Here is a 115,343-nt window from a genome sequence, read left to right as displayed (position 1 = left end):
TAACAAGAGTTATTTCCTTTATACTATTTCTTTTTCAATCTATAGATTTCCTCTTTCTACCTAAAAACTCCCAACACAAAAACAGCCCCCCACTCCCGTGGGGGGCCGTCCTCATCACTTCACTTGCTCTAATCGCAAACTACTTATTTCACCGATCCCGTCATTCCCGCTACGAAATGCTTCTGCATCACGAAGAATACGATGGCTGTTGGCAAGGTGGCGATGACGATTGCCACCATGATCAAGCCGTAGTCCGGCGCATAACCTGATCCCAGGGTGGAGATCAGCAGTGGAATGGTCTTTTGGTTCGGTGATTGCAAGACAATCAACGGCCACAGGTAACTGTTCCAGCTCGACATGAAGGTGATAATACCTGCTGCCGCATAGGTTGTTTTCATGGTAGGCATGAAGATTTTGAAGAAGATACCCAGCTCCGTCAGACCATCAATACGTCCGGCCTCCAGCATGTCCTTAGGGAACATCTTGGAGTTCTGGCGGAAGAAGAAGATCAGGAATGCCGTCGTAATGGTCGGTAGCATTACAGACGCCACAGTATCGATACCAATCCCAGGGATGGTATTAGAGATGCCCGCGAACATCTGGTACAGTGGAATCATCAGGGCGGCAAATGGAATCATCATCGACAGCAGCAAGATGTTAAATACGACATCCTTCGCTTTACTACGGAACATTTCGAAGCCGTAACCAGCGAGTGATGCAATGATAATCGACAGGACTGTAGTCAAGACAGAGATTCTCGCCGAGTTCCAGAGTGCTGTCCAGAGATCGGTCGTTTCGATCAGCTTCGATAAGTTCTCGAATAGATAGTTACCCGGCAGAAGTCTGCCTTTGGTCACATCTACGGATTTATTCGTTGCACTGATGATCATCCACAGGAACGGAAATACCGAAATAAATGTAGCAATGCTCAGGAACACATAGGTGAATATACGTTTTGGATTTCTCATTTCTTATCACCTGCCACTTTAAATTGAAGGAACGACAGCAGAACAATAAGAATGACGATCACATAGGATACTGTCGCTGCATATCCAAAGTCAGCCGTATATTTAAACGACAGGTTATAGATATAGTTCGAGATGGACATTGTTGAGTTACCCGGTCCGCCTTTGGTAATGTTCACGATCTCATCGAAAATTTGCAGTGTACCAATCGTCGATGTAACAGAAGTGAACAGGATCACCGGTTTAAGAAGCGGCACTGTAATTTGGGTGAATTGTTTAAAGGAAGACGCACCGTCAATACGTGCAGCTTCATAAATGGAGCCATCGATATTTTGCAGGGCTGACAAATAGAAAATCATGTTATATCCGGTCCAGCGCCATGTAATGGCGATAATAATCGTAATTTTGGCCCAGAACGGGTCTGTAATCCACTCCACGGGAGCAGAAATAATCGACAGCTTCAGCAGCATCGCATTAATCAGGCCATCGGATCCAAACAAATATTTGAACACAACAGAGTATGCGACGAGAGAAGTTACAGCCGGCAAAAAGATCGCCGTACGGAAGAACCCGCGGAATTTCAGCTTGGAGTCATTCAACAGCACGGAGATGAACATTGCCAGCAGAATCATTAAAGGTACCTGAACAATTAGGTAGATAAAGGTGTTAAATAGCGCTGTTCGGAAGGTCGTATCCGAGAACAAGCGCGTGTAGTTGGAAAACCCTGTATAGGTGAGGTTGGTGCCTGTTCCTGTTTTAAAAGACAAGAAAAGCGCCTGAATCATTGGATAAAAATAGAATGAGGCAATCATAACTACAGAAATCAGGACAAAGCTCCATCCTGTCAAATTATACTTAGCGGTCATGCTTAGCCCACGTTTCTTAGCATTCATCGTAGCAAGGTCTCCTCTCTGGCTGCAAAATAACCCGCCGGACGCTTTGGATCTCAAGATACCGCAGCGCCCAAGGGTTACATAATGCTCATATGCTCAATTACTTACGTGTTTTACTTGATTTGTGTCTCTGCCTGAGCCTGAGCATCCTTCATGACTTGATCCAGGCTCTTGCCATTGAGATAGTTGTTCATTTCGACTACCAGGATATCTTCGATGGCATAGGTAGACACACCATAGTTCACGTTAGGAATTTGCGCTGTCCATTCGGAGAAATCTTTTACAATTTGCTGCCCGCCAAAGAACTCATCTGTTTTCTTGTAGGCTTCGCTTTCTGCCGCTGCTTTCAACGTACCAATAGCTCCGATTTTGTTAAGCAATTCTTCGTACATCCCAACATCAGAACCAAACGTTTCAGCCAAGAAGTCTTCAGCTACTTCAGCACCAGGAACATTCATGACATACCACGAGCTTCCGCCCAGGTTGGAGGCATGTGTTGCATTCGGTGTGTTAGGCAATTTTGGCAAAGGAAGTACGGCCCATTTACCAGATTGAGAAACTTCAGCTTTCACGGATGGCGTTAACCAGTTCCCCGAAGGTACAGTGACCACATCACCATTGTTGATGAAGGAGATGAATTGACTCCAGTCTGCATTGATCTTCACGATCTTGGAATCCAGCATTTCTTTGTACAGAGTAAAAGCTTCTTTCAATGTACTGTTGTCGGCCAAATCAGGCGTTTTGCCATCTTCTTTCATATACCAGGAATGTCCGGATTGAATCATGACACGAACGAAGCCCAGATCACTTGGAGAGAAGGTAATCATATCTTTGCCTGTTTTTTCTTTGACCACTTTACCAATTTCAATATATCTGTTCCAATCGATGTCTTTCAGATCGTCAAGAGTGAATCCGGCTTGCTCGATAATATCTTTACGAACATACAGGCCGGTTACACCGGAGTCAAAAGGAACGCCGTATTGCTTACCGTCCATGCTGGTCGGTCCAATTTTGTAATCCGCATAATCTGCGCCCTTGATCTTGTTGCTCAAATCATAGAAGGATTCAGGATACGATTGCAGGAAACCTTTGGAACGATAGTCTTCGATCAATACGATGTTAGGAAGACCTTTGGTAGTTCCCGAGTTAAGTCCTGTATTCATTTTCTGAATAATGTCGCCTTGCGCGTATTCAACAATGTTAATTTTAACTTCCGGGTGTTTCTTGTTGTAAGTCTCTTTGGCAATATTCAATGCTGCGATGTTAAAGGCAGGGTCCCATGCCCAGATTGTAATTTCTTTCTGGCCGTCCCCGGATGCAGCTTCTTTATTAGATCCACCGGAAGAGCAACCCACCAGCAATACCATACAAGCCAATACTAAAAGTAGTGCTTTTTTCATTTGTCCCGCCCCTTTGACTGATTATGATGTAAGACCGCTTTAAAGCGATTTCATGAAAATTACTGAAAACGCTTACTAGGCATGAATTAATGATATCACCGGGCAACAATACAACGTTAGAACATCCTTTATATAGATTTGTTCTTTTGTTGCCCGAATGCACATTACTCTTAACAACGACATGTATTATTTTTGGATTATAGTAATTTCATTAGATTTTGTACCGCTTACATCACTGATTTTCCGTCTTTTCGATTAAAGGAAGCGTTATCTTCACTCTGGTCCCTTCACCAACAGTGCTTGTAATGTTCACTTGGAACTCTTCCCCATACAGTAAACTAATCCGATCATTCACATTAGCGACCCCGATGCCTGAGAACAGCTTGCTGGAATGCTTGGGTGCCTTATTCTGAGCTGAGATTAGGAGATTCCCTTCCTCCCCACTCGCTAGTTCCATACCATCACCGTTATCGATCACCTCGCAGACGAGCCGTTGCCCCTCTCTGGCAATCAAGACATGGATAACGCCTTCTGGTTTGCGGTTAAAAGCATGGAAGAATGCATTCTCGATGAATGGCTGAATAATCAGCTTGGGAACCTGATACTGAACACAGTCCGGTGCAACAAAGAAATGAACCCGAATCCGCTCCCCATAACGGATGTGATTAATAAACACATAACTCTTCAGATTCACAAGCTCCTGCTCGACGGACACCGTCTCGTACACGTTACTGATTGTATTTTGCAAAAGCGAAATTAACGAATGAATAGTCTGTACAGCCTTATCATTGCTGCCCTGCTGCACAAGGAAATTAACCGAAGCCAAGGTGTTGTATAGAAAATGGGGATTGATCTGCTGCTGAAGAGCTGCAAGCTCCGCCTTTCTCTGACCTTTTTGCGTCTCCACCAGCCTGTCCACATAATCATTGATCTCATCCAGCATATAATTGTATGCCCGCCCCAGCTCCTGAATCTCATAGCCCCCGGATACCTTGACATAGTTATGAAAATTTCGGCGTGTCACTTTGGACATCTGGCGGGCCAGCAGCGTAATCGACCGGGTCATTCTCCGCGAGATCAGAAAGACAACAACCAGAGCAACAAGCACAATAAAGAGACAGATCAGTACCACACTCCGTGTGTTTACCATCTGCCCGAGCACCTTTTGCTGGTCAAGCATATTCACCAGATAAAAATCATACGAAGGCAAATATTGTACGAGCATCAGCTTATCACGATCCATGATATGGACCTTCTTGGCTTGTTGTCCTTGCTCCTGAACCAACTTCGCTTGATGCAGCAGTTCATCATTCTTCTGTCCTTCAAGGTCAGACAGGTTGCTTGTCACCACCGTGCCATTGCGATCCAGCACAATAAAGTCATTGCCCTCACTGGAGAAATTATTGTAGAACGGCTTAAAGCTGCTCTCATCAATAGCGATATACAACATGCCGTATTGCTGTTCTGTCGTACGCTCTCGCAGCACCTTTGTAGCGACAACGGCATGTTTGCCCCCCTCATCACGATAATATTGATACATTATTCTGCCAGGCTGCTCTGCCGCATGGGTCGTTATAGCACTACGCTGCAGCTCACGCGCCGTCGGCTTATCATAATTCACTACGCCCGTATAATCCCGGCCATTCTTACCGGTTACCGACAGACCCACCGAATAGCTAGTGATCGTGGATTGAATCCGATTCATTTGCTGGGTCATATTGTAATAGGAGTTCATCACACGGTATAGCTCGTCCGATTCCTTCTCTGTCAGAAAGGTCTTTAGCGGGACGCTCTGCTGGGCTTGATTGGCTGCAAGTACAACCGAGTAGTGAAAGGACTCGAAGTTATTTTGAATCTGATTCAGCACTTTAGAGTTGGTAATACTGAAGGTTTTCAGAAATAGCTGCTGCGTCATACGCAGATTAGTCCATACCACGGATACAGCAATTGCAATAATACAAACCACCATGACCAAAAATATTTTTATAAATAACCCCTGAAATCGCAGTCGTTCAAATCGCTCCTTCATCCCTACTCCTTCTCCACTCGTGAATAATATTGTCGTCTGTATTGACTCGGAGATATGCCAGTGTTCTTCTTAAAGACTTTGCAGAAATAACTATGATCCGCGTAGCCGACCATACCGCCGATCTCAGAGATCGAGTGGTCACTGCTCCGTAATAAATCAGCAGCCTTATCTATGCGGACTCGATTCAAATGCTCTTTGAAGCCCTCATGATGATGGGCAGCGAAGAAGCTGGATAAATACGAAGGATTGAAATGAAATTGCTTAGCCATCTCCGTTAAGGTGATAGGCTCTGTATAATTTTTATCAATATAATCAAGCAGCAGCTTCATATTGGGGTTGCCATCGTGGAAAGAGGACGTAGCCTCATGAATACTGCGATCCAGCTGTGTCCGGAACTGCTCCAAGAGCGTAACAATATCTGTGACATGGCCAGCTTCTTCAATGGATTTGAAGTAACTATATTTAGCCTCGTTCAGCGTGTCTGAGCTCATGTTCATCGTGCCCAGCAATTGAATGACGTTAAAGACCAGATTACCGATTAAGGATTTGAATTCAAAGACATCCGTATTATACGACTCAGATTGCTGCGCAATGAATTGATAGAGCACCCCGAAGCCTTCCTCCAGCTGCAATCTACGAATATGCTCCATTAAAGCGTGCAACGCGGTGTCATTTAAGGACGCTGATGTTTTGGTAACCTTTTCAAAGTGTAGCAGCTCAGACGGTGCAAGTACCACCGGCACAGGCAGGAAAAAGCGATAGGATAGTAATGGCAGGAAGCTGTGATGAAAACTGTCCCCCAGCTGATCCAAAGAATGAAAAGGCCCACTAAGTGCCCAGACGAAATCTCCACTATCTGTAACGGAAGAAGGATTTAACCGCTTCAGCTTGGATAAAAGAACAGCCTCTGCCTCACCATCTTGGCCGATATTCACCACATAAGCTCTCAGTTCTGGATGCCTTGGCACGGAATTTACCGGCAATGGATAGATTTTCAGCTTCGAAATAAGCGCTTGCAAAGATTCCAGCAGTTGATCTCCCTCATGTACAGTAGCGCCCATTATGTAATAGTTCTGATAAGGGAACCATTCTGCCAACATCGTCGGATCTACGTCCACCTCATAACGGTTAACGAGCTTCTCCAACACTTGGTTCAATGTGACGGTGTAATCGGCTTGCGGTTTCCTTTTCAGTCCGGCAGGAAGTCTCTCTACCGTCCTCTCCAGTACTCCCAGCAGCATCTTCGTCTCCAGATGTGGCTTGAGAATATAATCAGACACCCCGCTTTGGAAGGTGGAGCGAACATAATCAAATTCACTGAAGCTGCTAAGTACGATCACTTCAATATCCGGCCAGCTATGCTTAATAAGACGAGTCAACTCTTCGCCGTCCATCACCGGCATGACGACATCGGTAAGCACGATATGCGGAGCCAGCTCCCCTATCATTTCCAAAGCTTCTTTGCCATTGGAGGCCTCACCCACAATACAGAAGCCATGCTGTTCCCAATTCAGTATATGTTTGACGCCTTGTCTAACCAACAGTTCATCATCAACAACCAACACTCTGTATAGCTCACTCATGCTGTTCACCCCTTATTGGCACCCCATGCTCACTAATCACGAATACTATACTAAATTATCTTATAACCTTTTAAAAAACAACCAATTCCCTACTATAACAAAAAAAGCAAGCTGATCTCGGTACCCCAAGATCCTCCTGCTTTCGGCTATCTTCATATGTTATCGTGCAAAAAATGGCTTCTCATAATTAGCATCCATTTGGTACACCAATATATAGTTCACATCGTTATCGCTACTTACGGAAGGTCCCTTGACGACTCTGTCCGACTCGTTACTCAGAGCTATTGTTCTTAGCCTGTCCCGATTCCTCCGGGAGCTCGATGAGACTTTATAAGCCTGCCCTGCCTTCTCGAGGCTGCCCTCATTGCCGCGCGGTTTGCTCATTTCAAATCCCCTCCGAACAAATAGTTGAGTACGTTCATAAATTCCTTGTTATCCTCGGAGAGCTGCTCGAAGTGCTTCGCTGTCAGTTCCAGAGGGCCAATCAAATGGATCGTAATTACCAATTCCTTACCTAGAGGATAACACACAATATATTCAGCGGCAACATGCACCCGGTACAGAAAAAATTGAACCGTCCCCTGCAAAAAAGCATCCAGCACCAAAATACGATCTTTGCCGTTCCGCCCGTCGTTGTCCTCGAACGCGTAGAAGCGGTCTTTGCCGACATTTCCAGCCACCTGCCGGATTCCGTCATTACCTTCTGCACGCCAGATAGCCGCTCCCCGGATCCGGAACTGCTCCAGTGACGAGATATCATAGCTGACTCTGACAGCCTCATATAATTTATCATATTCTCCGCCAGCCGAGAGGTTCGAGGGCCGGACATAATTGATGAAGAACAACAGCAGCATATCCTTCATGCGAATGTCCCGCTCCAGGTTCTGAATCTTAGCATAAGGATCGGCAAAATGCTGCTTTTCCTGAATATGCCGCGTGATCTTCCCACAAGCCACACTAACCGCGGCCGTATAATTGTTATCATCACGCAGTTCATAGTAGAGCAACGTAAGTCCCAGCAGATCGGAAGGCAGACGGAAGCCCTCGATCCCTTGCCCCTCTACTTCTTGGGGAACTGATCGCGGTAATATGAAAAAGACCCGTTCACGCTTCAATTTGCCCCAGAACATCCCCAGCTCAAAAATCGTGTTATCCCGTGGTGCCAGATACACTTTTCCGCGCAGAGAAACAAGGTCATCCGGGGCTAGCACAAAAACAGCAAAGCTGCTCTGGGTAAGCTGCTCATCCAGATCCTCCATCGTGAAACGGTTTTCATTAAAAACGCCAGCGGTCCACGGCGTCACCGTAGCCACATAGCTTAAATTTTCGTTGATGGCATCCACATAATGCTTCGCCTCAAGGGATGATCCTATAAATACTTTGGGTTTGTTCACGACAATGACCCTCTCTTTGTTATTTAATAGGATGACTAAGCTGAACAGTTCACTCTACATAACAAAAGATTGCTGGCCTTTGGTGCTTGAAAATCATCTTATTATGGCAAATAACTAGAATTATATCACGCTTATATTTACATATATATACTTTTAATAAAAGAAGATTCCATATGCTCATATTATTTTTAAGCATTATCAATAAATGTGGTTATAAATGTGGTTATAAATGTAATTAGAACAGTTGTTTATTCCATTCCTCAATTGCTTCATTGGGCCATTCGAAGAACCCTTGATGAACGATATCCTAGCATCAGTGGATTCTAAGACTAAAGAGTTATTTAACAGGAAAATATACCGTTAATCATGACTTTTACCGCCTCATCTCCAGAATAAAGGGAATTTCTCCCGTTAATTCTTCCAGATCATACACAAGCAGAGGTAATCAGCCAAATTAACAGGAGTTTTTCCAGTTATTTTAGAGCGAACCTGCAATTCCGCCTAATTAACGCCCAATTTTCCAGTTATTCAACTGGTGCGATTACAACTATGTTCACACCTACAACCGTACGTACAACTACAGCTTGAATTTGCATATATACCTACTCTGACACTCACATCTACTTTTACATCTACAACTATCCTTATATTCACACCTAACTTTTACATCTACGACTACTCTTACATTCACAGCTACACATGCATCCACACTTAACTTGCATTTACACCCATACTTTGCATCTAAATCTATACCCTCAAACTCCCTCACTACACACCAGCTCTGGGATACTTCCCTTCCCTACCCCTGCAGCGCCTTCCGCACACTAAGAATATACTTCGCCTGATCCAGCGGGTTCACACCCCGGCGGGTGCGCTCGGCGGTAACGTCGGGCGGGCATTCTTCGTATCCGGCAAAAAAAGAAGTGAATGTGCTCCGCCCCTTCGTGAAGGAGCTTAGCGTGACCGGATAATCGAGCGACGTCGCCAGCGGCAGACGGCCTTCGATGATCATCCGGTCGCCCAGCAGCACCGGCGGCTCGAAGGTGCCGCGCATCTGCACAAGATCGTTCATGACGCGCCCTCCATTCTCCTCGGGCACTACAATCCGCACCTGAAGCACCGGCTCCAGCAGCTTGGTGCCAACACGGGCGAGCCCGTCCATAATACCCATTGGCGTCGCCACGGCAAAATCCAGCGGATGGGTATGCCACACATGGTGCTGCCCCTCAATTAGCGTCACCTTCAGGTCGGTGACCTCCCAGCCGTTCAGTCCCTGCTGCAAGGCCTCCGGCACTCGCCGGGCCGTCTCATTCTGGTACTGCGGCAGCAGGTCGGAGCTGCGCACGACCGAATCGTAAACCAGGCCGCTGCCCGGCGGCCCCGGTTCAATCTGGAACCGCAAGATCGCCCAGCATGGCTTAGGCATTGTATAGGCGATGAAGCCTTCGCCCGCACGGGCTGGCGTCTCTTTATAGATCACTGACGGCTGGCCGAAGGTGACGGCAAGACCGTACCGGCTATCCAGCACGCTGCCGAGTATTTCGAGCTGAATCGGCCCCATCACCTTGATGTGCAGCTCCCGCTCTTCTGGGAGCCACTGCGCATCAAGCAGCGGGTCTTCATCCGCCAGCTCCTGCATGGCGGCAATCACTTTATGATCGTCCGCCGCTTCGTCCCAATGCACCCGCACCGTTAGCAGTGGCACGGCGAGCTTGGCCTCCTGCGGAATCGCATCCGGCCGGCCCAACACATCGCCGATTCGCACGCCGGATAGGCCGTACACCACACCGATATCTCCGGCTTCAAGTTCCCCTACATCTTCAGTACGGCCACCCTCAACCTTGCGGATTTGGGTAATCTTGCCCTGGATATTCTGCGAGTAGTTCTGCACAGCGTCACGGTTGCGAATCGTCCCTTCGTACAATCGCACAAAGGCCATCCGGCCCATACTCTTGTCCCGCTGAATGTTGTATACAATACCGGAGACGGGAAGCTCTGCATCGCCGCCCGCCCTTGGGAAATACTGAATCATAGCGTCCAGCAGCGCAGGAATGCCCATACCCTTGGCAGCAGCGCCATAGACCAGCGGGAACAGCTCTGCGGCAGCCGCACGATCTGCAAGATGGTTCTGCCATACTGCAAGGTCAAGTGGACCGCCTGCCATATAGGTCTCCAGCAAAGCCTCATCCCGCTCGGCCAAAGCTTCCAACAGCTCAGTCTGAGCAGCGGAATCAGCGCCATTTTCCCATAGATCCGCAGTACCGGCATAATCCTGCTCCCTGCCAAGAGGTTGCTGAATCGGGATAATATCCCCGGATAGATAAGTATGAGCCTGAGCCAGCACCGCTTCCGGGTTAGCTCCGGTCCGATCCATTTTATTCATAAAGATCAGGGTAGGAATCCTCAGCTTGCGCAGTGCGCTCCAGATCATCTCACTTTGCGCCTGCACGCCCTCCACTGCGGAGAGAATCAGCACCGCGCAGTCCATCACGCGAAGCGAGCGCTCTACCTCTGAGAGAAAATCAACGTGACCGGGGGTATCTACCAGATTTACCTGTACCCCTTTCCAATCGAAGGAAGCCAGCGCCGCCCGTACCGAAATCCCCCGCTGACGTTCCACGTCTAGCGAATCGGTCAGCGCCGTGCCGGTATCGACGCTGCCCAGCGAACGAATGCGACCACTCTCATATAAAATATGCTCCGTTGTTGTCGTCTTTCCGGCATCAACATGGGCAAAAATTCCGACATTAATCCGTTCCATTCTCTGCTGCCCCATATCTATAGGTCTCCTGTCACTCAGTTAAAATTTATAAGTTTATTATAAGTTCCTGCAACATTTTGAGACAATCCCCCATCTAAGAGGATAAGAGGTGAGGCACAATGAAGAAAATGACATTCATCCATAGCGCTAAAAAAATAACCATAGCGTGCAGTATTCTGGCAGCAAGTGTATCCTTTGGGGCATCGGCATTTGCCTTCTCTGATCTGAAGGGAGATCCGGGAGAGAGCAAAATCAACGCTCTGCACAACGCCGGCATCATCAATGGAGTGACCAGTGACAAGTTCGCGCCCAAGAGCAGTGTAAGCTTCGCTCAAGGCATTCAGTTTATCGTCAGCGGGTTAAAGCTGTCTCCTAAGCCATCCAGCGGTGTGAGCAGTGACTTTTTCACCAATGTGAACAACAAGGCCTGGTATGCATCGGCCTTTCTGACCGCCAAGCAGAATGGATTGCCGATCGACAAAAATGTGAACCCGAATGCAGCGATGAGCCGGGCACAGTTTGCTCATCTGCTAGCGGAAGCGCTCAAGACAAAAGGCAACTTCCCTGTAACGTTGATGTATTTTGACATCAAGGACGGCAGCAAACTCCCAAGTGAAGTTGTGAATAACCTGCAAATGCTGCTCAACACCCGTCTGATTGCACTGGACAAAAATAACAACTTCCATCCTAATCAGGCTATAACCCGCTCGGAAGCTGCAATATGGCTCCATGATACTGCCGAATTCGCCAAAGGCATCGAGCCACCTGACAAGGGCACTACAGCTCCGGAGTACACTTACGAGACCGACCTTCAGGTGAGCAAAGCCGGTGAGGGCGTCAACAAAGTTACGCTGACCGTGAACAATCTGCCTAATCCGGGCTACGGTCTTGTGATTGAGAAGATTGAATTCGGCAAAGACAAGAAAGCAACGATCTACTTCAATGTAACAACACCGGACCCAAGCGGTTTCTATCCGCAAGTAATTTCCAAAGGCTCGGCTGTGACCTACCTTCCGGATGGTTACACACCTGTAGCAAAAGCTGTATCTGGCGCAAGTGTATCGGGTTCTTCCAATAAATAATACTTCACACGATCCTAATCCGAAGAAAGGGTTGTCTCATCCGTGGATTTTCCACGACAGGGACAGCCCTTTTTCTCTCTTGTGAACAAGTCCCCGTACCAGAAGGTCAAGCGCTTGGGAAATAGATGCAAATCTGCACCTTAATATGTATAAATATATTGAAAAACAGCAATTAAGTGCAAAAATGCACCTTAATTCCCCCACTTAGCCTGAAAAGTAGCTTCACCCGTGGATTTAGAGTGCATTTTCGCACTTATTTACCTTATATATTAATTATTTCTTTAATTAAGGTGCAAAATTGCCATTATTTACAGCGACGAGCGACAAACTACGGGCATGAGCGATGATCCACGAACTGCCAGCCATAAATTACGATCCACGAACTACGAGCCACGAAATACGAGCCACGAAATACGAGCCACGAAATACGAGCCACGAACTGCGAGCCATAAACTACAATCCGCGAACTGCCAGCCATAAACTACGATCCGCGAACTACGTGCCATAACCACCAGCAACTTGACATCAACCGGACAACACCTTACCATTTCCTTGAATAAGGCGAAGCATGTAATCACAGTACCGGAGGGCTACAGGATATGAATGAGAATAACATTGTGCAATACTGTTCTAAGAAAAAAGGAGCCACCCAGGAATATCCCTTCGGCCCCGAACCCTTGGTGATGAAGGTCGCAGATAAAATGTTTGCTCTTTTTTCCGATAAAGGGGATTACTTCGAGATTAGTCTGAAGTGTGATCCGGTGATTGCCGAGAACTTGAGAGAGCAGCATGAGAATGTCCGGCCAGGGTACCACATGAACAAGAAGCATTGGAATACCGTTACCATCGATGGTTCAATGCTGGAATCGGATATCTTTGACATGATTGATCATTCCTATGACTTAGTGTTCAAAAAACTGCCCAAGAGCGTAAGAGAAGAGTTATCGGAGATGAAGTAGATAGGCCAAGCCACCAACAGTTGCCGCTAGTATGATTTAAGATTTTGCTAACGAGGAACCGTTCAACACTATGTATGTCTCTACATTCCGTTCTTCGTTAGCCGAATACTTTCGCTAAAATAATCTTCAAACCGTCTCTCTAAATCACACCATATCGTCTTAATGCATAACCGATTCCGTCCTCACCCGAAGCCTTGGTTACAAAATCCGCAGCCTGCTTCAGCCTGTCTCCCCCATTGCCCATGGCAATTCCCAGACCAACCAGTTCCAGCATATCAATATCATTCTCGCCATCCCCGAAGGCAATCGCCTCTGCTGCATCCAGACCGAAGTATTCCAGTACTTTCAGGATTGCTGCCGATTTACAGACCTCATCCTGCAATACGTTCAGCACATAAGGATGCCATCTTCTGAAGGTTAAGTGTGGAAACTTATCTTGGTAGCCCTCCAGCATACTGTCATTAGCAAACAGGCACATCAAGTAGACCTCCTGCTCACAAATCAGGGGATTGAATACTGGATACTCCTCCATGAAAAATGTTTCTTGCAGCGCCTGCATGATGGTCGTGTCCTGAATCCCGTTCATACAGAACTCCTCGGTATAAAAGGACATGCCATGCTGCTGGCTGACGGCGTAATCATACACCTCGCGGAGATTCTTCGGTTCCACCGGTACCTTATGTATCACTTGCTCCCCATGCTTCACATGCCCGCCATTAGCCGTAATAAAGGTATCTATACCCAGTTCTCTTACAACCCCACACATCGATAATGGCCTGCCGGTTGCAGCAACTACTTTCAGCCCCTTGTGTTGCAACGCTTGTATAGCCAATTTGGTACTCTCCGGGATCTTCCCATCCTTATGGCTGGTAAGCGTTCCATCCACATCGAAAAAGACAATTTTATAATCCATCCTGATCACCTACCCTGAAGCATTATGATCTACCAATGATAATTGTAACAAAATCCCAACATTCTACAATAAACGATTACGCAATAAAATTCATTGATAATGATCGGCATTAAAAAAACTGCTGATGCAATAAACATCAACAGTCTTCGGTAGAGCATTGGTTCAACGATCGTTTCTATTACGAAACGATGATTAACTTAAGCGAAGCTCCATTCGCATGTCAGACTCCAGATACTTATTATCAACAATAGGGACATCTACAAAGTCGTATTTTCTGTACAGGGCAATTGCCGAGACAAGTTTGTGGTTGGTGTACAAAATTATTTTCGCTGACTGTTCCTGTCTCGCAACCTTTAAGCAATGATCCATCAAACGTCTTGCGATCCCCAGCCCCTGGTATTGTTCGGTTACTGCGAACTTGGCTAGCTCAAATACAATCTCATCTACCTTGATCAAGGATACAGTTCCTACCACTTCACCTCTGTACACGGCCAGAAAAATATAACCACCCTTATCCAAAATAATCTCTTGCGGATTCGCTAAAATCCTCTCATCCTCTGGCTCCACCGAGACGTACTTCTCCAGCCATTCATAAGACAGTCGTCTAAAATCTTCATGGTACTGTTTCTCATAATTAATGATTTCTATCGCAATCATATCGCATGTCTCTCCTTATCGGTGTATCACCTTCAATCAAGTGTAGTCGCGTTTACCGCCTTTTTTAACCAATTCCCAATCCGTCTCTATGTTAGTTCGAATCCTATGCAGCAGCTCTAAGGCAGCTTCCAGTTCTGCTTCGGAAAAGCCCTGCAGGGCTACAGCATTGGAGTACTCCTCTTCTCTTTTTAAAAATTGATAGATTCTCTTTCCTTCTTCTGTTGGATACAGCTTCAATATCTTCTTGTTATCTGGATCATTTTGCTTCTCGATCAGTCCACCCGAGACAAGATTTTTAATGGAACGCGAAGCCGTTGTCCGATCCACCTTCAGCATATCTGCAACCCGCTCCTGAATAATGCCAGGATTCTCGCAGATCCGTACAAGATATAAATATTGCCCCTTCGCAAGGTGAAGTTCTTTAAATTCGATATTGCTTATAGATTCAAAACATCTGGCAATCATTCCGACTTCTCTCAGTATTTCTGTCATAGTGGTAGCTCCTAGCAGGTAATGGCAGTTATTATTTTTGTTGCATTTACAACATTATCTTACTTTAAAATTGTTGCAAACGCAATAAAAAATCCGACATTACCGTCCCACCGCTTGAAAATAACGATAAATCTTATTCAGCTTCTCCTTATGCCGTCCACGTGGACTCTCCATGCTGCCGAACTCGAAGAACTTCACCTTCTTGATACCGACATAATTGAGTAATCCTTTGCGCATTAAAGCCTTGTGCGCGTTGTTTAGGAACAAAAGCGGGTAGTTGGCAGGCCCTTGCATGACCGAGATACAGACGGCCGATTTTCCCTTTAGCAGCCCCTCCGGCAGCAGCTTGCCTGTATCCTTATAAGCAAATCCCGAGGCGAACATTTGGTCAATATAGCCCATCAGCATCGCCGGCGGCCGTCCCCACCAGATCGGATATATGAATACAATCTTGTCGGCCCATAGAAGCTGTTCCCGGTACTTGGCAAGCGCGGGTTCTTTGTGCATATCCCGTCTGCGTTTGTGCTCATTGAACACCAGGACGGGATCAAAGCCTTCTTCGTAAAGATCCAGCACCTTTATTTCACTGATGCTGCTATTCTCCTGGCTGCCTCTAAGAACCTCCTCAAGAAAGGCATGACTTAAGCTTTGATGATTAGGATGCGTATAGATAACGAGCATGTTCATAATGTGAACCCCTTTACTTATCATTTGATAACAAAATGGTATCATGACCGCAAAATAGTTGTCAATTGATAATATTCATTTGATAATTGTTTTTTGATAATTAATTTGCTATGTTGTCAAAGGAGGGGATTCTGTGGATACAGTTTTTCAAAAATTTCTGGCTTTTACAGCCGCTGTGCATCAAATCTCGAATGATTTGACCAAAGACGTCAGACCGGGTGATATTACCGCCGTTCAATATAAGATCCTGGAATACATTGCTGTCAGTCAGCCATCAACACTCAGTAATATCAGTGAGTGCATGCATATGTCCATGCCGAATACGAGCCGGGAAATCAAGAAGCTCAGCGAAAAGCAGTTCTGTGAGAAGGTTACTGATCGGGAGGACCGTCGCAAACAATACATTCGTTTGTCGGCCAAAGGCGAGGCGCTGATGAATGAGGTGTTCAGCCGGATTGAAGCCCAGTTCAACGACCGCATACAGCACATTTCTGAAGACGAGCTGAGGGAGTTAGAGAAGGCAATTGATCTGCTGCATACGAAAGTGTTTTATTGATTCATTAACAGCTAACCCGATTTTTCAGCAGTCTGCACAGGTAAGCATGAACAACATAGCTGTCGAAATTCTAAATAGTTTGTTCAAAATAAAAATGACCCTCTTCGGGGTCATTTTTGCTATCTATTCTTCGTAATGGCTGATGTCCCCGTGCAACACAATTTCCGGATCGCCATCAGTAATATCAATACGGCAAAGGCTTGTCGGATGGATCTCGGGTAAACCCCAAAGCTCCGTCATTGCTTTTCCTTCGAAGTAAGCCATCAGAAGCTTAATCGTAATAGTATGCGTGACAATAAGTACTGACTGTCCCTCATGCTTCTCCAGGATTTCCTGCAGTTTATGAAGTGCTCTTGTCCGTACCTGTCCATAGGTCTCACTTCCCTCAAGCTCGAACTTCTCAGGGTCCTTCCAGAAGTTGTGCCATTGCTCAGGGTAGCGAGGCGCTACCTCAGAATGCAGGGAACCTTCCCATAGGCCGAAGCCCATCTCCATGAACGCTGCTGACGTCTCCAGCGGAATGCTGCGCTCGCCGCGTACAAGCTCCGCGGTCCGCACCGCCCGGGGACTAGGGCTTGCGTAGATGGCATCCAGCGGTACGGAGTGCATTCCCTTTCTAAGCCATTCCGCCTGTTGCAGACCTCGCGGAGTTAGGGGCGAATCCTCTGATCCCTGCATCCGATGTACCAGATTCCATTCTGTCTCTCCATGCCGTGTCAAATATAATATTGCACTTTATCCAGTGGGCGTCCAAATTCGTAGAATCTTACACAGCCGGCTTCCATGGTAACAACCACTCCAATTTTTTCATTTATCCAGAAATAAATACTCCGGTGCACTTAGGCGCTGCTGAGACCTCAGCCTCTCTCCTTCCTGGTCTGCCTCACTGTCTGGCTTGCGGCGGGCAGGCCCGGAGAACATTGTATACAGAATATAACCTGCTAACCCGCCGAGTGTATTCAGGAGCAGATCATCCACGTCGAAGGTTCCGATTGTCAGCAGAAGCTGGATAGACTCGAAACTCAGGCTGAGCAGCAACGAACACACCAACACCTTGGTTACCGACCATGTAATGTTCCGAAAGACGTTCGGTAAGAGAACACCAAACGGGATGAACGCCAGCACGTTGCCAGTCAGATTAATATTCAGAAAAGGGTTCGATAACGACAGGTGATGCAGGTCTCTCTTGATCTCCTTAAAGGGTACCAGATTGTAGGAGCGATGAAAAATCCTCCCCGGGTCCTGTAACGTAAGCTGGAATTGCTGCAGCAGAATATGTATGTCTACATGCCCGCCTTTGAACAGAATAACCTTGACCAATAGATACAAATATGCGGTGAATGATATGAGCGTTAGCATACCGGGTGATTTGGAATCCTTCATGTTGTCCTCGCCTCTCTCATCTCAGGTTGTTGTCACTTCTCGGTCGTCACGATGATACCGTCCACGTTATTGCCCGATATTTCGTAACGCTGATTCACTGGGATTCGGATCATCACATTCTCCGTGACCGGGTAATAGGATATCTCGTAAGACCGACCTTCGGCTTCAGCAGTAAAGCTTTTTTGCTCCCGAAGATAATCCAGATACTGCTCCAGCACCATATCCTTCTCCTGCATAATTGCACTGTGCGGCAAGCCCACATAACGAAAATGCCAGGGCTCGTACTGAATTCCGGTAATCGCCGTCTTGTCCTCCGGGTAGCGAAGCACAAAACCGTACTTCCAGGCATTTTTCTTCAGCCATTTCCCCTCCGGCGCCCTTTTCATCTCCGCTTGGGAAGATCCGATGTCCAGCGACAAGCCCAGATTATGTTCACTTCGGCCTGGCGGGAGCGCAATCTGCGATCCTTTTTCCCGGTATAGCGCCTCCTGTTCTGTAAAGTCATGGTAGCCACTACTGATCAGAAAACGATTGACCCCGTCCTGCGCCGCAGCCTGAACCATCTCCACAAAGGCCTGAGCTACCGACCTCGACAGACGGAGCTTCGTGTCCATCAATACATATCCTTGCGTAAGATCTGGGTGCTCGGATAGCCTAACAATATCGGATTTGACGCTTGTCTCATGCAGCGGATTATCCTTATTGACGAGCAGCAGCTCCCCCTGATAAATCTGGGATACCGCAACCATTTGGAACGCATTACTACCCGGCTGGGTATCCTTGGACTCCCCCTCTTCGGTAAGGCCTTTCGAAACATATTTAATGGCTATCCCGCCCAGCATAAGTACAACAACTACAAAAAAGCCCCACTTTTTCATGTACAATAACCTCCCTGATTGCTCTTACCTTCAGAATAGAGACCACTGTTTAAAAAAAAGCGGGGCAAAATATAAAGTTTTCCTTAAATTAGAAAGGTTGAACTTCTCATTTCTTCAGAGTTCGTTAAGCCTGATCCTTCTCCTGCGGCAATCTCACTTCAAAGCAGGTACGGACCACGTTGCTCTCTACGGTGATGGTGCCCTGATGCTGCTCGACGATATTTTTGGCAATAAACAGACCCAGACCTGTTCCACCTTCGTGTTGACTGCGTGACTGATCGCTGGTGTAATACATCTCGAAGATATGCGGCAATTTGTCGGGTGTGATATATCCGCCGTAATTCAACACCTGAATGACGATCTCGCCGCTTTCCGGGAAGCTGTTGATATCAACGAACTGTCCATCTTTTCCATACCGGGCTGCATTGCTGAGCAGATTCTCAAAAACACGGGCCAGTAGCTCTCCATCACCCTGAATCTCCAGCTTAGGCACGATGTTCAGTCTGGCACTGAGATGGTTCTTTTCGAAGACCGGATACATTTCCTCGCTTAGCTGCATCAACAGACCACTGAGATCCAGTTGATTCTTCTGCAGGGGCAGCATCCCATAGTTCATTCGGGTAATCTCGAACAGCTCATCAATAAGCTTCTCCAGCCGCTGGGATTTGGTATAAGCAATCTCGGTAAAATGTCTGATCTGCTCTTCCGTCAGTTCGTTTCCCTTCAGAATCCAGTCCAGGTAACCCAGAACCGATGTAAGCGGTGTGCGCAGATCATGGGCCAAATTCACGATGAGCTGATCCTTGCTGCTCTCCGCAAAATCCCCCCGTTCCACTGCCTTCTGCAGCTTCTCACTGGCCAGATTCAGTTCCCTGGCAATCTCCCGAAACTCATCCCTGGAGGAGATATTGACCCGATGCTCGAAATGGCCGCTCGCCAGATGGTGAATGCCTTTGGTGATTTCATTAAAGTAGGAAGCATACGGCTTCGTGAAGAGGTAGAAGAAGAAGATCGCGAGCGGAATAAAGATCAGCAGGAAAAAGTAAATATCCCCAATGCTAGACATGATATGGCGGTAATGGGCCAAGGTATCTTCACGTTTCACTCCGGAATAATACATCTGAAGAAGCCTGTAAATGACATAAGTAATGCTGCCGGACAGAAGCATGCTGAGTCCCAGGAACATGATCATTCTCGTCCGAAAACTGCGTAGCCCTCTATCCATTGAACGTGTACCCCACGCCCCAGATCGTCTTAATAAATTTGCTCTTGTTCATGTCCTCGCCGAGCTTCTTGCGCAGCGTACGGATATGAACCATCACCGTATTGGCGCCTTCGTAATACGCTTCCCCCCATACCTGCTGAAAAATATTTTCCGAGCTGAACACTTGCTTCGGATGGCTGGCCAGCAAATACAGGATATCGAACTCCTTCGGCGTGAGATCGATGGCTTGTCCGTACAGCATCACCGTATGCTGGTCGGCATTAATGCTAAGTCCTCCCGCTTCCAGAATCGTGCTGGCCGCAGCTGCCGGCTGGCTGAACTGCATGGACCGGCGCAGCTGTGAATTCACACGGGCCACCAGTTCCATCGGATTGAACGGTTTTGTCATATAATCATCTGCCCCGATAACCAGTCCTGTAATTTTATCGAGATCAGAGGTCTTGGCACTCAGAAAAATAATCGGCATATGGTGCTTCTCTCGGATCTGCCGGGTGACCTCATAGCCATCCATCTCCGGCATCATAATATCCAGAATCGCCAGGTCCACCGTCTGGGTCTGAACAGCCTGCACCGCCTCCCTGCCATTAAAAGCTTTGATAATATGGTATCCCTCTTTGGTCAGGTGCAGTTCGACCAGATCGGCGATTTCTGCTTCATCATCCGCGATCAGTATCGTAATTCGTTTCACTGTATTCACTCCCACTCGTGTTCACTGCTCCTAGCTGTTGTTGCTGTCAAGAACCGTCTCTGATTGTATACCTCATTATACAAAAAAAAGCTACCTGCAAGTTGTAACCATGCAGATAGCTTTACTGTATTCATTATGTCATGCCTAGTTTTCTGTACGCGGGGGGCGCATCGTCAGGCTAACCCGGCCTTTCTTAAGGTCCACACCCATGACCCAGACCGTCACGTTATCCCCGACGGACACTACGTCCATAGGATGCTTCACGAAGCTGCCGCTGAGCTGGGAAATATGGACCAGCCCGTCGTTCTTGATCCCGATGTCGACGAAAGCGCCGAAATCGATAACGTTGCGGACGGTGCCCTGCATTTCCATGCCGGGCGCCAGGTCCTCGATCTTCAGCACATCGGTGCGGAAGATCGGCAGTGGCAGCTCCTCGCGCGGGTCACGACCCGGACGCTGGAGACTCTCCAGGATGTCACGTAGGGTCGGCACGCCGACATCAAGCTTGACAGCCAGCTCCTCCGGCTGCTGGGCCGCCAGCTCAGCAGCCACTTCCTTGCTGCCGAGACTTGCTACATCCAGTCCGAGCGTCTTGAACAATCGATCCACCACTGCGTAGGACTCGGGGTGGATCGGTGTCCGGTCAAGGGTGTTGTCCCCGCCCGGAATCCGCAGGAATCCGATGCACTGCTCATAGGATTTCGCGCCGAGGCGCGGCACCTTCTGCAGCTGCTTCCGCGCAGTGAACTTGCCGTTCTCCTCGCGGTACTTGACGATGTTCTTCGCAATCGTCGCATTGACGCCGGAGACGTAGGACAATAGCGACGGCGACGCTGTATTCACGTCAACGCCGACATGGTTAACGGCCGATTCCACGACGGCCTTGAGGCTCTCTTCCAGATGCTTCTGCGAGACATCATGCTGGTATTGCCCGACCCCGATCGCCTTGGGGTCGATCTTGACCAGCTCCGCGAGCGGGTCCTGCACGCGGCGGGCAATCGATGCGGCGCTGCGCTCCGCCACATCAAGGTCCGGGAACTCCTCCTGCGCCAGCTTGGAGGCGGAGTAGACACTGGCTCCCGCTTCATTGACGATCAGGTAGGCCAGGTCGGGATTGCCGATCTCGGCAATGACCTCGGCCGTGAACTGCTCCGTCTCGCGGGAGCCGGTCCCGTTGCCGATCACGATGAGCTGGATGCCATACTTGGCGATTAGCTCCTTGAACTTGGCAGCGGCTTCGCGCTTTTTGTTGTTCGGCGGTGTCGGATAGGTCACCGCCACTTCCAGCAGCTTGCCGGTGTCGTCCACGACGGCCAGCTTGCAGCCAGTGCGGTAGGCGGGGTCCACGCCGAGAACACAGCGGCCCTTGACCGGCGGCTGTAGCAGCAGGCTCCGCAGATTGCCAGAGAAGATCGAGATCGCCTGATTCTCCCCCTTCTCGGTCATTTCCCCGCGCACCTCACGCTCTACAGATGGAGCAATCAGACGCTTATAAGCATCTTCGATAACCGTCTCCAGCAGTTCCTTGACCGGAGAGGGTCCCTTGATGACCTTGCGTCCGATGAAGGTATGGATCTTGTCTGCCACAACCTCAATGCCCACCTTGAGCACACTCTCCCGCTCCCCGCGGTTGATGGCGAGAATACGGTGCGGCGGCATCTTATGTACCGGCTCACGATAGCTGTAGTAGTTCTCATACACAGATTCCTGCTCGGCATCCTTGGCTTCCGAGACCAGAATTCCCTGGCTGGCCGTATACTGGCGCACCCAGGAGCGAATAGCCGGATCATCGGCGATATTCTCGGCGATGATATCCATCGCGCCCTGCAGCGCTGCCTCAGCCGTCTCTACGCCCTTCTCGGCATCGATGTAGCGGGCTGCTTCTGCCTCAGGGCTGCCTTGTCTCGGCTGCCCGAAGATCCATTCTGCCAGCGGCTCCAGTCCCTTCTCCTTGGCCACGCTGGCCCGGGTCTTCCGCTTCTGGCGGAAGGGGCGGTACAGATCCTCCACCTCCTGAAGCTTAACCGCCTTAGCGATTTGCTCCCGCAGCTCCGGGGTTAGCTTTCCTTGCTCATCAATGCTACGGAGCACATCTTTCTTCCGATCGCTCAAGTTACGCAAATAACCGAGACGCTCCTCGATGTCGCGCAGCGCGTTCTCGTCCAGCTCTCCCGTCATTTCCTTCCGGTATCTTGCAATAAAGGGAATCGTGTTGCCCTCATCCAATAATCCTACTGTGGTCCGCACTTGCTTGGGCGCAATGCTCAGTTCCTTGGCAATCGCCAGAATAATCGTTTCCTGCTCGCGCTGGGCAGCCGCTTCATCTGCTACGGCTTCAGCATTCATGTTCTCTGCAGTCAATACAATCCCTCTTTCCGCCTCGCAATTCTGTACAACCTTCTTGTTAAAATAGTATCACAGATTCGTCCTGGTACCCAAATGCCCACGCCGGACACGGCTCCGAGATACATGGAGCGGTGCCAGCGTGGGCATCATGACAAGAAAATTATATTACGTCTGCTGACGTCCGATGCCCCGTTTACTGGAGCCAACGGACAGGATAAAGGATACGGCGAGCACAAGTGCTGCCACAGCGTATGGAAAGTTAATGTTAATATCAAACAGATAACCGGCTACGATCGGTCCGGCGATATTTCCGAGACTGGTATATGCCGAGTTCATACCGGCGACAAACCCTTGTGAATCCCCGGCCATCTTGGACAATTGCGTGCTGACCGCAGGTCGCAGGATATCCATGGCCAAGAATACGATAAAGGTAACTGTAATAATCGCCCAGTAGCTGTTCACAAATACCGTCAACAGTATAAATACGGCCGAGGCCAAAAGACAAATAGCGATAACTCTGTTCTCTCCGAAGCGATTCAGAATCCAGCCAAAGGCCGATACCTGAACCACTGCACCGGCAATGGAACCAAAAGTAATGACAAAAGCAATATCCTTTGGCGTAAATCCGAACTTATGATCCACGAACAGTCCGAATACAGTCTCATAATTGGCGAGGCCGAAAGCGAGTACGAATACAATAACCAGACTGAAGAAATAAGGCTGGCGATAAGACTGCACAAGCTGGATGAACAGGTTTTCCTGGTTTGCTCCAGAAGCTTTAGCTTCTTTGCGTTGCTCCACCGAAAGGGATTCCGGCAGCACTGCGAACGTCACCACAGCAATAAGTCCTGCCGCGATGGCAGCCACGAAGAACGGCGCGCGGATGCCGAACTCGGCAAGATAACCGCCAATCCCCGGTCCAATAATAAAACCAGTGGAGATAGCTGCATTGATCAGGCCCATTCCTCTGGCCCGTTCCTCTAAGGAAGTTGTATCTGCAACATAAGCCATAACTGCAGGCATGATCAGGGCCGCTCCCGCTCCGCCCAGCATTCTGGAGATGAACAGCATCCAGGACATATTTGCCAGACCAAACACTAGCTCTGACACGGCAAAGACGATCAGCCCGACCACGATTATATTCTTCCGGCCCATTGTATCGGAGAGCCTTCCTGCGATCGGAGATAGCAGTAGTTGGCTAAGTGAGAACGCCGCTACCAGTAGTCCAACTGTACTTCCGCTAATATTGAGTTCATTCATAAAAGTAGGCATAATAGGGACGACAAGACCGATTCCGGTAAAAGTCAGAAAAATCGTCAACATAACCAGCAGTATAGCTCCCCGGTTTCTAAGCAGTAATGACATGGTTTACCTCCGTGTGCTCCCTGCACAGTTTCGAATAATATGACTAGGCTTTCATTGAAGCCTAATTTTCTCTGTTCTAAATATCTGCTGGTACGGGCAATCCCATACCATAAAAATAAACGACCGACTAATAGAGACCGACCACCCGGTCTAATTCAAGACATGAGAAAGCTTACGCTTCTCACTAGATACGTATTCCCTGAAGCAACAGTCTGAGCGATTTTCGATAATATTCTTTAATTTCCTCCAGCCCCATCGGCAAGCGCGAAATGTCCGACACCTTTCCGACACCTTCCAGCAGGCCACTGAGAATAACGACAATATCCTCAGGATTATCTGCCTTGAGGTAATGCGTATCTATCCCTTCCTTCACCAGTTCACGGCAAGCCCGCAATGAATAGTCATACATATGCCACAGCCGTTTCTCGATTTCAGCAGTATGATCTTTGATTCTTGCATATTCCTCCAGTGCCCGGATCAGCGGGTTCTGGAAGTCATTGGCACAATGCTCGGCATAGGCATAGAAGCGTTCTTCAAGATCTGCGATCCCGGCCCGCTTGATATCCCAATTCTGGAGCCATAACTCGGTATCCTCTTCCACCACGTACAGGAATAATTCATCCTTGCTGGGAAAATGATGATACAGGCTGCCCTTGCTGACGCCTGCCGCCACACATACCTCATTCATGGTTACCGCGCCGTAGCCCTTCTGGACAAACAACTTGGCCGCGTTCTGTACAATCCGTTTCTTCGTTTCTTCTCCATCTGAACGTCCTTTGATTACCAATCCCTCCTAAACCGACTGTCCGGTCCAATTATAACAGATTTAAAATTTAAAGAGAACCCCGCTGCCGCAAGTTCCATTTTCCCCTGCCGGAGAAAGTCCCATTCCCCCCTTGCCGCCAAGACTAAAAAGGCGCCCGGGAGTTATCCCGTGCGCCTTTGTTCTCAAATACAGTTAATATCCCTTACTCTGCTTAGAAATCAATCAGGCCAAGGCTGATTTGCAGCGAATCATCCACCTTTTTCATCGTATCATCATCCAGGTGGGTGATCTTATCCGTTAAGCGTTGTTTGTCAATCGTCCGAACCTGCTCTAGCAGAATGACCGAATCGCGGTCAAAGCCATGAGCAGACGCATCAATCTCCACATGCGTCGGCAATTTCGCTTTCTGAATTTGTGCTGTAATCGCCGCCACAATTACTGTGGGGCTGAAGCGATTGCCAATATCGTTCTGAATGATCAAAACCGGCCGAACTCCGCCCTGTTCGGAACCTACTACAGGCGAAAGATCGGCAAAAAAAACGTCGCCGCGTTTCACGATCAATGTCTACACCCCGCTTACTAAGCGGCCAAGAGTGCTGTCTGCATCTTCCTCCGCGAGGAACGCCTCGCATGCCATGGTCAAGTTAATCTTGGCCATTTCCATGTAGCCACGCTGCATGGACTCCCGGATGGCACGTTTTCTCCGTTCACTCAGGTACAGTTTCATGGCCTGCCTGATCAATTCACTCCGGTTGGAATTCTCAAGTTGAGCGATTCCATCCACTTCCTGCAAGAGATGATCGGGCAAGCTGATCATGATTCTTTTGGTGTTCTGCAAATTGGCCACCTTCTCTTCCACCCCCACAAACCTTCTGCCCTTGTCTTTCAGTTTAGCAATATACAAGGAATTTTATACAAGGAATATATGCTGTCAGTATATCAAGTATGCTGCATCCCATTATAAACTAGAAATGGTGGTTCGTATAGACTATACAAGACATAGTTGTTTACGATTTAATCCATTTCCATCATTTTCCTTTATATTGTCACCTTTTAGGGCATTATGGCTGCAGCAAAGCATTCACCAGGTATGGAGTGCTACCTTCGCGTATATACACGCGTGGTACACGGTGTGCCAGCATGCAAACAACTTCATAGTGAATGGTTCCCAGGTGGAGCGCCAGCTCGTCTGCCGTGATCGACACGCCAGCCTGCCGGCCGATGAGGACAACTTCCTCGCCTGCTTTGATTTGTTCCGCTTCTTCAGCGAAAGATTTCAGTGATACCATACACTGGTCCATGCAGATTGTTCCGACGACTGGGACCCGACGGCCGCGTATTAGCACCTCCGCTTTGCCGGTAAGCATGCGGGAATATCCATCTGCGTACCCCACAGGCAGTGTTGCGATGACCTCTTCGCTGTCTGTGACGTAACGGGTGCCGTAGCTGATGCCCCAGTAGGGCGGCAGGCTTTTTACATAAACTACCTGCGTCTTCAGCGTCATAATCGGGTGCAGATCGATCAGCTGCCGGTTCACCTCGGTTGATGGATAGAAGCCGTACAAACTGATGCCTACACGCACCATGCTCGTGGATAAATAAGGTGTATCAATGGCCGTAGCACTGTTGCCCGTATGTATGATCGGGATATCAATTTCTTGTTCCCGAAGCGTTTCCGCCACGTCCGTGAATCGTCGGTACTGCTCCATTGTATAGCTTTTGTCTTCTTCATCCGCTTTGGCAAAATGGGTAAACATGCCTTCCAGCTCCGCTTGCGCCACAAGCTGCACTTCTGCGATAAAAGCAGGTACATCAGGCGGCAGTAACCCTAGCCTGCCCATCCCGCTATCCATCTTGATGTGTACTTTCAGCCGATGTTCCGGATCTACAGGAAGCTGTCCTATAGCCTCCAGTACCTCTTTCGTGAACAGCGTCACGGTTATGTTATTCTCCCAGGCAGCAGCGATTCCATCCGGAGGCGTATAGCCAAGCACCAGAATAGGAAGCTTTATCCCTGCTTGACGCAACTGAAGCGCCTCGTCTAAAAAGGCTACACTGACATAATCCGCACCCAGTGTCTCCAGCTCCCGAGTGATTTCCACTGCTCCATGGCCGTACGCATTGGCTTTGACACAGCCCATAAACTTGGTCTCCGGCGGCAAAGCCGTACGGAAAGCTTCGTAATTGGCGCGCAAAGCGTCCAGATTGATCTCGGCTGCTGTTGGTCGATAGCTTGCTTGCACTTCAAAGTCACCTTCTTACGTTGTAGTAAAACGTTATCTGTTAAGTAATGTCTTACTGGTAATGGTAATGCTAACGGAAGGTGACTGTCAATGTAACACAAGCGAGCTTGGCGGCTTAAAAATAATATACCCAAATTAACCAGCGAATAAAGAAAAAACGGATACTGCGCTGTAGAGGAATGGTTCCCACAATACGCAATATCCGCCTACTCCTATTACTTACCCGATTGTTCCTGCATAGAAGCGGCAACTTTAACCATTTCATCAACAGGCAGATTTGCGCTTGTAATCCGGTACTCGATTCCGTCATTCATCCAGGTTAGCGTCTGCAAATCGTCACCACTCAGGACACCAAATGTGAAGCCCATATCCCATAATCTACCGGGGGTGAGGGCTACCGCACGATCCAGCGGACGAGCCTCCATAATCGTATATTGATAAATGCCGTCGTAGCGGAGCAGTACCGACTGATCCTTGCTGCCTTCGATTTTATTGGAATCCTTCAGGCTCACACCCTCAGGAACGTAGTCCGGCTGCACAATACCGAAGCTGCCAAGCTCTGCAGCCACCGGTGTCTGGGTATCCTCTCCATTTTCCGGTGCCGATACCGGATTACCGTTCTCATCCACCTCCGCCACCGTACTCTTGGCTGGCGTTCCGCTGGACATATTCTTTTGCATATCGAAAGAATCCTTCGTGAAGTCCGTATTAAAGGTAAAGCTGTCGAACTTCACATCCACAACAACCTTGGCTTCCGAGTCAGACACTTGCACCTGCTTCGGTGCATATGACTTCTTATCCAGCCAGATCTTCTGGCGCACCAGTGCGCTGCTTTGATAATTCGCCGCCACCTCAAACACGAAGTTATCTCCATCGGCTACGAATTGACGGTTGTTATCGGAGACAATGCCCCGCACCAGCGTTTGGTACAGGTAGACCTGCCCCTGATTATCCGGCCAGTCGCTTTGGAAGCGGAAGCTCTTGTTCAGGCTTGGCGTCAATACGAATACGCCCTCATCATTGCGCAGCACAATCTGTGTGATATCCTTCTGGACATTGGACAAGCTGATCCGGTAATAGGACGGATTCTTGTACCAGACCTCCACCTTGTATTCCTGCGGCTGCTCGCCGGTATACAGCGTCATCGTGCCCGAGCCTTGATAGGTTCCCTGCTTACTCTCCAACTTATCAGCTACATCGTTCAAATCCTTGACTACGGACGCAGCATCCTTCTTCCCGCACCCTGTGAGCACCAGGGCCACGCTCATAATGATTGCGAGTACCCATGTTAACCGGCGCATGACATCATCCCCTTAACCTGTTTTGAATGCATTGATTAGTACATGTCTATGAGGGACTTGACCACAATATGCAGACGGGCATGACAAGCGTGGGTTTAGGAAGGTGATGCTATATAGAGCGAATAAAAGATTCAAACATAAGATTCGGTATCACCTCAGCGTGATTGGGGCTTCTTGCCCTGTGGTCCCAAATTTCTTAAAGATGATAAATGGCGGACTATTCCCAATTAAGAGCATTTTTGCACCTTATATTTTTCTTTTTGAGGATAAAAAGGGAATTAAGATCATTATTGCACCTTATTTCTTGTGAAAAGTAGTGATGGACATGGAAACTGAAGATTTAACATACAAAATTGCCCTTAATCTACGTCATTCCTCAGTTTTATCCGATTTAACGTACAAAATTGCCCTTATTTACATTGGAGTTTTGTCTGAATCAAACTATCAAAGTAGACACGGTAAATCCAACCCAAGATAATAGAATAAACTCTAGAAAAGGTGGTAACCGTGACAGAACGGAAACCCAAGCATTCCACAGTGAAATGACAGATCCATGCGGTTGGATCTTAAGTTCGTCTTATCTATTACATCCCTAAAAGGGATTCTTATCTCCACTTCTTGATTCTATCTAATCCACTTAGTCGAAATAGTTATGTTTCTATGTTATGCCAATTAATATGGATAGATCGATATATCTATTAAGCTTTACAATTCCTCACTACTTATAACCCCCAACGAAAAAAAGACCTCCACATGGGAGATCTTCTCATTCGTACTATTAGCACATGGTCAACGAATAGAATCAGCGATTTTCAGCACCTCAGCCCGGTCTAGCCCCTTGGTTGAGAGGCTATATAATACCCCATCTGCTTCCCAGTCAAGACTTCTATCGTCCCACATCACGGCGTCAACACCGCTTACGCTGACCTTCTCCAGCTTGGCTGTGCTTGATCGTTCGTATGCCGTCTCCTCATCGGAGAAACGCTGCTGCATCCAGATCCTCTGTCCCTTCTTCTCACTGGTAAAGATCAAATCAAGGTATTTCCCGTTAACACCATGTTCATCCTTGGAAAATTCTCCATGGTCAAAAGCGAAGCCTTCCGGCAAATATTTCGGGAGCTTTACTGTGAAAAGCGCGTATTGATTCAGTTCAGCCGGGTCCTTCACCACCACTAATCTGGCCGCTTGTTCCTTATCCCGCTGTTCCTGCTGACTCTTCGTAATCAGCTCATCACCATCAAAGCCTACGATAAGCTCACCCTCAGCGGTATAGACCTCGTCCAACTTCTCTGTATACGATTCTATCTTATTTCCATCCTTGTCAAAAAGCTTACCCTTCAGCTTCTCTGGAAATGGCGGCTCCTGAGCCGGATCATATTGACTGGCAACAATGTTGCCAAGATTGATCTTTTGCAGAACTCTGTCCAGCAGCTCCTGGGCAAAGGATGGCTTAACAAAGCTTACGCTAAGGGCACCTGCAACCAGAATGGAAGCCATGATTATCGCTGGGCGTCTGATGCTATTTTTCACCTTCATCTTTCGATCTGCCTCCTTCATCTTAATTCGGTTCTGTACCATGTCAAAAACATCTGACTTATCGGAAGTTTCACTGAAATCCTGTCCAGCCAGCGCCTTGCTTAAGTCCAGCAGCTCAAGATACTCCGGAGAACCGTTCCACTCAGCGGATTCTTTATGATGCAGACCCTCATCGATGTCTCTGGAGAACCTCTGTACCGTATCCTTGGTATTCACAGCTGTTCCACGCTCCCTATCTCCGATTTCAATTTCCGCATACTGCGGTACAGGATCACGCCGATATTGCTCTCGGACATTCCTGTGATGCTGGCAATTTCCTTATTCTTCAGATTCGCTCCGAATTTAAGGGCTACGATATTCCGCTCCTTGGCCGCCAGCGTATCCAGCGCACGGTTCAGTCCGCTGCTGCGTTCTCCTTCCAGCATGCGCTCATCCGGGGCTTGTCTGGTTGATACCAGTTCACGGATGGCATCGAGTGAGAAGAAGCGGTTCCGCTTTTGACTTCTGTAGTAATCGTTTACTACGTTTCTGGCAATGGCAAACAGCCATACTTCGAACGGTGCTTTTTCCCCGGAGTAGCTATGCAGCTTGGACAATGTCTTCTCGAAGATTTGACTGGTCAAATCCTCGGCCGTATACCGGCAGTTGACGCGATAAGCAGTATAGTTGAATATCCTGGAATAGTAGGTTTCAAAAATCGTTGTGAATAACCTGTCTTTATCTATAGCTGTATCGTTTTCTTGCTTAATTTGACTAAAAGATTGTAGCAATGCGCGCTCTTGCATCCCTCTGCTCTCTCCTTTCCAGCAGTATTCACCCGGCCAAGTGATTTACAGAAGCTAATACGCTGGCAATCTCAATCCATTACATGAATTAGGAAAATTTAACGGATACTACAATGAGAACTCCTCTTAACTTCTTCAGTATCGTGGCTGGTTCCTGTGCTGTATGCGGAATATGTCGCAGCCCTTCTGTCTGAGGGTAGTAATGGAATAGCAAAAAGCCCGCGTTAACCGCAGGCTCTGGATGTGATTTATTCTTTTTGCAGAACGTCTACCAATTCCAATTGAACAGGGACAAGTCACGGATCAACAATCCGCTTTGCTCTAGTCTCACCAGTTCTTCTTCCACATCAGTATCTATAAAACTTTGCTCTTCATGCGCAGTATTCGTTAGCCACGGCTTCCCATCTCTCAGAAAACAAAGGTCATCAGGCAACTTAGGCTGAACCCAAGAGTATAGACCAGTGGTATAAGAAAGAAGAATCTCTGTAGCTTCATCACAACACTGAAAATAATAAATATCCGCATAATGACCAAATAGCCGCGTACCTGGCCAATGATCGTCTCTTCTTTGCTCTTTGAAAAAAGGCTTTAACCGCTCCAGAAGTTCAATCCCGCTTGGATCAAGTGACATCTGATCGCGCTTCACCAGGATGAACTCATCGCACACTTCCATGGAAATTTGTAGGACAGCTTCATAAGCTTTACCGGTTGGCTCTTGCAAAATAGTATAGATAAGTAGGCCTCCCTATGTTCTTAAATGTTCGAATATATTTCCAATTATAGCATGTAAAACGAACCACAAAACAAAAACAGCCCACATCTGTAAAGATGTGAGCTGTTCTTTATGATCCCAATGAGATTATTTGCTCAGGTAAGCATCCGCTTCCTCAACGGTTTCGAAGTACTCTACGAAGTCACCGAAGATACGTCTCATTTGCATTTTGTAAATGGAAGAACCTGTTACATAAGCCCATTTCCGGTCAGTAGCTACGCCTTTTTGAGTTGCCAGATCACTGGTAGGTGCCAGTTCTTTAGCTACTTCTTGAGACAATACTTTAGCGCCAGTCAGGATTGTAACACCAGTGAAGCCTGGTTTTACTTTTTTAAGAATCTCGGTGAACTCATCAATGTATTGCTGTGCATTGTCCAATGTAACCTCTTGAGCGGTAACGACAACTCTGTTTTTTGCTGCATTATATTCGATTGTGAACATTTGTGCATTCCTCCATCATGTATGATCATCTGATGTAATAAATTAAGAAAAGATGCATTACATATTATTTCCTATTCCATTACACATAACTGAATCTTAAATAAAATTTTGTAAATAGTAAAGGTATTAAATAAGAAAATTGTATTTATTTGTCGAATTACGCGGTTTTTTAATAAGAAATATTACCTACATGTTACCAATGGACGCAAAAAAGACCAACATCTTCTTTATAAGAGTTGGTCCTCTATCTCAATCATCGCCTTTGGGTGCAAAGACTCATTGGGATAACTGAACGTAGAAATGGATATCAGGACTGCTCTATTCTTCCGCATTCAACAAATTAATCAACTCTACCAAATCGCCCGCTGAAGCCGCAGAAAAACTATGCTCCGTCGTATTAGCCGTCAATTCCTGCAAAATATCCTTGATCGCTATCAGCTTCACGCCCTCACCGCTGATTTGCTCCAGTTCATTCTGATCCTTCACTCTTCCGTGTACGAACCAATATTGCCATTTGTCGGTATCCATCACGGAGCTGCGCAGCTTCTTCTTTTTGTCAGAGGTATACTTGATCTCTACCCAGGCTTTTACGCTATCCTTTAGACTTTCAGAATTGCGCAGTTTGGCACTTGTCTTCGACTTTACGCCTAGCTTCTCCATCTGCTGCTTGGTCAGCTTGCTGATATAGGCCACAGGTCGCATACTAACCTGAACTTCACAATGGACATACTCCCACTCGCCTTCGTCACTTCTCCGTACCGCGAGGAAATCAATCTCATTCAGCTTCTCCTTGATGCCTCTTATCGTAAAATACCCGTTCTTGTTCAGCCATTCTTCCACAAGAGCTTCTGCCTGAAGAGCCATAATGATATCCTCCTTAGCTAATCATTCATATATCCCTTATATATTCGAGGGTTTATTACAGAATCCTCCATATTCGCTTCTTTAATTTTCATTCCCCTCACCATTTATACAAAAACAACGGATGGCTCCTATTGAGTCCATCCGTTGCTAATAAAGCTTTTATGCGATTATCCGTATTATTTATTGGCCTGAAGTACAGGTTTGTATGTCGAAGGAATGTAAGTTACAGCTTTAATTTCGGTGATGACTTGGGCACTCATGCTGCCCGGGTCCGGCTTCACCAGTTTGTATTTGATCAATGCCTGATCTTTCGTGAATTGAATGCTCGTGATTTCAAGTCCATAACCGCCTGTTGGCGCCGTAGCGGAAAGTGTAACCTTAGTGACAGCATCCGTCTCTTTGCCCGTGGTTAATGTAACATCGATTGGAGCAGGTGTAGGCACTGGTTTGTTGTTGTTAATGAATTTCACCGTTTTGCTGATCATATTGGTTGCTTCGTCACGGCTAATGCTGTTCTTCGGATAAAATTTTTGTTTGCTGTCGAGCGTAACGATCTTGGCGATCAGCAGTTTCTGAATGCTATTCATGTATTCTTTTTTGATTTGATTTCCGTCTGCTACCTTTTGGAATGTTTGAATCCAGACAAACTCACCTTTATGGCTCAGAGCCTGGTACAAAAGCTCAGCAAAGTACTCCTTGGAGATTTTGGCGGAAGGATTGATGTCCTTAGGAAGCTGCACGCCATTGTAATAAGCATTGATGAAATCCTTGGCATATGGAGCGTTATCCTTAACCTTTGTATAGTGGTCGCTTGCCACAGGCATTTTGATAAAATCGATGGCATTCAGGTTCAGGTCTAGTCCTTTTACGATCATACTTACTGCAGTTGCAATATCTATGCCGTTCTGAGGGGGATTCTTGGACCCGCCACTCTTGGCAAAGGCCGCACCCGTAACGTTTAAACTAAAAATTGCGATCATCATCATTAAAAGCAGTGGTTTAAAAAGTCGTTTCTTCATCTTCATTCCTCCGTGAATTGTGTTGGGTTGCTGGTTGTGTTGTCATGATTTATTTCCCAATTGGTACACTCTAGACGGCGATTCTCGAAAAAGGTTGCGGGGTTCGGAAAAATTTATATACTAAAAACAGCCCGGCTTCCCACCAGGCTGTCTTAGTCATTTTCACATATTAATCTTCCCGAGCAATCGAAGCAACTGCTCCTTCTCTTCCGGGGCAAAATCCTCATACACAGCAGCCAGTAATGAATCGGATACCGCTTCAAAAATCGGCTTCAGCGCTCTTCCCTTATCTGTAACGGATAAGCGGAAAACACGACCGTCCTGCGTATCCTGTTCCTTCTTCACATATTCCAGACGCACTAACTTCTCGATCAATGCTGTAGTCGTAGACTTGTCCTTGTCGATCAGGCAGGATAGCTGGTTCATTGTAATGGACTCCTGTCCATACAGATGAAACAGAATGTCCCCATGTGATGGAGCAATGCCGTGAATATTATGCTTCTTCAATTCTTTTTCGATAAATCTATTACTTCTGCGATGGATTCGGCCTATAACGGCTACGATAGCTTTTTCATTCATATCTGTATGTTAATTTTATGCAAAAACTCTGTCAAGAACCATTTGAAAGCGGTAACGATCCCTCGCTTATATCCCCTTCGACACATTTCAAAACAAAATAGTCACAATTTTAGTTTGATATCAAATTTTCTTCGAACTTTGTGATATTTATCACACATATTGTGAAATAAATCACTTATTATAAAGCTATCGAAGATGATCATCCGATACAGACAAGAAAGCACACACTAAAAGGAGTGAAGACATATGTTTAACAACTGGTTCAGAACGAATAAAGCTGCAATGCTGCTGCTCACTATAGTACGGGTATATTTGGGATATGAATGGCTTACTGCCGGATGGCACAAGCTTACCGGGGGATTCGATGCTTCGGGATTTATCAAGGGGGCTATTGCCAAGAGTGCCGGCGAGGGCGCAACCGTCCAAGCTTGGTGGGGAAGTTTCCTCCAGCATGCTGCTCTACCTGGCGTGAACTTCTTTAACTTCCTGGTACCAGCTGGTGAATTCTTGGTTGGTTTGGGACTGATTCTGGGAACATTCACTACATTCGCTGCTCTCATGGGTCTGGTTATGAACGCTGCTTACCTGCTCTCGGGCACCGTCAGCACGAATGTGCAATTGCTGCTCATGGAAGTGATCATTATCGTATCGGCCGCCAATGCTGGTAAAATCGGCCTTGATTACTTCGTCCTTCCGTTCCTGCGCAAGCTGTTCCATAGAAAAGATACTAACACGAACGTCATCCGGCCTGCCGCTACGCCACTGAAACGTACTGTATAACATGAATGCATACTATAACCCGTAAGGAACGGACAGAACCACTCTCGTTCCTTACGGGTTATTTGTATCTAGAACGATATCACTTTTATTAAATCGCCTTTTCGGCAGAAGCTAAGCTTCGATCTCCATCCGTCTTTAAAATCAATGAAACCAGATCGAATTTTTCAGCCAAATAACGATTGATGTCAGCAGCCAGATTGGCAGAGGAACCCGTCTTATTCACATTCAGATCAGGGAATACCTCCAGCACCTTACTAGCGTCCTTACGAACCGCATCTGTCTTGATAGCCGCACCAAGCAGATATGACAAGAGTGATTGGTAGGCATTCAATGCTTTAAGAGCCTTTCTTGCAGCCCCAAAACTAAATTCGACATGATCCTCCTGGTTAGCCTTGGTAGAGATCGAATCAGCGCTAGCAGGGAGGCTTAAGGATTGAATAAGTCTGACTCGTGCTGAAGCAGCTTCGCGGGTTGCACTCAGCCTTCCGCCTTCTTCCAAGTCCAGCCTGTTTATGAATTCCAAAATATAGTTCGCTTTATCGGCAATGAGAAAATTAAGCAGATCCATCACATATCCTACTTGTGTGTTACTGCAATTGCATCCCATTACAGCTTCGTAGCCATCCTCTACTTCGAATAGAAGCGGATTGTCACAGGTAATGTTATTCTCGAAGTTTACAGTGTTCAGAATAATGTCGAAGGCTTGCTCAACAGCCCTATCCACCCGTTCTTTCGAATCGATAATGATACGCCTGTCGTGATTCAGAATAGCTTCGATCTTTGTTTCAACCTCTAGCAATTGCTGCATATTGTGACAGGCAAAGATAGCGATCGCTTGTGTCATGGTCGAACCATTCATTTGCGATAGCACTTCTTTACATTCCAAAGGGAACACGTCCGCCATGTCCAGTTCTTGAAAACAAGCCTGAGCAGCCATGTGTCTGCCTTTATAGAACACCTCTGCTTCTTCCAATCCGCCAACGACCATAGCATTGTGAGCTAACGGGCCAAGATCACTTAAGCCTGTAGAGCCTAGCTCGCGAATCGCTGGAGCAATTCCATGGTTAAAGATCTCCAGCATTCTCTCAATCAATTGGGGTCTTACTCCAGAGTAACCCCTGCTCAGCACATTGGCACGAATGAGCATAGATGCTCTAGTTATGACGGGATTCAGATACTCCCCAACACCTACAGCGTGTGGATAGGGGATCGTTTTATTCCAATCCAGATGCTCTTCCGGCGACAATGCCGTATCCTTCAGATTGCCGAGTCCCGTATTCACACCATAAACAACAGGAGCATCCGATCCAAGCCAGCGAGATACTTGCGCCCTGCTGCTCTCACATCTTACCTTTGCTTCTGCCTTAAGGCGTACACTTTCCCATTCTCCACGCACAGCTTGAATAATATGCTCTACAGTTAAGCTATAACCATCGATATATAAGTTTGCATCCTTCATAGGCTCACACCTTACTTTAAATTTCCGACTATATCTTCTACTGCCTGAAGCACGATGCCATCTGTGACGACTTTCTCCGCAGCAACCATATCCGGAGAAGCAAAACGGTTCACTTTTACCGTCTGCACAAAGTTTCTGAATACATGAAGCGCTTCTTTCGATCCCACTCCGAACTCGAAGTCCACCAGCTTACCCTTAGCAAGATCCATCCCTTGAGCAGACATGTACATCTCGATCCCCAAAATCTTGTTCAGCAGCGATATTGCATCGAGCATCTTCAGCGAAGATTCCAGCGTCGTACATACATATTTTTTGGTGCTGTGATCGATCTTTGAAAAAGCAGTATTCGGCAGGGCCAGCAATTTCATTTCAGCCAATATAGCTGTAGCCGCAGCCTGGATGACCGGGAATCCATGATTGAAACCTGGGTTTTCTCCAACAAGATTCATCGGCAGCCCATATGACATTTTGCTGTCCAAAAGTCTGAAGCTTCTTCTTTCACTAATATTGCCGAGATCTATTAAGCCGACGATGATCAGATCCAGCAAGTACCCTAACAATGGATTCGACTGCTCCGCGATATCATTGATATCCTTGTCAAGCTGCCCCTTCAGCCACTTAACCGTATCTCTGACTCCCCCATGCGTTTGCGGCACAGCCCGGATACTGATGGCATCTTGACAGCGTGGGCCATTGTCCCCACCATATGCTTCACGGCCTCGTTCAGTGGTAAATTCACTATCTGCAATAATTCTTCGTACGTTCTCTGCGACTTCGATCTGGCTAATATACGGTCTGCCAAGTTCATGCAAGCGCCGATCAAAGGCTCCAGTCTCCCCGCGTATGGCTTCAAGGTGCATGGCAACATTAATATCTGCCGTTTTCGTCAACCTGGAGGCCTCAGCTACGGCGTAAATAGACATCGCTGTAGACACACAGCACAGGTTGCTAATCAACTCTATCTCTTCCTGCGTTAATTGAAGCTTGGACAGCTTCATCTCCCGGAATAGTGACCCCACCGCTTTGAATTGTCCCTGATGATAACAGACCAATTCCTCTTCCCCATTAAGGATCAGGATCAGCTCACTCATCACAGAGAATTCAGTTCTGTTTTCTTTATGTAAGCAAGGCTCAATCCGCTGATTCACGAAAAACAGAACTCTTTCCAGCAATCCATCACTTAGCACATCACTATGCTTAACTGAATGATTCAATAGAAGATATAAACTCAAGAGACCTACTTCTTTTGGCAATAACTCGCCGTCGGATTGTACCCAGTCCCTTAATGAATCTAAGAAACTCTCTTCCTGTTCTCTATACGACTCTGTTGGGATATCTGACTGCAGGAATGAGCGCTCTGAGGTTTGACGGTCTTGTTTAACTATGTTCACTTCGAAAATCTTCCCCGCCAATACTGCAGCTATATCCTCCATCTTCAAGTTTGATCCGTTTAATTGTAATGAGGCACTCATGTTCATACTCCTCACAAAGTATTTGTTGAAGTTCATTATTACAAAATGATAACAATTTATTAAATAGATAGTAAGTGGCATCGTTTTGATTGTCAATAAATATTCAGTATTCTTATAGGGATTAATCAGCAGTGTTATGCAGCTTAAAATTCACGATAAAAAATCCAATCCCAAGTAAACGAATGTGATTGACTTGATTTGTAAGTAGTGTTATTATTGGCCCTATAGAGTAATAATACATTATTACTAAATGATAATAATCAATAAAGCCTAATAATGATTGCAGGGGGAATTGAGATGAAAAAGAAATCAAGTTTGTTGCTGCTCACACTAATCATTGCTTTAACGAGTATTGTTGCCGGTTGCGGGGACGGGTCCTCCAAGAAGAAGGTTGTGGTGGGTTCCAAGAACTTTACCGAATCGCTCATACTGGGCGAAATGTATGCATTAGTACTTGAGAATGCCGGCATCAAAGTGGATCGCAAGCTTAACCTTGGCGGGACGTTGATCGCGCATGAAGCACTCAAAAAAGGCGATATCGATGTATATCCAGAGTACACAGGCACAGCCCTGCAGAACATCTTGAATGAAAAGCCGCTCACAGATCCTAAGCAGGTGTTCGATCTTGTCTCAGACTATTATAAGAAGGAATTTAACCTGGTCTGGTTAGCGCCATCCCAAGCCAATAACACTCAGGCAATAGCCATATCTCGCTCCGCCTCCGAGAAATACGGAATCACAACTCTCTCAGAACTGCAAGCCAAAGCAGGCGAGATTAACTTCGCCGGTGTACCTGAGTTCGAGGAACGTGAGGATGGATTGCTTGGAATGAATCGTGTATATGGTGATTTCAAATTCAAGAGCCTTAAGCTTTTCGATTATGGTGTCAAATATCGTGTAGTATTGAATGATGAAGCTCAAGCTACTATGGCCTTTGGAACAGACGGCGAACTGCTTAACCCGGATTTGGTGGTTCTAAAGGATGATAAACATTTATGGCCTCCATATAATGTTGCCCCGGTTATCCGTCAAGAAACTTTAGATCAGGATAAAGAAATTAGCACGTTGCTGGATGCAATATCCGCGAAGCTGGATGATAAAACCATGCAGAAATTGAATGGCGAAGTAGATATTAATAAGCAGGAATACAAAGATGTAGCCAAGCAGTTCCTTAAAGATTCTGGGCTGATTAAATAAAACAAAAAACAGCAGCTTTCCCCGGAGTGCAAGTAGCGGGATGAGCTGCTGTTTTTTAGTTATATATGCCAGTCACATAAGCAAGTTATATATGCCAGTTATATATGCCGAACAAAAGAAATTAACAAAAAGCTAGGATGAGCGAACGGGAAGTTTGGAACTGTAGGCGCAAAGCGCTCGCCTGAAAACTTTCTATAGGAAATATAAGTTGGAAGCCTTCTTTACTTCCATGTGGATTTCTTTGGACGGCAATCTTTGATGTTTGGCGGCAATCTTTGATGTTTGGCGGCAATCTTTGATGATTTCAACGAAAAAAGCTAGCAACGGAACATAGACTGTCAACAGATTCCAACCTATGGCGGTATATCCCCCTTCACCAGTTGTCTTAACAGTGAAAAAGAGCGGCCACCTCCTCAACTAAGTGCAATTTTGCACCTTATTTTTCTTAAATATCGTTAAATGATACAAATAAGTGCAATTCTGCACCTTATTTTTCGAAAAATCTCGCTTAAACGGGTATTCTGGAAGATTTAAGGTACAATATTGCACTTAATCTCCATTAATCCTTAGCTGCAGAGAATTTAAGGTGCAAAAATGCCCTTAATTACACTTCGAGACTTCTTATATAAACAAGCTTTCTTTTTTCTTGGCTACGTTTGTTATTTAATGCGTTCTATAAAGCTTGTTTGTTAGCCCGTTGGTTAGTTTGTTAGTTTGTTAGTTTGTTGCTCGTTGCTCGTTGCTCGTTGCTCGTTGCTCGTTGCTCGTTGCTCGTTGCTCGTTGCTTGTTGCTCGTTACTTGTTACTTGTTGCTTGTTGCTTGTTGCTTGTTGCTTATTGCGTGTTGCTTATTGCTCGTTGCTCGTTGCTCGTTGCTCGTTGCTTGTTGCTTGTTGCTTATTGCTTGTTGCTTATTGCTTGTTACTTGTTGCTTGTGAGTTTAAGCGACTTCGTTTAGCTCTTTACCACACCGAGGATAAATCCATCATATCCCTTGCTGCCTACGGTCTGTAGTGCAGTCGCATCGATTCGTGGTTCGGCGGACAATAAATCTACGAATTGGCGAATCCCTTGCACACGATCATCCACGCTGTCTCCGTTCACAACTTCACCCTCACGAACCACATTATCGGCAATGATAACCGCGCCCGGGCTTGCCAACTGCAACGCCCACTGCAAGTAATGGGGATTGTTTGGCTTGTCAGCATCTATGAAAATAAAATCAAATGGCTCTACGCCTTGAGCCTCCAATGCAGCCAAGGATTCCAGTGCAGGTCCTTCGATAACCTGTACCTTGTCAGCCAATCCTGCCGCCCGCAGGTTATCCTCAGCGACTTGCACATGCAGATGTTCAAACTCCAGTGACACCAGCTTTCCCTCAGCAGGTAACGCCCGAGCCAGCCAGATGGTGCTGTAACCGCCCAACGTTCCGATCTCCAAAATGCGTTTAGCCCCCTTCATGCGGGCCAGTAGATGCAGCAGTTTCCCCTGATTCGGCGCCACATCAATGGCCGGTAGACCGGCTCCTGAGTTGGCAGACAGCACGGCATCAAGCACGTGATCTGCAGCCAGCAGCTTGCTGTTGAAATACTCATCCACTTCGCTCCATCTCTGTGTTCTTCCCATTGTTTTATTCCTCCTCATAATTATTGAATCACGTATTTGTCTTGTTTCTGATTACAGTTTATGATGAATGAAATCATAATTCTAATATATGTTTTTAACCCATTCATAATTTCTAGTTATATAAGGAGTGGCAGACAGGATGAATATACATGCGCTCAGGCTGTTCTACTATGTCGCAGAGACTGGCAGTGTGACAAAGGCAGCGGCCAAACTCAGAATCAGCCAACCTGCGGTTACAAGCCAGATCAAGAAGTTCGAGAAGGATCTCGGACTTCCCCTGTTCACGCCGAGCGGGCGAGGCGTATCCTTGACTCCCTTTGGCATGGAGCTGGCGAAGCAGGCCGGGAATTTTTTTACGTATGAGGAACAGATTGATAAATTTATTGAGGATTACAGGCAGGGGCGAATCGGCAAAATCCGTATTGCGGCTACGTATCTTCCGGCAAACTTCCTGATTCCCGGCTGGGCCGCCCGCTTCAAAGCCCGTTATAACCAGATTGAGGTCGTCATCACAACCACGAACTCGCGGCAAGCTTTTGAACAGTTGAACCGGCACGAGGCAGATGTAGCCATTTATGGGGGCGGCTTGGAGGGCAGGCCGGAGAATATGGACTGGGTGGAGCTTTTTGAAGATGAGCTATGGTTTGTCGTGTCTCCTTCCCATCCCTTTGCCAATCGTTCGGTGACCCTGGCTGAGATGATGAAGGAACCGTTTATCATGCGTGAAGAAGGAAGTTCAACGCGGGAGCGGTTATTTTCCCTGTGCAGGACCTATGATCTGAAGCCACCGCAGGTGGCGCTGCAATTCAACGGTCTCAACGAGGCGATCCGATCGGTGATGGCGGGTTACGGGGCGAACTTTGTCTCCTCATTGGTCGTTCGTGAGTACGTCGAGCGCGGGCTACTGGCCAGGGTATGGGTGGAAGACATTCATCTCACTAACAATCTCGCGATCTGTACCCGCAGTAATGAGCAACAACCGGCGATTGTTCAGCAGTTCATAGAAATCTGCAAGCAGTATCCTACGGAAGTTTAGATTTACAATGGCTTGACAACAAAGTTATAGCTTCTATATATTTTAGTAACTATAAGAATATGGCCGAATTGGAGTGGGCTTATGAGTGCTAAAACAAACAAGGACCAAGCCATCCATGCTGTTATGGATACCATGGCTAGCGTGCAGCGGAGTTCCCAGGCTTTTATTGAAAAAATAACCTCACCAGAATCGCTGACACAAAATCAAATCATGCTGCTATTTCAGCTTCAACTGACCGGGAGCCTGAATATTACGGATATAGCAGAACGCTTCATTATCACACCCGGAGCGGCTTCCTTCATGTGCAATAAGCTAGAAGATGATGGCCTGATTGAAAGAGTTCGTACCAAGGAAGACCGCAGAGTGGTCCATATTGTGATTACGACTCAGGGAGAGCAGCGAGTCCGGCAACTTTTTGACAGGTTCGATAAGGAAGAACTAGATCGAATCGCCTTAACGCTGCAGAAGGTCCATGAGCTGATGAAAGGCATTGTAGATTAGTTCTCTAACCTTGCTCAGATTCCTCCGGTTGCTATTCTGCTCGGGATAAGCAGCCCGGAGGTTTTCTTTTTTAGAGAATGATCATAGAAGATGTCAAGATATTAGGTACAGCAAAAGCACTGCACTGTGTGGATTTAAGGCACGCGGCAGTGCTTTTTTTGGCATGCCTATGATCAAAATAACATTATATTGAATATATATTATAATTGTTATATATTTTAATAATTAAAATAAATTATCGCATAGGTGGTGAAGCATAAGATGCACGATGACATACCGTCTGAACCTGCATTTAGTCAGCCCCCACTAAAGGTGAAGGGATCACTCCTGCAAAGAGACGATATTGTGGCTGCCTCGGTGGAAGTGCTGGGAGCCCTGACTGCCCGAGGGAGCATTACAACAGCAAGGTTGAAGGTCTCTGGCGAATGCTCCGTTGCGAATGCCTGCGTTGCACATCAAGTCAAGAACCTTGGAAGTTTACGGGTGCGCAGTCTTCAATCTGAGGAGATTAGTTCATCCGGTTATTTGTCCGTAACACAGGAGACGACAACGGGATCTCTTTATGCCGAAGGTGCAGTGCGGATGAAGTCGTTAACAGCCAGATATTCCATAGAAATCCGTCTGGGGAATACATGTTCAATTGATACGATGAGCGCAGACGGAGAAATATCGATCCTTCTATCATCCACCCCATTCAGCTTCCTGATGGGACCATTGCGTAAAATGAACTGCGGCACCATTACAGGAACCACGATCAGGTTGGAGCGAACCACGGCTGATCTGGTCTTTGGCGAGGACGTCTCTATTGGGCCGGGCTGCGTTATTCAGGAACTTCATTACAGCAAGAGGCTGACGGTAGATTCTAAATCAGAAGTTAAAAAGGTAGTATTCCTACCTGACAGGGAGGCGACGTGATGAGCAGCAGTACCTATTCCAAAGCTAGCCTGTTAAAACTTACGATCAAAAGTTTCTTGGTCCTCTTCTGTGTTCCCATTCTCAGTGTTTGGACGGTGGGGAGCCTACTATGTGCAGCAATCGCCATGGTCGCTGCCCTGCTGGGGCTTTTTGGCTGGAACGGTATCGCGATGAACATCTACCCCGGGTATGCCTTGCCTGGAATTCTTGGCTTTCCAGTCGGCCTGCTACTCGCTTTCCTGCTGATTTTGTCTTTCTACTACACTCGACGATTCTTGAAAAGGTCCATACAGTTTATTAAATCCTGAGCATCGGATCTCTCAGCGGCCTTAAAAAAGGCCAACCAGCAAAATCGCTGATTGGCCTTCTTCTGTAAAGATACTTAGTGTTGTGGAACACCATACACTGCAAATTCCCATAATGAATATCCGTAAGGCAGAGCACGCTTCGTACCTACCAAGCGTACATGCCGAGCCTGAACGTCTTGAAGTGGAAGTTTCTCCACACCGCCAGGTCCATTGTCTGTAGAATATACGGTTTGCCAGTCTCCATCCCCTGGCTGTGCCGCAGTGGAGACTTCAATACGGTAACCTTTGGCGTATGCTCCTTCCCAGTTCAGTTCAATCCCGCTCAGGAGATAGATTGCCTCCAGGTCCACGGCGATCCAGTGATCGTCAGAATGTTCCGATTCCCAGCGCGTACCCGTGTTACCGTCAAAAGCTAAAGCTGCAGGAGTAAGTGCTGCAGATGAACTCGCCGTTTTGTGAAGCGCTACGTTCACGGCAGTTGAAGGTTGTGCCTTGAGCGTCTGAACGACACTTGCATCTGTATAACCCGCCGCTGATACTGTGATCGTATAATCCTTGGCTTGGGTAAATACAGTAGGCTCAAATGAAAGAGTACCTGCTGCAACCGTATACCCTTGTGTCAAAGCGACTCCGTCTATTTTCACCGATGATATGGCTCCCCGCCAAGCAACATTATCTGCAAAACTCACCGTAATGTGCTGACCGACAATATTGTCAGAGGCATTCGCCGTCAGAACCGGAGCCGTCTTCACTTCCGGCTGACCGGGGCCTTCCGGTCCTTCAGGTTCTCCGCCTCCCTCTCGGGTGCCATACACCTCAAATTCCCATAAAGAATATCCGTACGGTGTCCCGCGTGTAGTTCCAAACAGTCTGACATGACGCGCTTCCACACCGTTCAATGTGATTTCTTCCTGACCTCCGATACCGTTCTCCTTGGTGTATACATCTTTCCAGTCCCCTTCACCGGGAACCGCCACCGTAGAAGTTTGAATCCGGTAAGCCTTGCCGAATGCGCCTTCCCAGCTCAGTACAATACTCTCCAGTTTGGAGACAGCACCAAGATCAACGGCGATCCATTGCGGGTCCGTAGCATCGGACTCCCAGCGGGACTGAGCATTGCCGTCAAAAGCGTTACCTGCCGGCTGCTTCGCACTGGAGGCTGTGGCTTGTTTATGGAGTGCCAAATTCTCCGCGTTGGTCTTGATTTTCTGTATCACAGTGGCATCAGCATAGCTTGTAGCCGAGACTGAAATTGTATAGCTGCCCGCGCTAGGGAACAGTCCAGCATTTAGCACTATTGCCCCCGCACTAACAGTGTACTGATCCTTGGCAACAACAACATTATTGATCTTCACCTGCCGGATGGCCTCCCGCCATACCGCGTTGTCCGCAAAACGGAGTGTAATCGGAGTGCCAACCTTGTTATCTGTTGTATTTTCCGCGATTACCGGCGAAGCCTTCACTTCCCTGATCGCCACATCGTCGATAAAAATACTATGCTCCTTACCGTTTGTCGTGCCATCCACATTACCAAGCAGATAAATCAGCTTCAGCGTCGTTGCGCTACCCGGATTAATCGCAGCCTTATACACGGCTTCACGATCTCCGTTGATCTTGTAAGTGAGCTTATTGTTACCTGCATAGCCGTTCAGTTCAACAACGATTGGACGATCTAGCGTAGACCACGCTTTGAAGCTAAGTTCATATGCCTTTCCGCCTTCCAGCTTGATGCCTTCCTGTATCAGCTGGGTTGACCAGCTAAAAGGAACTTTCCATTCGTTGTCGTTGCCGCCGTCATAATGGATATCAATCTTGGAGACTCCGTCTACAACGTTCCAGTCAGACCAATCGGCAGCACCCTTCCAGACATCCCAATGTTCTTTCCCATTAGACATGGAACCATTGTAGACGAGGTTGCCATCACCGCTGAATAAGGCCTGTTTAACAGTAGCTGGAGCGTAGCCATCCGCTTCTACCGTAATCGTGTAATTGCCGTCTGTCTCAAAAAGCTCCGCTGCCAGCGTCAAACGATCGCCAGAGGCCGTATACTTACTTGCCGGAACGACTCTCTCTCCAATCTTCACAGCTTGGATAGCCTGGCTCCAGGCTTCCGCTCCCGTATAAGCAATTACCACCGGTGCGCCCACAACATTGCCCGTCCGGCTCGGTACCAGTGTCGGTGGACGTTTGACTGGCGCGTCCTTGATCTCGAACACAACGTTACTAATCACAATATCGTGAATAGCAGATGGGCTGGACGTGGTCTTGCCCAGAATGAACTTCAACGCAACCAGATCATCTGATCCAGCTCTGAAGGTATATGCAAAATGCTTCGTTTCCGGAGTCAGATCAATCAGTCCGGTCTCAAAGCGCCGGGTGTAGCTTCCATTCTCCAGCGACGCTTCGATATTTCGGGCAACCGAGGAACTGGCGTCAAAGGACAGCACATATTCGAGGCCCTTCGACAGCGGCAAGCCGGATTGGTTCAACATCACATTCCAGGCTTCGCCTCCGGGATTGGATACTGTGATCTTGGCCTTTCCACCTTCACCAGAGAACGTCGCTGCACCGCCTTGAACGAATGGTTCCCAGCCTTCCAGACCTAGCGCGAAGTCACCGTTAACCAGCGGGAACAGCTTCACGCCCGAGTAGTCCACATTATTATTGGTCGTACGGATGAGGCGGACATTGTCGAGTGTGACATTTTCCAGCTCCCCGCCAAGGCCGAAAGCCAGCATCGCTTCTATATCTGTTGTTCCAGCAGGCATCGTGAATTCAAGCGTATAGGTCTTGATATCCGGTGTCAGATCATAGCTTTGCTCCGCATAGACCTTACCGCCGTCCTTACTAAGCAATGAAGTCTTCAAGCTTCTGTCCGCTACTGCTTTGGCATCGAATGTCAGCTTATAGCTATCCCGCTGCAACAGATTGATCCCCTTCTGTGTAAGCTGGATATCGTCTGGCTTCGAACCCGGACTGCTTATCGAGACTTCCAGTTCTTTGGCTACAGGGTCTACCGACGCCTGAGCGGACGCGCCATTCTTCGCTGCAAAATCCCAGAAAATCATCCGGTCCATCTTTCCAAGCTCAAATCCGCCATTGTATACATGATCACCGTTATCCAGCGGCGTCTTGGGCGCATTCAGGTCAACCAGCATTTCTGTCTCTTCCACCTTGACGTTGCCAATCCATACTGGAAGCGTGCTTTGGCCCATATTGAATTCCAGTCGCGCCCCAAGATCAGTATTCTCCGTCATTTGGAAAATAAAGCTGTAATTCTCCGGCTGTTCCTTCAGTGCCGCAGAGAACACATCAGAGTATGCCGCCCATGCTCTGTCAGCTCCGCCGGACAGCTTGACGTTCAGGTTCCGGGCTGCGCCCGCCTTCGCATCAAAGCTCACTTTGTAATAGTGGCCGGAGACCAGAGAGACCTTCTGGATCATCTGCACCGAGTAATCGTTATTGCCTCCGGCGGTGATGTTCATCTTGGCATAAGGTGTCCCATTGATAGACTCGACACTCGCTGTTGCCGCCCCTCCTGTTCCAGTTACTGCGTTCCAATATAAAGGATCAAGAGTACCGTCAGGGGTAATCGCATTGAACCCCTTCGTGTAGGCAGTATCGTATACATAGTTTCCATCAATTGCTTTCTTGGCATTGTCCGGAATAGGCTCCTTGATCAGTTCAGGCTCCACTGGAGTCTTGTAATCCCGACCTGTCAGCTCATAGACACGAACATAGTCCACTAGCATTTGTGCAGGCAGCTTTGAGGAAGGCGGTTCCACACCACCATCATAGTTGCCGCCAACAGCCAAATTGAGAATCATGTAAAACGGCTCGTCGAACGGTGCCGGATAAGCATTTTTCTCCGGTTGTCCTGAGCTCCAGCTGTACCAGTTACTTTCCTTGAAGAAAAGAACACCATCTACATACCAGCGGATTTCTCCCGGCTCCCATTCAACCGCATAGGTGTGGAAATCCGTGAAGGATTCCCCCGCCGGGAAAGTATAATGTCCCCCGCTAGCCTTGTTGTTGGGACTGCTCTTTCCATAGTGAATTGTGCCGTCCACGACATTCGGAACCCGGCCGCGCGCTTCCATAATATCGATCTCGCCGGAAGACGCCCAAGTGCCGTACGCCTGATCCTTTGGCATCATCCAGAAGGCCGGCCACAGTCCCTGGCCTTCCGGAAGTTTGATCCGGGCCTCGAATTTTCCATAAGCCTTCGCAAAGGTAGGATTGGTCCACAACCGGCCCGAGGTATAAGGCTTACCGCCAACATTCTGCTCCTTCGCCTCGATGATCAAATGACCATCCTTCACCTTAATGTTGTCCTTTTGATAATACTGCTTCTCATTGTTACCCCAGCCGTCGAGACCGAACTCTTGGCCAGTTCCGTTCTGATAAGCCCATTTGCTCAAATCCACGCCGTTAGTGTCCAGCTGCGTACCGGTGCCGGAGAATTCATCATTCCAGACCAGGGTCCACTCGCTTTCTCCCACAATACTCTGAGTCACGGACACAGGCTCAAAGCCTGCTGCCTTGACTGTCACTGTATATTCTCCTGTATGCTCGAAAACAGTCGCATTCAGTGTCAGCACTCCTGCTGCCAACGTGTATGCGGAATCCGGCAGACGGACATTGTTCACCAATACCTCGGTGACAGCCGTTCTCCAGGCAGCGAGATCAGCAAAAGTAAGCTGAATTGGCACTCCTGGTTGATTGGCTGATGCATCCGGGGACAGCACAGGTCCTTTAGGCAAGGAAATATCATTACCTTCTTGCGCTTTCTCTCCCGTTGCAGCCTTCGCCCCTTTCACCTCAAGGCGAACCGTATCCAAATAAACTTTATGCGCTGCAAGTTCTTCTCCGTTAACCTTTCCAAGAAGGAACTTGAGGGCTCCTATACTGTTGCCCTTCATTGTGAACTCCAGGCTATAATGCTGAGTGGATGCATCCAGTGCCACCTTCTCATTGAGGAAACGGACATTGTCTGCACTCTCGACTACTGCTTCAATACTCCGCGGCAGCGTCGATCTCGCGAAGAAGGACAACACATAGGTTTTGCCTTTCTCCAGAGGTTTGTCACCCTGCATCAGCATAATGTCCCATGGATTGGCCCCCGTCTTGTCAACGGTGATTGTGGCTGCATGCCCGCTGCCGTCAAAGTCGGCTACGGAAGTGCCAGGTTCATACTTGCCCTGCCAGTGGGTATCCCATCCGTTCAATCCATCGGTGAATTCGCCGTTGTTCAGCAGGAAGGCCTTGGCCCGTGCTCCCTTAAGCTCCACCCGAACATTGTCAACGAAGACATCATGCTCGCCAGACGCAGCCAGACCCTCTACCTTCCCTAACAGCATTTTGAAAGAAGCTATCAGATCCGTGGTAACCGGAAGCTCATAAGTAAAGGTCTGCTTTTCCGGAGTCAACCGCACCTTCTGGCTAATATAACGTTCATTGGACGCGTCAACTACGATTTCAACATCCCGGCTCTTAGTCGATCTTGCATCTACCGAGACCGTATAGGTGTTGCCTTTACGCAGCGGGAAATCATTCTGCATCAGCATGACATCCCAAGGGTTATTGCCTTGGCCTGCGATATGGAATTTCAATTCTCCACCTTCCACGGAGAACTTCGTGACCTTATCCCAACCGTCATAACGTCCTTGCACATGCTCGCTCCAGCTTACTGTACCATTGGAGAAATCGCCGTTCTTAAGCGGGAACTGTTCTTCCAAAGGCAGCTCGCCCATGTTGTTATTGGTCAGGCGAAGCATAGAGATATCATCCAGCACAATCGTACCGCTATTGCCGCCGAGCAAGAAAATCAGCTGTCCTTCAAGATCAGTGATGTCCGGCATGTCGAAGGTTACTGTCTTCTCTGCCATCGTTTCCGTCAGAGAGACCGTCCCGGCTTCCAAATAATTTCTCAATCCATCCTTACTGCGAACAGCCACCTTGATCTCACGCGGCACATCCGCTCTTCCTTTAAATGTGATCTGGTATTTGTTATCTGCAATGAGATTCATACCCGACTGGCTTAGCGTTACCGCTTCCGGTTGAACGCCTCCGCCCTTAATGGCTACAGCCAACTCACGGGCCACAGTATCTACTGATGCCGTAGCTACGTTCTTGTCAGCATTAAAGTGCCAGTAAGTCATACGATCCATACGTCCCAGATCAAAGGAACCGTTGTACACATGATTGCCATCGGCCAGCGGCTCTTTGGCCTGATCAGGATAGGCTTCAGGTGCTTCTGTCTCCACCAGCTTCACGTTACCGATCCAGACTGTGGACGGGCTGAGACCCATATTCAATTCCAGACGTGCCAACGGATCTGAATCCTTATCCATCTGGAAAGTCATCTCATAAGACTGTACATCTGTGCCTAATTGAGCCTCTAATACTCTGGAGTAACTACTCCAGCCTCTGTCTGCCCCACCGCTAAGCTTGGCGCTCAAAGTACGGCTGGAAGCAGCTTTGGCATCAAAACTCAGCTTATACCATCTGCCTTTGCCCAGCGTGACATTCTGAATGAGCTGAACTGCATGCACGGCATTACCAGGCTTAGAAATCTCGATTTTGCCAAACTTGCTGCCATTTACAGTATCGGCGCTTATGACACCGTCACCGGCAAAGGTATCCATATGAACGAAATTCCAATACCGGGTATCCAGCTCTACCGAAGAATCCGGCACATTCGTAAACCCTTGCTCATAGCCGGGGTCATACACGTAGCTACCATTGATGGCAGGCTTCGTACCTTCCGGCAGCGCTTCCAAGGAAATGCTCGGTTCAACAGGAGTCTTATACGGTCTTCCGGTCATATCGTACGCACGAACATAATCGACTACCATTTCCGCAGGAAGCTGAGAAGCATCCGGCTCCCGATTACCATCATACGTTCCGCCTACCGCCAGATTCATAATCATATAGAAATCCTGATCAAACGGGGCTGGGAAGGCGTACTTGGCTGGCATATTCTTGCCCCAACTGTCCCAATTGTTGAGAATCTGGTAGACCTCTCCGTCTACATACCAGCGGATCTCACCCGGCTCCCATTCCACGGAATACGTGTGGAAATCCGAAATGTCGGTTCCTTCTGGAAAATGATAGGCTGTTCCTGTGGCCCGGTTGTTCGGCCAACCCTCACCAAAGTGAATTGTACCGTCAACCTCACCTGGTAGACGTCCTCTCACTTCCATGATGTCGAGCTCACCGGAGGAAGCCCACGTGCCATATTTGCTCTCGGTCGGTACCATCCAGAATGCCGGCCATAGTCCCTGGCCTTTGGGAAGCTTGATTCTCGCTTCAAATTTACCATAAGTCTTATTAAAGGTAGGCTCGGTATACAGTCTAGCTGAAGTATACGGCTTGCCTTCGAAGTTTTCCTTCCGAGCTTGAATCACCAGTTTGCCATCTGCTACTTTGACGTTCTCTTTACGGTAATATTGCTGCTCGTTATTGCCCCAATCCGTTAACCCGTATTGAGAACCTGTACCAGTCTGGTATGCCCATTTATCCAAATTCACTCCATTGGTATCCAGATTGGTGCCCTTGCTGTCAAATTCATCACTCCAGGCCAGCGTCCAATCCGTCTTCTCAGATGGATTCTTCAACACTTCCTGCACAACGCTGCTGTCTCTGTATCCGGCAGCTGACACAATAATTTGGTTCTCACCAATACTAAAGGTATCGCCCTTGAATGCGATGCTACCTGCAGCTACTTTGTAGCGTCCGGCATCGAGGGACACGCCATTGACAGTTATTCCGCTGATCGCACTGCGCCATGCGGCTGAATCTACAAAGTTCAGTTCAATGGTCTGGCTAACAAAATTAAACGTCGTATCCGGTGCCAGTACAGGTGGTGCCGTTGTCGGCTGACTTGTTGGCGCTGATGTCGGCGTCGGCTGACTCGATGGCGCTGTCGTCGGTTGACTCGATGGCGCTGCCGTCGGTTGACTTGTCGGCGCCGTCGTCGGCTGACTTGTTGGCGCTGGTGTCGGCGTCGGCTCACTTGTTGGCGCTGTCGTCGGTTGACTCGATGGCGCTGCCGTCGGTTGACTTGTCGGCGCCGTCGTCGGCTGACTTGTTGGTGCTGCCGTCGGCTGACTTGTTGGTGCTGCCGTCGGCTGACTTGTTGGCGCTGTCGTCGGCTGATTTGTTGGTGCTGCCGTCGGCTGATTTGTTGGTGCTGCCGTCGGCTGACTTGTTGGCGCTGTCGTCGGCTGATTTGTTGGTGCTGCCGTCGGCTGACTTGTTGGCGCTGCCGTCGGCTCACTTGTTGGCGCTGTCGTCGGCTGATTTGTTGGTGCTGCCGTCGGCTGACTTGTTGGCGCTGCCGTCGGCTCACTCGTTGGAGCTGCCGTCGGCTGACTGCTTGGCGTTGCGGTCGGTTGACTCGTCGGGGCCGTGGTCGGCTGACTTACCGGCCCCGAAGTCGACTGGCTTGTCGGTGCCGTACTCGGTACGACATTGCCGCGAATGACCGGAGGCTGCGAAGGAGCGCTGCTGCTCTGGGCTGCCTCGCCTAACACACCTTGATCTACTTTTACTCCGCTCTCAATGGGTAACGCTGTATTATTGAGGGTAACAGCTGGAGCCGCGTTACTGATCTCCAGGATCGTACCTTGTGCGTCTATCTCGGTGTTAGCCGCAGAAGAAGTAATGTTTAGTGACTCAATGACAGCATCTTGCCCGACTTCAAGTAGATTTCCAGGCGTAAGAATGTCTATGTCTCCTACCCGGCTGCCATCAGAGATGACAACGCGTACAGGACTCTTTTTCTCAATGAATACTTTCCCTAGCTTAGAATTCTTCAAATAGACACTGAACTGTCCACCACCATTAATATGCACACTGCCCTTTACGGTGGAATGATCCAGGATCAGATCGCCTTCCCCTACACCAGGGGCCACATACAGATCCCCGGCAATATCGGCTCCGGTCAGAGTCACGCCCGGCACATTTACTACAACATTTCCGGTGCTCTTGATTCCAGATACCTTCGTATCCTGTTTGTTCACGATCTGACCCGCCAAGCGGTCCAGCAGTGTCACTGCCTCTGCACGGGTAATTACACTCTGGGGCCGCAGCGTATGATCACCGTATCCGCTTACATAACCGCCAGCCAATAGTCCATCCATGGCTTCACGTGCGTAAGCGCTGACTGCTGCGCCATCCCCAAATCCGGCCAGTGCAGACTCGCCGCTGTGTGGAAGCTGAAATACCCCAGCTAGCATCCGGGCAAATTGCTCCCGGTTCACCTTCTGCTCCGGCTTGAAGCTTCCGTCCGGATAGCCTGAGATATAACCTGCCGCTTTGGCTGCAGATACCGTATTTGCATACCAGGCGTTCTCTTTCACATCACTGAAGCTCCCGGCCGAAGGCACCGTAATGCCAAACAGCTTGTTAACGAGCGACGCAGCCTCTGCCCGAGTTAAAGCTTCATCCGGTCGCAAGGTGCCGTCTGGGTATCCGTGGATCAACCCTTTTTCTACCCATGAGGCCAGCGTTCCCTCGGCCCAATGAGCTACGGAAGCGGTTTCGTTTTTGGCCGCAAAAGCAGCCGGAAGATTGCTGAACAACATCAGAAAACATAACACCAGTGAGATTCCTTTTTTACTCAATTCCTGTAAACCTCCTTTTGTCTTAACATGATACCGCTTTCAATGTCTGCTAAACCAGACTGCACAGATTCTTTCCTCCGCGCTCTCGTCTCGCACTGCTGCGCCCGATCCAAGCGGCTGAATAACTCTATGCTAGCGTATACAGCACCAGACTTCCATTACACAAAATAACGAAAGCTATACAATATTAACGGTTTTAGATATTATCATCCGCAAAAAAACCTGCAGTCCCCTATTATAAGAGAAGGCAGGTTAGTATCCTACTTATGATCCCCTTGCAGTTTGTGGAATTCCCCACTTCTTCGGAACGCCTTGGGCGTCAGGCCAGTGTACTTCCGGAACAGCTGGGTATAATAGCTTTGGCTACAGAATTTGAACATGAATGAAATCTCGGAAATTGACTGATTACTATGGGCCAAAATGGACTTGGACTCTTCGATTTTACGACGATTGATAAATTCTGTGATCCCCATCCCGGTCTCCCGCTTGAAGCGGTCCGACAAGTAACTTGGATGCACACCCACATGACGAGCGATCATCCCCAGTGTCAGGTCTTGGAAGAGATGCTCACGGATAAAGTACACGGACAGATTCACAATATGAGAATAATGAAGGGTTTCTTTTTCCCTTTTCATAACGGCAATGAACTGTAAGACCATCTCGTATTCAAAACGCAGCAACCACTCAATCTCTGTTGCCATCTCAATGTCGCGGATCAGCGTATCACTTAGTTGAAAAGCAGTCTCCGGGTCCACATTCCCACGAATAATTGCTCTCGTGAACAAAGTACATGAAGCGATCATGGCATTCTTCTTCGAACGCAGCGGATAGCGGGCCAGCTTGGCCGCTTCCAGCGCATTAATCTTTCGCAGCGCCTCCAGCGCCCCGTTCTCATTCCCGACGCGGATGGCTTCCAGCAGCTCATGCTCATAATCCAGCGGAGGATGAACAAAACCTTGGTTAAGGTTCTCAGAACGGGTGGACAAATAGGACGGCAAAGGGATTGCTTTATCCTGTTGGGTCATACTTCTGCCCCCACCTTAAAATTTTGATAAAAAGTTAAATATATTAGTATAATCTTAGACTTTCCCGCCTTAAAATTCAATCCATAACCACCAAGGGAGGACTTAAAAAGCATGAGCTGGAGCATTTCCAATAAGGGATTAACGACAGAGACACTGCTAAATTTAGAAAGTATTTTCGCGCTGGGTAACGGGTATCTTGGAGTCCGCGGGAATTTTGAGGAAGGGTATGCCGACACTGGAATTCAGAGCATTCGTGGCACATACCTGAACGCCTTCCATGATGTTATTGATATTCCATATGGCGAGAAGTTGTACGCTTTTCCGGGCACGCAGCAGAAGCTAGTGAACATTATAGATGCACAGGGCATCAACATATATATCGGTGACGAGGAAGAACCTTTCGCACTGACTGAAGGCAGCATCGTAAGTTATGAACGCAGCCTGCATATGGACAAAGGCTATTCAGAGCGCAAAGTCCACTTCAGAACACCTTCTGGCAAAGAACTGAAGCTTCATTTCCGCAGACTGGTCTCCTTCACACACAAGGAACTATTCGCGATCAACCTCACGCTGGAACCAGTGAACTTCACAGGAGCAATCAAGATTGTATCCCGAGTGAACGGGGATGTCAGTAACTACAGTAACCCTAACGATCCACGGGTCGCTGCCGGACACAGCAAACGTTTGTCTGTAGTCGGCTGCGGTATTCAGGATGAGTATGTGCATGTCGAGAATGCCACTATGACTTCCGGTCTGCGGACCGCTTGCGTCACCCGGCACGAATGGGACGGAGCATGGACTGTTGAAGCACAGGCCAACGATCTGGCAGGCGAAGTAACAGCCACTGCTCAGCTCACAGGTCCACTGCAACTGACCAAATGGAATGTATATACCGATACCCTTCGTCATTCGGACGCTCTTGTTGAGACTGGAATTGCGCTGCAAGAAGGCCTCAAAGCCCTTACGTTTGCGAATCTGCTGGAACAGCAGGGTCAATATTTGCAAGACTTCTGGAAAACTTCTGATATTGTGATTGAGAACGACGCCCAGCTTCAGGAAGGTATTCGCTTCAACTTGTATCAGCTTCTGCAATCGGCGGGACGCGATCCGCACAGTAATATTTCTGCCAAAGGTCTATCCGGTGAAGGATACGAGGGCCACTATTTCTGGGATACAGAAATCTACATGCTGCCTGTCTTCCTGATGACTTCTCCTGACCTGGCTCGTCAACTGCTGCTGTACCGTTATTCCAAGCTGGAGCAAGCTCGGGAACGGGCGAAGGAAATGGGGCACTCCAAGGGTGCATTGTTCCCATGGCGGACGATTTCCGGTACAGAATGCTCGTCGTTCTTCCCGTCCGGCACCGCTCAGTATCATATCAGCGCCGACGTTGCCTACAGCTACATCCAGTATTATCTGGCTGAACAGGATAACGCCTTCCTGTTGGAATACGGAGCCGAAGTATTGTTCGAAACCGCCCGCTTGTGGATGGAAATTGGCCACTACCATGAAGGCAAATTCCACCTCGACGAAGTTACTGGACCGGATGAATACACCTGTCTTGTGAACAATAACTATTACACTAACGTGATGGCTAAGCATAACTTGAAATGGGCGGCTACCAGCTTCGAGACTTTAAAATCATACGATGAGCAAGGCTTCCGCGCGCTGACTGAGCGTCTTGGCGTGACAGCTGAAGAAGTTGCGGAATGGAGCCAAGCTGCGGAAGCTATGTTGCTGCCGTTCGATGAGAAGCTGGGGATCAACCCGCAGGACGACACGTTCTTGCGCAAGGCCGTTTGGGATTTCGAAAATACACCAAAAGAGAAGCATCCGCTGCTGCTGCACTACCATCCGCTCACGCTGTATCGCTATCAGGTGTGTAAGCAGGCCGATACTGTTCTGGCCCACTTCTTGCTGGAGGATGAGCAAAGCGAAGAAACGATCCGTCGTTCTTATGATTACTACGAGAAAATCACAACCCATGATTCCTCGTTGTCATCCTGTATTTTCAGCATCATGGCCTCCAAAATCGGCTATCATGACAAGGCTTATGAATACTTCATCGAGACTGCGCGACTTGATCTTGATAATACGCACGGCAATACCAAAGACGGTCTGCATCTCGCCAACATGGGCGGCACCTGGATGGCGATTGTCTATGGCTTTGCTGGCACTCGCTTAAAAGAAAGCGGCTTGTCGCTCGCACCTTCCATCCCGTCCGGATGGGAAAAATATGCGTTCCGCTTGACCTTCCGTGGACGTCTGATTGCAGTAACCATCACTACCGGAAATGTGGAGTTGGAGCTGCTTGAGGGCGAAGCGCTGACGTTGAGCCTGTACGGACAGCCAGTAGAGCTGGACAGCTCGAAGCCGGTGGTACAAGCGCTTAAGGGGTAATCATGCTATATTCTCCTCTGTAGCGATGTAGGCACCACTGCATTGCCTAAGAGGCTGACCCAAAATAAGGCATGATCCTCGATAAGGCTCCACCTATATAAAAATCATGCAAAAACCACGAAATGGCGGTGTTCAGGAGGATTCCTGAACCCGCCATTTCTTATTTTTCTCCTATGACCGCCTTCTTGAACAAATAATGAGCAAGCAATAGACGCCCAGCCATCAGGCGTGTGGTCGTAATTGAACAACTGGAAAACTCAGACTGTCGAGAAACACCATTCTCTACAATTGTTCATGGGCAATAGCCCTGCAAATCAGGCTCAACTCCCTCATCAATGCTTGCTAAAACCAGGGCTTCAGAAGGTTGAAACTCCTGCCTGGCGGCTAACGGACCCTATCGACGTTATTCGTACATCAAGCTGCTTCTGGAGCATGTAACGGACTCAGATGCCGCTATTCCTTCCAAACCGTAGATTTCGCACAGAAATTCTACTCATAACGTCTCTGGAGTCCGCTATTTTTTGAAACGGGTGGTAGTTAGAAAATAACGGCACTGGGGTCCGTTAGCAGCATATAGGGCAGAATTAACGGTCAATTGGAGCCGCTAAAGCATGCATTTTTATGATGTTCGTCCCTGTGTTATTCAGTGAAAAACCAACCGCTCATTTAATGTGTATCAGATACCTCTTCTTCCACTCCTGCATGAACCTCCTTCGCCCGCTCCTCGTATAGGTCTCCCCATTCTTTCATCAGCAGGATCATCGGCTCTAACGTCCGCCCGAACTCTGTTAACGAATACTCCACCTTGGGTGGTACCTGGTTATAGACCTTTCTGGATATGATGCCTTCCCGCTCCAGCTCCCTTAATTGCAAGGTTAGCGTATGGTGAGTCACTTGCGGGTATATTTTGCGCAGCTCGTTGAACCGCTTGGTTCCGCTAAGCAGATAATAAATGATGACACCCTTCCATTTACCGCCGATGACGCCCAGGGTGGTCTCCACTGGACACCGTTTAGTTGTGGAATCTATCACTGCACTCATCCCTTCTAAGTATCTTTTTGGATACTGAGTATGATAATTTTGCGTACTTTTTGTATATAACTTATTTAACTATACTAAGGTTGCAAAGCGCAATTCATAAGAAAAGGAAGGAATGATCACCATGCAAAAACCAGAATCCATGCGAGCCGTTGGATATTATAAATATTTACCCATCACACATTCAGAAAGTCTGCTAGACCTCGAACTTCCAGTCCCTACTCCGCAAAGCCGAGATTTGCTTGTCCGAATCGAAGCCATCTCGGCTAATCCAGCCGATCCTATCGTACGTAAATATGAACAAGCCGGTGACGGTCCATATATCCTAGGATGGGATGCAGCAGGCGTGGTTGTAGAAGTTGGTCCTGAGTGCACATTCTTCAAGCCGGGCGATGAAGTCTTCTATGCCGGCAGTCTGGTCAGACCCGGTACCAATAGCGAGTTTCATTTGGTAGACGAACGGATCGTGGGTCGGAAGCCACAGACGCTGAACTTTGCGGATGCTGCATCACTGCCATTAACGACGATTACCGCGTGGGAGAGTTTATTTGATCGTTTAGGCATCCCTCATGCTCCCGAAATTAACCGCAACAAGTCCATTCTCATCATCGGGGCTGCTGGAGGTGTTGGATCCATCGCAGTACAGCTGGCCAGACTAGCAGGACTCACTGTGATCGGCACGGCATCGCGTCCGGAATCAGCAGCGTGGGTTCAAGAGCTTGGAGCGAAATATGTAATCAATCATTACGAGGACTTTGTGCCCCAATTGCAGCAGCACGGATTTGCTTCCGTCGACTATATCTTTTGCTTGAACAATACAGATCAACACTGGAACAAGATGACTCAGGCGATCGCTCCACAAGGTAAGATCTGTCTGATCGTAGAAAATGAAGAGCCTGTTGCGCTGAATCTGTTAAAAAGCAAAAGTGTTACCGTGGTTTGGGAGACCATGTTCACCCGATCCACGTTTCAAACAGAAGATATTATCGCACAGCATCATCTGTTGAATCGGATGGCTGAGTTGGTGGATGAGGGGAAAATTCGAACTGTAGTCACGGAGCGACTGTCCCCGATCAATGCTGCGAACCTCAAGATCGCGCATGCCAAAATGGAATCAGGGGCCGCCATTGGCAAGCTTGTGTTAGAGCACTTCAGCTAACAAAATAACATGAAATAAGTCGACCGACTTCTTGCTCGTCAGGTCGACTTTTTTTATTTTCGTTAAAAAAGACGAATTGTATCAAAGACGTTCTACATCTCGCCAAACTGCTTAACTTAATGCAATTCACTCTCTTCTTCCACTGCTTCATTATTCGCCTTCACCCGCTCTTCGTACAGGTATCCCCATTCTTTCATCATAAGGAGCATTGGCTCTAGCGTCCGCCCGAACTCCGTTAACGAATATTCCACCTTGGGTGGAACTTCATTGTAGACCTTTCTGGATATGAGACCTTCCCGCTCCAGCTCCCTTAATTGCAAAGTAAGCGTATGGTGAGTTACTTGCGGATAAATCTTGCGGATCTCATTGAACCTCTTGGTCCCGCCGAGCAGAGAATATATAATGACGCCTTTCCATTTACCACCAATTACGCCTAGGGTGGTTTCAACCGGACAGCGTGTACTTGAGGAGCTTATCACAGTATTTCATCCCTTCTATAGTATCTAACTGGATACTCAGTATGCTATTTTTGCGTACTTTTTGTATATAACTTATTAAACTATACTAAGATAGTAAAGCGCAATTCCACAAGAAAAGAAAGGATTGATCCCATATGCAAAACTCAAAATCCATGCGAGCCGTAGGATATTATGAGTATTTACCAATTACACATCCAGATAGTCTGTTAGACCTCGAAATTCCTGTCCCTACACCGCAAGGACATGATTTGCTTGTCCGAATCGAAGCCATCGCTGTCAATCCTGCCGATACAGTCGTACGTCAGTACAATCCATCTACTGAAGGTGCGCCTTATATTCTCGGATGGGATGCGTCAGGCGTCGTTGTTGAAGTCGGTCCTGAATGTACACTCTTCAAGCCAGGAGATGAAGTCTACTATGCGGGCAGTGTGATTAGACCTGGAAACAACAGCGAATTTCATTTGGTGGATGAACGGATCGTAGGCAAAAAGCCAAAAACGCTCGACTTCGCAGAAGCTGCATCACTGCCGTTAACTACGCTTACCGCTTGGGAGAGTTTGTTTGATCGTTTGGGGATTCCACATAATCCCGAAATCAACCGCAACAAATCCATTCTTATCATCGGAGCTGCCGGAGGCGTGGGCTCTATCGCAGTCCAACTTGCCAAACTGGCAGGGCTCACTGTGATTGGCACAGCATCACGTCCAGAATCAGCAGCGTGGGTTAAAGAGCTTGGAGCAGAGATTGTAATTAATCATTACGAGGACTTCCTGCCCCAATTGCAGCAGCATGGATTGGATTCCGTGGACTATATCTTCAGCCTGAACAAAGTAGACTGGAACCGTTTGACTCAGGTCATCGTTCCACAAGGGAAAATCTGCTTTATCATTGATAATGATCCGCCTGTTGAACTGGGTCAATTTTTAGGCAAAAGCGTTACACTGGTTTGGGAGAATATGTTTACACGTTCCACTTTTCAAACGAAAGACATCATCGAACAGCATCATTTATTAAATCAAATGTCTCAACTTGTCGACGAGGGAAAAATCCGGACCGCAGTCACCGAGCGGCTGTCCCCGATTAATGCCGCGAACCTCAAACTTGCGCATACCAAAATGGAAGCAAGAGGAGCTATCGGCAAGATTGTGCTGGAGCACTTCAATTAACACAGCAGCATGAGAAAGTCGACCGTCGACTTGCTTCGGCAGATCGGCTTTTTCACTTTCATTTTTTAAGAATAAAAGTCCTACAGCAAATTGACTTTAACACCCCTCCCCCATCTGGATAACTTTTCTTTCCACAGGACAAGCTAGTCCATAACCACTCCCACAGTTCGACAAAATCCGTATTTTATTCTTGACAGAAATCTAAAATTTAAATATAGTAAGCCCATCGGAATTAACCAACTGACTAATCAGTCAGGTCAAGAGGAGCGATGGAAGCTGCCCGCTATAGAGGAACAAGATCAGGATCGTCGCCAGCAGCTAATGGCCGCGGCGCTCGACTTATTTGCCCGTAAGGGATATCACGGCACCAAAATTTCCGATGTGGTCAAGGCCACCGGAGTGTCGCAAGGCACGTTTTACTGGCATTTTCAAAGTAAGGAACAGCTCACGCTGGAGCTGATTGAAGACGGCAAAGAAAAGCTGATTCTAGTCATCCAGCAAGGTTACCGCAAACACGCCGGTACGGTAGATGATATGGTAGGATCATCTGCGCGCCTGCTTACAGATTTGTTCACTTTTGCACACCAGAATCGGAATTTGATGGCTCTGCTGCTCATGAAAGGTCAGGGTGCTGATCAGCCGATCCGTGAAGCTGTCTCACAGACCTGGATTGCCTTTGAAGAAGCGTTCAAAAGCAATATAGAGCGAGCCGTAGAACTCGGAATGCTGCCCAAAACAAACAGCATGGCGCTGCGAGCCAACATTTTGGTCAGCTTGATTACAGGTGTTCTGTCCAAGTGGCTGTTCGGGCCAATGCATGACGTTGATTACCAATCGCCCTACTCCCCTGCTGCCATAGCTGAAGAAACCGCCAAATTCGAATTCCGGGGTTTGCTCGGATAACTTATAACCAGATCGTGTATAACAACATCAAAGAGAGCCAAGGAGGCCATCGTAATGACAACCAAACTAAACAAGTTTTTAAAATCCGCTTCACTGCTGAGCGTGCTCGTAATCGCACTCGCAGGCTGCGGAACGAACAACACAGCGGCACCAGCTGCTACGGATAACAATGCTGGTAATAAACCAGCCGAAACAGCCGCCGCGGACAACTCACTTGAGGTGATCAAGAAAGCTGGCAAAATCAGAATCGGGCTTATGGGCACCTATGCTCCATACAACTTCCTCAACGACAAGCATGAGATCGACGGCTTCGATGCCGACGTTGCCAAGGCCGTAGCTAAACGCATCGGCGTTGAAGCTGAATTCATCACAGGTGAATTTTCCGGGCTGATTGAAGGATTGCAAAAGGACAAATACGATGCACTCGTCAGCCAAGTCACCATTACCGATGACCGTAAGAAGACGATGGACTTCTCTACGCCTTACATCAAGAATGCTGTCAACGTAATCGTCAAAGGTGACAACACAACCATCAAAAGTCTTGAGGACTTCAAAGGTAAGAAGATCGGTGTCGGACTAGGCACGAACGATGAGAAATATTTGCGCGATGAAGCCATGCCGAAAGTCGGCAAGTTTGAAATTGCTACGTATAACGATGTGATCACCTCGCTCAAGGATCTGAACGTTGGCCGCATCGATGCCACGATCAATAACACTTTTGCCATCCAGCCACTGGTTGAGAAAAATCACTTCAATGTCAAGGCGGTCGGCGAGCCGATTAAAGAGGACTTTGCGGGTATCGCGATTCGCAAGAACAATCCGGAGCTGCTGGATGCCATCAATAAAGCACTGGATGAAATGAAGACGGACGGGACGTTCAAAGAGATTTTCCAAAAATGGTTTAAAGTTGACCCTAACATCTAATTAGTGTGAACGTGGAGGATGCACGGCATGGAACTGGTGTTACAGAACTTCCAATTTCTATTGACAGGCGCTTATTATACGCTGTTGATCACAATCGTCTCAATGTTCTTCGGCTTGATCATTGGGCTGCTTCTCGCCCTTGCCCGTCTCAAAGGAAATTGGCTGCTTAGCGGTCTGGCCAAAGGTTACGTGTCCATCGTTCGCGGCACCCCGATTTTGGTTCAGATTTTCATTATCTATTTCGGACTCCCCGATTACGGGATCACACTGGGGCCGCTCACTGCGGCCTTTATTTCGCTCAGCATCAACATTGGTGCTTACTTGTCCGAGACCTTCCGCGGTGCGATTCTATCCGTACCTAAAGGACAGACGGAAGCCGCACAGTCACTTGGCCTAACCTCTTGGCAGACCATGCGTAGAGTAGTTCTCCCGCAGGCAGCCAGAGTAGCCATTCCGCCGATGGGCAATACATTTATCGGAATGCTGAAAGAAACATCGCTTGTGTCTGTTGTAACAGTGACCGAGCTGCTGCGCTCCGCCCAACTGCTGATTGCACAGTATTACGTGGCTATGCCGTTTTATATCGCTATTGCTATTATGTATTGGGTGATGAGTGTGTTCTTTTCATTCATTTTGAACCGTATCGAAAACCGTTTATCAAAAGCTTATTAAGGGCGTGTGATGTTCATGATCGAGGTCAAACAACTCGGCAAAAGCTTCGGCGATCTTGTCGTATTTCGCGATATTCATCTGCAAATCCATCCCCGTGAAATTGTCGTTCTGGTCGGCCCCAGCGGCTCCGGCAAAAGCACACTGTTACGCTGTCTGAACGGCCTGGAAGAACCGGACGCGGGATCGATTGTGATTGGAGATGCGTCATGGGACGTCTCGATGAATGCTAACAGCAAGAAAGCGGCAATTCGGAACATTCGCACTTCAACAGGTATGGTGTTCCAGTCGTTCAATCTGTTTCCCCACATGACGGTTCTGGAGAATGTCATTATGGCTCCTACGATTGTCAAAAAGATGAGCCGCAGCCAAGCCGTCGAAATCGGAGAGTCACTATTGTCCAAGGTCGGTCTGCTTAGCAAAAAGGATGAATATCCTTCCCGCCTGTCCGGCGGACAGCAGCAGCGGGTTGCAATTGCCCGTGCGCTCGCCATGCAGCCGGAGATCATGCTGTTCGACGAGCCAACGTCGGCGCTGGACCCGGAACTGACAGGTGAAGTGCTGGCCGTCATGAAACAGCTGGCTAAGGAAGGCATGACGATGATCGTCGTGACCCATGAGATGAAGTTCGCACGGGAAGTGGCGAACCGGGTGATTTTTATGAGTGATGGAGTTATTCAGGAAGAAAATACGCCGGAGCAATTTTTCAAACAGCCGAAGACTGATCGTGCGCGGAAATTCTTACGGCAAATCGAAGGCGTACCAGACATAGAGTATCAAGTTTGATTCAAAGGAGTGGACAATGGGATGCCCAGCAAAACAGAGCATTTGAAGAACGTCGCGGAACGAGCGCGGGCAATCATGGAGAAGGAGAATGTGGATGCGCTCGTGGCGTCAAGCTGTGAGAATTTCTACTACCTGTCCGGCCATCCCAGCACGTTCATGTATACGCTGCGTATGAGCGAAGTTGCGCTGGCCGTCATGTTCCGTGATCCGAACCGGCCTACGGTCATCATTATGAATGAATTCGAAGCCGCCGGTGTTCCGGCGGACCTGCCACAGTGCGAGCTTCGTACATACCCGACCTGGGTCGACGTGGACGATCCGCTTGGGTTACGTGGTGCCAAGTATGAAGGACGCCGGCCCGTGAACCATCAGGTGCAGGAGATGTTCGGACTATTGGGACAGGTGCTGGCCGAATATGGCATAGAAAGTGGTAGAGTTGCTGTAGAGCTAGGCGCCATGCGTTATCCTGCTGTTACTGCGTTGCGTGAAGCCATTCCCGGCCTTCAGCTGGCAGAAGCAGGACCGATTCTTACCGAGCTGCGGTCGATCAAGACAGCTTGGGAGATCGCGCAATTGCGCAAGAGCTGCGATTACGCGGAGATCGGCATCGCTGAGACGATCAAGGGCATTCGAGCTGGTCATTCGGCAAAAGAAATTGCTGATGCGTTCCGGCTCGCTTTGCTAACTCATGCGGACGGCTTCGAATCCCGTTTTCATATGATATCGGTTGGCGATCATTTTGCACCCGCGCATGTTTTTGATACCCGGCCGAGCAAGCCAGGCGACCTCATCAAATTCGATGTCGGTGTCGATGTAGCCGGCTATGGCTCGGATATTGCACGGACCTTTGTGCTTGGTTCTCCATCGGATACGGTCACGCGCATTTATGGCGCGCTGCGAGCCGGACACGACCGGCTGCTGGAGATCATCGAACCGGGCTTGCCGATGAAGAATGCTTTTGACGAAGTGATGCCGCTGATTCGTAAGTCCGGAATCCCGAATTACAATCGCGGCCACCTGGGGCACAGCGCAGGATTGAGCCTTGCTGCCGAGGAAGCACCCTTCCTCAGCCCATCGGAAGAAACCCTTTTTCGCCCTGGCATGGTCATTTGTCTGGAGACACCTTACTACGGCTACGGTATCGGTTCGATCATGATCGAGGATATGGTGCTGGTGACAGACAACGGCTGTGAGCGACTGAATAAGCTATCGCGTGATTTGATATCGCTGTAACTGGATTTACTGTAATGAACAAAAGGACAAAAGGACAAAAGGACAAAAGGACAAAAGACGCGTTTACGCGGTCTTTTGTCCTTTTCTGTTGCCTAAACATATACGAATCTCGTCGACCGCACGGATGAATCAACCGACTGGTCGTGACACACTTTGGGCGCTTTTACGTCGCTTTTCACGGCGAAGGATGGTGGCAACCGTGATAACCCCAGCAATCGCCAACAAAGGAGATGCCATACCAGCGAGCGGAAGCGACGATGTACCATGTCCCGCGAAGATGCTCACATCCCAGAGTCCGTGCACGAACATGGAGGCTATGAGCGATCCGGTCGACCGCCGGGAGAGGTAGAAGATCGAACCGAGGCCGCAAGCCATCAATACCTGGAACAATGCACCCGCCCCGAGGCCCAGGAATATGTCCGGCAGGTGGAAGACTGCGAACATCGCTGATGAGAGTAACCAGACCCCGGTTTCACCGAAGCGGCTGCGCAGTGCGACTATCAATTGACCTCGGTGGATAGTCTCCTCATTGAAACCAACCAGGATGCTGCCGACGAAGAGATATAGCCACATGAGGGGCGTAACACGGGTGAAATCAGCGATCAGCATGTTCACAATCGCGATGACCGCCATGATGATCGGGAGAGTCATCGTCCACCCTGAAAGACTCCGCCTTTCAACCAGGCTGGGGCGCCACCAACCGTAGATCGTGACTATTGTGAAGGCCAGCACGGCACCGCCGGCCATTGGTATTACGTACCAGAGAAGAAGGGTCTCCTCACTCTCACCTATTCGCCTGTAGTTGACGCCGTTGGACACGAAGAGCGCGTAGAAGACTGCGATGTAGAGGAAATATCCGAGAACACCCCATTTCACGCGGGGACGAACTCGAAGGCTGGGATTCGAATCTTGCAGCATGTCCCTATTATTTGACATCATAATCACTCCTACTATAAATAAATATTTTCTTTCATTAACTCAAGTCCGCGGAAGTCGATCCCCCGTGCGACATGTGTTTCTTTTGCTATGTCTACTCCGGTTCATTTTATTCACTTGGCTTAAGCAGGCCATTGCGATCGTGGAAGCGCAGCGTCCTTCCTGTCGTCGCGGTCAGCTTGGCGAATGAGCCAATTGAATATGTCTTTTTTATCATTCTCAGCCCCTTTCTAGCGCCAGTATATCCCTTGACGCAACGTCAAGGGCAAGCATTTCTTTGATCTTATTAATGAGGAAAAATCAGCAAAATCCTCCCCCGATTATCAAGCATTTTTTTAACTTCAATCAAAAAAAGAAAGCCATAGCTAAAACTCCCGTATTGAATGGATCTGCCAACACATTCAATGGAAAGTTCAGTATGACTTCAATAACCGATTCACTTGCCACAACCTTAGACTTTAATTGTAAGCATCGCCTTCTTTGGCATCAATTGTGGAGTAGAAATCGTCAGTGTTAGCAACACCTGCATTTACCCCGACTTTATTGGGCGCATGTGCATGGATGGTTAGCAGCAATTGTTTCAGCTCAATATAAAATTGCACTTAATTAGGAAATACTCTTAGCTGCAACCATTTTAAGGTACAAAAATGCCGTTATTTACTCTTTTGAAGGCAATAGAAGAATCTCTTCTCTCCTCAGAGATGGTTTTTAATACGAACTATCAAGTTAACTCTTCAACTCAGCTAAATGTGAGGTATCGTTAAAGATATGCAGTTCATGTTGCTGATAGCCATTGGTCTGTAAAAGAGAGATACTGCCGACCGAAGCCTTAAAGTGCGATTTTTCTAACATATCAATGTTAAACCCCATCCACCAAGCAATGATATAGCCTAATGTTCCGCCATGCGTCGCTATAATTAAATTTTTCTGTTCCGTATGAATGATCCGTTCCATACAATCACAGACGCGCAAATAAAATTCCTTCCATGTCTCCCCGCCCTGAAACTCCTGATAATCTATATGAAAGCCGCGTTCTCCCATAGGGTTCCTATTCGCCTTTGCCCATTCTTTTGTTTTTCCAATTGCAGCTCCAGTATTGATTTCCCGCAGGCCTGCCTCTTCGATCACATTTAGTTCTAGATGCTTTCCAATAATATCTGCCGTTTGCTTAGCCCGCATTAAATCTGAAGCGTACAGCACGTACTCTTCTTTAGCTAGTTCACTCTTTAATTTTAGGCCAACCCGCTCGGCCTGCTTCATCCCTAGATCAGTCAGAGGCGTATCAGTCCAACCGCCCGACATATTGTTGATGTGATGCTCTGACTGGCAATGTTGAATAATATAAATTTTTCTCATCTCTAGTCCCCTCCCCATGGGTTTGTTCAACATTTTTAACATATATTATTAAAATTTTCAATAGAACAACCTACGAAAAGTGAGTGGATCCAACATGTCTCGGGTACTCGTTTTGTTGTGAATGATTGTCGTAAACAACGACTTGACATTCCATTTATATACATATAACATACGTTATATAACGATAGTTATTTATGAATCAATCTACTGTGGAGATGATACAATGCCCCCAAAAGCAGAAATAACCAAAGAAAAAGTTTTAGAGGCAGCATTTGAAATGGTTCGAGAGCAAGGACTTGATGTTCTGACAGCCAGAAGTATTTCGCAAAAACTAAAGTGCTCGACCCAGCCTATTTACAGCGTGTATGGAAACATGGAAGAGTTAAAAGATGATGTCTTTAATCAAGTTGCAACTTTTGCACTGACCAGCATGAAACAATACGACAATAACAGCAACGCACCTGCTATGAATTTTGCGATCGGGTGCCTGCTCTTCGCTCAAAATGAGAAACATCTATTCAGAGTTCTGTTCCTTTCTGATTATGGTGGTGACTATTTCAAACGGAATAAAGATAGACTCCAAGAGGAGATGTATACCGCCTTTCTACAAATCGATAACCGCTTAAGTATGCTGGAAAAGAGTAAGATCGAGAAAATCTTTTATAAGCTTTCCTTGTATTGGCTTGGAATTGGAACGATGATCAACACCAATATGTCCGAGCTCGATATTCACGAGGCTACAGAAATGCTCGAAGAAATGTACACAACGTTAACAATAAAAGAAGGCTTACACAATTAACCCTCACTTATAAAAATCCTAAAAAGGAGCGCGCGGCATGATCAGTAAACTGGGCAAAAAAATAGGAGAAGGCGGATGTTCGGAAGTATTCGAATGGGACGGCGCAGGAAAGATTGTCAAACTGGCAAAGCCTAACACCAGTCTCGCTGCCTTGCAAGCAGAATTGCATCATTCCCGAATCGCCAGGGAATGCGGGTTGCCTGTTCCTCAGCCATATGAACTGGTACATATAGGAGGCCGATCCGGTATCGTGTTTGAAAGGATTTATGGAGAGTCAATCATGGAACGTTTTATCAACGGCATACTACAGCCCTCCAGCCCGCAGCAACCACTTACTGTATACGATGATTATAATGACGTTCTAGCTACAGCTCAGCTCTTGTATCAAATCCACACGCATTCCATGTCCAATATGCCGAGTCAAAGAGACAATCTCAAGTATGATATTCGCCGTGCTCATTATTTGTCCGAGACTGATAAAACAGCAGTAATCAACCAATTAAATCAGTTACCGTTAAAGCATCAGCTGTGTCATGGCGATCCAAACCCAAACAATATATTGTTCCGGAATAATGAAGCAGTGATTATTGATTGGAACAATGCTTCGATCGGAAATCCGGAAGCGGACTTGGCCGAATATATCATTATGATTGGATATGCGATATTGCCCGATCATCTCCCATCAGAAGCAAGTACCGCTCTAAACGCCACGCGAGAAAATATCATTACCATATTTATGGACGAATACGAGCGGCTCTCCGGCATCAGTTATGCGGATATCGAGCCTTGGATTATACCTGTAGCAGCACGCAAACTTTCCGCTGATGGAATATCGGAAAAGGAGAAAAATTTGCTCGTAAACGAGATTAAAAAAGGGCTCCGTTGCACCTCCTTATAGTGGGTTTTATTGTACCAACATTAATTATGTTTAATCTTTACCCGCTTCAACTTAAACTTATCTTCTACAATTGTACTAATGGTTAGAATGCGGGGAGGCTGTACAGGTGCAAGTGATTTTAGACAGAATACGAGCATTATTTGTAGAAGAGCTAGGTGACAACAATTTAGTTGGAGTCTATCTGCACGGTTCTTTGGCTATGGATTGTTTTAATCCTGCAAAGAGTGATATTGATGTATTGATTGTGGTAAAAGAAACATTATCCGTCTTAGCTACACAACAGATCTCACAAAGACTTCTGTTACTCCATGACGATATCGAGAATAGCATTGAATGCAGCATCATCCTGGAGAAATTTTTAACTGAGTTTGTGTATCCAACACCCTGTGAGTATCATTTCTCGGATTTTCATCGGGAGCAGTATCGGACTAACGAGCATTACTTGTGCGGAGGGTATGAGGATAAAGACTTAGCCTCTCAAATAGCCGTAGCCTACCACAGGGGTAGGGCTTTATATGGCAGTCCACTTGCAGAGTGTTATCCACCGATTGAAAGGCAATACTATCTTGCCTCCATCCTGTACGACATCGAATGTGCATCCGATGAGATTTTGGATAAACCAATGTATGTAACGTTAAATCTATGTAGAGTGCTTTACTTTATTAGAAAGGGTGCAATCTCCTCCAAAAAAGAAGGGGGAATTTGGGGAACTGAGAATTTGCCAAGTAAATACCATGACCTGGTTCAATGCTATTTAGAGGAGTATACAAGGGGAAGCGTAAATATAAATATAGCTCCAGCCCGGCTTTCGGAATTTGCCGAATATATGCTGCTTGAAATACAGCAGGAACTCACGGGTGAGAGAAAATACAAATGCCCCCGAGTTTGAAATGACGTACGATCGTGGAAACAACATGTATGAAATGGAAATTTGGATTCCAGTCGTTAAGAGACCTGTTTCTTAGAAAAAAAAGAGCAACACGAGTGTCCCACTTCGTGTCGCTCTTTTTTATTTACAAAATATCAATACCGTCCCATAGTGCTTCATAAATCGTTTATAATCAGCATTCCCGCTTAACACAATGATGGCAGGATGAGCATTTACTTTGCGCTGCTTTAATATCGCCAACAACTCGTTTGATGTAAGGCAATAAAATTTACCGGCTTCATACCGAATTAGCAAAGGGGGGTGAGCGGCTATATCATCGATGGTTTGGTCCTCTCCCCCACGCACTGATCCTTCCTCCTGAATAAGCCGCAGCGGAAACTTCACAACACCGTAATACAAACGCTCTTCCTTCATGATATCATCCAGACTTAGAGCTACTTTTTGGGTGAGCAGCAGATAACAGTGAATCCATTCTTCCAGCATCCCGACATTCGTATATTGTACTGCTGATTCCAATGTGGGAGCGTATGTGATATGCCCATCATTTTTCTTAGAATAGATGATTTTCTTGATAGAATCCAAGGATAAAAAGTATTCATCCGCAAGCTCAGACACTGTCACTCCATGACCATACTTATTGCGAATCATGCGATTGCGCTTCTGCAAGGTCCCCCGGTAACCTGACGTTTCGCCCCATGCTCTTTTTTCCTCTCCGGAGGGAATATATAGCAGCTTGCCTGCCGCATATTTCTGCAATTCTTTGAGTAGTTCCGCTGGCAGGATATCACCGGCATTCTCATATTTCATCTCATCACCATCTATATAGATATAGCATCCATTCGGTCTTTCAATTCACTGATCGACTTCACAATTGAGCTGCAGGATCCCGTGTCATCAATAGATGCATGCCAGCGCAAGACATCGATTCCTTTATAATACGCCATACACAGGAATCTTTCCTTGTAATTCGGGATAACGATTCCTCTTTTCTTACTATACTCGGCCAACAATTCTGGAATTCTTAAGTATGGCTTATTCAAATCCATAATGGCAAAATCCAAAAGGAAATCGCAAATGCCGGAGTAGCTCCAGTCAGGAAATCCCACCGTGGTCTGCCCATCTGTAATCATATTTTCAAAAAACGTATTATTATTGACCAAAAACCGCTGGCCTTCACAATAAGAAATCCGCTTCTCCATTTCTTTGAAGTACTTGTCAAAAAATTCTCGTTCTAACACAGTCGTTTCGAACAACTCTTTCCAATTCAGCCAATACCCCTCACGGTCATCTGCAAAGTTATCGATCAGGAAATCTCTGCAGGTTCCGTAGGCCACTTTGCATTCCTCGTCGAATTCCCCATAGCCCTCTACGCTTGAAATATCGGATGAGCTAATATCGAAAATCTTGTCAAAAAACAACTCATAATGTTCTGCGAACTGCTCCGGACTTAATTGATCGGCAATGAACCCGGCTGGTGTCATGCTTACTTTTTCCGAAAGTATCGACTTAATAATATTATCTTTACTCATCTTATAATTTCCCCTCTCGTACTCTATTTATTAGGCCATCAGCTGCGCATCTGATAATGAAATCATAGCATTGGAAATGCCTGGGATATAGGTCGTGAACATCTTAAATAAACTTTACATACACGCCAGAAATACATTAGTGCTACATATTTTGCTTGTTATGAAGTGCCTGAAGGTAATGATATTCCAGAAGACATGGTGAGCTTTAAACTTCCTGGTCATACTTATGCAAAGGTTACTTGTACCAATAAAACAATCCAAGATGGGTACGGTTATGTATTTGATTGGATGCAAAAGAGTGGGCATAAGCAGCTAAGCGAAGCTTGTTCTATTGAGATTTTTTATATCGAAGAAACAGATGAGGAGAAGGTCGAGCTTTTAATACCTGTCGAATAACAAATGCATTCGATACCTCAATATTTCGCCTGTTACGAAGGCGGTTTTCTTTTTACATGTTAGCGATGTTCCGTTACAATTGGCTCAGCCGAATGGAACAATAGCCATTGTCTCATGGGGTGAATTCCCTCGCCAGATGATCGCGCATGCGAAAAGGAAATGGAGTGAAATGGATGAACGTTGTAATTGCGGCGGGTCGCCGTCATTCCGTTGGACTTAGGTCGGACGGTACGGCGATTGCTGTCGGTGATAATAAATATGGTCAATGCAATGTGAGCGGCTGGCGCGATATTGTGGCGGTTGCGGCGGGTAATGTCCATATGGCGACGAACACGGGTAATGCTCATACAATCGGTCTTATTGCACACGGCACAGTGGTTGCTGTGGGTTGGAATAAGCATGACCAATGCAATGTAAGTGACTGGCACGATATTGTAGCGGTTGCAGCAGGTTGGCGTCGTTCCGTCGGACTTAAATCGGATGGCACGGTGGTCGCTGTAGGTCGAAATCATGAAGGTCAATGCAATGTTAGTGGCTGGTATGATATTGTTGCGGTTGCAGCGGGTGACTGGCATACTGTCGGGCTTAAATCAGACGGTACGGTGACAGCTGTCGGTAATAATCGGTATGACCAATGCAATGTAAGCGGATGGCATGACATAGTGGCGACAGCTGCGGGTTACCTTCATACCCTCGGGCTTAAATCGGACGGCACGGTGGCTGCTGTGGGATTGAACAAGCATGGCCAATGCAATGTAAGCGACTGGCATGGTATTGTGGCGATAGCGGCGGGTAGTTATCATACCATTGGGCTTAAATCAGACGGTACGGTGTCGGCTGTCGGTGCTAATCAATATGGCCAATGTGATGTAAGCAGTTGGTGCGATATTGTGGCGATTGCGGCAGGTTGCGCTCATACCCTTGGGCTTAAATCAGACGGCACGATGGTTGCTGTGGGTGATAATGAATTTGGCCAATGCGATGTAAGCGGTTGGCGTGGCATCCGCACCCATTCTTGTAACTCTACAAGCAAGCCATAGGCAGCTACATGCGTGTGGTTCACCCCATAAGGTACTATGTCCAAAAGCCACATCGGGATTTCTTCCGGCGCGGCTTTTCGTCATTTTTTCCAACATACGCTTAGATTAATGGATTGTGTGTATGTTTGCTTTACGAGCTTCATTACAGAAGAAACGAATGAGCTTGCGGTGAATGCCCGGAAAAAGAATAAAGAAAATATCGCTCATCCGCCGAAAAGGCATTGGACAGATTAAAGGCTCATTTCGTTCAAGTCCTCTTAAAGCGATACGTGCAAATTGCTCGGGACTCATCATTTTTCTTTTCTTCATTTGCTCATTCATTTTCACTTTGTCGATGTTGATTCCTTCAGCCGTTGAAAAAATGGACGTATTTACGAATGTTGGACATAATGTGCTTACCTTTACACCGAACGTTTCCGCCTCATAGTGGAGAGATGTCGTCAAGCCTACGATAGCATGCTTGGTTGTCGCATAAGCCGCAGCCGTTGGCGAAGGTCCTAGTCCTGCCACAGAGGCGGTATTGGCGATGTGATCGAAGCCTTGCTTTTTCATTAGGGAATACGCTGCTTGAGTGCCATGGATCACGCTCCAGAGATTAACGTTTACGATTCTCTCCCAATGCTCTCGTGACATATCGTACAGTTCCCCATACATTGCGATCCCCGCATTATTAAACATATAATCCAGTCTCCCATGTTCCCCATATACACTGTGCACCATCGCCTCAATCTGATTGGCATCCGTAACATCCAATTTTAAAAATTGTGCATGACCACCCTCTTGTTCAATCCCACTAACCACCTGTTTACCGCCCTGCTCATCAATATCAGCAATGACGACGAATACATGGTTACTCGCTAATTGATTAGCAATCGCCTTCCCAATACCCGAAGCACCACCCGTTACAATCGCTACTTGGTTCAAAGCGTTCACGACCATCACACTCCTAATGAATGTAGTTAAAAACATTAGTACAATCGTTCTATTCTTAACAGAGAGAATTCTTATGATTTCAGAATCCCCTTTAGAAAGATGGTGACGCTTTGTTGAAACATCCCCCGCAACATGTCATAGTCCATCGTATAGATATGCTGGCATAATGCGCCTAACCAATTCCCGAACAGAAATGTTGCAGTCTGTACATCCTCGATAACAAATTCATTGCTTTCGACTCCATATTGGAAAATAGCCTCGTACGCGCGCATAGGTGTTGATACCAGATCGTATAGTTGCTTGGCCATTTCCGGCGATGAAGCCGGATTCCCCATTAATTCCTGATGGACCTTGAGCAGCGGGGTTTTGTAATTATCTAGCACAAAGATGGCTACTGCATACAATTTTTCTGTTGCCGTCGGATAGTTTGGCGAGAGAGCGTCCCATTTGTCACCCCACACCCGCATAGCATCTTGAGCTATAGTAATGAACAGCTTTTCCTTATTCTCAAAATGGTAATATACATGCCCTTTGCTAAAACCCGATTCCTTGGAAATATCCGAAATTGATGTTCCTGCAAAGCCCTTTTGCGAAAAAAGTTGCGCCGCTTTCTCCGCAATGATCTTCCTTGTCTGATCACTATCATAATGCCGCTTCATTGTTCTCATCCCTTTTGAACGATCGTTCTATTGATAGCATAACGGATTGACGGCTCATTTACAAGAAGTGGAAGAGAGATTTATTCACTCCTTTGGATGATAGAATTAAATCCCCGTTCATACCCACAAAAAAGAGGAACAAATGGCTACCATTAAATCGGCAGCCACTCTGTTCCCTTAACCTTTTTAGCTTTCGAATTCGCCCTTCGTTAAGCCAAAGACATATTCATCGAAGTGTTGTCCTTTGGAATAAATCATATTCCGTAGTCTGCCCTCTTGTACGAATCCAAGACGCTCCTGGAGGGCAATCGAACCTTCGTTAAAAGCATAGACATGTGCGGTCACTTTCTGATAACGTAACTCCTCGAAATAATAGCGTAACAGGATCGTAACTGCTTCAGAAGCATAACCCTTACGCCAGTGTTCTCGAAAAACGGCTACACCATACTTAAAAGTCCCATGCCGCGTATCACAGCCATGCGTATTAATACTGCCTACAAGATTGCCGTCGAGCGTTTCAATCGCTAGCATGATGCTATCACCCTCTGGCCCTTTTGACGCTTGATGCTCAGCCCAACTCTTCGTACCTTCTTCTGATCTTGGAAAATAGATCATATCGCAAAGTCTGGCACTTTCAGAATCGAAATCATTATTGTGGAACTTGTCCCAGTCGGTAGGTACAATCGCTCGTAATCTAACTTTATCGCCAGTCCAAATGTTGCTAATCATATAAACCCTCCTAAAGTAAATTGAAAATCTCCCGTTCCTCGCAAAAAGAGGTGGAGATCTTGCACGAGGATCTATATTTCTGATTATGAACTACATTGTTCTCACTCCTTTCGTGTAACGGGCCTTAAAAAGGTGTTGCCGCCAGCAGCGTCTTGTACATTTTAACAGCAGTCAAATGCTGGCCTTCATGGTATAGATTGAGGCTGAGGAATTCCTCTACTGATCCTAGCTTCATTCCGCCCGACGTAGTATACGGCGGCACGATAGGTTCTTCAAGGCGATCTGCCAAACTACGCTGAATGCGCTGCGGCTGCTCCCGCAGAAGGATCTTCAGTTCTTCGAGACTCGGAAGCACTAGAGAAGCAGGAGCGGTAAGCGGCGATGTGCCGTTCTCGAACAGCTCTGGAAATCCTTCAGGTAAATGCAGTGGTAGCCCGATACTTTTGAAAGCAAAGCGCTCGTTCAAAGTGTATACATGTCCCAAATGCCAGTGAATGTGATTGCGGAACCCCTGCGGAATACGTAACGCCGTTTTCTCGTCCAGTCCTTCCACGCTCTTTAATAGTTGTGCTCGTATATAAGCTGATTGGCTGAATAAGTAATGTTCCATTGATCTTACCCCTTAGCAATATTGATCTCTATTTATTCCATGAACGTGCTAGAAAATCCTTTTATACCAATCGGACGAAGGTTCAATGACGACAATAACTAGCAGGGATAATCCCCACTTGAATCGTACAATGAAGGGCTTTTATAAAAAAAGAGAGCGTCCACGTACCGGACCCTCTCCTTTACTTGTTTAGGTGGAAAATGAGGTTGTTGCACCTTTCCCCGGCAGCGGAGCGCTGGCTGGTTCAAGCCTGTCGGCTTCGGCCTTCCGCAGCACTTTCTGACCGCGCCAGCGCAGCAGGACGCACAGTCCTCTAACTAATTCATCAGCAATCATGCAGCAGTAAATTCCAATTAACCCCCATCCGGCCCAAATCCCGAAGACGTAGGAGCAACCAACGCCGATCAGCGACATAGAAGCAATGGACGTATACATCATATACCGGGTATCACCGATGGCACTTAGGGCGTTGCCCATGCCCATGTTGAGCATTTTGGACGGCTGCAGAATCAGATTAATGGCCAGCAGCGACACACCAAGTGCGAGGATTCCCGGATCTGTGGTAAACAGCCCCAGTATCTTCCGTCCGAACAAGAAGAGCAGCAGCATGTTCCCCATCACAACTGCAAGCCCGATGAACAGAGTGCGATAAGCCAGTTTGTAGGCTTCCCGCGTCTTCCCTCCTCCGTATAAATGGGCAATTTGAATCTGTCCGGCCAAGGCGACAGCGTACCCCAAGGTGAAGCAGTAAGATTCCAGTGTGTTCAGGTAGGTGCGCGCAGCCAAAGCTTCTGAGCCAAGCACAGCCAGGAACGAGTAGACGATCAGCTGTGAGAAGACCCAGCAAGATGAATTGACACCAAGCGGCCAACCGATCTTCAGAATTTCTCTGAACAGCCGCCGGTCAAAAATGAGGAAATCCTTCAGCTTAATTCTAATTTCAAATGCGCGTCTAAACATCATGGACAGCATAAGCAGCCCGATTGCCCGGCTTATGATCGTGGAGATCGCCACTCCCGCAAGTCCTAGCTTCGGCATGCCCATCACACCGAAAATAAACAGATAATTCAGAATAATATGAACAACATTGACCATAATCCCGGTATACATCGGTCCCCGTGTATTACCAGTATTGCGGATCGCCGTTCCGAGTGAAGCGATCAGGCCAACCATGAACAAACCGCCGCCGACATGCGCAATATAAACATTAGAGAGCGGACGAAGATTATCCGAAATATTCAATATCCCGCCAATCGGAGCAGCGAAGAAGAATAGCAGGATGCTAACGACTATACCGATAACCAAGCTCGCTGATACGCCCATAATCGCCAGCGTACGCGCCTCTTTGATCTTTTTCGAACCCATCCGCTGGGCGATCAGAATACCCGCGCCTCCGGCAAATGTCGTAAATAATGTAGTTAATGCGTTGAATAATTGGTTCGAGATCCCGACAACCGCGACCGCATCATCCGAGATCCGGCTGACCATCAGCGTATCCACCGTCCCCAGCAAAGTCTGGAGAAAAATCTCCAGGAATATAGGCCAGGCTAGCATCCACAGCCCAAATCCTCCAGTATCCTTTTTCACAAAACAAACCCTCCTTGCAAGTATACCAACCCTGATGTTCTGTCTACATTGACATGATTTATCTCCGTGACTAGTATATGATTATAGAGGAAAACGAACAGATTAAAGTACAAATAATCAACCAAAACTTTCAATATTCCAACTTGAACGAAAGGAGTTGTCCGGGTGGCTATACTACATTTCACCGTCCCTCCGATGCTGCATTATATTGTAAGCGGGCTGCATTATTTCGAAGCGGGCCACCGCCATATCGGGCGCCACCACATTGGTGCATTCGATCTATTAGTCGTGAAAAGCGGCTGTCTGTACATGGGGGAAGAGGAGTTGCGCTTTGAGGTTAAGGCGGGGGAGATGTTGATTCTTCGACCGGGCAACCATCATTTCGGCACAATGGATTGTACAGAACGGACTACGTATTATTGGCTACACTTTCATACGGCAGGATGCTGGAGTGTATCAGATGAGTACTCACCTCTGCCGGGTGGTAGCCCCATGGGCAGTGAGCTCCAGAATTCACAGCTATTCGAGGTCCGTCCGTTCACGCTTAGCCTGCCCCAGTACGCTGCGCTGCGGCAACCGCAGACCGTTCAAAGCCTGCTGGACCAGCTCATTCAGCTCGGCCCCAGTGCTCATCTGAGCGCTACACCGCTACGGCAGCAGCTTTTGTTCCAGGAGGTCATTCAGCATCTGACAGATTCCCTGAATAATGAGCGAAGCACGCCCTCCAGATCATGCGCCGAACAGACTGCCTCCTATCTGCGCACCCATTACCGTGAGGACATTACCGCGAAGCGGCTCGGAGAGCATCTGAATTTCCATCCCGTCTACATCGCACGCTGCATGGGTAAGGAATACGGCTGCTCGCCGATGGAATACTTGCTACATTACCGGATTCAACAGAGTAAGCTGCTCCTGATGCAGACCGATTATCCGGTGGCCCGCATCGCCGAAGAGGTTGGCTTCAATCATGTTCCGTATTTCAGCTCCAGCTTTGCCAAAATCGAAGGAATGTCGCCTCGGAAATACCGCCAGCAGTTCTCGTGAATCATCAGAAGCATATTTGCTCGGTGGACGATATATTATGCTTGTGAAGGGGCTTATAACCGATGCTCAATATCTTTTGGGAGGAGTGTGTCTTCTAAATGAAACATCAGTTGAGCCATAATATCCTTTGTATGATTGTTATAAGTCTAATTGCTAACATGAGCGGAAGTATGATACTTCCGCTCTTCGCAATTTATGTAGAGCAGTATGGAATTACGGCTTTTAGTGTGAGTGTGTTGTTCTCGCTTTTTTATGTAGGAAGATTTCTTGGTGGAGGCATTACGGGAAAGCTCTATAGTCAAATTGGAGCTAAACGTATAGGGATAGGGTTACTGTGTGCAGAAATCATATGTATGGTTATCTTCCCATTAGCTACGAGTTTCTGGCTCCTTGCCGTGCTGCGACTTATCCAAGGTTTGGTAGCCATTGGGCTTAGTGTATTCGTGAGAATTACCATAAACAATCTAAGTACTAGTGAAAACCGCGGGATCTTGAATGGCTACATGAGCAGTAGTGAAGGGGCAGGAATGATCCTAGGCCCTGTTATGAGTGGTGTCATTGTTTTGTATTTCTCGCTCTCGGTTCCATTCTATGTAGTGGCATTCCTCGCTTTCATTTCTCTAATCGCTGTATCTAGAATCGTTTTCCCTAAAGACTACACTCACCTACACAACGAAGGTACAGAAGGAGAAGAGCCAGCGAAAAAATTAACCGGACAGCTCTTTTTATATTCGAGTGTTCATTTCATTGAGATGAGTGCATACGCGATTTTTTTAACCTATTTCTCCGTATACGCAAAGTATAAGTTGGGTTGGGACACCTTTGACATTAGTCTTGCCTTTGCCATCGTCGGAATAGCTACGTTCTTATCTGCTCCCCTCATCGGTAAGCTATCCGACATTCTTAAAGACAGATTACTGCTATGTATTATAGGACTATTGTTAATCATCGTAGAAATTATCTTCTTTTTATTCTTTAACGAAAAATGGGTCGTTTATTTAGGAATGCTTATCGGCGGAGTGGGTGGAGCGAGTTATCTCGATTCATTTTTTTCACATATTGGAGACGTTATTCCAGAAAGACAACGAAGCGTATTTATGGGGAATTTGGCTTCTTTATCAGAATTGGGGGCCATTATCTCGCCACTTATCGCTGGTGTACTTATTGAAAAAATCAATATTACAGCTCCGTTCTATTACAATATTATTCTTGTCATCATTGCCATGTTCATTCAGGTAATTGTGCGATCAAAGCTTAAAAAGAAATAAGAACCTTCAGTATGCCTGATTCTCCGCATATAGCTTACCAATCACTTGATTGATTTCTTTAGCGGAGTCGGTAATTACTTTCAATGAATCCTGATTCGTCTCCGCAAAACTATTCATCTCATAAATACGAATTTCCTTAATTGCATCCGTTGAACAACCACTAACTGTCGAAATTAGAAATATGGCTATCAGCCCCGCTGGACTTTCATCTGTGCATCATCAGGACCTGAGATCTCGTTCTGCTCCTTTACGTTCTTGCTATGTTCGATATGATAAAATCCCCAATCACACATATCATTGAGCACCGAATGAAGTGTTTTTCCGTGCTCAGAAATGGTGTATTCCACTTTGGGCGGGATTTCCTGATACACCCGGCGGACAATGAGTCCGTCCTGCTCCAGCTCACAAAGCTGGTTGGACAGCATGCCTTGCGTGATGCTAATGGTTATACCTGTTTTCCAAGGCTATTCTCCATCGGTCCACCTGTCGTTCAAACCACCATTCTTTATAATCAGGATTAGGTCGCTCTTTCCACCAAGCATTGATTTCGGGGATGTGATAAGCCCCGTGTCTAGTAGCCAATTTAGAAGAGGTACTTGTTTTTCCTTCAGCACAAGTTTTAGGGCTATCCTTTGCGAGATAGCTCTTCTTCGAAACCCAATAAAGCGGAAAAAGGTTCTTACGTCTGAAAGAACGCCAAGAACCTTTCTTGTTCTAGTCGAGCATCATATACATGGCAATCGTGCTCTTCTTCGGATCCTCCGGCAAATTGATGTGCCCCTGATCTAGAGCATGCCGTAGGCTCATCATGCGCATGTTGAAAAGGAATTCGCCAGATACGAACTTCAGTTGCTCGTTCAGTCTGGCTGGCACGTCGTGTCCGATTACGGCGTAAACGGACTTGTAGAAGACATCCATGGCCACTTGCAACTGTGTGTAAAGTGGTAAGCTGACAAGGTGACTGAACTGTGTGAATTGTTCTTGCTTGAACACGGGAAAGTTCGGCACAAAAACTTCTTCTTGAAGATCTACAAAGCAACGAATTTCAAGTTTGCGCATAACTTCCTGTTCGACCGAGCCAAGTTCAGACAACTTCCGGTTAGCCCGAATCACGGATGCCAGGACACTGAACTCATAGGAAGACATCTCACCTGCCCGATCCCACAGGTCATGCATGCCAATCTTATAGAAACACATTGAGTCTCGTTCGTTCCCCGTACCGTTTTGTCCTTGCCTAATACTGTACGGGTAGTCATAAACTTCACACCCAACGATATCCCACTGGCCGTCGTGCGGGCGCTTCGTATACTCGTTGGGAACGGCGTTCCCCCTCAGTACATCCCGCGCCAAAAAGTCTACCGCCATAGGGATGAGTGTCCACATAATAAAGCTGCGCTCCCAACGCTTTCCTAGTACCTTCTCCAACTCCGGTAGCGCAGCATCCAGCAGTTCAATCAACAGTGGCGCGAATCTCACTGATGTCTCTTCCATCCTAAGGAAAATATCACGCTGCATCTCCCTATCCACAATAATAAAATCCGTTTCGAAATGATCCTTCTTGACTTCCTTTAGCAGCGTGCCGTCCACGAGTAGTTTGACCTCTTCCTCCATGTATGGCATTGAGATCCCGAGCTCGAGGCAGAGTTCCTCCAAGTTCAGCGGATTCCGGTAAGACGCTAGCAGAATGTTCTTCGGAATGAGCCGCTGAATTAGTTGCCAAGGTAAACCGTCCTTACCGTCCAAACCGCTCTTGCTAAAGCTTATGTCCTCTGCCTTAAAGCTTCGTAAACCGACTTCCCTTGCCATTTCGATTCCCTCCCGCATGTTCTTTCGGCATTCGTGAAGCTTGCGTTTAACCGTCCCTTCAGGTAGGCTTAGCCTCTTGGCAATGTCTGCGAGACGTACACCTTCGAAGTAATAGGCCACAACCATTTCGCGGTAGCCGGATGCCAGAAGTGATAACTCACGGCGCAATAAGGCAAGATTCTCTCGGAGCAACAGCTGATCTTCCGCTGTCGCTTGCCCGTCAGGCAAAATGGCAATCTGCACTTCGCTTAAGACCGTACCGCTTCGCCGTTTCTTATCTTTAGCCCAATGCGCATAGCGATTTCGCGCAATCGTCCAAATCCACCGGCTTAGGTCGTCTGGACAACTTCCATTCGCGAGGCTAAGTAGCGCCTGTGATGCAATGTCCTGTGCCAAATCTTCCGCTTCGTGTTTGCTTCCTGTCTTCTTCAGCGCGAAATAGTAGAGTTTCTCCAAGTAATCACGTTGAATGGACGTGGCGTTCATATCTAGCATCGCGCTTCACCTGCCTTTCATCTCAATAGTGTCGATTATGGCGGGATGGTTCGGAAAATGGTAAGTTATTTTTTAAAAGCGTTTAAATCATTCTTCCTCCTGCGAAGAATATAGCGTTGGATCATCTCCTGCAACCTTAAACACGTATTTCTTAGTAGACATGAATATCCATAAACTCTGCATTTCTAGGAAATACAGGCTCCAATAAAGGCACTTTTGCCTTTAATTCATTGAGACTTTTAAGCAATTGTACAACTTCATAATTTGTTTACTGAGTGATCTTCTTCTCATTAGCTATATATATCCCCTTACCCATGCCAGGTTTTAATGACCGAATAACGTTATCAACATCATGCTCCTCCTGAAAGGAGTCGATATTTATGATTGCCAGCACATCTCCTTTTTCACTTTTCATTTCCATGTTCTACGCTCTCCTATGAAACCGTTAGTTGCTTCTCTTCACGCCGTAATGTATCATCTTGCTGTTCTCATGCTTTTAGTATGATATACATAATCGATACGTTCACCAACACCATCTGCAATGGTTTGATTCTTCCTTTTTTGATATATCGTAAACCCAACACTCTCATACATTCTTTGCGCAGGGATCAGGTCATCATTTGTGGATACAATGATTTTCCTCACCTCATTTTGAGTGATTCTATCGACCGCTTCTTGAAGCTGTATTTTGCCATACCCCTTGCTTTTGTATTTTGAAGAAATGCAGTTATGGCCAATTTCCGCATACTCAGGCATGTTTCTTGGATCCAAAAAAACAAATCCGATGGCCTCATCGTTTAATGTTGTGATAAACCCATACTTATCTGCAATTTCCAAATTGTCAAAGAAAAAGTTTTCAAAATCTCGCCAATCAGAATTAGAACTCTGTTTATATCTGCCATCAAAAGAATACGCATCTGTCAATAATTCAAAGAGTATTCCTCGATTAAAATCACTAACTTTCTTGAATTCAATACTCATATTTTGACTCCCCCATTTCATTACTTGTACCTCACCCAAGCAATTTACAATATTTATTAATTCGTGGCAATCAATTCTTTAACACTACAGTTTCAGTTCATGCGCAAAAATATCATGCCCAGCAGATTTGGATAATCCTAAGAGCACGAGAGCAGAGTAACTCTGTAAAAGGAGGTATAACATGCTACAGAAAAGATGGGTAACTGTTCTTCTCGTTTTCTTCCTTACTGCATTCATTCCGACAGACGTGCTTGCATCAGGATCAATAAATAGACCTCAAGAAAGTGCTCAGTTGCCTTGCGATGTTGTGAAGGACGCGTTCGTCTCTACTTTATTCAAACCAATCGGCGCCGTCCTTGCCCAATACAACGATGAAAGACAGTTCGTGGTTGATCAAGTGGTTGAGGTTAAAAGATTAGAGCAAGGCCAGTATTACTGGGAAGCAACTTTAAAAGTTACGACCTTTGAGGGAGCGCATAACCCGCCCTACCACTCCTATATCATCACCTTCACTAACTTGTACTCAGATCAACCAAAAGTAGTAAGTGTTCAGCGGGAACCCTAACCTAATCAATCCAATTATGATATGGCGTCGCGTGGGTTATAGATAGTATTCAATATTCTTTTGGTGCTACAATTAACACCACGGGCTGATTCTACCGAATGTTAAAGAGAAGCTTGTAGAACTACAATCATTAATTAAAATCCATGTATTAACTGCTGATAGTAATGGTAGCGCGGCTAGAGAATGCGAAGATTTACCTGTAGAACTGCAAGTTATAGGTAAAGATAATCAGCGGGAAGAAAAGCGAAAGTTTATTAGCCAGCTCGATCAAGGTGTTGCTGTTATGGGCAACGGTGTGAATGATGAGCTAATGTTTCGAGAAGCAGATCTCTCCATTGCAGTCATTGGAAAAGAAGGCTGCGCAACGGTAACGTTAATGTCTAGCGATATAACCGTGACAGATATAATCGACGGATTAAACTTGTTAATCAATCACCATCGCCTAATTCCTACCCTTAGAAATTAAACGGTGAACCCATATAAACAGGCTAAGATAATGATCATCACTGATCTATCTTAGCCTATTTATGTTTTATTTCATTCGAAAAGGTGACATCAACTTACTTGTCATTAACCAAATGAACGCTTAGTTAAGAGTGATTCCATAAATTAATGTTAGATTATATAACATATACTCTATTAATCCATCAATAAAATGAGATTTTATTGCCTGAAAGCTAAATAATACGAAAAATACCCCGTAAATTCATTTAACAAGGGTTTTTTAGCTATAAAAAACAAAGAAAAACCTTTGAATATGCGATTAATAGCGTTATTTTATATAACTTAACATGACATTATACTTGACTTAATATTTTACACGATGCTAGAATTCCACTAGATTACATAAGGGAGTTGAGACATATTGATTAAATCCAAGAACAAACAGAGAGAGACAAGAAATCAAGCACACAGAGACCACATCAAAGCCTCCCCAACAGCAAGCCACCGTTTAAGTAAGAAATCTATTTTTGCAGCTTCACTTTCACTATCCATCGCTATCACCGGCCTGCTACCTATTAATAGCGCGCATGCACTAACGAGACTTACAGCGGATAACGGCACAAAATGGGATTTCCACGATTCCTTCGCACCAAACCTTGATACAGGTAGTGTTCGCAGTGCGACTTCTACACCGATGCAAGGCTTCGGTAATATTTTCGTACAAGTATCAACCCAGCCAGAACCTCGCATGAATGGCCAAATGATGCGTGACTTTGGACTTGTATACGATGGCACAGATACATTTGTTAGCACTCGCTCCGTTAATCTCGGCGATGTACACGTTACACGAGATGTCTACTTTGATAGCACAAATAACAGAACTCGTTTCTTCGATACGTTCACCAACACAACCTCTTCGCCGGTGACAGTTGATGTATCATTTGGTGGATCACTAGGCTATGGAACAGGTCCATACCACGCCTCCATTCAACAGACGTCCAGTGGTGACACCATCATCAACAATGAAGACTCATGGGTGCTAGTAGATAACGCCAGACCTGCAGACCGACCGATTGGTATTGTTCTTGGTACCCCAGGTCCCTTCGAAGGTGCTCTTAAGGGGACTGGTAACCAACAAAAAAATCCATTCACAACGCCAATGGCCGCTTCGGGCAATGATTCCAACTTTTACGGCTTCATTCATAGCCTATCCCTCAAGCCTAATCAAACCAAGTCACTTGCTAGATATGTAGTAGTAGGCGATACGGACGCTAATAAGTTGACCACAGCTGCCGATTCGATGAATCAATTAGTGCTTGAACCCGATTTCACCCACCTAACAGCAGAACAGGTGTGCACAATAAGCAACTGGGATCTAACTAAACTACCAGGCTATGACCCTAGTGCTTGCTCCACAGTTACCACCTTACCTATTCCACCAGCTCCAGCAGTACCACCAATGGTTACAACCTCCAAATATGATGTAGTGAACAAGACCATTGCAGAAATGCAAGCTGATATGGAGAATGGTATTACTACCTCAGCAGCTATCACACAAGCCTATCTAGATCGTATTAATGCCTATGACTTGGGTCAGCTTGGCTTCCACTCTTTCCTGCATGTTGGAGAAACAGCCCTCGAGCAGGCTAAGGCAGCAGATGCAGCTCGAGCGAATGGTCAGACAGGACCATTGCTAGGTATTCCAATTGCAGTCAAGGATATCTATGACACGAAGGACATGCCAACGACAGGCGGGTCCAAAGCGCTTGAAGGCTGGCAGCCTGGATCAGACGCTTATCAAATACAGAAGCTAAGAGAAGCAGGCGCTATCATCATTGGTAAGACAAATACATCGGAATTTGCCAATAGCGGCAGCATGAGCGAAAGCGGTTGGATGCAGACATGGAATGCAATTAACCCGTCCAAAACATCGTTTGGTTCAAGTGGCGGTTCAGCAGTATCTATAGCAGCAGACTTCGCCGCAGCAGCTATGGGTACACAAACAGGCGTTTCTCTGTACGCCCCTTCCGTAGGCGCAAGCTTAACTACCTTCCGCGGTACAGACGGCATGTCCAGCACACGCGGCGTTATGCCACTGACATGGGGTCAGGATTATGCAGGCCCAATTGCTCGCACCGTGACCGACCTAGCTATATTGCTTAATGCTACAACAGGAACTGATCCAGAAGATATCCTAACCAAGGATGCGGATCGATTAAAACCGGAGGATTGGACTAAGGCGCTGAATGCTAATTCCCTACAAGGCAAGCGTATCGGCTATATCCCTTCGTCATTTGTTTCTTCGTACGCAGATGATGGTACAGGCGAGGCGGTTAAAGCGCATTTTGCTGATCTGATTGCAGCAGGCGCCACAATGGTCGAAATGAGTTCTCCACCTAGCGGCGGATCAAATCCAGGGGGCAACGTGGGTAGCGAAGGTTGGGCACGTTACATCGAGCTGCACAAGGATTTCCCTTATGAGACCGGTGATCATCTACTCGCTTCACCACTTGTACTGCTGTACAACCAAAGAAACCTACAAGTTCGCCCACGTATGACTGAAGCTCAAGTACAAGCCTATATTAATTACAGAACCAATTATAAGAGTATAATTGCAAATTGGATGGATCAAAGCGGTGTTGACAGCGTGGTGTATCCTGGATTCATCAGTGACGTATACAACAATGACAGTGCAGCTAGTCAGCTGAGCTCAGATAGAGCCACTGGTGTCTTGACATCCAACGTTGGTCTACCAACCGTTGTGGTACCTGTAGGCACTAGTCCAAATGGTTACTCATTGTCTATGCAACTGGTGGGCAAGGCTTGGGATGATGCCAACATTCTCGGCATGGGCTACGCGCTAGAGCAACAGACAAAAGCTCGCGTTCTCACAAGCTTTGCACCTAAGCTAACTTACCTGTCGAACGAGACAACTGATCCTCAGGGTGGATCGGGCGAACCAGAAACCAAACCTACTGAACCAGCCAAACCTACTGAACCAGCTGAACCTGGGCCTACTGAGCCTACTAGTCCTACTGGCCCTACTGGCCCTACTGGCCCTGGACCTAACGGACCTACCGGACCCACTGGACCCACTCCTACTCCTGGCCCTACTGGAACAACCGGACCTGCTGGACCAACTGAGCCTCCAAAAGGCTCCACTGGAAAAGATGGCGCACAGACAGAAAAACCACCAGTAACCATTTCATTCACTGATACAAATGGACATTGGGCAAAAGAAAGCATTGACTTCCTGATTCAAAAAGGACTGATCAACGGCTATCCAGATGGCAGCTTCAGACCTAATCTGGGCATCACCCGTGCAGAAGCCGTGAAGGTACTGACTACCGAACTCGGATTGACACCGCAGGCGAACAGTTTTACAGATGTTACCTCCAGCCACTGGGCTGCTGGATTCATCGGAGCCGCACAACATGCTGGCCTTATGACTGGATACACGAACGGTACGTTTAAAGCAGATGCTCCGATAAGCCGTGAAGAAATGGCCGCTTTGCTGGTAAGAGCATTCAAACTGAGTGACGGCACTACCGTTTCGTTCCCAGACATTCCAGCAAACTCCTGGTCATACAACTATATTGCAGCACTAACAGCTAACCAGATCATCACGGGTTATACAGACGGCACATTCAGACCTGCCAATGACATCACTAGAGCAGAATTCTCCACAATGGTGACCAAGGTATTGAAGCTAATCAAGTAGTAATTACATCTATCAGTTCTAATTATTCAGCTATCATTTAAGGAATCATACAAGAAGAAGCTATCCCAAAAGTAGCTTTTCTACGACTGATGCTCCCCATACAGCAACAGGTATTATTAATTCACCTGTCTACTGTATGGGGAGCATTTTTATGCTACAAAAGAAATCCTGAATTTGTTGATTTCCCTGTAGACGGAAGACCTTCCAAGAGGATTAATTTAGTTTGTTTCATAGAGTAGCCTCCAGACACGCCAAAATCAATCGGATTTTCCACCCCATCTACGTGGCCTATCATATATTCTCTTGCTTTAATGCATCCATAATGTTTTCCTTTTTTACTTTTGCGCTGGAATATAGCATGGCCGAACCGACAATGACAAATACGGCGACAACGACAGACACAATGCTTATCCACGGTATGGTGAACCCGTAGCTAAATCTATTCGCAAATGCCCTATAGATCACATACATCACGACGAAACTGACGGGTAGCCCGAAGAGCAGCGACTTGACCCCATAAAATATACTTTCATAGTTCATCATTTTCGCAAAGCTTTTTGGCGTCATGCCAACGGATTTAAGCATCGCAAACTCTCGTTTTCTAAGGAATATACCCGTGGAGATCGTATTAAAAATATTCGCAATGGAAATCGCTGAGATCAATACGATAAAACCATAAGAAAAGACGGACAGCAAAAGAATCTGTTGCTCTTCACTTTTTCTGGATTGATATAAATTACTGACATTCAGATTAGTCTCATGCATCTCTTCGATTTCCTGTTGCGTCTTCATCGGTTCCGTACTTTTCAAATGGAGGGAGGTGTGAACGTTAATTAGGTCCTCGTCGACTGTCAATGTATTCAAGATCCGTTCCGAAACGATAATATCTACCCCGCCTATACCTATTGCGTTCATCCCCATAGGAGCTTGATCCGTCAATGCGGCAATGATCACTTTGTTTAGCTTCGTTTCTCTCACATTTTCTTCATAGATATTCGTTAATTCGATGACTTGACCGACCTTCGCATATACGGCCTTCGTCTGCACGTATTTTCCTGTGTCCATATCATTGTAATGGATCGTATCCCTCACGATCGCGGCAGGATGCTCCGGGTCTATGAGCCGTTCATAATCTACGCCGACCGCTTTGGCATAGGCTTGCAGACTGAAATCATTCAAGGCATGGATCTTAATATCGTAAGGATATTTTCCCTCTTGCAGCAAACTCTTATCTTTCTTAACCTTCTCTTGCAGTTCATCGGCGATGAATGCTTCATCAATCCAAGCGTTCTTATACAAATCATGCATCACGTTGTATTCTGTTACTCCATTCAGGGATGCAATTGCTTGTACCAATGAATCGTCGATTCTTTGTCCATTGCTATACGATACTCCAATATCGAAATTGACACCTTCTTGCGACATATTCAGAGATTGTTTCACCCCGGCAGTAAAAAAGGATACTGTCAGAAACAAAACAATGCTGATCACGAGCGAAAATACGATAGCATGATATCTTCGTTTGTTCCGTTTTAGATTTTTCAATCCGATTTCCGCCTCGATGCCGAAGAGCTTGCGAATGAATTTCGATGTTTTCACGGCTTTGACCGTGAGCTTTAAATCACTCGTTTGGCGAATGGCGTCCATGGCGGATACTTTAGATGCTCTGACCGCCGGGAAATACGTCGAAATGAAAATCGTCAGCATCGAGACAACACAGATGATCAAAAGCGTTAACGGTGTGACGATGAGCGTCAGCTTTTCAGTGGTCCATAACGCGCCTTGAATCATGGCATTCAGGAACCAAAAGATAATTCCCATCCCGGCAAGACCACATAAAATTCCAAGGGGAATGCTGATCGCACCAATGACGCCCCCTTCAAAAAGTACAGCGTTTCTCTTCTGCCTTTTCGTAGCCCCCACGCTCGCGAGCATCCCTAAATGGCGGGAACGTTCCGAAACGGATATCGCGAAAGCATTATAGATGAGTGAAACCGAGCCGATCATAATAACGGCTATCAAGATCACCGATAAGGAGTATATGGTGCTGTATGAGGCTTTATTTTTGGACAAGCCATAATAATGAAGTAAATCGTTATTAAATTCGACCCTCTTGATGTGGTTTCTTTCAACCAAGTTCTCCGCATGCGTGAACAAGTTGGGATTAATACTCTGAAGGACTACGGCCGCATTGACTCCATCATTTGCCCCGATAAGCTTATCATCGAGATAAGTAATAGCCGTATATCCTGGAGCCCAATTCGTTTCCCATACGGGACGCTTGATGAACCCCACCACCGTATAATCCTTTGTCTTCATATGCTGTAGCGTTTCAATCAAAATGTCGTTTACCCTACGGAGCGGATCTCTTTCATTTAGGGGATGATCGCCCCCTTGCTGAAATCGTTCGCCAACGCGAAGGGTTAAGTGATCGCCAATTTCGTATTTCACTTTAGCATTCGTTGCAACAGCTTCGGAAATAACGACTTCCTTATCACTTTGCGGAAGCCGCCCCTTGCTTAATCCAATTGGAAGTTGCGTGAAAGCTTGTGCATCATATTCCTTGATGATCAAATACGGCTTATTGGGATCCTGCCCGGTTTCTAATAAGGCATACCCAAGATCTTTTGTGACCGCAACCGTTTTGGTTGCATCATCGGCGCGTATCGCCGCGAGTTGTTCTTTGTTTACATTCTGATATTGAACATGCCACTCCCCTCTATCCGCAATGGTCTGCCTGATCATTAAATCGGAAAAAGAAAAAACAAATGTAGCAACAGCGGTCACCATAGCAACCGAAATGATTACACCGATGATGGTTACGAGTGTCCGCCGTTTGTTTTGTTTCAAATGCCGGATGGTGAGTGTATTGACAATATTCATCGCCGGATCACCTCGTCTTTGGCAATCCTTCCGTCTTCAATCGAAATGATCCGATCGGCCTGCAAGGCGATTTGTTCGTCATGCGTAATAACGATCAGCGTTTGATGATAGGTTTTATTCAGCATTTTCAAAAGTTCGACGATCTCGCTGCTATTCTTGCTATCCAAATTGCCCGTCGGCTCGTCTGCCAGCATGATCGCAGGATTGCCAATAATTGCTCTGCCAATCGAGACCCGTTGCTGCTGTCCACCAGATAATTGATTCGGCAGATGGTTAAGCCGATGCTGCAAATTCAGCGTACTGACAAGACTATCCAGATGCTTTTTATCTACCTTCTGCTTATCCAGCAGGAGCGGCAGCGTAATATTCTCCTCCACCGTCAGGACAGGAATCAGGTTGAAGAACTGGTAGATCAAGCCGATTTGCCTGCGCCGAAAGATGGCCAGCTGTGTTTCATTCAAGGCATACAGGTCCGTATCCTCGACAAAAACTTTACCGCTAGTCGGCCGATCCACACCGCCCAGCATATGGAGAAGCGTCGATTTCCCCGAGCCGGACGGGCCGATGATCGCGACGAATTCGCCTTTTTGAACAGAGAAAGAAACATCGTCAAGCGCCTTTACCACAGATTCACCTGTGCCGTACATTTTAGAGAGATGCTCTATTCTTAAAATCTCCAAAGGTATCCCTCCTTTCCTCGATACTCATTCCCAGAAATACTTCATCTTGCTATATCCAACATCCCATAGCGTTCCTTCTCCCTCAATGGTGATCCTAAGCTCATTTGCCTGCGGGAGATACATTTCAGACTCACCTATCTCATGGCCTTGATCTCCTGCAGATATGCTAAGGTACTCATTCCCATCGACGGAAACACTGATACTTCCATAATTACCCTTTTGGTCAGATATGCCATAATTTATGAAGAGATACATCTCCTCCTCAATGCCTAACGTGTACGTATACGTTTCCTTCATTTTTCCTGCGGTGCTATACACATTATAATGGGGTTTCACAGTATGACCGCCAATGATGAGACTGGATTGTTTCGTTCCCGTTGATAGATTGCCAGCGCTGTCTTTCAATTCATCTATAGCTATAAAAGGACCCATTTCTTTGGTGAACACTTTATCAACCACTACAAAGCACCCCCAGATCCCGCTCATAAGGACAACTATGGAAATACCTGTAGCCGCTATATTTCTCCAGACGTTTGTTGTACGAAATCCAAGCTTATACGCCCCGAATCCAACGGCTGCGCCTATTGCGTTCTGAATGACATCGTTCGTATCGAAGCTGCCAAGCATCGTTATTCCCTGAATGGTCTCCAGTACGAATATGGACAAGATGAACAATGTAATAAATCGAACAAAGCTAGTCCGGTATAACAACGGAATGAAGATTCCAAAAGGGGCGAAGGCTATGAAGTTTCCAATACCCACAAAATCCATCAACGTTGGGTGCAGAAAATCAGGTAGACTTGGCATCTTGAAAAAACTGTCTGGTAAAAAAATAAAGGTGTGCTCAGTAGCGTACCCTGCCTTACCTGCTCTACCGAAAGCGAAAAACAAAAAATAAAGAATTACAATAGAGTAGGATATGGTCAGGAACAAAAGAATCTTACGTTGTTGTTTCAATTGCATTGTGGTACCTCCATCGCTTATCTGATGGATATTATTCTATCTGTCTAACATGACTTTCCGGTGACGATAAAGGTGACAATTCAGTCACTTACCGAGTGTCCTAAATGACTTGCTTATAAAATTTAATCCGAAACTGCGTGCCTTGCCCGCTATCGCTCGTCACATCGATCACTCCGTTCTGGCTGGCAATAATGCTGTGAGCCATCGCAAGCCCTATACCGATACTACCTTCGCTGGCATTTTTCCCTTTGTAAAAACGTTTGAATATATAAGGCAAATCTTCTTTTGCAATGCCTTTTCCATTGTCGGCAATAATGATTTCCGTAAATAAAGCATTCTCGGAAAATACGATCGAAATGGCTCCGCCTTCCTGCGTGTGCTCTACACCGTTTTTCAAAATATTGATGACTGCTTCGACAGTCCAATTGAAATCGCCGATAAAAGTGACTTCGTCATCTCCCGTAATGGAAAGATTTTGTCCCTTAATATCCATCGGAATCATCACCGGCTCTAATGCCTTTTGAATAAGCTTGTTCATGGGAATTACATCTTTTTTGAATGGGATGGTTTTCGCGTCCATTTTCGATAATTTTAATAAAGAGGAAACAAGCCAATCGATGCGTTCAAGCTGAATGCGGATATGGTGGGTGAACTCTGTTCTTTTGGCGGGAGGTAAGTCAGGGGCGCTTAACAAATCGGCCATGACCGTCATGGAAGTGAGCGGCGTCTTGAGCTGATGTGAAATATCAGATATGGCATCCGTCAGCTGAAGCTTGTCCCGTTGCAGAAGCGACCGATGCTCCGACAACATGAGTGTCACTTTGTAAATATCATTTTTTAAAATGCTAAGCTCGCCTTCCTGATTATCCCGAACGTCAAGCGTATCGTTACCGTTGCTAATCTCCCGTAAATAGATGGACAGCTTCTCTAGCTCGCGGTATCTCCATCTCGTGAATAACAAACTGCTGGCAATAAGCAGAATGGATAGAATACAAACAAACGCTGCTGTGACAAACGAAATGAACGCAGCCACAATGATTGCCGTTACGCTAATGGAGCCCATGATGAACAATAACAATTGAATTTCCCTATTACGCAGCATCTAATCACCAACCTTATAGCCTAAACCACGTACGGTTTTGATCAAAGCCGGTTGCCCTGGATCATCCTCCAGTTTTTCCCTCAGCCTTTTAATATAAACCGTTAAGGTATTGTCGTTCACGAACTCGCCAGCCATGTCCCAGATTTGCTCTAAGAGCTGATTTCTTGTAAGAACCTGTCCAAGGTGGTTGCCGAAGATCAGCAATAAGCGATATTCCAAGGCGGTCAGCGAAACCTCGGCGCCGTTTTTATACACTTTTCCTTCCAGCGTATGGATACGGACATTATCGATATCTACGATCGCTCCCGTGTGGGACGACTTCTGGTATCTTCGCAAGACAGTCTTGATACGGGAGAGAAGCTCACGAACCCGAAACGGTTTGGTGATATAATCGTCAGCTCCCATATCAAGCCCCATCACAACATTGACCTCATCGTCGATCACCGTTAAGAAGATAACCGGAATATCCCGCCGCTCCTTCACCATCCTGCACAATTCATAGCCGCTTCCGTCCGGAAGCTGTAAATCGAACAGGCACAAAGCGAACTGATCGATATCTTCTTCGAGTACCTTTTTGGCTGAGGCGACATCATGGCATAGAACCGTTGAGTAATGATCTTGCTGCAGCGAATATTCCAGACCTGAGGCGATCGTCTTATCATCTTCGACTAATAAAATTTTCATGTGGGGATCATCCTTACATTTGCGTTAATTATTCTAATTTTTTCAGGCTTAATTGATCTATCGACTAAAAATGTGAAATATATTCAAGGGCGGTTGTTCCATATACGCTTTTAAAGTGTTTATTTAAGTGGGTTAAATCAAAGAAACCGCATGCAGCTACCGCTGAATAGATATCTCTATTTTTCTCAATCAACTGCTTTGCCCGTTCTACTTTGCAATTAAGGAAGTACTGGTAGGGTGAAATTCCAGTGTGAGCCTTAAATATACGGATAAATTGATATTTCGATAAATTAAGCTCTGTACAGATCTCATCAAGCTTGAGGACATGCTCCAGGTTTCCATAAATCATATCCTTTGCTTTTCTTATGATCGAGCTATCCTTCTTGTCGTCCAAAGAAAGCTTGGTCTGCACAAGACTATCTGTCAGAGATAGAAATAACTCACTGCATAACGCTTCATCTTTTTCGCTTAGTATTGCTTGAGACAGGCTTACAACTCGTTGTCCAAGTCTATCATCGTACACAATAGGCGTTGAAAAGCGCACAATATCCTTTTTTCCAATACCCTCTAGAAACATTTGCGTCGTATCAATATATAACATCACATAATCTAGACCTGACTCATCATGTGCCATACCGTCATGTACTTGTTCTGGATTGAAGAACATCACGCCATTTTGATGAGATAATTGCAAGCTGCCATCTATGTGATAATGTTGAATCCCGCGTAAGGTTACACCGATTGCATACTCCTTGTGAGCATGCTTTTTATACTTGAATTCGGTCATACTTGCCGACAATGCAGTAATACCTGCCGATTTTTTATAGAGAAATTTCTCCATTATAGCACCTCTATATGAACTTATCTAAATCCAGATCATGATACCAGCGTAAACTAAAAAAATGGCCATCATAACACTAACAATCTTATCGTGCTTCTGTAAGAACTCTTTAAAGATCGTGCCAAAGAGAACCCATGTAATAAACGCTAAAAAACCGACCAATGTTATCTCCATAACACTTAGCATTATAGCAGGGGCTCCACTGTAATAGGGCAGAACAAATGTTGGAATTACAGTCAATGTGAAAAGAACGGATTTAGGATTTAATAACTGCATCATAAAGCCAGACCAAAACGTGGCCGCTTGGTTTTCGGTTTTATCTGACGAACTCTTTTTACATATCAGATACGCCAGATAGAGCATATAAAGGCTCCCGATGACCTGCATGATCATTAATACTTTCGGTAGAATGGTTAGTAGTAAATTATTCAAGACGGCGGAAACAACAAGTAATAAGCCAAAACCAACCGTGGCTCCATACGAATATTTCATTGCTTTTTTTGCCCCAAAATGATTAACAGTGGACAAGATGACAATATTCGTAGGCCCCGGTGTAAATGTAGCGATCACGCAGTAAATCAAAAAAGATGTAGTGTCCATGAGAAGGTTCCTTTCAAGCGGTTCTCACATCCTACATCTTATAATGAGTGACATATAGTACATTATTGCTGATCATAAGCTCCATCCGGAGGTGTACAAATTTGCTCAGTCAATCAGTCTCGACCCGCCTCGTACAGCTTCTGCGCTACATAGGCCGGCTTTACGAATGCATCCGTCATATGGTCTCCGTCACCGACGATCAGGCGGAACATCCCAAGCCGCGATGCCATATGCGGATACCAGCCAAGGCCCTCTGCTCCTGTAAAAACGTTGTCCTGGTAAAAAAACAAATAGCTGCTAGGCGTGGTGAGTGTATAGAATTTTTTGAGATCCAACTTCTCAAAGAGTGGTTTTGCCGGTTCCGGAGTGACGCCTGCGTATATCCACTTGGCCTGCTCCAAAGTCGCTGTATTAACGAAAAGGGCCCGAAACAGCGGAAACGGAAGCATAATTGTATCGTCATTCGAAGCGGCTCTGAGCTGTGCGAACCCTTGCGCCGTTTGAGACGGTAACTCGTCAACTATAGCCTCGTCGTCTTTTAATACAAACGCATCCCAAAAGACGAGCCGCCTAATGCGATCCGGTATCTGTTCCGCAACCTTCTGGATGACCGAGCCACCGAAGCTATGCCCGACGAGAACGATGTCTTGCAGGTTCATTCTTGTTACATAGTCGACGACAGACTTCGTAATCATCTCATGCGTAACTGCTTTGTTCGGGTCTTTACCGTGCCCAGCATATTCTGGCGTATAAACGACATGCCCTCTCTTGCGCAGCTCCGCTGCTATGCCGTCCCAGAAGTGGGCATCGGCCCAAGAGCCATGTACAAGTACAAAGGTCAGTTTTTGCTCCGGAGGCAACCGGTGACTTTCAAATGTTTCACGGGCATCATATTGCCCAAACCATCCGCTTGCAGGATAGGGGGAGTAATAGAAGCCTGAAGGCATTAAACGGTAATTGGGATAGGAAAATTGAGGAACCTGCGGGTAATAAGGATACATGCTAAAACATCCTCTCAACATCGATATAACTCAGCTTATGCCTAATGCTTTTGAGAGGTTCCTCAGCTTCAACTACTACTTTCAATTTTTCCGATATACCTTAATTCATTCCCCATTCAATTAGGTTAAGTGCAGCTTATATTTTTCATACCATTCATAAATCGGCAACGCTTTGTTAAGTATTGAATCAGGGTCATGAGTTTTTTCTAATTTAGGAAATTCTGAAAACCTATTTAAATATCCATTAACGCACCAACGGACAGTCCAATTTAAATCTGTAGCCCAGGGGAGCCAGAAATCTATCTCATTTTTCGTTGCATCTTGTAATAAGCCATACGTATACCAACCACGCACCCCACCTTCTTTCTCTTGCTTTAAATTCCGCCAATAGATGTCACGCTCATCAGCATCTTTCGGTTTTTGCAAAGCCCAGATAGCGATTTTTCTTACCACAGGTGAATCATCACACGCAAATCTCCATAACTCATCTCGACTGCATTGTTCTTGTCTAACCAAGATCGAGAAAGCTAATCCTTTCTCTATGGGATCACTCGAAACAATTGAAATGAATGGATTTGTAATAGCAATTGGGGACGGACGGTTCGGAACACCGCTTTTTGAGTAACCATCGTTAAGTGCTTTAATGACATTCGAAACATTAATCCTCGGTGCCAGGTTATCATAGCCGACTAAAGGAATTCCAAAATCAACTAACGCATTTCGTAATGTATCTATCTGGAGATTCGGGTATTTAGAAAGTAAATATGCGCATACCCCTGTCACAAGTGTAGATGCCCCAGAAGTCCCTAAAAAATACGATATTTCATTAGGTTTCTCTAGTGCCTCGCAATAAGGAATTGGCAAGTACAGTCTTGGCGCTAAAACATCTGGTCTACTATGTCCGTCGCCATTTCTTCCCCAAGGCTCATCTGGATAAACTGAATGAACATCTATGTTTGCAGAGCCATGATCATTATAGCCGCCAACTGCTAAATATTCTGTGGGGGGCATTATATTATCTAACCTTGTATTACCGTTAGCACAAATTACAAGGATTCCACTCTTAACAGCTGAAGCCAGTGCCTGAACTGTAGAGTTCTCACTTGTGTTTTTTAACAAAACTGAATTATCCAATGCGTGCCAACCCATACTTAGAATTATTTTTATGTTCCACTCTTGACTTCGTTCGAGAATATAATCTATACCACGTTTTAACCGTTCACCTTCACCCTCTTTAAAAGCTAGATGATCGAGAACTATAAAATTTGAAGCAGGTGATAAACTTGTATATTTTATTCCTTTAAATTCAAAAGGCTCATGAGACAGTGCTAGTACAGCCATTAGTCCATGCTCACCTTTATCACCATCGGAATCGTTAGGCTCTTCAAAGGCAATTTCTCGACACTCTACGGATAAATCGTTATGAACTGAAACATATTTAATTCGTGAACCCAAATGACGAATTGTATGATGAGGTCTTATCGTATCAATTATTACAATACCAATATCTTTACCTGCATCCTCTTCAGGTGGGGAAGTAAAGCCAAGTCGTGACCATGTCGGCTCATATAATTTCTGATGCAATGAATCCTCATCCTCTCTATATATCAATGACGGAACCGGAGAGTGTGTTGGACAACTGAAGAACAACCGGGGTTTCCTGCGGTTTCTGCTTCGCGGCATAGAGAAAGTAACGCCCCCGGTTGGATGACTTTCGCTTACCCATAACGTGTTGAAGCAAGCGCAGTAGACCAAAAACGCAGAGCAACGATTCTCCAATAACGAGAAAATCGCTGTTCTGCGTTCTTTTTTTGTCGTTAGAATGAAAAAAGCTGTCTCCTGTCGTTAAAAAAACTACTTTTGGGACAGCCCCTTTTCGCTATTACAAGTATTGTCTGTGCTCAGGCCATTCCTTAAACAGCTATATCTTTTTTACTGGTCGCAACACTGCATAACCATATCCCTCTGGGAAATGCCGTTGGTAGTCCTGTTTGGTTTCTTCATCCCATTCGTATCCCATACCTTTGGGGTCGAAGTTCCAAGCTACTTCTTCCACTGTGTTCATAACAGCGCCATTATCCTTAAGGTAATCGAAAATCGGGTGGAAAAAGACCAAATATTCAGATTCCGGGATCTCCTTGCATTCCATCCCTTCCGGAATAGGACCATCATACCCCAGAGAAACGGGGATTCCATACAAGTACCCCTTTTGCCCATTCCGGTAAAACCATCCTGCCGTCTGACCAAGTTGTCCAGGAAGGGCATGATTAGACATACTCTCCAACGTACCACTAATCTCATCACAAGAGTGTCCGTTTCCCCAGAAGTCCCCATAGTTTGTTACAGAAATGTCCCAGATCCCGATAAATTTGTGCGCTGGTATGAACTCGACTTTGATCTCCGCTGGTTGCAAATGTACTTTACTCATCTTATCCCGCTCCTTGATCAAATAATGATAAGGTGAGAATACCTCCTGACGAATAGCCAATGGAATAGGCCGGGGAGCTTTTTGGTATGCTGCAGGGGTGAGCCGAAAAGCCTTGTTGAATGCTCGTGTAAACGCTTCTTGTGATGAGAATCCATACTTTACGGCAACATCTAGAACCCGCTGATCACTATCGCGGAGCTCCAGGGCGGCGCGGCTGATCCTTCGAGTCCAGATGTAATCCCGTAAGGTCATCCCGGTTAATTGATTGAACTGTCTAGAACAATAATAGGGTGAATAGCCTAGCTGTTCTGACATCTGAATAAGCGATGTGCTCTCCGTAATATTGCTCTCCACCCAGTCTACCATTAGCTGGACCATTTCATTCCATTCGTACATGGAAGTCCTCCCTCCTTTCGTTATGATCATAACACCGGTAATTTTTGCATACTTGATTCGAGTTGTACATCAAAGCGTCCCCTATTTTTTACAACTCCTCAAGATGTAACAACCTTCACGCGCTTCGAACGCATCCACCAGCCGCCAACCAAGACAGTAACCACGTAAACTACGCCACAGGTTAAGAACAAAGGCTTCAAGTTACTCTCAACATAGAGGAGTGAGCCAATCATCGGGCCAAGCGCACTGCCGATATACCGGACTAAGTTATACACGCCGATAACCGTAGCGCGTTCCTCTGGAAATTGCTCCGCCAGAATCGTCGTTGGCATGGACGTAGTTAATCCCATCGTAAAGCCGAATAGACACACATCCACAATCAAGATCGGCAACGATAGATGGGCGGTTAGCGCAAACAGAACGACACTAAATGCTTGAAAGAGAAAGGCATATAGTAAGCCTCTGCCGCTTCCCATTACATTACGCATCCAACTTCCCATTCTAATACTCACAATCGTACAGACGGACATCAGGAGGAGAACAGTACCGACTTTTCCCGAAGACATGCTGTAAAACGTACTTAGAATTTGGGGCACGAACACAATGTATACCAAATAAATTACAAACTGGATGGATCCATACAATACGACGACAGCGCCAAGATGATTGCGAAAAATAATCGTGAGCGATTTTAGACTAAAGCCCTGCGTAGATACTGTCTGTGACTTGGTCTCAGGTAAGAACTTCATGTTAGCGAGCAGAAGCAGCAGTATGATGAGTGTTAAAAAGATAAACACACCTTGGTAACCGAACTTCTCTCCAATCACTCCACCCAGAAGTGGACCTAAAGCAGGTGCTAGTAAAAGCATAAGCTGATAAGTGGCCATTCCCTTTGCCAGCTCTTTTCCACGGAACAAATCTCCGATTACGGCTGCCCCTATAACAGGAACGGCTGCTGAACCTATACCCTGCAAGACACGAAACACCAGGAACAAACCAATGGAATGAGAGAATGCGCAACCTAAAGATGCTACACAATATAAAACAAGCGCAGGTATAAGCACTTTTCGTCTTCCTTTGGTATCTGCCAGTGGTCCGAACACGATTTGCATAACAGCTAAAGCAACCAAAAATAATGAGACCGTCAAGCTCATTAAATAACTTGTTGTATTCAGTTCATTTTGCATGTCGGACAACAAAGGTGTATATAAGTTTTGTCCTAGAGATCCTGTAAAGGCACTGAAGCCAACGAGATATAAAATAAGGCGTAAATTCATAACAACTTTCTCCTTTTCGCATTAACTGACTATTGGTCAGTTTCTTGATGTCCAGTTCATTATATTGACTAACTGACTACAAGTCAATAAAATTAAAATTGCAAAGGGGGCACGAATACCATGAAGAGAGTAAACAAAAAACCAGAGATTCGACGTAATGAAATCATAGAGACCTCAATGGAACTATTCAGAGCGAAGGGTTACGATCAAACTGCTGTAAGCGATATCGTCAAAAAACTAAGCATCGCTCAAGGTACGTTTTTTTATCATTTCAAAACTAAAAAAGATATTATGATCGCCATTGTGGAGCGCTTGGTCGATGAAAAAATCACCAAGATCAAAGCGCTAGCTGAAACCGAAGAAATGAGTGCGGAGGCCAAACTCTATGCCATCTTGTGGAGACAATCCTACGATGATGAGAGCATTATAGAATTTCTTCACCACGAATATAATGCATCGATTCACCAGAAAGTCCTCGTACAAATCGTCCAGGAAAGCGTCCCTTATGTGATACAAATTCTGGAGCAAGGAATAGCTGAGGGAACCTTTCAAATTCAAGACCTGCAGGAAACCGCTGAGTTCATACTCGTTGGGGTTAACATTATGTTCGATACAGGGATATTCTTGTGGCAGGAAAATTCATTGGACCAAAAGAAATTGGCATTCAATCGAATCGTCGAGCGTATGCTCGGGAATTCTTTTACCTTTTCTAACCCGAATTCAATATCTCAGCTGCCAATAAACTGAATTTAAGCCCGTAGTAGACAGTTCTTCGCTGCGGTTTATGTAGGCCTCAAAATAGAAACAGACCGCATTCCTTCAACAGGATGCGGTCTGTTTCTTGTCTAAGCACACAAGCCAATCGCTTTTTTAGCGGGCTAAGTGGACTTATTTCATTAGAAAGGCTGGATGCCAAAACGTCCGATAACTACAAACAAACTAATCAAAAGCAGTACTAGACAGGTTACAGCCCCTGATGTTTCCTTGCGTCTCAAATGATATATTATTGCAAGTAACATGATAATTCCGGTTCCAATCGCAGCAACACCTGTAAGATATGGTGCGATGTTAAGTGCACCTGGCAAAATCAAACCGATAGCACCAAGTACCTCCGCAATACCAATAAATTTCACTAGCCCCACGGACAAGTTTTGCTCCGGCTTCGGTTTTGTAAACAGCTTCATTAAGCCAGGCAGTAAAAACATGACTGCAAGTAAGCCTTGTGCGATCCATAATGCAATATTCATTATAAACAACCTCCCATATAACTATTATTCATTAACTTTATTTATGTAACTTAGTGTAATTTCATAAGAACATTTTGTCAAGAAATTATTTACCGTTATCATTCGATCAGTCTCGCCGGCCTTGTATAGCTTCTGCGCCACCATAGCCGACCTTGTGAACGCATCGAATAGGATATTGAATCGAGAATAGCCATATATAAAATAACAAAACCACTCCCGCTAATATGGGAGTGGTTTCGTTATTTTCGAATAGTATTAAGGTTTCTTAATCCTTAACATACTGTTGGCACCCTTTTGAAACTCATAACCAACTTTGATTTCTTCCGTAATATAACCTTGGCTTTGTATAAAATCAATTAACTTATCTAGATGTTCATATCGATTGCAGGATAGGTCAACCAAAGGGAAAATGCGTATTTCTTCCTTGGTAACACGCATTAACTCCTGTATAGCTTGCAAGTGGAAGTCATAGTCCAACCGATCAGAATACATAAATAAGAAATGGGCAGATAATGTTAAATCAAATTCCTTATCTACAAATGGCAACACCGGTAAAACGGCAGGGACATAACGATCAGGTGACTTTTTCATATCATTGGCACAATCAGTTAACGCTTGTAGCCTGTGGGCTCTTAAGCCTTCTACAGACTTAAAATAATCCCAGCTGTAATTGGACTGTGCTTTTTCCATATTAAGCATAGCATGCGCAATATCTTCGGCACCTTTTGCAGCAAGCTGTTCAAAAGGATGATCATAAGCAATATCAGTGGCAGTAACGTCTGCCCCTAGTTGGTTGGCAATTGTAGTGAAAGAACATGCCCCCGCCGGACAATCAAGGATTTTTCGTTCTTGTAACTCCTCTTCAGATAGACCAAACATCAACATGTACTCATCAAATGTTCTTCCAATAAAAACAATCCGACTCAAATCTAATTTAACCTCTGCTCTACTCATCTCGGCTCACCTTTCCTCTTCTCAACTGTTCTCATCAAACCGGAGTGTTCAGGAGGAATTATACCAATAAATGTTATAAAAATCCATATTAATTATTAGCCATAATTACAAATTCCGTACTGTTCAACAATCTCATGTTCACCATAAATATTCGCAACTTGGAAGACCATATTAGACGCAAAGCATATTGAGAAATCGGGGTGAATATTGTCTTTTTCGCGTTAACAGTATTTGTTGCTATGAGTCATTTTTTAAATCAATATAAAAAGCGAAAGCACTCCTACTAATCGAAGTGCTTTCGCTTTTTAGAATTTCTTCACTAATTCCATCACTTAGGTCATTACGGTTCAACGTCGAATTACTTGCTTCTCATCATTAAGACAGACCAAGATTCTTCAGACCCAAGTTGTCCTCACTCATCCCCTCTTACCGCACTACCTCAACCAATGCCGAATCCACCGCCTGAACGAACGATGTCCAATCTTCAGTCGTATATAGCAACAGCCGGTGCATTGCACGAGTACATGCCGTGTAAAAATGCTTCCGTTCGCTCTCTCGCTGATACGTTTGCGGGGATGCATCATAGATCAGTACGGCGTCGAACTCAACGCCTTTTGCCAAATATACAGGAAGCACCGATGCCCCCTTCTCAAAGCGCTGAGTCTCCTTGGTGATGAGCCGCAATTCAGTCGCCCCCTGCGCCGTCAATGCTTCATAAGCCTCCCGGCTCTCGGCAGCAGTCTTGGTAATGATTGCGATGGAGTCAAAGCCTTCCGCTTGAAGCGCAGCAAGATCCTGCAGAATGCGGATTGCGCGATCTTCCACAGTATCTGCAACAACTAGCGACGGCTTCTCGCCATTTCTATTAAAAGGTACGATCTCTTCACCAGGAAGCAGCGACTTCGTAAACTCCACGATCTGCCGAGTAGAACGATAGCTCCGAACAAGCCGGATCAGACTCGTTTCCTCCGGGCCGTACAGACCGATCAATGATGAATTCGCCTCATCTAGTTGTGTTGACTGGGGAAAAATCGCTTGCCCAAAGTCACCAAGCACGGTCATGCGGGCGCGGGGAAACAAACGTTTGAGAAACACATATTGAAACGGGGAGTAATCCTGGCCTTCGTCAACGAAAATGTGCCGCACCACGGTGTTCGTCCGCGTGCCTTCGAGCAGTTCTTTTAAATATAGAAACGGTGTTGCATCCTCGTAGAAAAGTTCGTGCCTACTCAGTTTCTCCTTCGTTTGTATGCAAATTTCCGCCCACTGCTGAGGCACTTTGGCCTCACCCGTCATATGCAGATACGATGCTTCCTCGCCGAACAGCTGGCTGTACAGTCCAATCACATCGATGAACCGGAGTCGCTTCACCTCCCGCCGCAGCGGCTTGAAGTGTGCCTTCACAATTATCCGGCACAGTATCTCTTCTTGCTGCAGGGCAGAATCGAAGATTTCCTCTTCACCCTGCTCCTTCTCCGGACGATCGCCATAGAGATCCACATATTGCTGCGTAAAATCAAACACGGCCTGTTCCCGCTCGTACTTCTTACGGAGCATGCTATAGGCTTCCGTATAGTGATCCGAATCGAGGTAATCCAGTTCATCCTGAACCCACTCCGCTTCCAGCTCCTGCCCCGCAAGCGACGCCAGCTCTTTCAGCAGCCATTCTTGCAGCAGTAACACACGATTCATCAATCGGATGGAACTGTCGTAGCTGTAGAATTGAGCTTTCATTTGTTCAGCGGTAATCAACTCACGATCCTGGAAATAAATACTATGGAACAGCATGCCTTCCTTTCCTAGCCAAAGCGCATAGTTCTGGAGAGCGTGCAGAAAAGCTTCGGAAGCTTTATACTTCATACCAATCAGCCGCGCTTCTGCTTCCTCTGAGCCCGCCGCTGTCAGCACATATTCAATCTGCTCGAACGGATCTTCCAAGGTCATCGTGCCGCCAAGCCAATACGCGAGGTATTCCTGAAACGTCGTTTGCTGCATATTCTCTTCGCCAAGCTCAGGCAGAACGGTCGATACATAACTGTTGAACATCGGATTCGGCGAAAAAAGCACGATCTGGTCCGCGCTGAGCCGCTCCCGGTGCTTATACAATAGGTAAGCTACCCGCTGCAATGCTGCGGATGTTTTGCCGCTGCCCGCCGCCCCTTGCACAATTAGCATATGGCTCTTATCATCGCGGATGATAACATTCTGTTCCCTCTGAATCGTCGCCACGATGCTCTTCATTTGATTATCTGCGCCCTTACCGAGCACCTGCTGAAGCAATTCATCCCCGATCGTTACGCTCGTGTCGAACACATTCTGCAGCTTACCGTCCCGAATCTGATATTGCCGCTTTAAGGTCATATTCCCCGTGATTTGTCCGCCCGGTGTGTCATACTCAGCAGCTCCTGGCGAGTGATCGTAATACATACTTGCAATAGGTGTCCGCCAGTCATAGACCAGAAAGTTTAACCCATCTTCATCTACAAAAGAGGACACACCAATATACACTTTCTCGCTAAATTTCAAGCCGTCCTCATGAAAATCAATCCGCCCGAAGTACGGTGACGGCAGCAGACGTTTCATACTTTTATAACGCTGCAGCCGTAATTTGTGACTACGTTCGCGCTCGTTCAACAACGCCTCTTGCTGCTTGATGCTGTAGAAGGTCTCTTCGAAATCTTCGTCCGTACTCGTATTGACCGTAACTTCCTCCCAAAACTGCTTGCGAATGCCGACCACCTGATCACGAAGTCCGCTCACTTCCGGCTCCACTTCAGCGATTCTCAACTGTAATTCTTCCGTAACGGCATCCAGCCGTTCCTGTTCTTCCTGCCAATCCTTACCGTTAATCATCTTCTGAACACACTCCTTGTCATACGCGTTTGAAGGATGAAAAAAGACATTTGACAAACCCTGAATCCCCATGATAAGATTAAGATATAAATAAGATGCAATATTTATAACATTTTACATAAAAATGAGTAATGATTTAACTATATCATAATGCTTAAATGGACGCAATCCATTTATTCAGCGGAAGAACCAGGCGAATTACGCCCGGTTCTTTTTTTGTTCTCGTGAGAAGATCTATACGATGCTAATCGACGCAGGCATCCACCAGAATGTACCGAAGCGGTTTCGCTAGAATGGTATTGGTGGTCTCCGCAGTGAATGTGGCGCCAGGTTTAGTTTGAGCTTGATTGTAAATGTCAAAATGACTAAAGTTCGAATCCTGAACATAAAAACGCAAATAATGATTATCGCCTACTGTCGACTCTCCTGTATTTTGCGAAGTCAGCTGCATTTTGATCAGAGGAACTTCACCTTTCTTGTCTATCGTTTGAATGACAGATTGTATGGGTCGAACAAAAGAATCAGAATGCTGTCCCAGAACATGCTCCTCATCACTTACGACACCAGAAGGAAGATACCCAGGATCTTCGTAAAGACGGGTGATTTTGTGACTCGAATCCCACTTTGTATCCAAATGAAAGGCTTTGGCAACTACGCTGAGCGGAATGTACATACTTCCTTGAATCAAGACCGGTATCGTATCCATTCGGGATGCTACACCATTAATTTCAATGTCTTTTACCCCAACGTTCATCTTTAAACTATAGTTTTTCTCTGTTTCATTTAGGTAGTTTTTTCTGGAGATCACAGCACTTTTATTCACTGCATCATAAGTTACTTCCGCAGCTAATAAATCGGATAGACTTCGCAAAGGAACCATCAGACGATTGTTCTGATCGAGGTAGGGGGATTGTGGTGCAGTGTAGGTCACGTAATATTGATTGATTTGTAAAAGGACTGGGGAATGGACTGTTGCGATTCTAGCGGACGCCCTATCTGCCAACGACATCGAGAAACTAAGGATTAGCGCTAACGTGAGGAACATCATTATTCTTTTCATAGTCAAAAGGAGCCACCTTTCTGTCTCTATCGATTTCTTCTCTTCACCACAAATCTTTCTTTTAGTTCTGTATAGACTCCTAGATTTCCATTATTTATATTATAATTCAATTCAGTGATCGGAGTTACTAATTATTTGATAAAGCGAGTGAACATATGAAAGTCTCAATTGAAGAAATAAGCCGTGATCAGGAAGAGGAAATTCTCATCCGGTGCCATGAGGTAGATGACGAAATAAATGAAATCGTAAATAAACTACAGACAGACAACCTCACTTTGCTGGGACATCATAATGACAAGGTCCACCGCATCAAACTTAGTGATGTCTATTATTTCGAAGCCGTGGATGGGAAGGTGTTTCTTTACAGCAAAGATGACGTTTTTGAGGTAAAGCAAAAGCTTTATGAATTGGAGGAATTGTGCAAAGAAAAGAACTGTTTTCGGTCCTCGAAATCAACGATTTTGAACATAGCTAAGATTTCAGTTATTCATCCGACCCTTAGCGGCCGATTCCAAGCGGTGCTTGATAACGGGGAACGCGTGGTGATATCAAGGCAGTATGTGCCTGTGCTTAAAAATATGCTGGGATTGTAAGAGGGAGGGATACCTATGAAGCTTTCCGAATTTGCAAAAAATATTATACAAAGTTTCTTGATGATCTTCGCATTAATCATCCTCATCATTACGGTATTGCGAACCATTTTTTATCCCGATCTTGCCTTTGACTTGAAATCTATTTATATCATAATGGCCTTTTCACTTTTGGCGTCATTAATGAACATTATTTTGTATTCTTCACATGATTTAAGTGAGCAGCAGATGCGTGCAAGAATTATAGTCCATTTTGGGGCTTTGGAGTTGATCTTGCTTTCCCTTGCTGCTGTCCTTGGGATTGTAAATAACGTCTTGCAGGTATTCATTATGGCATTAGAAATTGCGGTAATCTACGTTATAATTCGTCTACTATCATGGCAAAATGATAAAAAAGAAGCCCAAAAAATCAACGAAAAATTAAAAATGATGCGGTGAGCGGATAGCTTATCGCTCTTTTTTTGCAACTTATTCCCCCGTAGCTACAGCTTATTGTTTTTCTATATACTTCCTTCTAGCCGTTTTTTATGATGATCTCATAAAAAATGAATACGAACACGAAGGGAGTAACAGCGATGGGAATGTTGGTTCTAAGTATTGCTCTGATTATAGAGATGGTCTTGGCAATATATTGCTTGATAACGAAGCACAACCATCAGAAATTAAGAAATTGGGTTAGAATGGCTATCTTTGCTGTCTTTATCACACTTACCTTGACCTCAATCATCATGTGGAGCTTCCGCTGGGTGTTGCTTGCTATACTGCTGTTCCTACCCGCGGTAATTGGTGCGGTTTCTCTTCTCCGCAACAAAACAACTACCCAAGCCTACAAAGGCACGCGTATTGTCAGAAAAGCAATTGTGATGATATTCACGTTAATGCTGGCCCTTGCACCTGCACTTGTTTTCCCCCAATATAAACCACTGAAAGTAACAGGCGAATATAAAGTCGCAACCGCTACTTACACCTACGTTGACAACAACCGGATTGAGGAATTTAATGACACGGGGAAAAACAGATTTGTTAATGTGGAATTTTGGTATCCCGTGCATGGGAATGGCTCCTTCCCACTTTTGGTATTCTCGCATGGCGCATACGGAATTAAGTCAAGCAATGCCTCTACCTTTACTGAACTCGCAAGCCATGGTTATATCGTAGTTTCGATTGATCATCCGTATCATTCCTTCTATACGACTTCAAAGGATGGGACGACTGTTACGATCAATAAAGAATATTATCAGGAAGTCAGTAATGCCAACAAAGATGGTATTTACACGATAGAGCAAGTCTATGGACTCATTCAAAAATGGATGAAGCTGCGAACAGACGACATGAATTTTGTAATCGATATGATCCTGCAAAAATCAAAGAGTGATCCTAACCCGCTTTATAAACAAATTAATACGGATAAAATAGGTGTGTTCGGACACTCCATGGGCGGTGCTGCAAGTATTGGGCTTGGCAGAGAGCGTGATGATGTGCATGCCGTTGTCAATATTGATGCCCCCATGTTCAGTGAGTTGAATTATGATAAAAAGACTGATGATCTCGTCGCCAGTGGCAAACCCTACACAACACCCGTTCTTAATATTTATTCTGACGATGTCTGGAAACAGCTCGATAACCAGCCATCTGTCTATGCTGCAAATAAAGTAGCTGATAGAAACTTCTCAGAGATGTATACCGTTCATTTTCAAGGTGCAAAACATTTAAGCCTGACGGACTTACCGTTGTTTTCTCCTCTACTCGCCAATATGCTACAGGGTGGAAAAGCAGATATTGATTCGCATTACTGTATTGAAACAGAAAACCAAATTATTCTTAATTTCTTTGACCATGTATTAAAGGGAACAGGCCCGTTCACACCTAAGGCTACCTATGGGTTAAAATAGAAATAGAGCTGCAACAGTTCTTATCACATTAACTGCACACTTGGGAGGACAACCAGAATGATTGATGCTCATATTCATCTTGAACAATATGAACCGGAATTTATCGCCAGCACACTGCGTGAGTTGCATGGTCTGGACGTTCAAGCGCTCCTGGCTGTCTCCATGAATTATGAATCCTGCCTTCGCACCGAAAAGCTGGCCGCCCAGTATCCCGGTCTCGTCCGGCCGGCTTACGGCTTCCACCCGGAGCAGCCGGCGCCTTCGCCGGAGGAGATCGCCAGGCTGCTGGAATGGATTGAAGCCCGGGCAGACAGACTGACCGCCATAGGCGAGATTGGGCTGCCCTATTATACGCGGGCGGAAGCGCTGGAGCGCGGCGAGTCTTTCGAGATGGCGCCGTACATTGCGCTGCTCGATAAGTTCTTGGGGCTGGCGGCGCGCCTTCGCAAGCCGGTCGTGCTGCATGCCGTGTACGAGGACGCGATGATCGCTTGCGATCTGCTGGACAAGCACGGCATTACCCGGGCCCATTTCCACTGGTTCAAGGGCCCGGAAGAGGCCATCGCGCGAATGATCCAGCGCGGCGATTATATCTCTTTCACGCCGGATCTCCTGTATGAACAGGAGATCCAGGATCTGGCCCGCCGCTACCCTCAGGAGCTGGTGATGGCGGAGACGGACGGCCCGTGGCCCTTTGAAGGGCCATTCGCAGGCCGGACCACCCACCCGGCCATGATCCATGATGTGGCCGCCGCATGGGGAGCATTGCACGGCCATTCAGAGAGCCGGGCGAAGGAAATTTTAACCGCCAACACCGTGCGGTTCTATGGATTGTAACGCGAGGCCGTGTGGCTCCGGACCAGTAGAAACGACTTTGTCGTCCTCTAAAGGGACGGTATCCGTTTCAGCAGGAAATATAAGAATGATTCATAGCGTAAAACATATAAATTCTTATATTTAAAAAGGGCGTTGACCGCTTGGCGGCAACGCCCTTCTTTTTTTCTCATAGCACACATTATCGCAGGGGATGAATATGGATTGTCCCAGCATCTCACCATCGGTTCTAGGCAAGCTTTTGATAACTTTCAATATTCGTCAATTTCGTTCTGCCTTCATCATGCTCTTCCTCCGGGTAACGTACCGGGTTCAACGCATGCAGCGTTCTAGCGATATTAATACACTCCTGGAGTTCCCCGTCTTGCTCATATTTCCTGAACAAAATCTGCAGCAAACGGCGGGTTGTGTCCTCTTCGGCAAGACCAATCTTCATTAACATGTCCAGAACGCTGAAGCGGATCAGGGAATCTGCAACAACGGTTGTGCCATCAGGCATTGGGCGATAGCCAGACAACATTTCGAAGAGAGTAACAAGCCAGTCAGTGGCCGGAGCACCGAGAAGTCGGATTTCATCCTCCATATTGTATTGATTGAGGTACATTCCCTTCAGCTTGGATGCTTCATCCGTATCTTTGTCGAGAGCGAGGTCCAGATAACTATTGGTCCAATACTCAACCTGCGCAGTTATGGGCAGTTGTTTTATTCTCTCCTTATGCACAGCAAATCTTTTCATTTCAGGAAATGCCCTGTAATAGGCCTCTTGACTCACCGTACGATCAAGGTATTGATAATAACCTCCACCATGATCCACCACAAAAGCCATGAAATCATCCGTCTTGTTCAAGAGCTGCATCACATCCTGAAGCTCATCTACCATCTCAATCAGCATTTCTATGAATTTTGCACGCAGATCATTGGCTTCCTGGATTTCGGGTGCATTCGCGTCCTCATCCTCCTTGTCATACAATTCGGTCAGCCTGCACTCCAGCAGGTATGCGAACTCATCCATTGCTTCCGGCTGAGCCGGATCTTCATAGGAAAAATCACCCGAATTAAACTTCAAGCCGCTGCGTCCGTTCACCCGATCTGGAGTGTAAGAACTGTAGTACGACTCTACCGTTTTTTGCAAGGCTGCTAGAGTATTCCACCGCAACAGTACCCGTCCGTAAGTGGACTCTGCATCCAAAACAACAGCATATACATCTTGATTTCCCTCGGTTTTGGAAAAGTCCTCTAGCGTCTTTCTGCAATGCTCCATAAACACTTCTTGAAATAAACTGAAATCAGGGTCTGCCATTACTACACCTCATGTTGGTATTTATTCCGGTTCTTTATCGGACTTTGCATTTTCGTACAGCTCATGTCCAATTACCTTCCATATCAGGGATTATCCCCCTTTAAAGTATGGCATAGCAATCTAATGGCCGAAAAGAGTATAAAGACTTATGTTAATCTCAACTATTCCCCGGCAAGCTGCTCCACATGAGATCTGGCATTTCCCTCTTTTTCAACATGCCACAGCACCCGCTGCAGCAGAAAACCTAGCAGTCCTATTGCCGCAAGGACACTACCGAAAATTATAAAAATGACGCCAGGGCCAGCACGTTCTACCAAGACTCCCCCCAGCATTGGGGCTACAATCATAACGGCACTGAGAATTGTACTTTGGATGCCGAATATCCGCCCTGTCATGTGCGATGGCGTCTCTTTTTGCAGGCAATAATTGAAGGTGATCATCGCCATTCCGTTCCCAAGTCCCAATAAAATCCCCAGTAGCAGCACCAGGATCACGGAGGCTCCCGGCGGCAGCAATCCCAAACCGGAGAACGACATGCCGATCAGCGCATATCCACAGCCAATCTTCCAGCCGTATCCAGCACTAGCGTTCATCTTGTTCATCACCATAATCATTAGCACAGCTCCCACACCCGAAGCTGCCACCATCCAGCCCAGCATCGCCTCCTGCTCTGGCGCAATGGCCCGGAATAAGCTCGTAAACTGAAAATCTATCATCTGGATCGCCAGTGATCCAATGAGACCAAATATCAGGGTGCTCAACAGCAAGCGACTGCGGAGAATAAAGCTCCAGCCTTCGCTCCACATCTGACGTAACGGAATCTGTTCCTCTGAAGTCTCCGAATGCGTCTTCTCTGCAACAACCCCGTCATTTTTGACTGTAAGCAACAGCAAATAAGAGCCGGCTCGCAAGCAAGCATTGAGTAAAATACACCATTGAGGCGAGAGTACCGACAACGCCAACCCGCCAAGCAGCGGACCGGCAATCTTGGAGCTTTGATTCACAATCCCATTCAGAGAGGTCGCCTGTAAAAGCTGGTCCTCCCGGACAATGCTACGTGTCAGGGATTGCTGGGCAGGAACATTTAATGTTGAGAGTCCCGCGCGCAGCATCAGCAAGGGGAGCAGCCACCACATGTTCGGAGCGAGCAGCACCAGAACGGTCAGGATGGCGGTAAGCAGATCACAGATGCGCATCAGCTTGAGCTGGTTCAGACGGTCAGCAGCCACGCCTGCCACAGAGCCCAGCACAATGCCGGGCAGCGCGAGCGAGACCGGGATCAGCGCCAGCATTAGCGGACTGGCCTGCCAGCGATAGCCCACAAGCACCTGAATCGCGAGTGCATCGAACCAGTCACCGAAGGTCGAAGTCGCGTAGGCGGTGTAGACGCGCATGTAGACTTTATTGCGTAATAGGCTTGGTGCTGATTGAGCAGTAACTTGCATAAGACATTCCTCCAGTGGCTTGAATGGATCAAGTTGATCCTGATGTCAAAGTAACAGAGGAATGTCAGAGAAAGATCAGAGGGGATGGATTGCCCCACGAATAACGGCCTCAAGCGGCTTTAACCATTGGTCCAGTCCCCGAGCCGCTTGCTCCGCTTCGAACATTTTTTTGTATTTAGCCTGTAAAGCCTGGGGAAATGAAAAAATCGCTCCACAGTACACGATTCGATGTAGTGCCTGCATTAGTAAGGGAACAAACCCTGAAGTCTCCAGAATCTGCAGCCCCTCATCCAGAAGCGCTTCACCGTCACGCCAATTCTTTTGCCGCAGCTTCCATAATCCCTTGGTGATATTGTAACTACCGCTCTCACGCAGAAAAGGTCTTGCGCTCAGACGCTCTTCTATGTCTCCTAGCATCGCTGCCACTTGTACGTCAGGCGTTCCGGCCGCCAGGTGAACAAACATCTCGCTTATGGCTACTGGTAGTTCAAAATTTTCGTACTCCGGTTCCTGGATGACTGTATAGGTGAGTTTTAAGCGTTCCAGTGCTATGTCCGTCTTCCCAGCCACTGCATAAAGGTCAAGTATATTCAGGATTTTCAGTTCCTGATGCTGAAACTGCGGCAAAATCTCTCGTTCAAGTAATAACTCACAGCTAGCCAATCGATCTGCAGGGTCGCCAGTGAACATGAAGAACAGCATCAAGGAGTACAGCCGATCCCTCAGCGGGGCTTCCGTTGTGTGCAGCAACCATTCCAGATCACCTTGCACAAAATGAACATAGACAGCATAAAAAGGATCTAATTCATAACCGAGCACATCCTGCTGCCGCGCCAGGGTCTGCATGGATCTCCCCTGTCCATATTGATGATATTTCACGAAAACCTCGCGCATGGTCTCATGCAGCGCGGTATCTTGGATAGATGGAGGGGTGAGTGTGCTGGCGGTATCTTGTACCGCCAGACTGTAGCCGAGACCACGTACCGTTCGAATCGTCAGCCCGTGAAAGCCCCCTAGCTTTTTACGCAATCGGTAAATATGATCATCCACCGTCCGTTCCACCGGATATTCCAGCGGCCATACCTTATCTAGCAGTTGTTCCCGGCTGAAGGTGCGTCCCTTGTTCAGATAAAGAAACCGCAGAAGTGCGAATTCTTTAGGCAGCAGCTCCACTGTAAGTCCTTCGGCAGTCACTTTATATTCATTGTCATTCAATTCAAGCCGCATCCAGGAACCTTCCTTCTCACGTTCACTTTAATGGCCTCATTATATCAGGCTGACCTCGCCTCACTCCAGAGAAAATAGGCATGTGGCTTCCTTATCCCCTCTCTTCATGCAAAAAAAGCCTCTACATCTGCTGCAATCAGCAAATATAGAGGCGTAAGGCCTGCTTCATTCTTTTTTTAGATCAAATCTGATTTCTGCAAAAGTCGCTCGATAATCACAGCTACCTCTGCACGGGTGATACTTGCTTTTGGAGCTAACTCTGTGCTGCTTCTACCGGAGACAATACCTGCTTGCAGGCTGTCTGCAATGGCATCTTTCGCCCAATCTGATGCTTGCACAGCATCTGTAAAGCTGCTCGTCTGAGCTGCTGCCGCTTGCGTTGCCAGCTTGTCTTTCAGACCGGTAATTTTCATAGCCTTGGCAATGATGTTCATCGCCTGTTCGCGCGTGATCTTGTCTGTCGGACGGAAGGTACCGTCTTCGAAACCGTTGATCAGGTTGTAAGAGACAGCGGTTTGCACCGCACTGCTATACCAAGCCGAATCCTGTACATCCGTGAACGCAGTTCCGCCGTTCTCCAGTTTCAAGCCCAAGCCTCTAACCACAATCGCCGCAAACTCAGCGCGGGTAATGTCTTGTCCCGGGTTGAACAAGCCGTTACCGACACCGTCAATAACCATCCGGGAGCCCATGTTGTTCACTGCATTTTTAGACCAATGATTCGCAACATCTTTGAACTCTTTCGGATGCCATACAATAGAATAAGTGCTGTTGGTCAGACTGTTCACCTTGGCAAAATACCTACCATTAATCTCAACAATTTTGGTTGGCACATGACGGACAGTACCATCCGGATCGACAACGATTCCGGTAGTGATTTTGTTAGGGTCTACACCATCTGGGATGGCAATCGTACGTTCTACATAGGCGTTGAACTTGGAGATTTCGATCGTTTTGTCGCCATGAATAGCTACAACCTTAAATTCAAGCGGGGGTGCAACTAAAGTAAACTGCCCTTTCGCCGCTGAATTCTCCACAATTTTTAACGTTTCTGGCGTAGATTTATCGACTTCAATTTGAACCTTAATATCCTGGAGAGATACCGCTGATCCGAATTGACTCGAGATGGAGTTG

102 protein-coding genes and 2 pseudogenes (1 of these 104 cut by a window edge) are annotated in these 115,343 nt (G+C 46.6%); 32 read left to right on the top strand and 72 right to left on the bottom strand.

What is annotated here, in order from left to right; genetic code table 11:
• Positions 1 to 143 precede the first annotated feature (143 nt).
• The 8 genes from AC3Y23_RS20395 to AC3Y23_RS20360 form a co-directional block, all read right to left on the bottom strand.
• Positions 144 to 968 (bottom strand): carbohydrate ABC transporter permease, encoded by an 825-nt coding sequence (locus tag AC3Y23_RS20395; RefSeq protein WP_379202381.1) that lies wholly within the window; start codon positions 966 to 968, stop codon positions 144 to 146.
• On the bottom strand, positions 965 to 1,858 hold the full coding sequence (locus tag AC3Y23_RS20390; protein WP_379202379.1) for a carbohydrate ABC transporter permease: 894 nt from the start codon (positions 1,856 to 1,858) through the stop codon (positions 965 to 967). The genes AC3Y23_RS20395 and AC3Y23_RS20390 overlap by 4 nt, the downstream gene beginning before the upstream one ends.
• 113 nt (positions 1,859 to 1,971) lie before the next feature.
• The gene (locus AC3Y23_RS20385) at positions 1,972 to 3,258 is read right to left on the bottom strand and encodes an ABC transporter substrate-binding protein (protein ID WP_379202377.1); all 1,287 of its coding nucleotides are present in this window, start codon (positions 3,256 to 3,258) and stop codon (positions 1,972 to 1,974) included.
• Positions 3,259 to 3,490: 232 nt separating this feature from the next.
• Positions 3,491 to 5,287, bottom strand: coding sequence for a cache domain-containing sensor histidine kinase (locus AC3Y23_RS20380; protein ID WP_379202375.1), 1,797 nt, complete (start codon positions 5,285 to 5,287; stop codon positions 3,491 to 3,493).
• A 2-nt stretch (positions 5,288 to 5,289) separates the two neighbouring features.
• A complete protein-coding gene (locus tag AC3Y23_RS20375) occupies positions 5,290 to 6,870 on the bottom strand; it encodes a response regulator transcription factor (RefSeq protein ID WP_379202373.1) in 1,581 nt (526 codons plus the stop codon).
• A 159-nt stretch (positions 6,871 to 7,029) separates the two neighbouring features.
• The gene (locus AC3Y23_RS20370; RefSeq protein WP_379202371.1) at positions 7,030 to 7,254 is read right to left on the bottom strand and encodes a hypothetical protein; all 225 of its coding nucleotides are present in this window, start codon (positions 7,252 to 7,254) and stop codon (positions 7,030 to 7,032) included.
• Entirely contained in the window at positions 7,251 to 8,264 is a 1,014-nt protein-coding gene (locus tag AC3Y23_RS20365; protein ID WP_379202369.1) for a TIR domain-containing protein, read from the bottom strand. The genes AC3Y23_RS20370 and AC3Y23_RS20365 overlap by 4 nt, the downstream gene beginning before the upstream one ends.
• Before the next feature lie 799 nt (positions 8,265 to 9,063).
• Positions 9,064 to 11,040: a GTP-binding protein gene (locus AC3Y23_RS20360; protein ID WP_379202366.1), complete on the bottom strand. Its 1,977-nt coding sequence runs from the start codon at positions 11,038 to 11,040 to the stop codon at positions 9,064 to 9,066.
• 104 nt (positions 11,041 to 11,144) lie between these two features.
• Here AC3Y23_RS20360 and AC3Y23_RS20355 point away from each other — a divergent pair, with 104 nt between their 5' ends.
• Both AC3Y23_RS20355 and AC3Y23_RS20350 read left to right on the top strand, forming a co-directional pair.
• The gene (locus AC3Y23_RS20355) at positions 11,145 to 12,107 is read left to right on the top strand and encodes an S-layer homology domain-containing protein (protein WP_379202364.1); all 963 of its coding nucleotides are present in this window, start codon (positions 11,145 to 11,147) and stop codon (positions 12,105 to 12,107) included.
• A 599-nt stretch (positions 12,108 to 12,706) separates the two neighbouring features.
• The gene (locus tag AC3Y23_RS20350; RefSeq protein WP_379202362.1) at positions 12,707 to 13,066 is read left to right on the top strand and encodes an MmcQ/YjbR family DNA-binding protein; all 360 of its coding nucleotides are present in this window, start codon (positions 12,707 to 12,709) and stop codon (positions 13,064 to 13,066) included.
• A gap of 139 nt (positions 13,067 to 13,205) precedes the next feature.
• Here AC3Y23_RS20350 and AC3Y23_RS20345 read toward each other — a convergent pair whose 3' ends face one another.
• The 4 genes from AC3Y23_RS20345 to AC3Y23_RS20330 all read right to left on the bottom strand — a co-directional run bounded on the left by AC3Y23_RS20345 (position 13,206) and on the right by AC3Y23_RS20330 (position 15,815).
• The gene (locus AC3Y23_RS20345; RefSeq protein ID WP_379202360.1) at positions 13,206 to 13,979 is read right to left on the bottom strand and encodes a Cof-type HAD-IIB family hydrolase; all 774 of its coding nucleotides are present in this window, start codon (positions 13,977 to 13,979) and stop codon (positions 13,206 to 13,208) included.
• A 192-nt stretch (positions 13,980 to 14,171) separates the two neighbouring features.
• Positions 14,172 to 14,636 (bottom strand): GNAT family N-acetyltransferase, encoded by a 465-nt coding sequence (locus AC3Y23_RS20340; RefSeq protein WP_379202358.1) that lies wholly within the window; start codon positions 14,634 to 14,636, stop codon positions 14,172 to 14,174.
• A gap of 36 nt (positions 14,637 to 14,672) precedes the next feature.
• Positions 14,673 to 15,128: a MarR family winged helix-turn-helix transcriptional regulator gene (locus AC3Y23_RS20335; RefSeq protein ID WP_379202356.1), complete on the bottom strand. Its 456-nt coding sequence runs from the start codon at positions 15,126 to 15,128 to the stop codon at positions 14,673 to 14,675.
• Between the two features lie 99 nt (positions 15,129 to 15,227).
• A complete protein-coding gene (locus AC3Y23_RS20330) occupies positions 15,228 to 15,815 on the bottom strand; it encodes an NAD(P)H-dependent oxidoreductase (RefSeq protein WP_379202354.1) in 588 nt (195 codons plus the stop codon).
• Between the two features lie 133 nt (positions 15,816 to 15,948).
• Between AC3Y23_RS20330 and AC3Y23_RS20325 the strand changes: the two genes are divergently transcribed.
• A complete protein-coding gene (locus AC3Y23_RS20325; protein WP_379202351.1) occupies positions 15,949 to 16,371 on the top strand; it encodes a MarR family winged helix-turn-helix transcriptional regulator in 423 nt (140 codons plus the stop codon).
• 123 nt (positions 16,372 to 16,494) lie between these two features.
• Here the strand turns inward: AC3Y23_RS20325 and AC3Y23_RS20320 are convergent, their stop codons facing one another.
• The 19 genes from AC3Y23_RS20320 to AC3Y23_RS20230 form a co-directional block, all read right to left on the bottom strand.
• Complete coding sequence (locus tag AC3Y23_RS20320; RefSeq protein ID WP_379202349.1) at positions 16,495 to 17,091, bottom strand: histidine phosphatase family protein; 597 nt, start codon at positions 17,089 to 17,091, stop codon at positions 16,495 to 16,497.
• An 87-nt stretch (positions 17,092 to 17,178) separates the two neighbouring features.
• Positions 17,179 to 17,754 (bottom strand): VanZ family protein, encoded by a 576-nt coding sequence (locus tag AC3Y23_RS20315; protein WP_379202347.1) that lies wholly within the window; start codon positions 17,752 to 17,754, stop codon positions 17,179 to 17,181.
• A gap of 32 nt (positions 17,755 to 17,786) precedes the next feature.
• A complete protein-coding gene (locus tag AC3Y23_RS20310; protein ID WP_379202345.1) occupies positions 17,787 to 18,632 on the bottom strand; it encodes a M15 family metallopeptidase in 846 nt (281 codons plus the stop codon).
• A 124-nt stretch (positions 18,633 to 18,756) separates the two neighbouring features.
• Positions 18,757 to 19,857, bottom strand: coding sequence for a HAMP domain-containing sensor histidine kinase (locus AC3Y23_RS20305; RefSeq protein ID WP_379202343.1), 1,101 nt, complete (start codon positions 19,855 to 19,857; stop codon positions 18,757 to 18,759).
• Positions 19,850 to 20,545, bottom strand: coding sequence for a response regulator transcription factor (locus tag AC3Y23_RS20300; protein WP_379202341.1), 696 nt, complete (start codon positions 20,543 to 20,545; stop codon positions 19,850 to 19,852). The genes AC3Y23_RS20305 and AC3Y23_RS20300 overlap by 8 nt, the downstream gene beginning before the upstream one ends.
• Before the next feature lie 144 nt (positions 20,546 to 20,689).
• Entirely contained in the window at positions 20,690 to 22,891 is a 2,202-nt protein-coding gene (locus tag AC3Y23_RS20295) for a Tex family protein (protein WP_379202432.1), read from the bottom strand.
• A gap of 165 nt (positions 22,892 to 23,056) precedes the next feature.
• Positions 23,057 to 24,256: an MFS transporter gene (locus AC3Y23_RS20290; protein ID WP_379202339.1), complete on the bottom strand. Its 1,200-nt coding sequence runs from the start codon at positions 24,254 to 24,256 to the stop codon at positions 23,057 to 23,059.
• Positions 24,257 to 24,440: 184 nt separating this feature from the next.
• Complete coding sequence (locus tag AC3Y23_RS20285) at positions 24,441 to 25,043, bottom strand: TetR/AcrR family transcriptional regulator (protein WP_379202337.1); 603 nt, start codon at positions 25,041 to 25,043, stop codon at positions 24,441 to 24,443.
• A gap of 190 nt (positions 25,044 to 25,233) precedes the next feature.
• On the bottom strand, positions 25,234 to 25,584 hold the full coding sequence (locus AC3Y23_RS20280; RefSeq protein WP_066367250.1) for a type II toxin-antitoxin system PemK/MazF family toxin: 351 nt from the start codon (positions 25,582 to 25,584) through the stop codon (positions 25,234 to 25,236).
• Between the two features lie 3 nt (positions 25,585 to 25,587).
• A complete protein-coding gene (locus tag AC3Y23_RS20275) occupies positions 25,588 to 25,869 on the bottom strand; it encodes a CopG family ribbon-helix-helix protein (RefSeq protein WP_066367449.1) in 282 nt (93 codons plus the stop codon).
• 214 nt (positions 25,870 to 26,083) lie between these two features.
• Complete coding sequence (alr, locus tag AC3Y23_RS20270) at positions 26,084 to 27,265, bottom strand: alanine racemase (protein WP_379202334.1); 1,182 nt, start codon at positions 27,263 to 27,265, stop codon at positions 26,084 to 26,086.
• Between the two features lie 215 nt (positions 27,266 to 27,480).
• The gene (locus AC3Y23_RS20265) at positions 27,481 to 28,566 is read right to left on the bottom strand and encodes a LolA family protein (RefSeq protein WP_379202332.1); all 1,086 of its coding nucleotides are present in this window, start codon (positions 28,564 to 28,566) and stop codon (positions 27,481 to 27,483) included.
• 789 nt (positions 28,567 to 29,355) lie between these two features.
• Positions 29,356 to 30,318: a DUF4367 domain-containing protein gene (locus AC3Y23_RS20260; RefSeq protein ID WP_379202330.1), complete on the bottom strand. Its 963-nt coding sequence runs from the start codon at positions 30,316 to 30,318 to the stop codon at positions 29,356 to 29,358.
• Entirely contained in the window at positions 30,315 to 30,887 is a 573-nt protein-coding gene (locus AC3Y23_RS20255) for a sigma-70 family RNA polymerase sigma factor (protein ID WP_379202328.1), read from the bottom strand. Before AC3Y23_RS20255 ends, AC3Y23_RS20260 begins: the two co-directional genes overlap by 4 nt.
• A 268-nt stretch (positions 30,888 to 31,155) precedes the next feature.
• Positions 31,156 to 31,608, bottom strand: coding sequence for a hypothetical protein (locus AC3Y23_RS20250; protein WP_379202326.1), 453 nt, complete (start codon positions 31,606 to 31,608; stop codon positions 31,156 to 31,158).
• A 138-nt stretch (positions 31,609 to 31,746) separates the two neighbouring features.
• Positions 31,747 to 32,100 carry a hypothetical protein gene (locus AC3Y23_RS20245; protein ID WP_379202324.1) on the bottom strand — a complete coding sequence of 118 codons (354 nt, stop codon included), beginning with the start codon at positions 32,098 to 32,100 and terminating at the stop codon, positions 31,747 to 31,749.
• A 318-nt stretch (positions 32,101 to 32,418) separates the two neighbouring features.
• A complete protein-coding gene (locus AC3Y23_RS20240; RefSeq protein ID WP_379202322.1) occupies positions 32,419 to 32,964 on the bottom strand; it encodes a hypothetical protein in 546 nt (181 codons plus the stop codon).
• Positions 32,965 to 33,140: 176 nt separating this feature from the next.
• Positions 33,141 to 33,983: a protease complex subunit PrcB family protein gene (locus AC3Y23_RS20235; RefSeq protein WP_379202320.1), complete on the bottom strand. Its 843-nt coding sequence runs from the start codon at positions 33,981 to 33,983 to the stop codon at positions 33,141 to 33,143.
• Positions 33,984 to 34,145: 162 nt separating this feature from the next.
• Positions 34,146 to 34,562 (bottom strand): MarR family winged helix-turn-helix transcriptional regulator, encoded by a 417-nt coding sequence (locus AC3Y23_RS20230; protein WP_379202318.1) that lies wholly within the window; start codon positions 34,560 to 34,562, stop codon positions 34,146 to 34,148.
• Positions 34,563 to 34,808: 246 nt separating this feature from the next.
• On the opposite strand from AC3Y23_RS20230, the gene AC3Y23_RS20225 reads away from it, so the two are divergent.
• On the top strand, positions 34,809 to 35,342 hold the full coding sequence (locus AC3Y23_RS20225) for a DoxX family protein (RefSeq protein WP_379202316.1): 534 nt from the start codon (positions 34,809 to 34,811) through the stop codon (positions 35,340 to 35,342).
• Positions 35,343 to 35,430: 88 nt separating this feature from the next.
• On the opposite strand, the gene AC3Y23_RS20220 is transcribed toward AC3Y23_RS20225, so the two are convergent.
• Entirely contained in the window at positions 35,431 to 36,801 is a 1,371-nt protein-coding gene (locus tag AC3Y23_RS20220; RefSeq protein ID WP_379202314.1) for an aromatic amino acid lyase, read from the bottom strand.
• An 11-nt stretch (positions 36,802 to 36,812) separates the two neighbouring features.
• Positions 36,813 to 38,273, bottom strand: a complete 1,461-nt coding sequence (locus AC3Y23_RS20215; protein WP_379202312.1) for an aromatic amino acid lyase — start codon at positions 38,271 to 38,273, stop codon at positions 36,813 to 36,815.
• Between the two features lie 297 nt (positions 38,274 to 38,570).
• Here AC3Y23_RS20215 and AC3Y23_RS20210 point away from each other — a divergent pair, with 297 nt between their 5' ends.
• The gene (locus AC3Y23_RS20210; protein ID WP_379202309.1) at positions 38,571 to 39,470 is read left to right on the top strand and encodes an ABC transporter substrate-binding protein; all 900 of its coding nucleotides are present in this window, start codon (positions 38,571 to 38,573) and stop codon (positions 39,468 to 39,470) included.
• A gap of 954 nt (positions 39,471 to 40,424) precedes the next feature.
• On the opposite strand, the gene AC3Y23_RS20205 is transcribed toward AC3Y23_RS20210, so the two are convergent.
• Complete coding sequence (locus AC3Y23_RS20205; RefSeq protein ID WP_379202306.1) at positions 40,425 to 41,096, bottom strand: O-methyltransferase; 672 nt, start codon at positions 41,094 to 41,096, stop codon at positions 40,425 to 40,427.
• 139 nt (positions 41,097 to 41,235) lie between these two features.
• Here AC3Y23_RS20205 and AC3Y23_RS20200 point away from each other — a divergent pair, with 139 nt between their 5' ends.
• The 4 genes from AC3Y23_RS20200 (at position 41,236) to AC3Y23_RS20185 (ending at position 43,856) form a co-directional block, all read left to right on the top strand.
• On the top strand, positions 41,236 to 42,132 hold the full coding sequence (locus tag AC3Y23_RS20200) for a LysR family transcriptional regulator (protein WP_379202304.1): 897 nt from the start codon (positions 41,236 to 41,238) through the stop codon (positions 42,130 to 42,132).
• Between the two features lie 81 nt (positions 42,133 to 42,213).
• A complete protein-coding gene (locus AC3Y23_RS20195) occupies positions 42,214 to 42,633 on the top strand; it encodes a MarR family winged helix-turn-helix transcriptional regulator (RefSeq protein WP_379202302.1) in 420 nt (139 codons plus the stop codon).
• A 261-nt stretch (positions 42,634 to 42,894) separates the two neighbouring features.
• Entirely contained in the window at positions 42,895 to 43,548 is a 654-nt protein-coding gene (locus AC3Y23_RS20190) for a hypothetical protein (protein WP_379202300.1), read from the top strand.
• Positions 43,548 to 43,856, top strand: a complete 309-nt coding sequence (locus tag AC3Y23_RS20185; protein ID WP_379202298.1) for a hypothetical protein — start codon at positions 43,548 to 43,550, stop codon at positions 43,854 to 43,856. The genes AC3Y23_RS20190 and AC3Y23_RS20185 overlap by 1 nt, the downstream gene beginning before the upstream one ends.
• 74 nt (positions 43,857 to 43,930) lie before the next feature.
• On the opposite strand, the gene AC3Y23_RS20180 is transcribed toward AC3Y23_RS20185, so the two are convergent.
• The gene (locus AC3Y23_RS20180; RefSeq protein WP_379202295.1) at positions 43,931 to 53,485 is read right to left on the bottom strand and encodes a hemoblobin-interacting domain-containing protein; all 9,555 of its coding nucleotides are present in this window, start codon (positions 53,483 to 53,485) and stop codon (positions 43,931 to 43,933) included.
• A gap of 260 nt (positions 53,486 to 53,745) precedes the next feature.
• Positions 53,746 to 54,510, bottom strand: coding sequence for a helix-turn-helix transcriptional regulator (locus tag AC3Y23_RS20175; protein WP_379202293.1), 765 nt, complete (start codon positions 54,508 to 54,510; stop codon positions 53,746 to 53,748).
• Positions 54,511 to 54,621: 111 nt separating this feature from the next.
• On the opposite strand from AC3Y23_RS20175, the gene AC3Y23_RS20170 reads away from it, so the two are divergent.
• Complete coding sequence (locus AC3Y23_RS20170) at positions 54,622 to 56,910, top strand: glycoside hydrolase family 65 protein (RefSeq protein WP_379202290.1); 2,289 nt, start codon at positions 54,622 to 54,624, stop codon at positions 56,908 to 56,910.
• A gap of 666 nt (positions 56,911 to 57,576) precedes the next feature.
• Here the strand turns inward: AC3Y23_RS20170 and AC3Y23_RS20165 are convergent.
• Positions 57,577 to 57,951, bottom strand: coding sequence for a winged helix-turn-helix transcriptional regulator (locus AC3Y23_RS20165; RefSeq protein WP_379202288.1), 375 nt, complete (start codon positions 57,949 to 57,951; stop codon positions 57,577 to 57,579).
• Positions 57,952 to 58,072: 121 nt separating this feature from the next.
• Between AC3Y23_RS20165 and AC3Y23_RS20160 the strand changes: the two genes are divergently transcribed.
• Positions 58,073 to 59,107: a zinc-binding alcohol dehydrogenase family protein gene (locus AC3Y23_RS20160; protein ID WP_379202286.1), complete on the top strand. Its 1,035-nt coding sequence runs from the start codon at positions 58,073 to 58,075 to the stop codon at positions 59,105 to 59,107.
• 116 nt (positions 59,108 to 59,223) lie between these two features.
• On the opposite strand, the gene AC3Y23_RS20155 is transcribed toward AC3Y23_RS20160, so the two are convergent.
• Positions 59,224 to 59,586: a winged helix-turn-helix transcriptional regulator gene (locus tag AC3Y23_RS20155; RefSeq protein WP_379202284.1), complete on the bottom strand. Its 363-nt coding sequence runs from the start codon at positions 59,584 to 59,586 to the stop codon at positions 59,224 to 59,226.
• 134 nt (positions 59,587 to 59,720) lie between these two features.
• Here AC3Y23_RS20155 and AC3Y23_RS20150 point away from each other — a divergent pair, with 134 nt between their 5' ends.
• The 6 genes from AC3Y23_RS20150 (at position 59,721) to AC3Y23_RS20125 (ending at position 65,267) form a co-directional block, all read left to right on the top strand.
• The gene (locus tag AC3Y23_RS20150) at positions 59,721 to 60,752 is read left to right on the top strand and encodes a zinc-binding alcohol dehydrogenase family protein (RefSeq protein ID WP_379202282.1); all 1,032 of its coding nucleotides are present in this window, start codon (positions 59,721 to 59,723) and stop codon (positions 60,750 to 60,752) included.
• Between the two features lie 321 nt (positions 60,753 to 61,073).
• Complete coding sequence (locus tag AC3Y23_RS20145; RefSeq protein WP_379202280.1) at positions 61,074 to 61,655, top strand: TetR/AcrR family transcriptional regulator; 582 nt, start codon at positions 61,074 to 61,076, stop codon at positions 61,653 to 61,655.
• Between the two features lie 54 nt (positions 61,656 to 61,709).
• Positions 61,710 to 62,579 carry a transporter substrate-binding domain-containing protein gene (locus AC3Y23_RS20140; RefSeq protein WP_379202278.1) on the top strand — a complete coding sequence of 290 codons (870 nt, stop codon included), beginning with the start codon at positions 61,710 to 61,712 and terminating at the stop codon, positions 62,577 to 62,579.
• A 27-nt stretch (positions 62,580 to 62,606) separates the two neighbouring features.
• Positions 62,607 to 63,251 (top strand): amino acid ABC transporter permease, encoded by a 645-nt coding sequence (locus tag AC3Y23_RS20135; RefSeq protein WP_379202276.1) that lies wholly within the window; start codon positions 62,607 to 62,609, stop codon positions 63,249 to 63,251.
• A 15-nt stretch (positions 63,252 to 63,266) separates the two neighbouring features.
• Positions 63,267 to 64,034, top strand: coding sequence for an amino acid ABC transporter ATP-binding protein (locus AC3Y23_RS20130; RefSeq protein ID WP_379202273.1), 768 nt, complete (start codon positions 63,267 to 63,269; stop codon positions 64,032 to 64,034).
• 21 nt (positions 64,035 to 64,055) lie between these two features.
• On the top strand, positions 64,056 to 65,267 hold the full coding sequence (locus AC3Y23_RS20125) for a M24 family metallopeptidase (protein WP_379202271.1): 1,212 nt from the start codon (positions 64,056 to 64,058) through the stop codon (positions 65,265 to 65,267).
• A 129-nt stretch (positions 65,268 to 65,396) separates the two neighbouring features.
• Here the strand turns inward: AC3Y23_RS20125 and AC3Y23_RS20120 are convergent, their stop codons facing one another.
• The 4 genes from AC3Y23_RS20120 to AC3Y23_RS20105 form a co-directional block, all read right to left on the bottom strand.
• A complete protein-coding gene (locus AC3Y23_RS20120; RefSeq protein ID WP_379202269.1) occupies positions 65,397 to 66,206 on the bottom strand; it encodes a CPBP family intramembrane glutamic endopeptidase in 810 nt (269 codons plus the stop codon).
• A gap of 106 nt (positions 66,207 to 66,312) precedes the next feature.
• Entirely contained in the window at positions 66,313 to 66,420 is a 108-nt protein-coding gene (locus tag AC3Y23_RS20115) for a MerR family transcriptional regulator (RefSeq protein WP_379202267.1), read from the bottom strand.
• A 241-nt stretch (positions 66,421 to 66,661) separates the two neighbouring features.
• Complete coding sequence (locus AC3Y23_RS20110) at positions 66,662 to 66,805, bottom strand: hypothetical protein (protein ID WP_379202265.1); 144 nt, start codon at positions 66,803 to 66,805, stop codon at positions 66,662 to 66,664.
• Between the two features lie 124 nt (positions 66,806 to 66,929).
• Positions 66,930 to 67,559, bottom strand: a complete 630-nt coding sequence (locus AC3Y23_RS20105; RefSeq protein ID WP_379202263.1) for a histidine phosphatase family protein — start codon at positions 67,557 to 67,559, stop codon at positions 66,930 to 66,932.
• Between the two features lie 223 nt (positions 67,560 to 67,782).
• Between AC3Y23_RS20105 and AC3Y23_RS20100 the strand changes: the two genes are divergently transcribed.
• The 3 genes from AC3Y23_RS20100 (at position 67,783) to AC3Y23_RS20090 (ending at position 70,145) form a co-directional block, all read left to right on the top strand.
• Positions 67,783 to 68,358 carry a TetR/AcrR family transcriptional regulator gene (locus tag AC3Y23_RS20100; protein ID WP_379202260.1) on the top strand — a complete coding sequence of 192 codons (576 nt, stop codon included), beginning with the start codon at positions 67,783 to 67,785 and terminating at the stop codon, positions 68,356 to 68,358.
• 37 nt (positions 68,359 to 68,395) lie between these two features.
• A complete protein-coding gene (locus tag AC3Y23_RS20095) occupies positions 68,396 to 69,256 on the top strand; it encodes a phosphotransferase family protein (RefSeq protein WP_379202258.1) in 861 nt (286 codons plus the stop codon).
• 106 nt (positions 69,257 to 69,362) lie between these two features.
• Complete coding sequence (locus AC3Y23_RS20090) at positions 69,363 to 70,145, top strand: aminoglycoside adenylyltransferase domain-containing protein (protein ID WP_379202256.1); 783 nt, start codon at positions 69,363 to 69,365, stop codon at positions 70,143 to 70,145.
• 120 nt (positions 70,146 to 70,265) lie between these two features.
• Here the strand turns inward: AC3Y23_RS20090 and AC3Y23_RS20085 are convergent, their stop codons facing one another.
• Both AC3Y23_RS20085 and AC3Y23_RS20080 read right to left on the bottom strand, forming a co-directional pair.
• Positions 70,266 to 70,952, bottom strand: coding sequence for a CD3324 family protein (locus tag AC3Y23_RS20085; protein ID WP_379202253.1), 687 nt, complete (start codon positions 70,950 to 70,952; stop codon positions 70,266 to 70,268).
• A gap of 11 nt (positions 70,953 to 70,963) precedes the next feature.
• Positions 70,964 to 71,674, bottom strand: a complete 711-nt coding sequence (locus AC3Y23_RS20080) for a hypothetical protein (RefSeq protein WP_379202251.1) — start codon at positions 71,672 to 71,674, stop codon at positions 70,964 to 70,966.
• 135 nt (positions 71,675 to 71,809) lie between these two features.
• Between AC3Y23_RS20080 and AC3Y23_RS20075 the strand changes: the two genes are divergently transcribed.
• The gene (locus AC3Y23_RS20075; RefSeq protein ID WP_379202429.1) at positions 71,810 to 72,070 is read left to right on the top strand and encodes a GyrI-like domain-containing protein; all 261 of its coding nucleotides are present in this window, start codon (positions 71,810 to 71,812) and stop codon (positions 72,068 to 72,070) included.
• 173 nt (positions 72,071 to 72,243) lie between these two features.
• Positions 72,244 to 73,110 (top strand): RCC1 domain-containing protein, encoded by an 867-nt coding sequence (locus AC3Y23_RS20070; RefSeq protein ID WP_379202249.1) that lies wholly within the window; start codon positions 72,244 to 72,246, stop codon positions 73,108 to 73,110.
• Positions 73,111 to 73,215: 105 nt separating this feature from the next.
• Here AC3Y23_RS20070 and AC3Y23_RS20065 read toward each other — a convergent pair whose 3' ends face one another.
• The 5 genes from AC3Y23_RS20065 to AC3Y23_RS20045 all read right to left on the bottom strand — a co-directional run bounded on the left by AC3Y23_RS20065 (position 73,216) and on the right by AC3Y23_RS20045 (position 77,628).
• Positions 73,216 to 74,043, bottom strand: coding sequence for an SDR family NAD(P)-dependent oxidoreductase (locus AC3Y23_RS20065; protein ID WP_379202247.1), 828 nt, complete (start codon positions 74,041 to 74,043; stop codon positions 73,216 to 73,218).
• A 71-nt stretch (positions 74,044 to 74,114) separates the two neighbouring features.
• Positions 74,115 to 74,702: a TetR family transcriptional regulator C-terminal domain-containing protein gene (locus AC3Y23_RS20060; protein WP_379202245.1), complete on the bottom strand. Its 588-nt coding sequence runs from the start codon at positions 74,700 to 74,702 to the stop codon at positions 74,115 to 74,117.
• Between the two features lie 186 nt (positions 74,703 to 74,888).
• Positions 74,889 to 75,431 carry a GNAT family N-acetyltransferase gene (locus tag AC3Y23_RS20055; RefSeq protein ID WP_379202242.1) on the bottom strand — a complete coding sequence of 181 codons (543 nt, stop codon included), beginning with the start codon at positions 75,429 to 75,431 and terminating at the stop codon, positions 74,889 to 74,891.
• 124 nt (positions 75,432 to 75,555) lie between these two features.
• A complete protein-coding gene (locus tag AC3Y23_RS20050) occupies positions 75,556 to 76,041 on the bottom strand; it encodes a DinB family protein (RefSeq protein WP_379202240.1) in 486 nt (161 codons plus the stop codon).
• A gap of 189 nt (positions 76,042 to 76,230) precedes the next feature.
• Positions 76,231 to 77,628, bottom strand: a complete 1,398-nt coding sequence (locus tag AC3Y23_RS20045) for an MATE family efflux transporter (RefSeq protein ID WP_379202238.1) — start codon at positions 77,626 to 77,628, stop codon at positions 76,231 to 76,233.
• Between the two features lie 165 nt (positions 77,629 to 77,793).
• Between AC3Y23_RS20045 and AC3Y23_RS20040 the strand changes: the two genes are divergently transcribed.
• Together AC3Y23_RS20040 and AC3Y23_RS20035 are read left to right on the top strand one after the other, a co-directional pair.
• The gene (locus tag AC3Y23_RS20040; RefSeq protein WP_379202236.1) at positions 77,794 to 78,672 is read left to right on the top strand and encodes an AraC family transcriptional regulator; all 879 of its coding nucleotides are present in this window, start codon (positions 77,794 to 77,796) and stop codon (positions 78,670 to 78,672) included.
• Between the two features lie 98 nt (positions 78,673 to 78,770).
• Positions 78,771 to 79,940 (top strand): MFS transporter, encoded by a 1,170-nt coding sequence (locus tag AC3Y23_RS20035; RefSeq protein ID WP_379202233.1) that lies wholly within the window; start codon positions 78,771 to 78,773, stop codon positions 79,938 to 79,940.
• Positions 79,941 to 80,128: 188 nt separating this feature from the next.
• On the opposite strand, the pseudogene AC3Y23_RS20030 reads toward AC3Y23_RS20035, so the two are convergent.
• The 4 genes and pseudogenes from AC3Y23_RS20030 to AC3Y23_RS20015 all read right to left on the bottom strand — a co-directional run.
• Positions 80,129 to 80,380, bottom strand: a pseudogene (locus AC3Y23_RS20030) (winged helix-turn-helix transcriptional regulator); the annotation flags it as partial.
• Positions 80,381 to 80,654: 274 nt separating this feature from the next.
• On the bottom strand, positions 80,655 to 82,241 hold the full coding sequence (locus AC3Y23_RS20025; protein ID WP_379202231.1) for an RNA polymerase sigma factor: 1,587 nt from the start codon (positions 82,239 to 82,241) through the stop codon (positions 80,655 to 80,657).
• Positions 82,242 to 82,509: 268 nt separating this feature from the next.
• Positions 82,510 to 82,662, bottom strand: coding sequence for a hypothetical protein (locus AC3Y23_RS20020; protein WP_379202229.1), 153 nt, complete (start codon positions 82,660 to 82,662; stop codon positions 82,510 to 82,512).
• Between the two features lie 53 nt (positions 82,663 to 82,715).
• A complete protein-coding gene (locus tag AC3Y23_RS20015) occupies positions 82,716 to 83,222 on the bottom strand; it encodes a GNAT family N-acetyltransferase (RefSeq protein ID WP_379202227.1) in 507 nt (168 codons plus the stop codon).
• Between the two features lie 181 nt (positions 83,223 to 83,403).
• On the opposite strand from AC3Y23_RS20015, the gene AC3Y23_RS20010 reads away from it, so the two are divergent.
• Both AC3Y23_RS20010 and AC3Y23_RS20005 read left to right on the top strand, forming a co-directional pair.
• Positions 83,404 to 83,787: a DUF3888 domain-containing protein gene (locus AC3Y23_RS20010; protein WP_379202225.1), complete on the top strand. Its 384-nt coding sequence runs from the start codon at positions 83,404 to 83,406 to the stop codon at positions 83,785 to 83,787.
• 865 nt (positions 83,788 to 84,652) lie between these two features.
• Positions 84,653 to 87,952: an amidase family protein gene (locus tag AC3Y23_RS20005; protein WP_379202223.1), complete on the top strand. Its 3,300-nt coding sequence runs from the start codon at positions 84,653 to 84,655 to the stop codon at positions 87,950 to 87,952.
• A gap of 291 nt (positions 87,953 to 88,243) precedes the next feature.
• Here AC3Y23_RS20005 and AC3Y23_RS20000 read toward each other — a convergent pair whose 3' ends face one another.
• From AC3Y23_RS20000 to AC3Y23_RS19960, 9 genes are all read right to left on the bottom strand, one after another.
• A complete protein-coding gene (locus AC3Y23_RS20000) occupies positions 88,244 to 90,835 on the bottom strand; it encodes an FtsX-like permease family protein (RefSeq protein ID WP_379202221.1) in 2,592 nt (863 codons plus the stop codon).
• The gene (locus AC3Y23_RS19995; protein WP_379202219.1) at positions 90,832 to 91,515 is read right to left on the bottom strand and encodes an ABC transporter ATP-binding protein; all 684 of its coding nucleotides are present in this window, start codon (positions 91,513 to 91,515) and stop codon (positions 90,832 to 90,834) included. Before AC3Y23_RS19995 ends, AC3Y23_RS20000 begins: the two co-directional genes overlap by 4 nt.
• Positions 91,516 to 91,539: 24 nt before the next feature.
• The gene (locus AC3Y23_RS19990; RefSeq protein WP_379202217.1) at positions 91,540 to 92,478 is read right to left on the bottom strand and encodes a VanZ family protein; all 939 of its coding nucleotides are present in this window, start codon (positions 92,476 to 92,478) and stop codon (positions 91,540 to 91,542) included.
• A gap of 100 nt (positions 92,479 to 92,578) precedes the next feature.
• Complete coding sequence (locus AC3Y23_RS19985) at positions 92,579 to 93,580, bottom strand: sensor histidine kinase (protein WP_379202215.1); 1,002 nt, start codon at positions 93,578 to 93,580, stop codon at positions 92,579 to 92,581.
• Positions 93,581 to 94,264, bottom strand: a complete 684-nt coding sequence (locus AC3Y23_RS19980; RefSeq protein WP_379202213.1) for a response regulator transcription factor — start codon at positions 94,262 to 94,264, stop codon at positions 93,581 to 93,583.
• 64 nt (positions 94,265 to 94,328) lie between these two features.
• Entirely contained in the window at positions 94,329 to 95,105 is a 777-nt protein-coding gene (locus AC3Y23_RS19975) for an AraC family transcriptional regulator (RefSeq protein WP_379202211.1), read from the bottom strand.
• Between the two features lie 24 nt (positions 95,106 to 95,129).
• Positions 95,130 to 95,705: a LysE family translocator gene (locus tag AC3Y23_RS19970; protein WP_379202209.1), complete on the bottom strand. Its 576-nt coding sequence runs from the start codon at positions 95,703 to 95,705 to the stop codon at positions 95,130 to 95,132.
• 113 nt (positions 95,706 to 95,818) lie between these two features.
• Positions 95,819 to 96,706: an alpha/beta fold hydrolase gene (locus tag AC3Y23_RS19965; RefSeq protein ID WP_379202207.1), complete on the bottom strand. Its 888-nt coding sequence runs from the start codon at positions 96,704 to 96,706 to the stop codon at positions 95,819 to 95,821.
• Positions 96,707 to 96,826: 120 nt separating this feature from the next.
• Positions 96,827 to 98,290, bottom strand: coding sequence for a S8 family serine peptidase (locus AC3Y23_RS19960; RefSeq protein WP_379202204.1), 1,464 nt, complete (start codon positions 98,288 to 98,290; stop codon positions 96,827 to 96,829).
• A 26-nt stretch (positions 98,291 to 98,316) separates the two neighbouring features.
• On the opposite strand from AC3Y23_RS19960, the pseudogene AC3Y23_RS19955 reads away from it, so the two are divergent.
• A pseudogene (locus AC3Y23_RS19955) lies at positions 98,317 to 98,417 on the top strand (transposase); the annotation flags it as partial.
• Between the two features lie 210 nt (positions 98,418 to 98,627).
• On the opposite strand, the gene AC3Y23_RS19950 reads toward AC3Y23_RS19955, so the two are convergent.
• Both AC3Y23_RS19950 and AC3Y23_RS19945 read right to left on the bottom strand, forming a co-directional pair.
• Positions 98,628 to 99,530, bottom strand: a complete 903-nt coding sequence (locus tag AC3Y23_RS19950; protein ID WP_379202202.1) for a helix-turn-helix domain-containing protein — start codon at positions 99,528 to 99,530, stop codon at positions 98,628 to 98,630.
• Positions 99,531 to 99,628: 98 nt separating this feature from the next.
• Entirely contained in the window at positions 99,629 to 100,807 is a 1,179-nt protein-coding gene (locus AC3Y23_RS19945) for an MFS transporter (protein WP_379202200.1), read from the bottom strand.
• Positions 100,808 to 100,927: 120 nt separating this feature from the next.
• Here AC3Y23_RS19945 and AC3Y23_RS19940 point away from each other — a divergent pair, with 120 nt between their 5' ends.
• Positions 100,928 to 101,554, top strand: coding sequence for a TetR/AcrR family transcriptional regulator (locus AC3Y23_RS19940; protein ID WP_379202198.1), 627 nt, complete (start codon positions 100,928 to 100,930; stop codon positions 101,552 to 101,554).
• 149 nt (positions 101,555 to 101,703) lie between these two features.
• Here the strand turns inward: AC3Y23_RS19940 and AC3Y23_RS19935 are convergent, their stop codons facing one another.
• From AC3Y23_RS19935 to AC3Y23_RS19920, 4 genes are all read right to left on the bottom strand, one after another.
• On the bottom strand, positions 101,704 to 102,054 hold the full coding sequence (locus tag AC3Y23_RS19935; RefSeq protein ID WP_379202196.1) for a DoxX family protein: 351 nt from the start codon (positions 102,052 to 102,054) through the stop codon (positions 101,704 to 101,706).
• 255 nt (positions 102,055 to 102,309) lie between these two features.
• Complete coding sequence (locus AC3Y23_RS19930; protein WP_379202194.1) at positions 102,310 to 103,008, bottom strand: class I SAM-dependent methyltransferase; 699 nt, start codon at positions 103,006 to 103,008, stop codon at positions 102,310 to 102,312.
• 426 nt (positions 103,009 to 103,434) lie between these two features.
• On the bottom strand, positions 103,435 to 105,861 hold the full coding sequence (gene helD, locus AC3Y23_RS19925; RefSeq protein ID WP_379202192.1) for an RNA polymerase recycling motor HelD: 2,427 nt from the start codon (positions 105,859 to 105,861) through the stop codon (positions 103,435 to 103,437).
• A gap of 244 nt (positions 105,862 to 106,105) precedes the next feature.
• Positions 106,106 to 106,921: a copper amine oxidase N-terminal domain-containing protein gene (locus AC3Y23_RS19920; protein ID WP_379202190.1), complete on the bottom strand. Its 816-nt coding sequence runs from the start codon at positions 106,919 to 106,921 to the stop codon at positions 106,106 to 106,108.
• 155 nt (positions 106,922 to 107,076) lie between these two features.
• On the opposite strand from AC3Y23_RS19920, the gene AC3Y23_RS19915 reads away from it, so the two are divergent.
• From AC3Y23_RS19915 to AC3Y23_RS19900, 4 genes are all read left to right on the top strand, one after another.
• Positions 107,077 to 107,514 carry a LytTR family DNA-binding domain-containing protein gene (locus tag AC3Y23_RS19915; RefSeq protein ID WP_379202188.1) on the top strand — a complete coding sequence of 146 codons (438 nt, stop codon included), beginning with the start codon at positions 107,077 to 107,079 and terminating at the stop codon, positions 107,512 to 107,514.
• 15 nt (positions 107,515 to 107,529) lie between these two features.
• Complete coding sequence (locus AC3Y23_RS19910) at positions 107,530 to 107,949, top strand: DUF3021 family protein (RefSeq protein ID WP_379202186.1); 420 nt, start codon at positions 107,530 to 107,532, stop codon at positions 107,947 to 107,949.
• Between the two features lie 137 nt (positions 107,950 to 108,086).
• Complete coding sequence (locus AC3Y23_RS19905; protein ID WP_379202184.1) at positions 108,087 to 109,403, top strand: alpha/beta hydrolase family protein; 1,317 nt, start codon at positions 108,087 to 108,089, stop codon at positions 109,401 to 109,403.
• 57 nt (positions 109,404 to 109,460) lie between these two features.
• Positions 109,461 to 110,240: a TatD family hydrolase gene (locus tag AC3Y23_RS19900; RefSeq protein ID WP_379202182.1), complete on the top strand. Its 780-nt coding sequence runs from the start codon at positions 109,461 to 109,463 to the stop codon at positions 110,238 to 110,240.
• Between the two features lie 226 nt (positions 110,241 to 110,466).
• Here AC3Y23_RS19900 and AC3Y23_RS19895 read toward each other — a convergent pair whose 3' ends face one another.
• The 4 genes from AC3Y23_RS19895 to AC3Y23_RS19880 form a co-directional block, all read right to left on the bottom strand.
• Entirely contained in the window at positions 110,467 to 111,537 is a 1,071-nt protein-coding gene (locus AC3Y23_RS19895; RefSeq protein WP_379202180.1) for a DUF4303 domain-containing protein, read from the bottom strand.
• A 161-nt stretch (positions 111,538 to 111,698) separates the two neighbouring features.
• Positions 111,699 to 112,982, bottom strand: coding sequence for an MFS transporter (locus AC3Y23_RS19890; RefSeq protein ID WP_379202178.1), 1,284 nt, complete (start codon positions 112,980 to 112,982; stop codon positions 111,699 to 111,701).
• Between the two features lie 75 nt (positions 112,983 to 113,057).
• Entirely contained in the window at positions 113,058 to 114,209 is a 1,152-nt protein-coding gene (locus AC3Y23_RS19885; RefSeq protein ID WP_379202176.1) for a winged helix-turn-helix domain-containing protein, read from the bottom strand.
• A gap of 176 nt (positions 114,210 to 114,385) precedes the next feature.
• On the bottom strand, positions 114,386 to 115,343 hold the 3' portion of the coding sequence (locus AC3Y23_RS19880; RefSeq protein ID WP_379202174.1) for a X2-like carbohydrate binding domain-containing protein. The gene runs 5,741 nt beyond the window's last position; only the last 958 of its 6,699 coding nucleotides appear in the window; its start codon lies off the right edge, out of view; its stop codon occupies positions 114,386 to 114,388.

The sequence above is a fragment of the Paenibacillus sp. MAHUQ-45 genome (genome assembly GCF_058133325.1).
This window is presented reverse-complemented; position numbering and strand designations above follow the sequence as displayed.

What these genes read in the sequence shown, in the direction of transcription:
- AC3Y23_RS20395 (WP_379202381.1), bottom strand. Translation starts at nt 968, where the DNA reads ATGAGAAATCCAAAACGTATATTCACCTATGTGTTCCTGAGCATTGCT.
- AC3Y23_RS20390 (WP_379202379.1), bottom strand. Translation starts at nt 1,858, where the DNA reads ATGAATGCTAAGAAACGTGGGCTAAGCATGACCGCTAAGTATAATTTG.
- AC3Y23_RS20385 (WP_379202377.1), bottom strand. Translation starts at nt 3,258, where the DNA reads ATGAAAAAAGCACTACTTTTAGTATTGGCTTGTATGGTATTGCTGGTG.
- AC3Y23_RS20380 (WP_379202375.1), bottom strand. Translation starts at nt 5,287, where the DNA reads ATGAAGGAGCGATTTGAACGACTGCGATTTCAGGGGTTATTTATAAAA.
- AC3Y23_RS20375 (WP_379202373.1), bottom strand. Translation starts at nt 6,870, where the DNA reads ATGAGTGAGCTATACAGAGTGTTGGTTGTTGATGATGAACTGTTGGTT.
- AC3Y23_RS20370 (WP_379202371.1), bottom strand. Translation starts at nt 7,254, where the DNA reads ATGAGCAAACCGCGCGGCAATGAGGGCAGCCTCGAGAAGGCAGGGCAG.
- AC3Y23_RS20360 (WP_379202366.1), bottom strand. Translation starts at nt 11,040, where the DNA reads ATGGGGCAGCAGAGAATGGAACGGATTAATGTCGGAATTTTTGCCCAT.
- AC3Y23_RS20355 (WP_379202364.1), top strand. Translation starts at nt 11,145, where the DNA reads ATGAAGAAAATGACATTCATCCATAGCGCTAAAAAAATAACCATAGCG.
- AC3Y23_RS20350 (WP_379202362.1), top strand. Translation starts at nt 12,707, where the DNA reads ATGAATGAGAATAACATTGTGCAATACTGTTCTAAGAAAAAAGGAGCC.
- AC3Y23_RS20345 (WP_379202360.1), bottom strand. Translation starts at nt 13,979, where the DNA reads ATGGATTATAAAATTGTCTTTTTCGATGTGGATGGAACGCTTACCAGC.
- AC3Y23_RS20340 (WP_379202358.1), bottom strand. Translation starts at nt 14,636, where the DNA reads ATGATTGCGATAGAAATCATTAATTATGAGAAACAGTACCATGAAGAT.
- AC3Y23_RS20335 (WP_379202356.1), bottom strand. Translation starts at nt 15,128, where the DNA reads ATGACAGAAATACTGAGAGAAGTCGGAATGATTGCCAGATGTTTTGAA.
- AC3Y23_RS20330 (WP_379202354.1), bottom strand. Translation starts at nt 15,815, where the DNA reads ATGAACATGCTCGTTATCTATACGCATCCTAATCATCAAAGCTTAAGT.
- AC3Y23_RS20315 (WP_379202347.1), bottom strand. Translation starts at nt 17,754, where the DNA reads ATGAAGGATTCCAAATCACCCGGTATGCTAACGCTCATATCATTCACC.
- AC3Y23_RS20310 (WP_379202345.1), bottom strand. Translation starts at nt 18,632, where the DNA reads ATGAAAAAGTGGGGCTTTTTTGTAGTTGTTGTACTTATGCTGGGCGGG.
- AC3Y23_RS20305 (WP_379202343.1), bottom strand. Translation starts at nt 19,857, where the DNA reads ATGGATAGAGGGCTACGCAGTTTTCGGACGAGAATGATCATGTTCCTG.
- AC3Y23_RS20295 (WP_379202432.1), bottom strand. Translation starts at nt 22,891, where the DNA reads ATGAATGCTGAAGCCGTAGCAGATGAAGCGGCTGCCCAGCGCGAGCAG.
- AC3Y23_RS20290 (WP_379202339.1), bottom strand. Translation starts at nt 24,256, where the DNA reads ATGTCATTACTGCTTAGAAACCGGGGAGCTATACTGCTGGTTATGTTG.
- AC3Y23_RS20265 (WP_379202332.1), bottom strand. Translation starts at nt 28,566, where the DNA reads ATGCGCCGGTTAACATGGGTACTCGCAATCATTATGAGCGTGGCCCTG.
- AC3Y23_RS20255 (WP_379202328.1), bottom strand. Translation starts at nt 30,887, where the DNA reads ATGCAAGAGCGCGCATTGCTACAATCTTTTAGTCAAATTAAGCAAGAA.
- AC3Y23_RS20245 (WP_379202324.1), bottom strand. Translation starts at nt 32,100, where the DNA reads ATGTTCACAATCGAATATAATGCAGCAAAAAACAGAGTTGTCGTTACC.
- AC3Y23_RS20240 (WP_379202322.1), bottom strand. Translation starts at nt 32,964, where the DNA reads ATGGCTCTTCAGGCAGAAGCTCTTGTGGAAGAATGGCTGAACAAGAAC.
- AC3Y23_RS20235 (WP_379202320.1), bottom strand. Translation starts at nt 33,983, where the DNA reads ATGAAGAAACGACTTTTTAAACCACTGCTTTTAATGATGATGATCGCA.
- AC3Y23_RS20230 (WP_379202318.1), bottom strand. Translation starts at nt 34,562, where the DNA reads ATGAATGAAAAAGCTATCGTAGCCGTTATAGGCCGAATCCATCGCAGA.
- AC3Y23_RS20225 (WP_379202316.1), top strand. Translation starts at nt 34,809, where the DNA reads ATGTTTAACAACTGGTTCAGAACGAATAAAGCTGCAATGCTGCTGCTC.
- AC3Y23_RS20220 (WP_379202314.1), bottom strand. Translation starts at nt 36,801, where the DNA reads ATGAAGGATGCAAACTTATATATCGATGGTTATAGCTTAACTGTAGAG.
- AC3Y23_RS20215 (WP_379202312.1), bottom strand. Translation starts at nt 38,273, where the DNA reads ATGAGTGCCTCATTACAATTAAACGGATCAAACTTGAAGATGGAGGAT.
- AC3Y23_RS20210 (WP_379202309.1), top strand. Translation starts at nt 38,571, where the DNA reads ATGAAAAAGAAATCAAGTTTGTTGCTGCTCACACTAATCATTGCTTTA.
- AC3Y23_RS20205 (WP_379202306.1), bottom strand. Translation starts at nt 41,096, where the DNA reads ATGGGAAGAACACAGAGATGGAGCGAAGTGGATGAGTATTTCAACAGC.
- AC3Y23_RS20200 (WP_379202304.1), top strand. Translation starts at nt 41,236, where the DNA reads ATGAATATACATGCGCTCAGGCTGTTCTACTATGTCGCAGAGACTGGC.
- AC3Y23_RS20195 (WP_379202302.1), top strand. Translation starts at nt 42,214, where the DNA reads ATGAGTGCTAAAACAAACAAGGACCAAGCCATCCATGCTGTTATGGAT.
- AC3Y23_RS20190 (WP_379202300.1), top strand. Translation starts at nt 42,895, where the DNA reads ATGCACGATGACATACCGTCTGAACCTGCATTTAGTCAGCCCCCACTA.
- AC3Y23_RS20185 (WP_379202298.1), top strand. Translation starts at nt 43,548, where the DNA reads ATGAGCAGCAGTACCTATTCCAAAGCTAGCCTGTTAAAACTTACGATC.
- AC3Y23_RS20175 (WP_379202293.1), bottom strand. Translation starts at nt 54,510, where the DNA reads ATGACCCAACAGGATAAAGCAATCCCTTTGCCGTCCTATTTGTCCACC.
- AC3Y23_RS20170 (WP_379202290.1), top strand. Translation starts at nt 54,622, where the DNA reads ATGAGCTGGAGCATTTCCAATAAGGGATTAACGACAGAGACACTGCTA.
- AC3Y23_RS20165 (WP_379202288.1), bottom strand. Translation starts at nt 57,951, where the DNA reads ATGAGTGCAGTGATAGATTCCACAACTAAACGGTGTCCAGTGGAGACC.
- AC3Y23_RS20160 (WP_379202286.1), top strand. Translation starts at nt 58,073, where the DNA reads ATGCAAAAACCAGAATCCATGCGAGCCGTTGGATATTATAAATATTTA.
- AC3Y23_RS20150 (WP_379202282.1), top strand. Translation starts at nt 59,721, where the DNA reads ATGCAAAACTCAAAATCCATGCGAGCCGTAGGATATTATGAGTATTTA.
- AC3Y23_RS20145 (WP_379202280.1), top strand. Translation starts at nt 61,074, where the DNA reads ATGGCCGCGGCGCTCGACTTATTTGCCCGTAAGGGATATCACGGCACC.
- AC3Y23_RS20140 (WP_379202278.1), top strand. Translation starts at nt 61,710, where the DNA reads ATGACAACCAAACTAAACAAGTTTTTAAAATCCGCTTCACTGCTGAGC.
- AC3Y23_RS20135 (WP_379202276.1), top strand. Translation starts at nt 62,607, where the DNA reads ATGGAACTGGTGTTACAGAACTTCCAATTTCTATTGACAGGCGCTTAT.
- AC3Y23_RS20130 (WP_379202273.1), top strand. Translation starts at nt 63,267, where the DNA reads ATGATCGAGGTCAAACAACTCGGCAAAAGCTTCGGCGATCTTGTCGTA.
- AC3Y23_RS20125 (WP_379202271.1), top strand. Translation starts at nt 64,056, where the DNA reads ATGCCCAGCAAAACAGAGCATTTGAAGAACGTCGCGGAACGAGCGCGG.
- AC3Y23_RS20120 (WP_379202269.1), bottom strand. Translation starts at nt 66,206, where the DNA reads ATGATGTCAAATAATAGGGACATGCTGCAAGATTCGAATCCCAGCCTT.
- AC3Y23_RS20115 (WP_379202267.1), bottom strand. Translation starts at nt 66,420, where the DNA reads ATGATAAAAAAGACATATTCAATTGGCTCATTCGCCAAGCTGACCGCG.
- AC3Y23_RS20105 (WP_379202263.1), bottom strand. Translation starts at nt 67,559, where the DNA reads ATGAGAAAAATTTATATTATTCAACATTGCCAGTCAGAGCATCACATC.
- AC3Y23_RS20100 (WP_379202260.1), top strand. Translation starts at nt 67,783, where the DNA reads ATGCCCCCAAAAGCAGAAATAACCAAAGAAAAAGTTTTAGAGGCAGCA.
- AC3Y23_RS20095 (WP_379202258.1), top strand. Translation starts at nt 68,396, where the DNA reads ATGATCAGTAAACTGGGCAAAAAAATAGGAGAAGGCGGATGTTCGGAA.
- AC3Y23_RS20085 (WP_379202253.1), bottom strand. Translation starts at nt 70,952, where the DNA reads ATGAAATATGAGAATGCCGGTGATATCCTGCCAGCGGAACTACTCAAA.
- AC3Y23_RS20080 (WP_379202251.1), bottom strand. Translation starts at nt 71,674, where the DNA reads ATGAGTAAAGATAATATTATTAAGTCGATACTTTCGGAAAAAGTAAGC.
- AC3Y23_RS20070 (WP_379202249.1), top strand. Translation starts at nt 72,244, where the DNA reads ATGAACGTTGTAATTGCGGCGGGTCGCCGTCATTCCGTTGGACTTAGG.
- AC3Y23_RS20060 (WP_379202245.1), bottom strand. Translation starts at nt 74,702, where the DNA reads ATGAAGCGGCATTATGATAGTGATCAGACAAGGAAGATCATTGCGGAG.
- AC3Y23_RS20055 (WP_379202242.1), bottom strand. Translation starts at nt 75,431, where the DNA reads ATGATTAGCAACATTTGGACTGGCGATAAAGTTAGATTACGAGCGATT.
- AC3Y23_RS20050 (WP_379202240.1), bottom strand. Translation starts at nt 76,041, where the DNA reads ATGGAACATTACTTATTCAGCCAATCAGCTTATATACGAGCACAACTA.
- AC3Y23_RS20035 (WP_379202233.1), top strand. Translation starts at nt 78,771, where the DNA reads ATGAAACATCAGTTGAGCCATAATATCCTTTGTATGATTGTTATAAGT.
- AC3Y23_RS20025 (WP_379202231.1), bottom strand. Translation starts at nt 82,241, where the DNA reads ATGCTAGATATGAACGCCACGTCCATTCAACGTGATTACTTGGAGAAA.
- AC3Y23_RS20020 (WP_379202229.1), bottom strand. Translation starts at nt 82,662, where the DNA reads ATGGAAATGAAAAGTGAAAAAGGAGATGTGCTGGCAATCATAAATATC.
- AC3Y23_RS20015 (WP_379202227.1), bottom strand. Translation starts at nt 83,222, where the DNA reads ATGAGTATTGAATTCAAGAAAGTTAGTGATTTTAATCGAGGAATACTC.
- AC3Y23_RS20010 (WP_379202225.1), top strand. Translation starts at nt 83,404, where the DNA reads ATGCTACAGAAAAGATGGGTAACTGTTCTTCTCGTTTTCTTCCTTACT.
- AC3Y23_RS20000 (WP_379202221.1), bottom strand. Translation starts at nt 90,835, where the DNA reads ATGAATATTGTCAATACACTCACCATCCGGCATTTGAAACAAAACAAA.
- AC3Y23_RS19990 (WP_379202217.1), bottom strand. Translation starts at nt 92,478, where the DNA reads ATGCAATTGAAACAACAACGTAAGATTCTTTTGTTCCTGACCATATCC.
- AC3Y23_RS19985 (WP_379202215.1), bottom strand. Translation starts at nt 93,580, where the DNA reads ATGCTGCGTAATAGGGAAATTCAATTGTTATTGTTCATCATGGGCTCC.
- AC3Y23_RS19980 (WP_379202213.1), bottom strand. Translation starts at nt 94,264, where the DNA reads ATGAAAATTTTATTAGTCGAAGATGATAAGACGATCGCCTCAGGTCTG.
- AC3Y23_RS19975 (WP_379202211.1), bottom strand. Translation starts at nt 95,105, where the DNA reads ATGGAGAAATTTCTCTATAAAAAATCGGCAGGTATTACTGCATTGTCG.
- AC3Y23_RS19970 (WP_379202209.1), bottom strand. Translation starts at nt 95,705, where the DNA reads ATGGACACTACATCTTTTTTGATTTACTGCGTGATCGCTACATTTACA.
- AC3Y23_RS19965 (WP_379202207.1), bottom strand. Translation starts at nt 96,706, where the DNA reads ATGTATCCTTATTACCCGCAGGTTCCTCAATTTTCCTATCCCAATTAC.
- AC3Y23_RS19950 (WP_379202202.1), bottom strand. Translation starts at nt 99,530, where the DNA reads ATGTACGAATGGAATGAAATGGTCCAGCTAATGGTAGACTGGGTGGAG.
- AC3Y23_RS19945 (WP_379202200.1), bottom strand. Translation starts at nt 100,807, where the DNA reads ATGAATTTACGCCTTATTTTATATCTCGTTGGCTTCAGTGCCTTTACA.
- AC3Y23_RS19940 (WP_379202198.1), top strand. Translation starts at nt 100,928, where the DNA reads ATGAAGAGAGTAAACAAAAAACCAGAGATTCGACGTAATGAAATCATA.
- AC3Y23_RS19935 (WP_379202196.1), bottom strand. Translation starts at nt 102,054, where the DNA reads ATGAATATTGCATTATGGATCGCACAAGGCTTACTTGCAGTCATGTTT.
- AC3Y23_RS19930 (WP_379202194.1), bottom strand. Translation starts at nt 103,008, where the DNA reads ATGAGTAGAGCAGAGGTTAAATTAGATTTGAGTCGGATTGTTTTTATT.
- helD (WP_379202192.1), bottom strand. Translation starts at nt 105,861, where the DNA reads ATGATTAACGGTAAGGATTGGCAGGAAGAACAGGAACGGCTGGATGCC.
- AC3Y23_RS19920 (WP_379202190.1), bottom strand. Translation starts at nt 106,921, where the DNA reads ATGAAAAGAATAATGATGTTCCTCACGTTAGCGCTAATCCTTAGTTTC.
- AC3Y23_RS19915 (WP_379202188.1), top strand. Translation starts at nt 107,077, where the DNA reads ATGAAAGTCTCAATTGAAGAAATAAGCCGTGATCAGGAAGAGGAAATT.
- AC3Y23_RS19910 (WP_379202186.1), top strand. Translation starts at nt 107,530, where the DNA reads ATGAAGCTTTCCGAATTTGCAAAAAATATTATACAAAGTTTCTTGATG.
- AC3Y23_RS19905 (WP_379202184.1), top strand. Translation starts at nt 108,087, where the DNA reads ATGGGAATGTTGGTTCTAAGTATTGCTCTGATTATAGAGATGGTCTTG.
- AC3Y23_RS19900 (WP_379202182.1), top strand. Translation starts at nt 109,461, where the DNA reads ATGATTGATGCTCATATTCATCTTGAACAATATGAACCGGAATTTATC.
- AC3Y23_RS19895 (WP_379202180.1), bottom strand. Translation starts at nt 111,537, where the DNA reads ATGGCAGACCCTGATTTCAGTTTATTTCAAGAAGTGTTTATGGAGCAT.
- AC3Y23_RS19890 (WP_379202178.1), bottom strand. Translation starts at nt 112,982, where the DNA reads ATGCAAGTTACTGCTCAATCAGCACCAAGCCTATTACGCAATAAAGTC.
- AC3Y23_RS19885 (WP_379202176.1), bottom strand. Translation starts at nt 114,209, where the DNA reads ATGCGGCTTGAATTGAATGACAATGAATATAAAGTGACTGCCGAAGGA.